Origin of the sequence: Dactylosporangium vinaceum (assembly GCF_019904175.1) — a bacterium.
GTDB lineage: Bacteria > Actinomycetota > Actinomycetes > Mycobacteriales > Micromonosporaceae > Dactylosporangium > Dactylosporangium vinaceum.
On record NZ_CP061913.1, the window covers coordinates 7693671 to 7809013 of the forward strand.

Consider the following 115343-nt stretch of genomic DNA (forward strand, 5'->3'; position numbering starts at 1 on the left):
CTCTGCCCAGGATGTCGAAACCGCCGCCCGTGCTTCGACGTACCGGCACACCGAGAGAGGAAAAACCATGGACGAGATCCGGGACGTCATCGAGCGCAAGGCCGCACTGCTGGAGCAGGGCGACGCCAAGGCCATCCTGGCGCACTACGCGCCCACGTTCGTCGAGTTCACCCTCGCCCCGCCGCTGCGCCAGCCCGGCGACGCCCGCGACCCGGGTCCGCTGGAGGCGTGGATCGCCACGTTCGAGGCCCCACCGCGCCGGACGGTCACCCACCTGGAGATCACCACTGACGGTGACGTGGCCTTCGCGACGAGCCTCGACTGCCTGAGCGCCGTGCCGCGCGGTGCGGCGGAGCGCTTCACCCTGTGGTACCGGGTGACGCTGGGACTGCGCCGCATCGACGGGCGGTGGCTGGTGACGCACGAGCACGAGTCGGTGCCGTTCGAGATGGACGGCTCGCTGCGGGCCTCGGTAGGACTGCTCCCGCCCGACTGACCGGCAAACCAGCGCCCCGCCCTGCCGCCGTGCCGTGCCGGATGGTGTGGCGTGGCGTCGGCGATGGGTGGGGCCGCGTGGAGTTCGGGTCAGTGCTCGTCCAGGTGAGCGAGGATGGCGGCTCGGGTTGGCCGGCGGTCGATCTCCATGAAGCGCTGGGGGGCGGCTACCGGTTCGAAGCCGCTGCGGCGGTACACCTCGTGGGCGTCGCGGGTGCCGAGGAGGAAGCGGTCGATGCCGGCGGCGGTCAGGTCGGCGACGATGGCGTCGACGAGGCGAACGCCGAGGCCGCGGCCGCGGTGGGGGCGGTCGACGTACACGTCGCAGATCCAGGCGAAGGTCGCGCCGTCGGTGACCGCGCGGGCGAAGGCGACCTGGCCCGTGGCGGACAGGATCGAGTACGGGCGCGAGCCGTCGATCGACCGGGAGACGTTGTCGAACGCGCGGCCCGCGGCCCAGTACGAGTCCTCGGACAGCCAGCGGTGCACGAGGACCCTGTCGACGTCGGCAGGGTCGGTGCTGAGGCGGTAGTCGGCGCCCAGGCGGTCGTCCGTGCCGGGGCCGGCGCCGGTGCTCGTGCGGTGGTCGGTGCGTTCGTTCACCACGCGACGGTACCGCCGGAGAAAATTGCGGGAAAAGGCCAAAGCGCGATCAGCGGACCGGGTCCCAGTTGTCGGGGCCGGACAGGTACGCGGCGATGGTGTGGGTGGCGGCCTGCTCGGGGGTGAGCTGGGGGCGGTCGGCGGTGACGAGTGCGCCGGGGCCGCGGTTGTGGAACTCGGCGTAGCGGGCGTCACGCCAGGGCCAGGTGCCGAAGTCGCTCCACGGGGCCGGGTTGATGTGCGCGCCGAGGACCGAGTCGCGGACGGTGACTTCGGCGACCGCGTTCGGGTCGTTGCTGGGGTGCCAGGGGCGGCCCAGATACACGGTGCCGGCGGGCGCGTCGCTTGTCAGCTTGCACTCGGTGAGCAGGAAGCCGTGCGGGTTGGACAGGTCCGTGCTGGCCGCTGTGACGTAGCCGTTGTTCGTGGTCGAGCCGCGGGTCAGGGAGTGGATGGCGCAGCGGTCGAGCACGGCGGTGGCCCGGCCGAAGATGAAGTCGACGTCGCCCTCGATGTAGCACTTGCGCAGGTACACCCGGCTGATCGTGGTCGCGGCCGGGCTGTTGAGGTACAGGGTGTCCTGGTTGGCCAGGAACCGGCAGTTGTCGAAGACGATGCGGTCGGCCCGGGTCAGCACCGCGACGGCCTGCCGGTTGGTGATCTCCGGGTGGGCGGCCTCGTCGAAGGTGTTGGCGAACGTCAGGTTGCGGGCGTAGAAGTCGCTGCCGGAGATCGTCACCGAGGCGCTGCCGGAGGTGCCCCAGGGCGTGCCGTCGGGCTTCAGGGTGCCGTTGGCCCGGTCGTCGCTGATCACCACCGCCGTCGGGTCCGGGCCCTGGCCGCGGAAGGTGATGAACGGCTTGTCGGCCGGGATGACGACCTGGCCCTTGTACTGCCCCGGCTGGATCTTGAGCGTGAACGGCCCGGTGTTCCCGGACGGCACCGCGTCGACGCCGGCCTGGATGGTGGTGACGTCGCCGCTGCCGTCGGCGGCGACGGTCAGGTACGGGCCGGGCCAGGCGGACGCCGGGCGGGCCGCCGCGGTGACGCCCGCGACGCCGGCCAGCGCGCCCGCGAGCAGGACGGATCTACGTCGCATGAACGAACCCTCCTCAGGAATGCGCTTTCCCGGGCACACCCTAGGCGCCGTCAGCGACCCCGGTCAATGAAAACCTTGTTGCAGCCAGTTGCAGGTCGTGGCCTGCACCGCGCGGCCGTCCACGTCGGCCGGTTTCCGGGCCGGGTGGTCACGCGCATAGTCGCTTGTCGCCATCCACAACGGCGGGTCGTCGACAGCCGGGACCGGCGACGGTGCCAGGTGCCGCTACCGGTTCACTGCGCGGCCGCTGTGGGCGCCAGCAGGGCCCGGATGTAGGCGCCGATCCGGGCCACCTGCTGCGGGGTCGGGTCGACGAACTGCACGCCGAGCTCGTCGTGGCCGTCGGCGTCGATGTGCCGCACGGCCCGGGCGGGCAGCCGCAGCTCCTCGCCGCCGAGGTGCAGCACCAGGTCGAGCTCGGCGGCCAGGGGTGGGCGCAGTCCGTCGCGGAAGCCGCAGCGCAGGCCGCTGACGGACAGGTCGAGCAGGTCACCCTCGATGTCGCGGCCGTTGTACCGCACTGTCACCTTGCCCTCGACCGCGGCCCGGCTGTGCTCGCGGCGTTCGAGCCGGTCGGTGACCTGGGCCAGGTTCTCGATCCGGGCGATGGCCGCGCGGACGCTGCCGACGAGCCGCTCCACTGACGCCCGCTGGCGCCCGGCGACGTCGGTGAGCTCGGCGGTGACGTCGCCGACGGCGTGGACGCCCTGGCTCATGTCGGTGATGACGCCGGACATCGCGCCGGTGTCGGCGCCGAGCGCGGCGACGGTCTCGGTGATCTCGGTCGTGGAGTCCTTGGTCCGCGACGCCAGGTTCTTGACCTCGCCGGCGACGACGCTGAAGCCGCGCCCGGCCGCACCGGCCCGGGCCGCCTCGATGGTGGCGTTGAGGGCGAGCAGGTTCGTCTGCCCGGCGACGCCGGCGATGAGGTTGGCGATGCCGCCGACCCGCCCGAGGCTGGCGGTGACGGCGTCGAGGACCCCGCCGGCGTCACCGGCCCGCTCGACGACGCCGCGGGTGACCCGGTCGGCCGCGGCCGCCTGCTGCTCGATCGCGTCGGCGGCGGCCATCACCTCGTCGGCCTGGGCCATGACGTTGCGCAGCTCGGTGAGCACGCCGGCGCTGGTGTCGTCGATGACCTCGCCGGCCCGCCGTCTGACGGTCTGCTCGGCCAGCTGCTGACGCACGTTGGTGGTCGTCAGCTGGGCCTCCTTCGCCGCCCGCTCCTGCTGCAGGTGGAGCTCCTGGCGGTACATCGCGTCGAGCATCTCGTCGATGGCCCGGCCGAGCTCGGCGATGTCGTCGGTGCCCTCGGGGCGCACCCGCAGGAGCCTGTCGCCGGAGTGGATGATCTCCTCGGTGGTGCGCCGCAGGGGCCCGACCCGGCGGCGCAGCGCGGCCCGGACCGACCACAGCATGACGGCGACGAGCACGACGGTGGCGGCGGCGACGAACCCGAACAGCTTCACGGCGGTGCTGCTGGCCGCGGCGTGGATGGGGCGGGCGGCGACGACCTCGAGGACGACCCGCCCGCCGTTGACGGTGGCGATGGTGGCGTCCATGGCGATGTGCCGGGCGCCGGTCACGGTGGTGGCGATGGCGACGGCGCCGAGCTGGCTCTGCCGGGGCGCCTGGGCCTGCGCACCGCCGCGGGGCTGCCCGGCCAGCGCGATCGGCAGGTTGACGGCCCGGGCGAGCCGGGCGACCCGGGCGGCGTCGAGCCGCTTGCACATGATCAGGCCGCCGGACGGGGTGCCCTCGCCGCTCGTCGGGTAGGTGGGCACGCCGCAGAACAGGTACGGCGCGTCGGCCGACACGATCCCGCAGATCGCCGCGCCGGCCTTCGCCGCCGGGTCGAACAGCGTGCGCAGCACGGCCGGGTCGCGCAGCTGGGCGGGCGGGGGCAGGAACGCGTCGCCGGAGCTGGTCATGCCGCCGACCCGCAGCGTGCCGTCGGCGCCGACGCCGAGGAGCACGTCGATGTCGTTGACGCCGAGCTGGGCGGCCGGCGGCAGGTCGGCGGTGAACGCGGCCGCGTCGGCGCCGGCGATGTCGTTGTACGAGTTGTCCCAGACGGCGTTCGTCGCACCGAACGCCGTGAGCAGCTGGGCCTGCGCGTCCAGCCCGATCCGGATGCGGTCCGCGTCCTGGGCGACCTGGCGGGCCTCGAGCTGCTCGAACGCGCTCGTGGTGATCATCTGCATGGTGAGGAACGCCGCGATCAGACCCGCGAGCGCACCGGCGAGCGGCATCAGGCGGCGGCGCCACCGTCGTCCGTCCAGCCTCACGCCCTGCTGTTCGGCACCGCGACGGCCGACCTGAGCGTCATTCGCCGGTGAGCACCGCGTTTGTCCAGCCGCCCTCGACGATGCCGTCCCCGTCGACCCAGACGCCCCAGTCGACGATCTCGGCCTCGCGGACCATCGTCGGGCGCCCGGTGCGCACGAGGGGGTCGATCTCGGCGTCGGACATGCTCACCCCGTGCAGCCGCCGCGGGTCGGGCCAGGTCGTCACCGTGGACCAGATGAGCTCGGTCGCCTCGCCCCGGGTCAGCCGGTGCTTGACGATCAGGTGCCGCTCGGGCCCGAACTCCCCGGCCAGGAAGCGGGTCCGGGCCTGAGGCAGGGCGTCCCGGGCGGTGGCGACGGCGGCCTGCATCCGCTCGTCGTCCGGCGCGTAGCGCACCGTCGTGGACTGCGTCCCGAACAGCTCGGCCACGACCCGGGCCAGGAACTCCCCGGCCGAGAACGCGAACCCGTCCGGCGGCACCACGGTCAGCAGTGCGTCCCACTCGGGGTCCTCGGCGTCCAGGCGCAGCTGCACGAGCGCGGCACGCTCCTGCGCCTCCGGGCCGGGGATGGCGCCGTAGGCGCGCACGGCGTCGGCCTCGGTCACGGTCAGGTCGTGCGGCATCCGCACGAACGCCGCGCCGGCGGCCCGCTCCACGGCCTGCGCCCAGCGCACGACGAGCGCCCGGGCCAGGCCGGTCAGGGCGCTCGTCCAGGCCCGGGCCAGGGCCGGCGGGACGTCGTGCACCTGCAGCTCGGGCAGGCCGAAGCGGCCCAGGCCCCGGGTCGTCATCCACAGGCCGCGGTCGCCGGGCGACTGCGGGACGGCCACCCAGGCGCTCAGCGCCGAGCGCCCGTCCGGGCCGGGCAGCGACGCCAGGGCGGCGGCCGGGTCGAGGACCTGCGGGGTGAACAGGTCGATCAGGGTCCCGCCGGTGTCGGCGGCGATCCCGGCGGCGACGGCGCGGGTGTGCCACTCGTGCGCGGGCGGCCAGCCGGGCCCGAACACGGCCTGGCAGACGACGACGTGCGAGGCACCGAGGATCGCCCGCAGCGCCTCGGGCGGGGCACCGAAGGCGCGCAGGTGCTCGATCGGCAGCGGCGGCGCCTCGGCGACCGGCACGGCACTCACCGACATCAGCGGCCCGTCAAGCATCGCCAGCACCGCCGCGCGCAGCGGCCCCTCGAGCCGCCCGGCGGCGGCGCGGGCGGCCGCGGCCGGATCGGCGGGCGGGCTCGACGTCGCCACGACATAGGTGGCCATCACGGTCTCGGGGACGCTGAGCACGATCTCCACCGCGCCATCCTCACGCATCGCGGACGTGGAGTCGACCCGCGGCGCTTTCGTGGCGGCGGCGTCCGGAGTCAGCCGCCGGACCCGAGCGCCGACGGCAGATACGACTCCAGCCAGACCTCCAGCACCAGCACCGCGATGAGCAGGTGCACGTCCCGGCCGCCCCCGGCCCCGTCCCGGTGCGCCGCCGCCAGCGCGCGCACGACCCCGGGATCGAGGAACTCCGCGAACCGCGGTGCCCCGGCGAACAGCAGCTCCCCCGCCCCGCCCCGCGCACCCAGCTCGCCGCGCAGCCACCCGCCGGACGCCGGCCGGAGAAACCCGACCTTGCGCCGGTGGATGATCCGCTCCGGCACCAGCCCGCGGAACAGGGCCGCGCGCAGCGGGTCGTCGAGGCGGCCGCTCATCGCGAGCAGCCGCTCGGCCGGCGTGAAAGCCGCCAGTGTCGCGGCCGCCCGGCGGGCCGGGCGCGGGCCGTGACGGGAGGTCAGGGCCGGCAGGACGCCGGCGGGCCCGGGGATGTGGCGCCACGCCGCGGCCAGGCGGGCGGCGCGGTGTTTCGTGTAGCCGCCCAGCAGTTCGTCGGCGCCCTGGCCGGACAGCGCCACCTTCACGGTACGGGCGGCCATTGCCGACAGCGACTGGAAACCCAGCGCCGAGAGGTCCGCCACCGGCTCGTCGGCACCGCCGATGGACTCCCTGAACCCCGCAAACCCCATGACGCCGGGTAATCGGAGCTCGTGGTGGTCGGCGCCCAGGTGGTGGGCGGCCCGGCGCGCGGCGGCCAGCTCGTTGGGGTGGCCCTCGAAGCCGACCGCGAACGTGTGGACGGGGCCGCTGGTGTGCTTCGCCATCAGCGCCGTGACGAGCGTCGAGTCCGGGCCGCCGCTGAGCATCGAGCCGAGCGGGACGTCGCTCATGAGGCGCATCCGGACCGCCTCGTCGAGGTGCTCCAGCAGACCCTCGGCGGCGTCGTCGATCGTGAGCGACGGGTCGGGGGCCGGGCGCGGGTACGACCAGTAGCGCTCCACCCGCACCCGGCCGTCGGCGACGACCAGGCTGCAGCCGGGCGGGAGCTTGCGGGCCGCGCGCAACGGTGTGGCCGGGGCGGGGAAGTAGCCGAGGGTGAGGTACACCGCGATCGCCTCGAAGTCGAGCGCCGCCGGGATCAGGCCGCTCGCCAGCAGCGCCCGCAGTTCGCTGGCGAACACGAGCACATCGCCGACGTGGGCGTAGTACAGGGGCTTGACGCCCAGGCGGTCGCGGGAGATCACGGCGCGGCGGCGCACGGCGTCCCAGACCGCGAGGCCCCACATGCCGCGCAGGCGGGCCGGGAAGCCGGGACCGTCGCGCTCGTACAGGTGCGGGAGGACCTCGGTGTCGCAGCGGCCGGTGAAGCGGTGGCCGGCCGCGCGCAGCTGCTCGCGCAGGGCGGCGTGGTTGTACAGCTCGCCGTTGTGGATCGCGGCGACCGCGCCGTCCTCACCGAAGCACGGCTGGTGGCCGCCCGCGATGTCGACGATGCTCAGCCGGCGCACGCCCAGGGCGATGCCGGGGGCGTGGTGGGTGCCGCGGTCGTCGGGGCCGCGGTGGGTCATCGCGTCGGTCATGCGATCGAGCCGGTCCGGGGCCACGACCTGGCCCGGCGCGCCGGTGACCTGAACCACCCCGCAGATCCCGCACATACCGCGGGACGCTACGCGCAGCCGATCCACAGCGGATCCACAGCGACCGATGCCGGACTCACGCCCTTCGAGCAGGTGAGGTGGCATCATCGACGCGCTCCTGTCCGCCGTGGCCGGGCATGCCCGCCGACCGGTACCATTGCCGGCGACGATCTTCACGGGTTTCGGGCGGGCGATGGTGTTCACGGTCAGCGGCGATGACGTTCCTCGTCAGTGACAACACATCCGGTGTGCACCCGGACATCCTCGCCGCCATCGTCCGCGCGAACGCCGGCCAGGCCCCCTCCTACGGCGACGACCCGCTGACGGCCCAGGCCGAGCAGCTGATCCGCGACCACTTCGGCCCCCAGGCCGAGGTGGCCTTCGCCGTCACCGGCACCGCCGCCAACGTGATCGCCCTGGCCACCCTCCTCCGCCCGTACGAGACCGTTCTCTGCGCCGAGACCGCCCACATCGCCACCGACGAGTGCGCCGCCCCCGAGCACTTCACCGGCGCCCGCCTCACCACCGTCCCCACCCGCGACGGCCGCCTGACCCCCGACCAGGTCGCCGCCTTCGCCCGAGCCGACGGCTCGCCCCACTCGCCCCGCCCGCGCGCCGTGTCCATCGCCCAGCCCACCGAGCTCGGCACCCTGTACTCCGTCGCCGACCTCCAGGCCCTGGCCGCCACCGCCCACGCGCACGGGCTCCGCCTCCACATCGACGGCGCCCGGCTGGCCAACGCCGCCGCCGCGCTCGGCACCGGCCTGGCCGAGGCCGCCACCGGAGCCGACATCGTATCTCTGGGCGGGACGAAGAACGGTGCGCTGGCCGCCGACGCCGTGATCTTCCTGGACCCGTCCCTCGCCGGGCCGCGGCGGCTGATCCAGAAGCAGGCCATGCAGCTGCTGTCGAAGGGGCGCTTCGTGGCCGCGCAGTTCGTGGCGCTGCTGGAGGGGGATCTGTGGCGTACCAACGCGACCCACGCCAACGCCATGGCCGCGCGGGTTGCCGAGGTCGTCTCCAGCGTGCCGGGTGCCGTGATCGCGTTTCCGGTGCAGACCAACGCCGTCTTTGCCACGCTGCCGGCGCTCGGCGGACCTTCGCGGACGGGAGCTGCGCTGGACGAGCACGCGGGCGCCGCGGTCGACCTTGCGCGGTACGGCGGCGGGGGTGCGGCAGGGCTGCCGCGGCGGTTCATGGCGGCGTTCGATACGACGGAAGCTGATGTCCAGGCGTTCGCCCGTGTGCTTCACGCAGCGTTCATCGGATGATCCGGGGAACGGCCCGAGCGGCCGATGTGCGCGGGCACCGATGTCCATAGATTGAGCGCGTGACCTCAGCGGGGCACCGGCTCGGGATCGATATCGGGGCGGCCACCACCGTCGCGGCGTTGGCTGGGCCGGACGGGGCTGTCCGGCCGCGGCGGTTCGACTCCGACCTGCCGGCGGGCGGGGCCGACGACCCCGAATCGCTCGCCGCGCTGCTGACGCGGGTCGTCTCCGCAATGGTGGCAAATCCGGAAATGCCGGTTCCGGCGCTGATCCTCACCCACCCCGCGGCCTGGCGGGCGGACCGGCGGCGGGTGCTCGCCGACGGGGCTCGGCTGGCCGGGCTCGGCGAGCCCGAGTTCGTGCCCGAGCCGATCGCGGCCGCTCGCTACTGCACGTCAGTCCTCGGCTACCGGATACCCGACGGTGCGTGCCTGGTCGTGTACGACCTCGGTGCGGCAAGCCTCGACGTCACAGTCGTGCGGCAGGCGGCCGACGGCCTCGCCATCGCGGCCGCCGGCGGGCTGCTCGACGCCGGCGGGCTCGACCTGGACGCCGGGATCATTCGGCTCGCGCGCGAACGGACCGGCGCCGGCCCGGGCTGGGATCGGCTCGACCGGCCGGGCGGGCCCGAGGAGGCGGCGGCGCGGTTGCGGCTCTGGCACGAGGCCCGCACGGCTCGTGAGGAGCTGTCGAGCAAGCCGTCCACCGAGTTGTACGTGCCGTTCGCGGGAGCGGTCACAGTGCACCGGGACGAGTTCGAGCAGATCGCCGTGCCGCTGTTCGAGAAGACCGTGCAGTGCACGGTCGGCGTGCTGCGGGAAGCGCTCGTGACCCCGGGCGAGGTCGCGGCGGTGTTCCTGGCCGGTGGGGTGAGCCGGACGCCGCTCGCGGTGGAGATGCTGCGGCGGGCGCTGCGGATCGAGCCGATCGGCGGTGACAACCCGGACCTCGCCGTCGCCTGCGGCAGCGTGCGGCCGGCCGTGCGGCCCGCGCCGATCGCGCCGCCGTCGGCGGCCCGGCCGCGGATCAAGCCGGCGCTGCTGCGCACGTTCTCGCCGGGCGGGATCGTGCGGCGGGCGCCGTCGGTGAACGCGATAGCGGTCAGCCCGGACGGGCGGCTGGTGGCGGCGGGCGGCGACGATCGCAAGGTCCGGATCTGGGACATCGACTCGGCGCTGGTCCGGCACACGCTTTCCGATCACGACGGGCCGGTGCGGGCGGTCGCGTTCAGCCCGGACGGCGCGCTCGTCGCGACGGCCGGTGGGCATCCGCGGCGCCCGGGCCGGGCCGTGAAGGTGTGGCACACCGACGAGGGCCGCCGCCGCAACGTGTACGACGCCGATCCCGGCGGGCCGGCCGCCCTCGCATTCCACCCGGGTGGGCGGCTCCTGGCGGCCGCCGGGCGCGACGGCGCGATCCGCATTTTCGATCTCATAGACGCCCGGGTGTACTCCGAGCACCCCGACGGAGGCGCCGGTCTGCACGCGCTCACGTACAGTCGCGACGGCTCGGTCCTGCTCACCGGCGACGACGGGGGCCGGGTCACGATGCACCCGGGCGATCCCGTGCTGCCCCAGGGCGGTTCGGTCCTGCCGGGTCACCGGGGGGCGGTGCTCGGCGTGGCGTTCGGCGTGCGGGCCGTGGCCAGTGCGGGCGCGGACGGCACGGTCCGGCTCTGGGACGACACGGGCCCCGGGCGCACACTGACCGGTCACATGGATCCGGTGACCGCCGTCGCGTTCGATCCGGCCGGGACGCTGCTGGCCAGCGCCGGGATCGACTCGACGATCAGGCTGTGGGACCCCACGTCGGGTGCCCATCTGCACACGCTCGACGGGCACGACGGCGCGGTCCACGCGCTGGCCTTCACGCCGGACGGGGCGATCCTGGCGTCGGCGGGGGCGGACGGCGCGGTCCGGCTGTGGAACGTCGCCGGCCGGCCCTGAGCGCGGCTTCGTACGGCCGTCGTTCAACGCTCGGCGCGCTTCGCCCGTATGTATCGACGGGAGCATAGCGGTGCGCCCCCGTTTGTTCACCGTCCGCACGCACATCGGACAGGATTAACTCATGATCTTGTATTCATCGATATACACGATGTGGCGTCGTCCTCGCCTACCAAGGAGGAACACGTACATGTCGATTCGCCGGGTGGTGCTCGCACTGGCGACCACCGCCCTCGTCGCCACCGGCCTGACCGCCGCGGCGCCGTTCGCCGAGGCCGCCACGAGCGTGCCGCGCTTCGATCACATCGTCCTGGTGATGTTCGAGAACCGGGCGTACTCCCAGATCAACGGCGTCAGCAGCGCCCCCTACCTCAACTCCCTGGCCACCCAGGGCGCGAAGTTCACCAAGTCGTACGCGATCACCCACCCGAGCCAGCCGAACTACATCGCGCTGTTCTCGGGCTCCACCCAGGGCGTGACAAGTGACGACTGCCCGAAGAACTTCACTGGCACCAACCTGCACTCGCAGCTCGCCGGGGCCGGCCTGACGTTCAAGGGCTACTCCGAGTCGATGCCCGCGAACGGGTACACCGGCTGCTCCAGCGGCACCTACCAGCGCAAGCACAACAGCTGGGTCGACTTCAGCAGCGTGCCCGCGGCGTCGAACCTGACGTACGCGAGCTTCCCGTCACCGGCGAACTACGCCTCGCTGCCGACAGTCGCGTTCGTCACGCCGAACATGTGCAGCGACATGCACGACTGCACGGTCGCCACCGGCGACACGTGGCTGCAGACCAACCTCGACGCCTACGCACAGTGGGCGAAGACGCACAACAGCCTGCTCATCGTCACGTTCGACGAGGACAACCGCCTCGCCCTCAACCAGATCTTCACCGTGTTCGTCGGCGCCCACGTCCAAGCCGGCTCCTACTCGGAGAAGATCAACCACTACACCGTCCTGCGCACCATCGAGGGCGCCTACGGCCTGGCCGGCATCAACGGCGCCGCCTCCCTGTCCCCCATCACGGACGTCTGGAACTGACCGACCCACCGCCGGGCGCCCTCGGCCACCCCGGGGCGCCCGTGCCTCCCCTGTTGCAAAGGCCGCCTCTTGTACCTCTCCACAGTGGACAAACCCGCGAGCCCGCCCGGCCCCGGCCGCCCCGGCACCCGCGTCGCCGCCACCGTCCTGGCGCTGGGCACGGTAAGCCTGATCACCGACGTCTCGGCGGAGATGGTCACCGCCGTCCTCCCCCTGTACCTCATGCTGGGCCTGCACCTGGGCCCGCTCGGCTACGGCGTGATCGACGGCCTGTACACGGGCGCGACCGCACTGCTGCGCCTGGTCGGCGGCTACGTGGCCGACCGCATCCAGCGCCGCAAGGCCGTCGCCGGCGTGGGCTACGCCGTCTCCGCCGCCGCGAAGCTGGGCCTCGTCGCCGCCGGCTCGTCGGTCCCCCTCCTGAGCGCCGTCATCGTCGCCGACCGGGCCGGCAAGGGCCTGCGCACGGCTCCCCGCGACGCCCTGATCACCCTGTCCACACCCCCGGACCGCCTGGGCCGCGCCTTCGGCGTGCACCGGTCGATGGACAGCATCGGCGCGTTCGCGGGCCCGCTTGTCGCGGTCGCGGTCCTGACCGCCTCCGCCGGCTCCTTCGACGCCGTCTTCGTGACCAGCTTCTGCATCGCCACCCTGGGCGTCTTCGTCCTGGCCACCTACGTCCCCGACCACCGCACCCCGTCCTGGCCGGCACCGGCCCCGACCGCGCAGGCCGCCACCCCCACACCGCACCCGCCCACCGCACCACCCCACTCGACCAGCGCAACACCGCACCCGACCACCCCGGCGCCGCCGCTCACCATCACCACTGCGTCAACGACCAGCACCGATAGCACCGACCGCCACCCCAGCGATGCCGAAGCCGACAGCGACGGACGGCAGCGCGGCGGGCCGGGCGAGCGGTCGGATGCGAGCGCCGGCGTGGGTTCGGGTGCGGGTGAGGGTGCGCGCCACGATGCGGGTAAGTCGGACGGGGTGTCGGTGCGGGCCGCGGTGGCGCTGCTCGGGCGGCGGGAGTTCCGGCTCGTCGTGGTGGCGGCCGTCGTCATGGGGCTGGCGACGGTCGGGGACGGGTTCGTGTACCTGGTGCTGCAGCGGCACAATGACCTGGCCGCCGGGTGGTTTCCGCTGCTCGCCGTCGGGACCAGCCTCGCGTACCTCCTCCTGGCCGGGCCGCTCGGGCACCTCGCCGACCGGGTCGGGCGGGCGCGGGTCTACCTGGGCGGGTTCGGGGCGCTCGCGGCCGTGTACGTCATCCTGGGCACCGGCGTCGGGGGGACGGGCGCGCTCGTGGTGGCGGTCGCGCTGTACGGGACGTTCTACGCGGCCACCGACGGGGTGCTGATGGCCCTGGCCGGGCCGCTGCTCCCCGCGGCGCTGCGGACCACCGGGATCGCGCTGGTGCAGAGCGGGCAGTCGCTGGCCTATCTGGTCTCCTCGGTCCTGTTCGGGCTGGCGTGGCAGTTGCGGGGCCCCGGGCCGGCCCTGTTCGGCGCCGCGGCCTTCGCCGTCCTCGCTCTCCTCCTCGTCGCCCCCGCGCTCCGGACAGGTACGACACACGATGCGTAAAATTCTGTCGACGTCGATTGTTGCGCTCGTGCTGGCCGCCGGGGCCGGCGTGTACATCCACGCGGCGGCGCACCGCAACGACGCCGGGGCGGCGGCCACCGCGGCCGTCGACATCGGGCCGGGGCACCACCGGATCCTGGTGCGCAGCACGGCCCCCGGGTCGATGGGGCACCTCGCGGTCGTGGCGGGAGCGGCGCGCACGACCTCGAGCGTCACGTGCAACCGGGTGTACGCCGCGGCCGGCACCGCGATCTGCCTTCGACCCGACGGACCCCTGGCGACCTACCAGATCGCGGTCCTCGACGAGCATCTCGCCGAGCGTGACACCTATCCGATGGTCGGCGTCCCGAACCGGGCCCGGGTGTCGGCCGACGGGCGGCTCGTCACCTGGACCGCGTTCGTGACCGGGGACTCGTACAACGGCGGGCAGTTCTCGACCCGGGTCGGCGTCCTCGACACCCGGACCGGGGACCTGGTCGCCGACACGCTGGAGTCGTACGCCCTCACCCGCGACGGGCACCCGTACCAGGCCGCGGACGTCAACTACTGGGGTGTCACCTTCGCCGCGGACGACACGACGTTCTACGCGACAATGGCGAGCGCCGGGCACCGGTACCTCGTCCGCGGCGACCTCACCGCCCGCACCGTGACGACCGTGGCCGAGCACGTCGAGTGCCCGTCGCTGTCGCCGGACGGGACCCGTATCGCGTTCAAGCAGGCGGTCGGCGGCGACCCGGTCAACGGCTGGCGCCCGGCCGTCATGGACCTCGCCACCGCGGCCGTCACCACGCTGCCGGAGACGCGATCCGTCGACGACCAGATCGCCTGGCTCGACGACCGGACCGTGCTCTACGCGATCCACCGCGACCAGGACCACGCCGACGTCTGGTCCGCCCCCGCCGACGGCACCGGCCCACCGGCCCTGCTCATCCCCGACGCCGAATCACCCGCCCCCATTCCGTGAGCCGGCACCGTGCCGTGCCGTGCCGTGAGCAATCGAGACCCTTGAGCGCCGATCTACCAGGTAGTAACTTGGCCGGATGCGAACACTGGCGCTGCTGATCGCGGCCGTGGGGATCCTGCTGGAGGGCCTCGTCATCGGGTTCACGCTGTTCGCGCTCGGCGGTGTCATCGACGCATACTCGATGTCGATGGCCGGCACGGACCCGTCCTTGGCCCAGGCCGCGCTCAAGGTCGGCGGGATCGTTCTCGCCGCGTTCCTGGTCGTCCTCGCCGCTGTTCTGGCCGCCGCGGCCGCCCGGGACCGGCACGCCCGCAAGGCGGCCTTCGCCGCGATGATCGTCCAGTGCGCCGTCGTCGTCATCGCCGGCCTCGCCCTGGGCTGGGCCGTGTTCGCCGGCACTCTCATCGTCCTCGGCACGCTCCTCTACGCCCTCCTGGACGACTCCCAGCAGCCCGCCACCCACTGACCACAGGCACGGCACCACCCGCCCCGCACCAGGCGCAGGCCACACTGCCGCGCGCCCCCGCGGACGGTAGCCAGAAACGCCGCACAACGGTCGCCGCTCATGAGCGGAAACGCAGCGAGATGCAGCGAGGCGGCCGCCGTGCACGAGTGCTGAGCGGACAGGTGGCATGCTTGCCCCGTGCGGATCACCACCCTGGGCGAGCTCGCCGTCGACGGCCGGCCGGTGCGCGGTGAGCGCCTCGCCGCCGTCGTGCGGGCCCTCGTCGACGCCCGGGGCCGGACCCTCACCCCGGCCGTCCTGGCCGAGGCCGTGTGGGGTGGGGCGCCGCCGGATGACGCGGCGGGAGCCGTCCACGCGCTCATCGCGCGGGCCCGCCGGCTCGGGCTGCCGATCGCCGCGGTGCCGGGCGGCTACCGGGTGTCCCCCGAGGATATCGAGCCGGATGTGGTACTCGTCCAAGCCCACGTCACCGCCGCCCGCCGGGCGCGGGACCCCGCCGAGGCGGCCGGGCACGCCGCGCAGGCCCGGTCCGGCTTCCCGGCCGTGCCCGAGCTGACCGACGGTACTGTCGCCGCATTGTTCGCCGACGTGGCCGCCGCTCAGGCGCACGCCGCCCTCGCCACCGGGCGGGTCGCGCCGGGGCTGGAGGCGGACCTCACGCTGCTGGCCACGCTTACCCCGCCGCACGAGCCGTCGGCGGCCCTGCTGATGCGGCTCCTGGCCGCGCAGAGCCGGCAGGCCGAGGCGCTCGCGGTGATGGAGCGCCTGCGCGAGACCCTGGCCGAGCGCTACGGCAGCGACCCGTCCCCGATCGTCGCCGAGGCCCACCTGGCGGTCCTGCGCGGTGAGGCGGCGAGCGGCCCGGGCGAGCAGCCCCGGGCGGCCGGGTCGGGGAAGCGGCTGCCGCCGTCGTGGCGGCGGGCGGCGACCGCGATGCTCGGCCGGGAACATGACGTCGACGCCGTGCGGGCCGCGCTGGGCCAGGGGCCGCTCGTGACGGTCGTGGCCGTCGGCGGCGCCGGGAAGACGCGGCTCGCGGCCGAGATCGCGCGCCGGACGGCGGCCGCGGGCGGGGCGGTGCACGTGGTCGAGCTGGCCGGGGTGCGGGCCGCGGACGCGGTGCTGCCGGCGATCGTCGCGGCGGCCGACCCGGCCCCGGCGGGCACCGAAAAGATCATGTCGGCCGGTGAGCGGCTCGCCGAGGTGGCCGGGCTGGTGGTGCTGGACAACTGCGAGCACCTGCTCGGCGGGGCCGCCGGCGCGGTCGCCGAGCTGCTCGACGCGTCACCTGACGTGGCCGTGCTCGCGACCAGCCGGGCGCCGCTGGGGCTACCCGGGGAGGTCGTGCACCGGCTGGCGACCCTCGACGACGACGCCGCCCTGGAGCTGCTGACCGCGCGGGCCCGGGCCGGGGGTGCGCGCATCGGCGGAGCGGATGCGCGCCAGACGCTGTGCCGGCGGCTCGACAACCTGCCGCTGGCCCTGGAGCTGGCCGCGGCGCGGCTGCGGCACATGCCGATCGAGGACGTCCTGGCCGGGCTCGACGACCGGTTCGGGCTGCTCGACGACGCGCTGCGGGGGCTGCCCGACCGGCACGCCGGGCTGTGGGCGATGGTCGACTGGAGCCGGGAGCTGCTCGGCCCGGAGGAGCGGGTGCTGCTGGAACGCCTCGCCGTCATCCCCGCGCCGTTCACGAAGGACGTCGCCGAGCACGTCGCCGGGCAGCACCGGGGCCTCGCGGTGCGGCTGGCGACACTGGTGGAGCAGTCGCTGCTGGTGCTCGAGGACGGGCACCGGTATCGGATGCTGGAGACGGTCCGCGAATACGGCGAGGCCCGGCTGGCCGCGGCCGGCGGGCGGGACGCGGCGATGGACGGGCTGGTGGACTGGGCCCGGGCCGAGGCGGTCCGGCTGCACGGCGAGTTCATCGGGCCGGGGCAGCTGGCCGCGTTCGCCCGGTGCGGCGCGGAGCAGGACAACCTCGTCGCCGCGCTGCGGTGGGCGTGCGGGCGCGACGACGCCGCCGCGGTCGACATCGCGGTGCCGCTGTTTCACCTGTGGACGGTGCGCGGCCTGCACGGCGAGGTGGCGCCGTGGGCGGCGGCGCTGCTGCGGGCCGGGGACCCGGTGGCCCGGCGGGAGTACCCGCTGGTGCGCACCGCCGACCCGGACCGGCTCACCTGGCTGTGCCTGCTCGCCGGGATCAACGCGTTCGCGGTCGACGCGCACCGGGTGTTCGCCCTGGCCGAGCGGGTGCTGCGGCGGCTGGGCCGGGACCGGCCCGGCGCGCGGGTCTCGCGGCGCGCGGCGGCGCTGGCGACGGTGGTGCCGGCCCTGGGTGAGCTGAACCTCGACAAGGGCCTCGCGGCGGCCGAGGCGCTCATCGCCCAGCCCGACCCGTACGCGCAGGGGTTCGGGCTGTTCCTGCGCGGGGTGATCCGGGAGAACCGGGGCGACGCCGTGCCGGTCGCCGAGCGCACCGCCGACGCCGAGCTGGCCTACCGGCGCTTCGAGGCGGCCGGCGACCACTGGGGCATGGCGATGGCGGCGCAGATGATCGGCTCGCAGGGCGGCCCGGACGGCGCCGACTGGCTGCGCCGCGGGGCCGGGCACATGGAGCTGCTCGGCGCGGCCGAGGACGCCGGCTCGATCCGGGTCATGCTCGACGCGCAGCTGGCCCAGCTCGGCGACGACGCGGCCGCGGAGCGGCTCGTCGAGGTCGCCAACGCCGGCCCGGTCGCGACGCCGGTCGGGTTTCAGATCATGGAGGGCGCCCAGGCCAACCTGGGACTGGCCCACTACGCGTGGCGGCAGGGCCGCACCGGCGACGCTGTCGCGCACGCCGAGCGGGCGGCCGAGATCGCCCGGGAGGGCGCGGCGCCGGTGCCGCAGGTCCGGGTCGTGTTCGGCACCGCCGCGGCCGTGTTCAACCTGCGGGCCGCCGGCGCGGCCGGGGGCGTGCGGGCCGCCGGCTTCCTGGAGGCCGTCCGCGCCGAGGCGCTCAACGGGCTCGACGTGCCCTCGCTTGGCGTGTGGGCGCTGGGCACCGCGGCCCTCGCCGCGCACCTGGGCGACGGCGAGGCGGCGCGGGAGCTGTGGACGCTCGGCATGCGGTGCTCGGCGAACCCGGCCCAGCTGTTCGAGCCGGGCACCGACCCGGTCCTCGACGCCGCTGTCGGCCGCAGCCATCGGGCGGCACAGGCCTCGCCGGGTGCGGCGGAGCCGGCCGGCGCCGACTTCGACGAGCCGTACGGCCCGGGGTTCGAGCACTGGCGGACGCGGCCGATGACCGAGGTCACCGGCCGCATCCGCGAGCTGGCCGAGGTACACCTTCAGACTTTGCGGCGGTAGGCCCGCAGGGCCAGGGGCATGAAGATCGCCACCAGGGCCGCCGACCAGCCCAGGGTCCACCACACGTGCACGCCGTAGCCGGGGGTGCCGAGGAACAGCCCGCGCATCGCCTCGACCAGGTGGCTCAGCGGGTTGTTGCGCACGAACCCCTGCATCCAGCCCGGGAGCGTCTTCGTGCCGACGAACACGTTCGAGGCGAACGTGAGCGGCAGGACGATCAGGAAGCAGATGCCCTGGACCGCCCCGGACGTGCGGGCGATCATGCCGATCAGGACCGGTGCCCAGGACAGCGAGAGGGCGAAGACGACGGCCAGGGCGCAGCCGGCGATCGCGTGGAGGGCGTCGGTGCCGACGCGGAAGCCCATGACGTAGGCGAACCCGAAGGTGGAGATGGTCACCAGGACGTACCTGACGATGTCGCCGAGCACCGCCCCGATCAGCGGGGCCGCCCGCGGGATCGGCAGGGACCGGAACCTGTCGAAGATGCCCTTCTCGATGTCGGTGTTGAGGTTCACGCCGATCGAGATGGCGCCCATGGCGATCGTCTGGGCCAGGATGCCCGGCATGACGAACTGCAGGTAGTCGTGGGTCGAGCCGGAGATCGCGCCGCCGAAGATGTACACAAAAATGATCATGAACAGGACGGGCTGGACGGTGACGTCGATGAGCTGCTCGGGCGTGCGCATCGTCTTGATGAGGCTGCGCTTGGTGAGCTCCAGGGAGTGCCGGATCAGCTTGAACGGCTTCGGGGCGGGGCGGTCGAGAACGATGGCGGTCATGCCGGCACCTCCACGGGGGCCTTTGCGGACGTCAAGGTGAAGAAGACCTCGTCGAGCGAGGGCAGGTGCAGGGAGAGCTCGGTGACCGCGATGCCCTCGGCGGTGAGCCGGGTCACCACGTCGGCCAGGGCGGCGTCGCCGTCGACCGGGACCGCGAGGACCCCGGCCCGGATCTGGTCGGCCGCCGGGCCCGAGGACACCTTCGTGAGGATCTCCGCGGCCCGGGGCAGGTCGGCCGGGTCGGCCGGGCGGACCTCGAGGGTCTGGCCGCCGACGATCCGCTTGAGCCGCTCCGGGGTGTCGTTGGCGATGACCCGGCCGTGGTCGATGACCGTGATCTCGTCGGCCAGGGCCTCGGCCTCCTCGAGGTACTGCGTCGTCAGCAGCACCGTCGAGCCGTCCCGCACCAGCTGGCGCACCACGTCCCACATGCCCTCGCGCTTGGCCGGGTCCAGGCCCGTCGTCGGCTCGTCCAGGAAGATCACGTCGGGCCGGCCGACCAGGCTCGCGGCCAGGTCGAGGCGGCGGCGCATGCCCCCCGAGTAGGTCTTGGCCGGCCGGTCGGCGGCGTCGGTGAGGTCGAACCATTCGAGCAGCTCGGCGGCCCGGGTCCGGGCACCCTGGCGGCCCAGGTCGAGCAGCCGGCCGAAGAGCACCAGGTTCTGCCGGCCGGTGAGGTCCTCGTCGACCGACGCGTACTGGCCGGTCAGCCCGATCGCCGAGCGGACCTTCTCGGCGTCGCGGACCACGTCGAACCCGCCGATGCGGGCCCGGCCGGCGTCCGGCTTGAGCAGCGTCGACAGGATGCGCACGGCGGTGGTCTTGCCGGCGCCGTTGGGGCCGAGCACACCGTGCACGGTCCCGCGCGGGATAGCCAGATCGACACCCTGGAGGGCCTTCGTCTGGCCGAAGTGCTTGACGAGGCCCGTCGCCTCGACCATCACATCGCTCGGATTCGTCATGGCACTCACCGTGCCGGGCCCGGCCGACACGGGTCCGACACGCGACCCGCATGGAACCGATATGCGAGGGAAACGGCCCGACGCAAGACCGACGAGCATTGCGACGGTACCGTGACGGCTCATGAACGACACCCAGGTCAGCGCCGGACGCCGGGTCGGGCGCCGGGTCGGGCGGCTGCTCGGCCGCGTGATCTCGGGCCTGCAGCCCGCCGAGCCGCTCCCGCAGCTGCTGCCCCGCCCGGAGGACGACGCGGCGATCATGGACTGCGCGCTGTACGTGCGCGGCAGCCGCGCGCCGGGCCGGCCCGGGTTCAGCGACGCCTACGCCACCGCGCGGCGGCGGCGCAACGGCTTCGTGTGGCTGGGGCTGTTCGAGCCGAGCTGGGCCCAGTTCACCGCGATCGCCCAGGAGGTCGGGGCCGACGACCCGACGGTCGACACCACCCTCGACCGGGAGCGGCGCCCCGCCATCGAGCGGCGCGGGGACGTGACGGTCCTCACGCTGCGCACGGCCCGGTACGTCGAGCACGGCGAGCTCACCGAGACGTCCGAGGTCGTCGACACCGGCGCCGTCACCCTGCTCATCGGCGCCCACTTCGTCGTGTCGGTCCGCCACGGCGGGGCCGGCGCCCTGGCCGACGTCCGCGAGGGCCTCCAGCAGCGGCCGAGCCTGCTCGCGCAGGGCCCGTGGTCGGTCGGCTACGCGGTCGTCGAGCGGATGGTCGAGGTCTACCACGACGTCGCGACCCGGGTCGAGCGCGACGTGGAGAAGCTCGAGGAGGTCGCGTTCCTGCGCCACGGCGGCTGCGACGTGCAGCAGATCTACCAGCTCAAACGGGAGCTCGTCGAGTTCAAGCGGGCGGTGCTGCCGCTGCAGGCGCCGCTGCGGCTGATGGCCGAGACGACCTCGACGCTGCCGCCGGGCCTGCGCCAGCACTTCACGGACGTCCTGGCCCGCCTCGGCCAGGTCGTCGAGCGGGTCGCGACGTACAACGAGCTGCTCGACTCGATCCTGCAGGCCCGGCTGGCGCAGGTCGGGCTCGACCAGAACAATGACATGCGCAAGATAGCCGCCTGGGCGGCGATGGCCGCGGTCCCGACGGCGATCGCCGGGGTGTACGGCATGAACTTCGACCACATGCCGGGCACCTCGTCGCCGTGGGGGTTCGCCGTGGCCGTGCTCGTCATGTGCGCCGGGATGCTCGTGCTGTACCGGCTGTTCCGTAAGTCCAAGTGGCTGTGAAGGATCGATGACCACCACTCCCGAATACGTGTTGCCGGCCCGGGTCGACAGCGCTCAGCGCGAGCAACGCCCCGGCGGGCCGGTCCGGCGATGGCTCCTGGAGCACCGCGTCGCCCCGGTCGGCCCGGAGAGCGACGAGAGCCACGCCAAGCCCCAGGCGTGGTGGAAGGTGATGACGCTCACCGGCGTCGACTACTTCTCCACGCTGTCCTACCTGCCGGCGATCGCCGCACTGGCCGCCGGCGCGCTGTCCCCGCTGGCCACCCTGCTGATCGTGGGCCTCACGCTGCTGGGGATGCTGCCGATGTACCGCCGCGTCGCCCGCGAGAGCCCGGACGGCCAGGGCTCCGTGGCGATGCTCGAGCATCTCCTGCCGTTCTGGCGGGGCAAGATCTTCGTCCTGGTGCTGCTGGGCTTCGTCGCCACCTCGTGGATCATCACCATCACCCTGTCGGCCGCCGACGCGTCGGTGCACATGGTCGAGAACCCGGTGTTCCCGAGCTTCATGCACGGCCACGAGGTGATCATCACCTGCGTCCTGCTGCTGATCCTCGGCTTCGTGTTCCTGCTCGGCTTCAGCGAGGCGGTCGCCGTCGCGATCCCGCTCGTCGCCGTGTTCCTGCTGCTCAACGCCACGATCGTGGTCGTCGGCCTGGTCGACGTGTTCGGCACCGCCGGGGCGTTCACGAACTGGACGCACGCGCTCACCCAGGAGCACGGCGGCGGGTTCGGGCTGCTCCTGCCGGCGCTCATCGCGTTCCCGTCGCTGGTCCTGGGCCTGTCCGGGTTCGAGACCGGGGTCAGCATGATGCCCCTCGTCGCCGCGGCCGGCACGACCGCCGAGGAGCGCCGGGCGTCGCGGCTGGCGAACACGAAGAAGCTGCTCACGGTGGCCGCCGGGATCATGTCGGTGTACCTGATCGCGACCAGCTTCATCACCACCGTGCTCATCCCGCACAAGGAGTTCGAGGAGGGCGGCGCCGCGTCCGGGCGGGCCCTGGCCTACCTCGCGCACGAGAAGCTCGGCGCGGCGTTCGGCACCGTCTACGACATCAGCAGCGTGCTCATCCTGTGGTTCGCGGGCGCGTCGGCGATGGCCGGACTGATCAACATCATCCCCCGCTACCTGCCCGGCTACGGCATGGCGCCGGAGTGGGGGCGGGCGGTGCGGCCGATCGTGCTCGTGTACACCGCGATCAGCATCGGCATCACGATCGCGTTCGGCGCCGACGTCAACGCGCAGGCCGGGGCCTACGCCACCGGCATCCTGGCGATGATGGTCTCCGGGGCCGTCGCGGTCACGATCTCGGCCTTCCGGGCGGGCCAGAAGGCGGCCGGTTCGGCGTTCACGGTCCTGACCCTGATCCTGCTGTACGCCCTGGGCGCGAACGTCGTCGAGAAGCCCGACGGCATCCTCATCTCGGCGATCTTCATCGGCGGGATCGTCCTCGTCTCGCTCGTCTCCCGCATCAGCCGCACCACGGAGCTGCGCACCGACGCGATCGAGTTCGACGACGAGGCCCGCCGGTTCGTCACCGAGTCGATCGCCTACGACGGCGAGCTCAACATCGTCGCCAACCGCCGCGAGGCCGGCGACCGGGCCGAGTACGAGGGCAAGGAGGCCGAGCAGCGCGGCCTCAACCCGGTGCCGGGCCGGGCCGACATCATCTTCCTGGAGGTCTCGGTCGTCGACCCGTCGCAGTTCTCCGGGACCCTGCGGGTCGACGGCGTCGACGTCGACGGCTACCGGGTGCTGCGCACCGAGAGCCCCGCGGCCCCGAACGCGATCGCGGCGATCCTGCTCGCCCTGCGCGACGCGACAGGGGTCCGCCCGCACGCCTACTTCGAATGGGCCGAGGGCAGCCCGCTCACGCACCTGTTCCGGTACCTCATCCTGGGCCGCGGCGACACCGCCCCCGTCGTCCGGGAGATCATCCGCTCGGCGGAGCCGGACCCGGCGAAGCGCCCGGGCATCCACGTCGGAGGCTGAGGCGATGCGCTGGCGCCTGGTGGACGCCGAGGAGGCCCTGGTCGCGGACTGCACGGCCGTCGACGGGCTGTTCACCGGGCCGGCGCCGGCACCGGCCGTGGAGCGCTACACCCTCCTGGGCGTGGTCCCGGCCGGCCCCCTCGTCGCGGCCGCACCCGGCACGTGGCTCGGCAACATGTACGTCGAGGACGCCACCGACAACCCGATGAGCGCCCCGCTGCTGGTCGACCTCACAGTCCTCGGGGTGCTGCCCTCCACGCTCGCCCCGGGGCTGCTCGACATCGACCTGGAGGGCCGGCTGCACCCGGCCGACCGGGCCATCGCCGAGCGCCGCCCCGGCCCCGGCGGGTTCCGGCTCACCGGCGTCCGCCCCGGCGAGGCCCGGCAGTCAGGCGACACAGGCCTCGTCGGCGCAGACGTGGTCGGCCTGCTGCGGCTCGGCCGCTGCATCGACGTCGGCGGCGTTTTCCGGGAGCGGCCCGCCCCACCGCCGGCCGACGTGGTCCTGCGCGGCTGCCGGCCCGGTCCGGTCCTGGCCGCGGCGGTCAGGGCCCAGGCCGAGGGCCGCTTCCGCGAAACCGCGATCATCGCCGAGCTGTACTCGTCCGGGCCCCGCGGCCTCGCACCCACCCGGGTCCAGCTCGACGGCCGGGTCGCCCGGGCCCGGCCGGCCGGCGGGGCCGCGTTCGACGTCACGCTTGTCGACGCCCTCGAGGAGCCGCTGCCGGCGGGCGCGGAGGCGATCTGGGCGCTGTGGCAGGACGGCGGGCCGCGGGCCGCGAACCTGTGGGCCGGCCACGGCCGGGACCTGCGCGACGCGTGGTGCGCGGCCGCGATGAGCCACCACCGCCACCGCGGGCCCGACCGCAGCGGCGGGGCGATCGAGCTCGACGGGCGGCACGTCACCGACGTGGAGGGCTTCTGCTGCGCGATCGGCGAGGCGGTCAACGGCCCCGGCGGCTACTTCGGCGCCGACCTCGACGGGCTGCGCGACTGCCTGGCCGGCGGGTTCGGGGCCCGGCCCCCGTTCCGGCTCGTCTGGCGCGACGCCGCGGTCGCCCGGGAGCGGCTCGCCGGCGGCTACGACAGGCGGCGCTGGGACGCGGGCGTCACCTTCGATACGCTCACAGCGCTGCTCGAGGAGCACGGGGTCATCCTGGAGCTACGCTGAGGAAGGTACGGGGACGTCCATGCCTGTCGACAAACAGGTCCGGCTGGTCCGCTTGACGGTCATCCTGGCCGCGGTCCTGCTCATGACCGCCGGTGCGCTCGCGTTCGGCGCGCTGGCCCATCTGGACTCGCTGCAGCTGAAGTGGGCATCGCCGAACCAGATCGAGCGGGTCCGCATCGACATGACCAACAGCGCCTGGACCGAGGCGGTGTCCGGCGCCGTCGTCGGCCTGATCGCCGTCCTGCTGTTCCGGCCCTCGGCGAAGGTGCGCACCGCCGTGTGGGTCGTCGCGCCGTTCGTCGCGCTCATGACGCTGTGCTTCCTGGTCGGCGGGCCGGAGTGGGCGGTCGCGCCCACCGGTGAGGAGCCGCCCGAGGTCCGGGCCGAGTACGAGCAGATCGTCCCCGCCTGGTACGCGTGGCCGCACGGCATCACCGCGCTGCTCGCCGCCGCCCTGCTGGTCTTCGCGGCGGCCTTCCTGGCCCGCTCCGACCTGCGGGAGTACTTCATGGACGCGGGCTACGACCCGAACCGGCCGTACACGTCGTGGGTCGACCGCACCGGCGGCGGTGGCGGTGCTTGACCCCGGGGCTACTGTGTCGGCGTGAGCGAGCAGCCGCCTGCATCGGGCCCCCGGCCTCCCGCTTGGAACCGCCCGCACCCACCCCCGAACGTCCCCATCTCGGGTGAGCTGCTGCCGCCACCCGGCGGCTACCGTGTGCCGCCACCGCCGCAGCATCCGGCGACACCCGTCACGTCACGCATTCCGGACAACCTGCCGTTCGTGGCCCGGCCCAGCGCGATCAAGCGGCTGATCGTCACGGTGCCGATCGCCGTCGTGGCGCTGCTGCTCGTCGGGTGCCCGCTCGGGCTCGTGCTCACCGAGGACGGGCCCAACCACACCAGCGGCGACATCGTCGCGCTCGTGGCCCTCCTCGGCTTCCTCGGTGCCGCTGTCGCCTTCGGGCTCGGGCTCGGCGTGTTCCTCGTCGCCTCGGGCGGGCCGGTCCTCGCGCTGGCCCCGACCGGCATGTGGATCAAGACTCGGCCGACCCGCGGCCAGGCGATCTGGCTGCCGTGGGAGGGCATCGCGGAGATCCGGCGGCGGCGCTGGGCCCTGGACAAGATGCTGGTGGTCAAGCCGCGGGACCCGCGGGTCGAGGGCAGCCTCGGCGCGTTCACCGCGATCGACTCGTCAGTGTTCAAGCTGTTCTACGGGTCCGGGTTCACCGCCACCCTGAACTTCGCCGACCGCTCCGAGGACGAGATCCTGGCCGCCGTCCGCCAGTTCAGCAACGGCCGCACCCAAATCAACATCTGACACTTTCGACGCGCGCGGCTGCCCTGGTCCGCTCCCCGGCCGCAGTATCATCCGAGGTCGCGGCCGGTTGACGGCCTGGCTGGAGCCGCCGCGTTTCGGTCGGCGCAGTTCCGGATAACCGGGGCGTCAGGGGCCACATGTCACCAGGGTGCCGAAAAAGTGTCAGACCCTAGGTCTACGCTCGCGGGCAGCACAGGGGACCAGGACCATTGGAGAGAGCCGAGTTGACCGCACAACCCGAGGCCTTGTACGGGGCAGACGACCTTACGCTCCTCGAAGGGCTCGACGCCGTCCGCAAGCGACCGGGCATGTACATCGGCTCGACCGACAGCCGCGGCGTCGCCCACCTGTTCAACGAGATCGTGGACAACTGCACCGACGAGGGCATCGCCGGCTACGCGACGCGCGTCGAGGTGACCCTCCACGCCGACGGCTCGGTGCAGGTCGACGACGACGGGCGCGGCATTCCCGTCGACGTCCACGCCAAGTCCGGGATGTCCGGCGTCGAGCTCGTCCTGACCCGCCTGCACGCCGGCGGGAAGTTCGGGGGGTCCGGCTACAAGACCTCCGGCGGCCTGCACGGCGTCGGCGCCTCGGCCGTCAATGCGCTGTCCACGCGCTACGACGTGACGGTGCGCCGCGACGGCAAGGTCCACCACATGTCGTTCCAGCACGGCGTGCCGGGCGAGTTCGACGGGCCCAACGCCAGCTCGAAGTTCCGCCGCGGCGGCGGGCTCGTCGTGCAGGGCCGGATGAAGCGCGGCTCCGCCACCGGCACCTCGACCCGCTACTGGCACGACGCCCGCTACTTCGAGTCCGGGGCGAAGCTCGACCCGGACGCCGTCCGGGCGAAGCTGCGCAACACGGCGTTCCTCGTGCCCGGGGTGACGTACGTCCTGCGCGACGCGACCCAGGGCTCGATCGAGACCGAGACGTTCCACTACCCCAACGGCCTGGCCGACATGGTGGAGTTCCTGGCGCCCAGCGGCGACAAGCCGGTCTGCGGCACGCTGCTGATCAACGGCGAGGGCACCTACAAGGAGAACGCCGCCGACGAGAACGGCGTGATGAAGGCCAACGTCGAGCGCCGGGCCGAGGTCGAGATCGCGCTGCGCTGGGGCACCGGCTACGAGCGGGTCGTCGAGTCGTTCACCAACACCATCCGCAACGTGCACGGCGGCACCCACCGGCGCGGCTTCGAGCGCGGCGCCGTGCGGGCCCTGACCGACGCCATCCGCAACACCCGCGGGCTGCTGCGGCCCAAGGAGGACCTGCCGACCCTCGACGACGTGCTCGAGGGCATGACGGCGGTCATCCACGTGCGCATCCCCGAGCCGCAGTTCACCTCCCAGACCAAGGACGAGCTGTCCACGGCCCCCGTCACCCGGGTCGTCCAGCAGGTCGTCGAGCAGCACCTCAAGGCGTGGATCGAGGCGCGCAAGACGAAGGTCGAGGCGCGCACCGTCCTGCAGAAGATCGTCGACGCGGCCCGGGTGCGGCTCACCCAGAAGCAGCAGAAGGACGCCGCCCGGCGCAAGACCGCCCTCGAAGGCGCGTCGATGCCGGCCAAGCTCGTCGACTGCCGCTCCACCGGGGTCCAGCGCAGCGAGCTGTTCATCGTCGAGGGCGACAGCGCCCTGGGCACCGCCCGGATGGCCCGCTCGTCGGAGTACCAGGCGCTGCTGCCGATCCGCGGCAAGATCCTCAACGTGCAGAAGGCCAACATCCAGCAGGTCCTGGACAACGCCGAGTGCTCGGCGATCGTCCAGGTGCTCGGGGCCGGGTCGGGGCGCACGTTCGCGCTCGACCAGATGCGCTACGGCCGAATCCTGATCATGGCCGACGCCGACGTCGACGGCTCACACATCCGCACGCTGCTCATCACGCTGTTCGCGAAGTACATGCGCCCGGCCATCGCCGACGGGCGGCTCTACGCGGCCGTCCCGCCGCTGCACAAGATCGTCACCAAGGGCCGCAACCCGGAGACGATCTACACGTACACGCAGCAGGAGATGACGAGTACCGTCGCCAAGCTCGAAAAGGGCGGCAAGCAGGTCGTGACGCCGATCCCCCGGTTCAAGGGCCTGGGTGAGATGGACGCCGACGAGCTGTGGGACACCACGATGAACCCCGCGACCCGGGCCGTGCGCCGCATCACCCTCGACGACGTGGACCGGGCCGAGGAGGTCCTCGAGCTGCTCATGGGTGAGCGGGTGGAGCCCCGCCGCAACTGGCTCATCGACTCCGCCGCGCGGGTCGACCAAGAGACGATCGACGCCTGAGACCGGAAGGCCGACAGTTCACGATGGCACCACGCAAGAGCAAGACTGCGGTCAAGGCCGACCTGTCCGCGTTCGACCAGGCCGGCGCGCGGGTGCTCAACAACCCGCTGACCACCGAGGTGGAGGACTCCTACCTGGAGTACGCCTACTCGGTCATCCACTCCCGGGCGCTGCCCGACGCGCGGGACGGGCTCAAGCCCGTGCACCGGCGGATTCTCTTCTCGATGAACGAGCAGGGGCACCGCCCCGACCGCGGGCACGTCAAGTCGTCCCGGGTCGTCGGTGACGTCATGGGCAAGTACCACCCCCACGGCGACAGCGCGATCTACGACGCCATGGTCCGCATGGCCCAGGACTTCTCGCTCAACGTCCCGCTGATCGACGGCCACGGCAACTTCGGCTCCCCGGACGACGGGCCGGCCGCCTCGCGGTACACCGAGGCCCGGATGTCGCGCGAGGCGATGCTGCTGGTCGGCGAGCTCGACGAGGGCACCGTCGACTTCCGGCCCAACTACGACGGCTCCCTCGAAGAGCCCGCCGTGCTGCCCGCCGCGTTCCCCAACCTGCTGGTCAACGGCTCGTCGGGGATCGCCGTCGGCATGGCCACCAACATGATCCCGCACAACCTCGGCGAGATCGTCGCCGCGACCCGCTGGCTGATCAACCACCCCGCCGCCACGCTCGACAAGCTCATGGAGTTCGTCCCCGGCCCCGACCTGCCCACCGGCGGGCTGCTGCTCGGCCTCGACGAGGTCCGCCGCGCCTACGAGACCGGCCGCGGCGTCGTGCGCATGCGCGGCCGGGTCGAGATCGGCCTGCTGGAGGGCAGCCGCGGCCGGCAGGCGATCACCGTCACCGAGCTGCCCTACGGCATCGGCGCCGAGAAGGTCATCGAGAAGATCACCGACGAGGTCAACAAGACCAAGCGCCTGCAGGGCATCGCCGACGTCAAGGACCTCACCGACCGGGAGAACGGCACCCGCCTGGTCATCGAGTGCAAGGTCGGCGTCAACCCGCAGGCCCTCCTGGCCGACCTCTACCGGCTCACGCCGCTGGAGCAGTCCTTCGGCGTCAACAACCTCGTCCTCGTCGACGGCCAGCCGCAGACGCTCGGCCTCAAGGCGCTCCTCGAGGTGTTCCTGGCCCACCGCTACGAGGTCGTGACCCGGCGCACCGAGTTCCGCCGCAAGAAGCGCCAGGACCGCCTGCACCTCGTCGACGGCCTGCTCATCGCCCTGCTCGACATCGACCGGGTCATCGCCCTCATCCGCGACAGCGACAACGCGGCCGCGGCCAAGGCCGGGCTGATGAGCGAGTTCGGCCTCACCGACATCCAGGCCACCTACATCCTCGACACGCCGCTGCGCCGCCTGACCCGCTACGACCGCATCGAGCTCGAGGCCGAGCAGCAGCGCCTCAACGAGGAGATCGCCGCGCTGAGCCTGATCCTCGACGACGAGAAGGTCCTCAAGAAGGTCGTCTCCGACGAGCTCGCCGCCGTCGTCAAGGAGCACGCCGCCCCGCGCCGCACCACGCTCATCGACGGCGACCTCAAGGAGGTCCTGGCCGCGTCCGTCCCGGCGGGCCCGCTCGAGGTCACCGACGACCCGTGCCAGGTGCTGCTGTCGGCCACCGGGCTCGTCGCCCGCACCGCCGCCGAGTCCGAGGAGGCCCCCGAGGCCAAGACCAAGGCCGGCCGCGACAAGCACGACGCCGTCCGCGCCGTCGTGCACACCACCGCCCGCGGCCAGATCCTGCTGGTCACCAGCCGCGGCCGCGCGTTCAAGGTCGACGTCCTGCCCCTGCCGACCCTCCCGGAACGCCCCGGCACCGTCTCCATCAGCGGCGGCATGTCCACCGCCGAGCTCGTCCCCCTGGAGAAGGGCGAGACGGTCGTCGGCCTGGCCCCCCTCGCCGACAAGGACTCCGGCTCGCCCGGCCTCGCCCTGGGCACCCGCAACGGCCAGGTCAAGATCTGCGCCCCGGAGTGGCCCGTGCGCTCCGACGAGTTCGAGGTCATCGGCCTGCGCGAGGGCGACGAGGTCATCGGCGCCACCTGGCTCGCCGACGGCTCGGAGACCCTCGCGTTCGTCAGCTCCGACTCGTCGCTGCTGCGCTTCCCGGCGACCCTGGTCCGCCCGCAGGGCCTGAAGGGCGGCGGCATGGCCGGCATCAGCCTCGCCGCCGACGCCCACGCACTGTTCTTCGGCGCCGTGGTCACCAAGGACGCCGAGCACGGCGAGCCGATGGTCGTCACCGCCACCATGGGCAACGCCAAGATGACCCCGTTGCGCCTCTACCCGGCCAAGGGCCGCGCCACCGGCGGGGTGCGCACCCAGCGCTTCCTCAAGGGCGAGACGCACCTCGTCCTGGCCTGGGTCGGGCCGCGCCCGGTCGCCTCCAACGCCAAGGGCGACCCGCGCGACCTCCCGTCCCCCGACAACCGCCGCGACGGCTCGGGCGCCCAGCTGCGCGCCCCCGAGCTCATCGGCCACCTGGTGGAGCGCGGCTGACCTCAGCGGCCTCCCGGCGGCGCGCTCCCACCACGGGGGCGCGCCGCCGACCACGCCCTTCCGGCACCGCCGCCGCCCGACGGCGCGAGTCGCCCCGAAGGGCGCTTCCGCGGGCACGCCGCTGACCACGCCCTTGGCGCCGCCGCCCGACGGTGGATCCGCCCCGGAGGGCGCTTCCGCGGGCGCGCCACCACCGCGTCATCTAGCCTGCCGGAATGCGGATGCTGCACCTCGGGCTGCGGGTCACCGACCTGGAGCGCTCGCTCGCCTTCTACACCGCCGTCGGCTACACCGCGATCGGCACCGTGCCGCAGACGCCGTTCGGGACCCTGACCATGCTGCAGCTGCCTGGTGACCCGTTCTGCAGCCTCGAGCTGGTCCACGACCCGGCCCGCCCCGTCACCGACACCACCGCCGTCAACCACCTCGTCATCCAGGTCGACGACCTGGCCGCCACCGTCGCGGCGCTGGCCGCGAACGCCGTCACCGCCGAGCCGCCCACCGACCACGGCGAGGGCATGCACACGACCTGGCTCACCGACCCCGACGGCTACCGCATCGAGCTCGTCCAGTGGCCACCCGGCCACCCGGCGGGCATGACCACCGCCGACTTCGCCTGACCTGCGCGGCCGCCGCCCTGCCGGCCACGGTCCCGCCGGCCGCAGCCCTGCCCCGCCATGGTCCCGCCGCCCGCAGCCCTGCCCCGCCATGGTCCCGCCGCCCGCAGCCCTGCCGGCCGCAGTCCGCCAGCCGCAGTGCCGCCAGCCGTATGTCCGCCGGCCGCACCCACGCGGGCCGGGGCATGGGCAACAGCCGGGCGGTCGGGCGGCTGGGCGGCTGGGCGGCTGGGCCCGGCGCGGTCCGGGTTGCGGGTCGCCGGCGAGCCCGTCGTCGGGTCCGGGGCGAGGTCAGCTCCCGGCGGTGAGCTCCCGCGGCGGGGCGGTGAAGTCGCGCTGTGGGAGCGGGGCCAGGCCGTCGTGCTCGGCCGCGGTGACCGCGGCGAGGGCGGTGCCGGGCGCACCGCCGTCGAGCGGGGCCGCGCTGTCGTCCGCGCCGGGCACGCTCGCCAGCAGGCCCGCGGTGACCAGCTGCGGTCCCCCGACGACGGCCGAGAAGGCGCGGCGGGTGGTCGTCAGGCCGGCCTGGCCGAAGACCGGGCGGCCGACGTCGGCGCGCACCGAGCGGGACAGGGGCGGGGCGGCACCGCAGCCGTCGCCCACGGCCGAGCGGTCCCCGACCGGGCAGCGACCGGCATCGACGGCGGCCCGGGCCACGTCCGCGGACAGGACCGACGCGCACGCCGGGCCGGCGTCGGGGACCGGCCGGCCGGCGCCGTCGACGAGCTGGGCGACAGGCAGCGGGGCGCAGTGGATGCCGTCGGCGGCCAGGGTGGCGTACGCGTTGGCCAGGTCCAGCGCCGATGTCGCCGACACGCCGAGCGTGAACGCGCCCCACATCGCCGGCTGCTGGCTCAGCGCCTGGTCGACCTGGCCGTGGAGCACGATCCCGAGCCGTTTCGCCATGGCGACCGCCTTGTCCACGCCGACCTGCTCCTCCAGCGGCACGAAGTAGGTGACGACCCCGTGGCCGAACGCGTCCCACATCGTGCGGCGCCCCGACAGGAAGGCGGTCTCACCGGTGTTGGCCGGGCACCAGAAGTGCTGGCCGCTGCAGGCCGCCGGGCTCTGCGGGTCGATGACGAACCTGGACTGGTACACCTTCTTCGTGTCGATCGCGTGATCGAGCCGCACACCGCTCTCGAGCGCCGCGGCCAGCGTGAACATCATGAACGCCGGCCCGGCGGCGTCGCCCGGCGCGTTCGCGTCGCCGGCCACGAGGGCGTCGACGGCGTCGGGGCCGGCAGCGGCCGGCAGCGGCCGGCCGGACCCGTCCGCGGCCTGGCTCGGCGACGCGGCGGCCGGGCGGCGGAAGTTCCGGTTCACCGCCATGGTCCGGATCAGCCCGGTCCCCGGCTCGACGGCGGCGAGCGTGAACACCTGCGGCGCACCGACCGGCCGGACCTGGTCGACGCGCTGCTTGGCGGCCGCCTGCTGCTGCACGTCGAGCGACCCGACGATGCGGTACCCGCCGTGGCGCAGCCGGTCGAGCCGCTCCCCCTCGTCGCCGCCGAACGCCGCCTGGGTCTTCCACCAGGAGACGACGTAGTCGCAGAAGAAGCCCCAGTCGTTGACGGCCGTGCGCAGGCAGCTCTCCCGCGGGTCGGCGTCGTCGAAGCGGGCGATGAGCGTCGTGCCGTCGGCCGCGTACAGCTGCGATGCCCGCGGCCCCGGGGCCGCCGCCGGCTTCGACGAGCCCGACCCCCGCACGCTCCAGGCGACAACCCCCGCGACCACCCCGAGCACGACCACGACCACCGCCGCGACGACCACCCGCCGCCGCCCGAACCTCGCCCGCGGCGCCGACTCGATGATCGTGACCCCGCCCGACCCGCTACCCGTCTCGCCCGCCATCGTCGCCCGCCGCCCCCGCCGTCTCGACCGTGAACCCCGAGGATATCGACGTCCACAACCGCCCGGCGCCGGCACCCTCCGCGAACCGCCGCCCGCCCGGTCCGCCGGCCGCCACGAGGCCGGCCGACCGGCGCCGATGCCGGCTCAGCCGGGCCGCTCCACGCCGGACGGCCGCAGCCGCATCACGCCGGACGAGGTGTTCGCCTACCGAGCCCGCGGCCTCGTCCGCTGACCGCCGGGCACTCGGTCGGCCGGAGCCCGGCCCGCCCGCATCCGTGACCGGACCGCGGCGCCGTCGCGGCCGTGCGGCAGGTCGGGGGCTTCGAGGGTGAAGCCGACGCGCTCCGGCAGCGGGCCGCGGTACGTGACGGTGAATGTCGCCTCGTCGGTGCCGCTGCGCGACGGCAGCGGCGAGCCGGGCAGCGGGCGCACGAGGAGGCGGTCGGCCACGCCGGTGGCGGGCAGGAACGTGTACGTCACGTCGAGCTCGCCGACCGAGCCGCGCCGGCGCAGAAAGAACACGTCGTCGCGGCCGCCGGCCAGCAGATGGCGGTAGCAGCCCGGCCAGAACCAGGTGAACACGATGCCGAGCGTTTCACCGGGCGGCACCGGGTCGGCGAAGCACAGGTACACCACCAGCGCATCCGCCTCGTCGAACCACACCCGGGTCAGATCGAACGACGGGCCGATGGTGCGCCCGCCGTCCGGGTCCGTGGTGAACGAGTTGGCCGTCACCGTGATGCCACGCTTCTGCGCCGCCGTCAGGTTGCCGTGCGGGGTCTGCTCGAACGCTGCCCACACGACCCGGACCGGATCGGTGACCGACCGCAGCGTCCGCCACTGCCGCAGCGTCATGTCGCCGCCACGGTCGACGGTCGCCTCCTCGATCCAGCGCTCCCAGGTGTACGCCGAGGGCGTCTGCTGATCGCGCAGGGTCTGCGTCAGCCGCCGGATCACCGAGTCGGACCCGCGGCCACGCCGGCGTTCCTGCCACAGCAGGCCCGTCAGCAGTGCCGCCGCGGCGAGCACGAAGACCAGAGCCACGGCCAGCCCGATCGTCGTGGCCAGCGGAGTCTGCCGGGTCGCGCCGAACAGCGTCGCCAGCAGCGACAGGCCGGCCAGCGGCGCGGCGACGAGCCGGACGACGCCCAGCTCGAGCAGCAGGGCTGTGAGCGGGTGCAGCACCCGGCGTCGCACAGCCGCACGCATTGTGACCTTCATGCATCAACGCTTCCACGGCCCGGGACGGCCCGACCGAAGGGTGAACGACGTTGCCGAATATTGACCCTTTTTGAATCCGCGTGGTCAACTGGGGTGGTGCCGCTCGACGTGCCGGACCGCAACGCCCTTCCGGATGGCCCGCAGCGCAACCTGGTCATCGAACTGCACCGCCTGTACCGCGACGCCGGCTATCCGGGGCTCAAGCGGCTCAGCGCCGAGATACGCGGCCGGGCCGACCTGCCGGATGTGGTGAGCCACGAGACGGTCAGCAACATGCTGCACGGGCAGGGACTGTCCCGCTGGATCAAACTCGAGTGCGTCGTGCGGGTCCTGGCCGGCTGGTCGGTGCACAGGCCGTCGGTGGACGATGAGGTCCGCCGCATCCAGAAGCTGTGGCACACCGCGGCCGACACCTCACCGATCGACGGGCACCCGGCCGCCCACGAGACGCCGGTCGGCCTGATCGTGGAGCACGAGATCGCCCGCGTGAGCTACGTCGGCCGCACGTACCACTGCACCATCCGGCGGCAGTTGTTCAACGGCCTGAACGAGCCCGTGACGCGGTTCCCGATCAGCATCCGGGTCGACCGATACCCGGACGACTCGGCCCGGTCGAACCGCCATCACGGCGAGCATCCGCTGAACTTCGACGACGTCGACCTCCACGCCTCCTGCGACGGCGAGCCGATGCGCTCCAAGATGTTCCTCGACACTCCTGTGCTGAAGGAGGTCTGGCTGCTCTTCGAGAACGCCGAGAACCGGTTTCCGCTGTACCCCAACCGGCGCGCCGAGATCTCGTACTCCTGGAACGTCTCCGACGAGCTGTGGGGCCACTGGTTCCAGCGCAGCATCCAGCTGCAGACCCGCCGGCTCACGCTGGAGGCGGAGTTCCCGACCGCCCTGCACCCCTCCGTCTGGGGCGTTCGCAGCTCGATGTGGCACGACGAGATCCCGCGCTCGCCGATCACGCAGCGGACGTCCGCCCCCGGCCGGGCCACGTTCACGTGGCAGACCGAGGAGCTCGGCCTGCGCGACCGGTACCGCCTGGAGTGGCGGTTCCGCAAGCAGCCCGGGTAGGCCGGCGCGGCCGTCACCAGGGCAGGTCGCCACCGTCGAGGGAGAGGTAGCGGGGTGAGGCCGGGTCCGGGCTGCGCAGGAGTCGGACGAGGCGGGTCGCCGCGTCGTGCGGGGAGGTGGTGGCGCCGGCGGCTCCCATGGCGGTGGTGAGGCTTCCCGGGTGTACCGCCCAGCAGCGCACGCGTCCCGAAAGCTCCTGGGCCAGGGCGATCGTAAGCATGTTCTGGGCCGCCTTGGCGATCCGGTACGCGTAGCTCGTGCCCCGCCCGGCGAACTCGCCCGCCGCCTGCGCCGACAGGGAGCCGAGCCGGGACGTGACGTTGACGATCAGCGGGGCGGGCGCGGCCAGCAGCCGGGGCAGCAGAGCCTGGGCCAGGCGCAGCGGCCCGGCCACGTTGACGTCCACCGCACCCAGGATCGTCTGCGGGTCGACGCCGGCCAGGGGACGGCCGGGCGCTCCGATGCCGGCGTTGTTGACCAGCACGTCCAGGGGGCGCTCGCCGACGGCGGCCAGCAGCTGCGCCCCGACCGGCTCCCGCACGTCCTGCACCACCGTCCGCACCCGATCGTGCGGCGGGGCGGCGGCGGGCTCCGTGCGCACGCAGGCCACGACGTCCCAGCCGCCCGCGGCCAGGCACTCGACGAGCGCCGCCCCGAACCCGCGCCCGGCCCCCGTCACCACCGCCAGCATGCGGACCAGGCTAGTGCGCACCGTGCCGCGCCGCGCGGCGGACCGGGCGGCGTCGCGGCCGGTGCCGGAGACGGACCGGCCCGGGCTCCACAGTGGAGTCCCGGGCCGGCTGTGCGGGCAGCGATCAGTCCACTTCGACCGCGGCCGCGGCGAACTGGGCCGAGTACAGGCGGGCGTAGGCGCCGTCGGCGGACAGGAGCGAGTCGTGGGTGCCCTGTTCGACGATGGTGCCGTGCTCCATGACCAGGATCAGGTCGGCGTCGCGGATGGTGGAGAGGCGGTGGGCGATGACGAAGCTCGTGCGGCCCGCGCGCAGCGTGGTCATCGCGCGCTGGATGAGGACCTCGGTGCGGGTGTCGACGGAGCTGGTGGCCTCGTCGAGGATGAGGATCGTCGGCTCGGCCAGGAACGCCCTCGCGATGGTGATGAGCTGCTTCTCCCCCGCCGAGACGCCGGCGCCCTCCTCGTCGATGACCGTCCCGTAGCCGTCGGGCAGGGTGCGCACGAACCGGTCGGCGTACGCGGCCTCCGCGGCGGCCGTGATGCTCTGCGGGGTCGGGTGGTCGGCGCCGTAGGCCAGGTTCTCCGCGATGGTGCCCTGGAACAGCCACGTGTCCTGCAGGACCATGCCGATCTGCTCGCGCAGCTCGTCGCGGGACATGGTGGCGATGTCCACGTCGTCAAGCAGGATCCGCCCGCCGGTGAGGTCGTAGAACCGCATGATCAGGTTGACAAGTGTGGTCTTGCCGGCGCCTGTCGGGCCGACGATGGCCACCGTCTGGCCCGGTTCGACCGTGAGCGAGAGGTCCTCGATCAGGGGCTCGTCGGGCTTGTACCGGAACGAGACGCGCTCGAACGTGACCTTGCCGCGGACCTGCTCGGGGCGGGCCGGCGCGGCCGGGTCGAGGCTCTGCTCGGGCGCGTCGAGCAGGGCGAAGACGCGTTCGGCCGAGGCGATCCCGGACTGGATCAGATTGGACATCGCGGCAACCTGCGTCAAAGGCTGTGAGAACTGGCGGCTGTACTGGATGAACGCCTGCACGTCGCCCAACGTCATCGTGCCCGAGGCGACCCGCAGGCCGCCGACGACCGCGACGAGCACATAGTTCACGTTGCCGATGAACATCATCGCCGGCTGGATCAGGCCGGAGATGAACTGGGCCCGGAACGCGGACGTGTAGAGGGCGTCGTTGTGCTCCGCGAACGTCGTCGCGGCCTCGTGCTGCCGGCCGAAGATCTTCACGACCGAGTGGCCGGTGAACATCTCCTCGATGTGGCCGTTGAGCCGGCCGGTGCTCGCCCACTGCTTCACGAACTCGGGCTGCGAGCGCTTGCCGATGCGCGCCGTGATGAACACCGACAGCGGGACCGTCACCAGGGCGATGACGGCGAGCAGCGGGGAGATCCAGAACATCATGCCGAGGACCGCGATGATCGTCAGCACGGACGTGAGCAGCATGCTCATCGACTGCTGCAGGGTCATCGCGATGTTGTCGGTGTCATTGGTGGCCCGGCTGAGGACCTCACCGCGGGGCTGCTGGTCGAAGTAGCTCAGCGGCAGCCGGGAGAGCTTGCGCTGCACCTGCTCGCGCAGCCGGTACACGGTGCGCTGGACGATGACGGTGGTGAGCCGGGCCTGCAGCAGGCCCAGGATCCAGGCGAACAGGTACACGACGGCGACGCCGAGCAGCACCTGCTGGAGCCGGTCGAAGTCGATGCCGCGGCCGGGGACGATGCTGCCCATGCCGGAGAGCAGGTCGGCGAAGCTGTCCTTGCCCTGGGCGCGCAGCTGCTCGATGGCCTGTTCCTTGGACACCCCGGGCGGGATGCGCTTGCTGATGATGCCCTCGAAGATGACGTCGGTGGCGTGGCCGAGCAGGCGCGGACCGAGCGTGGACAGCACGACGCTGGCCACGCCGAACACGAGCACCGCCACGACGATGAGCCGGTCGGGCGCGAGCATCTTGAGCAGGCGCTTCGCCGACCCCTTGAAGTCCTCGATCTTCGCGGGCGGCCCACCGGCGCCCATCATCATCCGGCCGGGCCCACCCATCGGCGGACCACCGGGACGGACACCACCCCCAGGACGACCCGGCGCGCTCATGCTGTCCCCCTAATCACCTGAAGCCGAAGTACCACGCAGCACGACCGCTTCCGCTTCGCTCCAGCGCTCATGCCGCCCTACCTTTCATAGCGAGCCCAGGTTTGATATTGATCTGGGTTGACGCGGGCGAGGCAGGTATGGCTTTCATGCTGGCTGCCGTCGATGGTTCAGGACGCATGGCCGCCTGCCTCGTCTGCTCTTGCTGACTGCTGATTGGGCTCTGCGATCCATCGCTGTGTAGGGCGTTGACGGCGGCAAGAGCGCGCGGTGACAGGCCATGGGAGAAGGGAGTCAGATGGCTGTCGCGGTCGGAGTCGATGTGGCCAAGGAACTGCACTGGGCCGCCATCGTGCACACCGAGACCGGGAAACTGCTGGCCAGCTGCAAGGTAGCCAACGAACCGGCGGCGATCCATGAGTTGATCGACCAGATCCACGCGGCCGAGGGCGATCACGGCCCGGCGACGGTCGCGATCGACGTACTCGGCGGGATCGCCGGGCTGTTGCAGGTCATGCTCAGCGACGCCGGCTTGGACCTGGTCCACGTATCCGGGCTGGCAGTCAACCGGGCCCGGCGGGCCACCCGCGGTGGCGAGCACAAGTCGGATCCGCGCGATGCCAAGGTGATCGCCGATCAGATCCGGCTGCGCCGCGAGGAACTGCGCCCGGTCACCACCGACACCGACGCCGATGCCGAACTGCGGCTGCTGGCCGGACGCCGCCGGGAGCTCGTGGTCGATCAGACCCGCCGCATCGCACGGCTGCGGGACCTGCTCGCCTCGATCCATCCCGGCCTCGAACGCGTGCTCGACCCGACCAACAAAGCCGATGCCGCACTGCTGGCCCGCTATGTCACCCCGGCCGAAATCCGCCGCGCCGGCCGCAACCGGATCATCACCTACCTGCGCACCACCGGCCGGCACAACACCGCCGTCATCACGGCCTTGGCCGACAAAGCCCTGACCGCCGCAACCGGGCAGCACCTCACGGTGCCCGGCGAGGCAGTCGCTGCCAACATCGTGCGTGACCTCGCCCGCGAGGTGCTCGCCGGCCGCGACAAACTCGCCGCGATCGACGCCCGGCTCGCCGAGGCGCTCACCCGCCACCCTGACGCGGCCCTCGTCCAGTCCCTGCCCGGGATGGGGGCCACCCTGACCGCCGAGTTCCTCGCCGTGGCAGGCGGCATCAGCCGATTCGCCAGCGGCAACCAGCTCGCCTCCGCAGCCGGACTCGCCCCCGTGCTGCAACAATCCGGCAAGATGCACTACCTGCGCCGCGCCAACGCCGGCGACAAAACCCTCAAACGCATCTTCTACCAATCGGCGTTCTGCGCCCTGCAACGAGACCCGGCCAGCCGCGCCTTCTACGACCGCAAACGAGCCGAAGGAAAGCGGCACCACCAAGCCCTCATCGCCCTGGCCCGCCGACGCATCAACGTCCTGCACGCCATCCTGCGCACCCGGCAGCCCTACCAAGCAAACTTTGCTCTCGCCTCTTGACTCAGACATTAGGCTGCGGCCTCCTGCTCCGTCAGCTGGGACAGGACGATCTCGCGGTAGGTCTCGTTGTCGGTCATCAGTTCCTCGTGGGTGCCGGTGCCCACGACGCGGCCCTCGTCGAGCACGACGATGCGGTCGGCGTCGCGGATGGTGCTGACCCGCTGGGCCACGATGACGACCGTCGCGTCGGCGATCTCGCGGCGCAGGGCCTCGCGCAGGGCGGCGTCGGTGGCGTAGTCCAGGGCGGAGAAGGAGTCGTCGAACAGGTACACCTCGGGCCGGGCGACGAGCGTCCGGGCGATCGCCAGCCGCTGCCGCTGCCCGCCGGAGACGTTCGTGCCGCCCTGCGCGATCGGCGCGCCGAGGGCCTCGGGCATGGCCCGGACGAAGTCGGCCGCCTGCGCCACCTCGAGGGCCTGCCACAGCTCGTCGTCGGTGGCGTCGGGCCGCCCGTAGCGCAGGTTGCTGGCGACGGTACCGGAGAAGAGGTAAGGCTTCTGGGGAACCATGCTGACCGTGCGGGCCAGCAGTGCCGGCTCGATGCGCCGGACGTCGACGCCGTCGACCAGGACGGTGCCGCCGGTCGCGTCGAAGAGCCGGGGCACCAGGTTGAGCAGTGTCGTCTTGCCCGCACCGGTGCTGCCGATGATCGCCGTGGTCTGGCCCGGGTGGGCGACGAGGTCGACGCCGGACAGGACCGCGGACTCGGCGCCCGGGTAGTGGAACGACACGCCGCGCAGCTCCAGCTCCCCGTGTTCGCCCAGGCTGGTGACCGGGTCGGCGGGGGCCTTGACGCTCGACTCGGCGCCCAGCACCTCCTGGATGCGCTCGGCGCAGACCTCGGCCCGCGGGATCATGACGAACATGAACGTCGCCATCATCACCGACATGAGGATCTGCATGAGGTAGCTGAGGAACGCGGTGAGCGCGCCGATCTCCATGCCGCCGGTGTCGATGCGCTTCGCGCCGAACCAGAGCACGAGGATGCTGGAGGCGTTGACGACGAGCATGACGGTCGGGAACATCAGCGACATCAGCCGGCCGACGGCGAGGGACACGTCGCGCAGCTCCCCGTTGGTCTTCTCGAACCGGACCCGCTCGTGCTCGTCGCGGACGAACGCGCGGATGACCCGGATGCCGGTGATCTGCTCGCGGATGACGCGGTTGACCAGGTCGATGCGGACCTGCATGAGCCGGAACAGGGGCCGCATGCGCACGACGATCAGCGAGATGATCCCGATCAGGACCGGCACGACGACGAGCAGCAGCCCGGACAGCGGCACGTCCTGGTTGAGGGCCAGGATGATGCCCCCGACGCACATGATCGGCGCCGAGACCATCAGCGTGAACGTCATCAGGACCAGCATCTGGACCTGCTGGATGTCGTTCGTGGTGCGGGTGATCAGGGACGGGGCGCCGAGCTCGCCGACCTCGCGGGCGGAGAGCTCCTGGACCTTCGCGAACAGCCCGGCCCGCACGTCACGGCCGAGCGCCATGGCGGTGCGGGCGCCGTAGAAGACCGCGGCGGCCGAGCAGACGATCTGCAGCAGGGAGACGGCCAGCATCCAGCCGCCGTACTCCACGATGTAGCCGGTGTCGCCGGTGACGACGCCGTTGTCGATGATGTCGGCGTTGAGGGTCGGCAGGTAGAGCGTGGCGAGCGTCTGCACCAGCTGCAGCAGCACCACCAGGGTGATCGGCCCGCGGTAGGGCCGAAGGTACGTTCGCAGCAGTCGGATCAGCATCGTCTCAGGCTTCTCCAGGGTCGGGTGGGGTCAGGAGGCCGTCGAGCAGGACGGCCACGATGTCGTCGGGTGTCAGGTCCTCGTCGGGCAGCATGCCCCGCGTCGAGATCCCGATCAGGGCGAACAGCAGTCCGGCGGCTGTTTCCGGGCTGCGTCGCAGCAGGTGCCGGTCGGGCTCGATCAGCCGCGCGACGGCGGCGGTGAGCTGCCGGCGGCCCTCCATGAGGGCGGCCATGGGCGACTCGTCGGGCGGAAACTGCATGGTGCGCACGAGCATCATCAGCGGGATCGAGGCCTCGATCCGCCGGATCATGATCGCGGCCGCGTCGCGCAGCCGCTGCCGCAGGTCCGCGGCGGGGTCGATGGCCGACAGGGCCAGCAGCATCGGCGCCGGGTCGAACGCGTGCCGCAGGGTCGCGGCGAGCAGCGACGCCTTGTCGGGGAAGACGCCGAAGATGGTGCCCTCGGCGACCCCGGCGGCCTCGGCGATCTGCCGGGTGGTGACTGTCGCGCCGTGGGTCATCAGCAGCGGCAGCGTGGCGGCGATGAGTGCCGCGCGCCGCTCGTCGGGGGCGAGCGCGGGCACCCGCCGCCGCCGGGTCTCAGCGTTCACGGGGCAACTGTAATGAGCGAGCACTCACTCGGACAACCGAATTTGACGATCGCGTGACGAAATACTCACAGCAACTCTGTTGCAACACCCTGTGATCGGGCCGCGCAACTGCGCCTGCACACGATGATCGGACTAGCGTCATTGAGAGGAACGGTGCGATGCGCGACGTCGACGAGGAAGCCCGGCTCTCGGCCCTGTACAGCTACGGCGTGCTCGACACGCCGCGCCCGAAGCCCCTGGACGAGCTCACGCAGCTCGGCTCGTCGGTCTTCGACACCACCATGTCGACAGTCACCCTCGTCGACCGGGAGCGGCAGTGGTTCGCCGGCCGGACCGGCCTCACGTCCGACGAGACCCCCCGGTCCATGTCGTTCTGCGCCGAGACGATCCCGACCCGCACGACGCTCGTCGTGTCCGACGCCCGGGCCGACGCGCACTTCCGCGACTACCCCAACGTCACCGGCGAGCCGCACATCCGCTTCTACGCCGGTGCGCCGCTGATCGACGACGACGGGTTCGTGCTCGGCACGTTCTGCGTCAAGGACGACCGCCCCGGCGATCTCGGCCCCCGCCAGCAGGAGGCCCTCGAAACCCTCGCCCGGCAGGCGGGCGGGCACCTGTCGCTCATGCGCAGCCGGCTCATGCTGGCCGAGCTCGGCGACGAGCTGGCCCGCGCGACCCAGCGGGAGGAGGACCTGGTCGCCACCATCTCGCACGAACTGCGCACACCCGTCACCGCCATTCAGGGCTACCTCGAGCTCCTGGCCGAGGACGAGGGCCTGGCCGGGTACGACCGCCTGGTCGAGCCCATCTACCGCAACGGCCAGCGCCTCGTGGGCATGGTCGACCACCTGCTCACCGGCACCCGCCCGGTCGACGCGCCGCTGCTGCTGCACCGCAGCCCGGCCGAGCTGCACCTGGTCCTCAACGCCGCGGTGCAGGCCAACGCCGCGCTGGCCGAGCCGCGCGGGGTCGAGGTCGCGGTGGAGCGCCCGACCGAGGCGTCGGTGGTCTCGGTCGACATCGCCCGGATCACCCAGGCCGTGCAGCAGCTGGTGCGCAACGCGATCCTGTTCACCCCGGCCGGCGGCAAGGTCACCCTGCGGGTCGTCTACGCCCCGGTCCCGGCGATCGAGGTCAGCGACACCGGCGTCGGCATCCCGGCCGACGAGCTGCCCTACGTCTTCCAGCGCTTCTTCCGCGGCCGCCACGCCCGCCGCCAGGCCGTCCCCGGCGTCGGCCTGGGCCTGCACATCGCCCAGGAGGCGGTCGCCGCCCACGGCGGGCGGATCACGCTGAGCTCGGCCGGCAACGGGACCACCGCGCGCCTGACCCTGCCGTAAGTTTCACGCGTCGTGCCTGCATTTCCATAGTTGTCACCGTCGATTGTTTGCCTTTCGGCGGTGACGCCGACCACACTGCGCCTACCTCGTGGGAGCCGAGCAACTCTGCCGCGCCCCGAACTCGAGGAGGTACCCCTTGGCAAGGATCGCCAGAGGCGCGCTGTGGCCCACCGTGGTCGCCGCCGCTTCACTCGTCGCGGCCGTCCTGGTCGCACCCGGCACCGCGCAGGCCCACGGCGTCGCGCTCGTCCCGGGCAGCCGCACCTATCTGTGTTACGTCGACAGCCTGCAGGCCAACGGCACGATCGCGCCGACGAACCCGGCGTGCGCCGACGCGGTGGCCCAGGGCGGCCAGCAGCCGCTCTACGACTGGTTCGGGGTCCTGCGCTCCGACGCGGGCGGGCGCACCACCGGCTACATCAACGACGGCGAGATCTGCGGCGCCGGCACCACGAAGTACGCCGCGTACAACGCCGCCCGCACCGACTGGCCCACGACCCACCTGACGTCGGGCGCGTCGATCCAGCTGCACTACAGCAACTGGGCCGCGCACCCCGGCACGTTCCGGCTCTACGTCACCAAGAACGGCTGGGACCCGACGAGCCCGCTGAAGTGGTCGGACCTCGAGTCGTTCGGGAGCGTCACCGACCCGCCGCAGTCCGGCGGGCCCGGCGGCCTGAACTACTACTACTGGAACCAGACGCTGCCCACCGGCAAGAGCGGGCGGCACATCCTGTACATCCAATGGGTCCGCTCGGACAGCCAGGAGAACTTCTTCAGCTGCTCCGACGTCGTCTTCGACGGCGGCAACGGCGAGGTGACAGGGGTCAAGGGCAACAACCCGAGCACCTCCCCGTCGGCCTCGCGCTCGGCCTCGGCGTCCGCCTCACCGTCGCGGTCCGCGTCCGCCTCGGCGTCGGCCTCGCGCTCGGTGTCCTCGTCGCCCTCCCGGTCGGCCTCGTCGTCGCCGAGCACCGGTGGCGGCGGCAGCGGGTGCTCCGCGACCTGGGCGCTGCAGCCGAGCAACTGGGCCGGGCACTTCCAGGTGAACGTCACGGTGAAGAACAACGGCACGGCCACCCTCAACGGCTGGACCGTCCGCTGGACGTACACCGGCGGGCAGGGCTTCGACGGCGCGCCCTGGAACGGCACGCTCACCGCGCAGCCACCGAATCCGGCGGTGACGAACGTCGACTGGAACAAGGTGCTCGGACCCAACGCCACGACGTCGTTCGGCTTCAACGCCACCGGGACCGCACCGGCCACCGCACCCACGCTGACCTGCACCAGCCCCTGATCATCCCCGTACGGCGGCGCCCGCACCCCGGGCGCCGCCCCGACATTTCGAGGTCCTCGTGACGCACTCGCCTTCCGGCGGCACCCGTGTCCGGCACGCCGCCGCCCCGCCGAACCTCGACCCGCCGCCGGAGGAGCCCCGCCGCAGCGGTACCGGTGGTCTCGCCCCGAAGTGGCGCTACGCCATCGGGTTCGTGGCCATCGTCGCCGTGATCGGGGCGATCGTGTTCGTCACGCAGCAGGGCGACCCTCCCCCGCCGCCGGCCGAGACCGTGCACAGCGTCGAGGGGGCGCTGGGCAACCGGCAGGCGGCGACGCTGGAGGTGCAGAGCGGGGCCGAGTCCGTGATCATCCACGCGGAGCCGCTCGACCAGCTGCTGTACCGGGCCTCGACGCTGCCCGGCAGCAAGGTCGCGCCGGTCGCCGGGGAGAACGGGGACACGGTGCAGCTGTCGCTGACCGGCACCGAGATCGCCGGGCAGGCGACGGTCCACGTGTATCTCAACGACAAGGTCAAGTGGACGCTCACGCTGGCCGGCGGCGGGCTGCGCCAGGTCGTCGACTTCGCCAACGGCCACCTCACCGGGATCGAGGTCAAGGCCGGCGTGCAGGAGCTCGACGTGACGGTCCCGAAGGCCGAGGGCACGATGAACATCCACGTCGGCGGGGTCGGGCGGCTCGCCGTGCACGCCCCCACCGGCATCCCGGCCCAGCTGACCCTGGCCGACAAGGGCACCGTCGGCGAGGTCCGCCTCGACGACAAGGTCACCAAGAACGTGTCCGGCCCCGCGGTGATGGCGACGGCCCCCGACTACGCGAGCGCCGCCGACCGCTACGCGCTGCAGGTCGACACGGCCGCGGCCGCGGTCTCGGTGGACCGCCGGCCGTAGCGGGCTACTGCACCGACTGCCGCCACAGTGCGGCGCCGGGCGACATCCGGCGCCGCACCAGGCGGTAGGAGACGAAGTGCAGCCACCCGGCCAGCGGCAGCTCGACGGCGAACGCGGTGGCCAGGCTGATCCACCGGTCGGGGCCGGACGCGGTCATGATGTCGAACCAGGCGTCACAGGACAGCAGCGTCCCGCTCACCAGCGCGGCGAGGACGACGATCTGCCGCCGCCGCAGCGCCGCCCAGGCCGTGACCGCGAGGGCGACCGCGAGGGCGGCGTCGAACCCGACCCAGGTCAGGTCCCAGTTCCCGGCGAGGTACTGCGGCGGCAGCCGGATCGCGAGCGCGATCATCCACGGGATCATCAGCACACTCGCCACACCGATCACGATGACGAACCGCCGCCGCGCCCGTTCGTTGCCCGGCCGGGTCCGCAGTGCCGCCAGCCGCCGGGCCAGCTCCTCGCGCTCCTGCGGGCTCATGGCCAGCAGCTGGGCGTCCTCGATCACCCCTCCGACGATACGTCGGCGCCCCGCGGTCAGCTCGGCAGTTGCGCCACGGTCGTGAACCCGCCCGCCGCGACCAGGACCCGGACCCGGCCCGCGGTCGTCGTGTAGTGCTCCAGCTCCTGCCCGGCCGGGTCGTTGACGCTCACGACCGCCGGAGCGGGGCCGGGCACGTCGACGTCGGCCGTCCGGGTGCTCGTGGCCAGGCTGCGCAGCAGCGTCAGGTGCCCGCCGCCGGGCCCGCTCAGGTCCAGGGTGTGCAGCTCGGCCCCGTCGGTGCGGGCGACGGGCCGGGCGATCCGGGCGACGGCGGCCACCTCGGGCTCGGCGTCGAGGGCGAGCATCGCCAGCAGGCCGTGGATCGTCGACTCGGCCCCGGCGTCGCGGTGCACGACCCCCCGCCCGCCCGGCCGGTCGATCCCGTCGCAGGTGACGCCGGTGTCCGGGTCGTACATCGGCGCCCCGGCCGGATTGTTGCCGAAGAACCACGACCCGGCGACCCCGGCCAGGGTCCGCAGCGCCGGGCGGCCGGTGGCCCGCGCGGTCGCCAGCAGCGACTCGACCCGCGAGTGCGCCCCGTAGGCGAGCTGCACCCCGTCGAGCGTCAGCGCGTCGCGGGCCCCGGGCAGCCCGGCCCGCAGGTTGTCCGGCCCGCCGCCGACCAGCAGATACGGCGTGAACGACGCCGCATCGGCGAGCGCCGCGTCCCGGGCGCCGAGGTCCCCGCACACCGCGTACACCTGGGCGAGCGCCCCCGGGGCCAGGCCGGCCCACCCGTGCCACTCGGTGCGCGACAGGCCCCACGGCAGCACCGCCCCGAACGGCCACGTCCACGGCGTCCCGGTGCGCATGGCGGCCACCCCCTCGGCGAGCTGCTCGAGCACCTTGCGCGCGTCGTCGTCGCCCGCGTTGCTGCGGGTGTACTCGCACAGCCCGAGCAGCGCCTCGCCGGTCAGATCGGCACCATCGGCGATGAGCCAGGCGGGCGTGGCCGTGTCGTCGACGGGCCGCCACTGCCCGTACCGCGCGAGCACCTGCCGCCGCACCGCCCCGAGGGCCAGGCCGAGCCGCCGGCGCAGGAACGCCGCGAACCCGTCGTCGTCGCCGCCGAACGCCGCGGCCCCTTCCCCGAGCGCCCAGATCGTCCGGGCGAGCCAGGCCGACTCCCCCGAGTCCGACGGGTCGGGGTCCTCCACGGGCAGCGCGCGCGGGTTGAGCCGGCCGTCGGGCTGCTGCCACAGCACCACGTTCCCGGACCGCGGATCGGTGTCGTCGGCGGGCACCGTCTGCAGGAAACACAGCCCGCGCAGCAGCTGCCGGGCCGCGTCCCGGCTGGTCGAGGCGCCCGTCGCGCGCCAGTGCCGGGTGTAGACCACCGCCGCCCGCGCGATGTCGTCGGCGTTGAACGCGCCCTGGCCGTATCCCCCGGCGGCGTTCGGCTCCCCGCCGCCCACGGCCCGGAAGCCGCCGCCGGCGTCCCGCTCGGCGTAGGTCCACACCACCTCGACGTGCGGCTCGTCGTCGAGCCGGTACGTGGTGTGCCCGGCGGTCACCGGCGGCACGATACGGACCCGCAGCGAGTCCAGGTGGGCAAGGTTCGTCAGCACGGCCGCCCACTACCCGACCGGTGATCACCAAACACCGCCGCCGGGTGACCTTCTCCGCTTTGTCGACCTAGTTAGTGGACAAAGTCGAGATTATCGGCAAGACTCCTGCGAATGGATCCGCTGCTGGCCTTCGCCGGGCTTGGGGTCGGTGTCATCGTCGGGTTGACCGGCATGGGGGGCGGGGCCCTCATGACGCCGATCCTCGTGCTGTTCTTCGGGGTGCCGCCGCTCGCCGCCGTGTCCAGTGACCTGGCCGCGTCGGCCGTCATGAAGCCGTTCGGCGGGTGGGTGCACGCCCGGCGCGGGTCCGTCAACTGGGGGCTGGTGCGGTGGCTGTGCCTCGGCAGCGTGCCCAGCGCGTTCCTCGGCGTGCTGCTCATGCGGGCCATCGGCGGCGGAGACGGTGTGCAGGACGTGGTGCGCATCGCGCTCGGGGTGGCGCTGCTCCTCGCCGTCGCCGGGCTGCTGATCAAGCACTACCGCCGGGACCGCAGCCGCGGCGACGGTACCGCGGCCGTCGTCGTCAGGCCCGTCCCGACGCTGCTGCTCGGGGCGGTCGGCGGGCTCGTCGTGGGCATGACGTCCGTCGGGTCCGGGTCGCTGATCATCGTGATCCTGCTCGCCCTCTACCCGGCCCTCGCCCCGCGCGACCTCGTCGGGACCGACCTGGTGCAGGCCATCCCGCTGGTGATCTCGGCCGCGCTCGGGCACGCGCTGTTCGGGGACCTGAAGCTCGACCTGGCCGCCGCCGTGCTCATCGGGTCGGTCCCCGGCGTCCTGATCGGGGCCCGGCTCTCCTCGCGGGCACCGGCCGGCGTGGTGCGGGCCGCCCTGGTGATCGTGCTCATCGCGAGCGCGCTGAAGCTCTTCGCGGTACCGACGAATCTTGTGCTGCTGATCGTCGCCCTTGCGACGGCGGCGGCCGTCGTGGCGGGGCTGCGCGGACGGCGAGATCGGGACACCGACGGCGAGACGGAATCGAAAGGGGCAGAATCAGCCAGTGGAGTGTCACCACGCTGACTCGCTAGGAGTTGTTTCCTGATGCCTCGGCTCAACCATCTGCCCGAGTGGGCCGCGCTGACCAAGCACCGCGCGGAGCTCGGAGAGGTTCACCTGCGCGACCTGTTCGCCGAAGACGACGAGCGGGGCACCCGGCTCACCGTGCAGGTCGGCGACCTCTACCTCGACTACAGCAAGCACCTCGTCACCGACGAGACGCTGCGGCTGCTGCAGGAGCTCGCGGCCGCGCGCGGGGTGTTCGAGCTGCGCGACGCGATGTTCCGCGGCGAAAAGATCAACTTCACGGAGCACCGGGCCGTCCTGCACACCGCGCTGCGGGCCCCCCGCGACGCGGAGATCATCGTCGACGGCGAGAACGTGGTGCCGAAGGTCCACGCGGTGCTCGACCGGATGTCGGCCTTCGCGGACCGGGTCCGCTCCGGGGACTGGAAGGGCTACACCGGCGAAACCATCAGCACCGTGATCAACATCGGCATCGGCGGCTCCGACCTGGGCCCGGCCATGGCCTACGAGGCGCTGCGGGCCTTCACCGACCGCTCGCTGACGTTCAAGTTCGTCTCCAACGTCGACGGCGCCGACCTGCACGAGGCCCTCCGCGACGCCGACCCGGCCAGGACGCTGTTCATCGTGTCGTCGAAGACGTTCACGACTATCGAGACGATCACCAACGCCACCGCGGCCCGCCGGTGGCTGCTCGACGCGCTCGGCGACGACGCGGCCGTGGCCAAGCACTTCGTGGCCGTGTCGACGAACGCCGCCGAGGTCGCCAAGTTCGGCATCGACACGACGAACATGTTCGAGTTCTGGGACTGGGTCGGCGGCCGGTACTCCTACGACTCCGCCATCGGCCTCTCCCTGATGATCGCGCTCGGCCCCGAGGGCTTCCGGGCCATGCTCGCGGGCTTCCACCAGATGGACGAGCACTTCCGCACCGCACCGCCGGAGTACAACGCGCCGCTGCTCCTGGGCCTGCTCGGCATCTGGTACCGCAACTTCCACGACGCGCAGACCCACGCCGTCCTGCCGTACAGCCACTACCTGTCGAAGTTCACGGCGTACCTGCAGCAGCTGGACATGGAGTCCAACGGCAAGTCCGTCGACCGCGAGGGCAACCCCGTGGAGTGGCAGACCGGCCCGGTCGTGTGGGGCACCCCCGGCACCAACGGCCAGCACGCCTACTACCAGCTCATCCACCAGGGGACCACGCTGATCCCGGCCGACCTCATCGGCTTCGCCCGGCCCGTCGCCGAGCTCGGCCCCCTCGGCGGCCAGCACGACCTGCTCATGGCCAACCTGTTCGCCCAGGGCCAGGCCCTCGCATTCGGCAAGCCGTCGGAGCAGGTGGCGGCCGAGGGCGTGGCCGAGGCCGAGGTGCCGCACCGCACGTTCCGCGGCGACCGCCCGACGACCACGATCCTGGCCAACGAGCTCACCCCGCACGTGCTCGGTCAGCTCATCGCGCTGTACGAGCACAAGGTCTTCGTCCAGGGCGCCGTCTGGGACATCGACTCGTTCGACCAGTGGGGCGTCGAGCTCGGCAAGGTCCTCGCCAAGCGGATCGAGCCGGCCCTGACCTCCGACAGCCCGGACCTGTCCGCGCTGGACTCCTCGACGGCGGGCCTCGTCGGCCGCTACCGGGCGCTGCGCGGGCGGTAACCCCACCGTGGTCGGGCCGGCGACTCGGTTGCCGGCCCGCCCACAGCTCCTCCGCGCGGCCCTGTCACCGGTTGGCCTGCAACAGCCGGTGCAGGCTCAGCCACTGCTCCGGCCAGACCAGCCCGACGGGTGTGCGGGGATCGAGCCGCAGCGCCCGGAACGCCGGGTCGAGCCGCCGGGCCGGATACCGGCGGGTCAGTGACGCATGCAGTGATCCCCCGGCGCCGCTGAAGCCCAGCCGCACGATGTCCTGGTACTGCCCGAGGCCCCGCGGATCCACGAGTGGCACGGCCCGCCGGACCAGGCGCAGCACTGCGCCGTCGACCCGCGGAACGGGCCGGAACGCCGTGCGGGCCACCCTCCCGGCGAGGTACCAGTCGAACACCGGCCACGTCGCCACCGTCAGCCGCGACCAGCGCCCGTAGTCCCCGGCCCGCTTCCGGGCGTACTCCAGCTGCGTCAGCAGCGTCGCCGACACCAGCCCGGGCGCGGCCAGACACCAGCCGACGACGGCCGACGTGAGCGCGTACGGGATGTTGCCCACGACCGCGAACGCCTCCCGCGGCGGATGCGCCCCGAGGAAGTCCTGCGGCCGGACGGTGAGGCGCCGATGCTCGGGCAGCGCCGCTGCCATGGCCGGATCGACCTCGTAGGCGATGACCCGCGCGCGGTGGCGCAGCAGCTCGGCGGTGAGCACACCACGGCCGGCTCCGACCTCCACGACGAGCGTGCCGGGTGCGATCCGGGCCGCGGCGACGACCTGGCGGACGGCCGCGGGGTCAGCCAGAAAGTTCTGCCCGAAGACCCGCCGGGCCCGCGGGTGGGCAGCACGAGAGTGGGACATTGTCGAGGTTCCCCTGGTTCGCAAGCACGGATGCGGACGCGAAAGGGCCCCGGAACTGCACTGGATTGGATGCGGCCGTGATGCCGACGAGCGTCAGGCGGCCGGGCAGACCAGGGCACGACGCCGGATGCGCAACCGCGAAGCCGGCGCGAAGGCCGCCCGGATCAGGGCATGCGTCGTGGTGGTCATGGGCCGCACGCTAACAGCCGCGCCTGCTGCCGGCACCCCATTTACGCGCCTGCTCCACCCGCCGGGGCAGCGCCGGTCGGGGCGGCGCCGGCGGCACCGCCGCCGCGCCTGGCGGACATCCCCAGGCGGCGTAGCGCGGCGTCGGCGCGGGCCGCGTAGTGTGCGGCGCCGGCCGCTGTCGCCACGGCGACGGCGTGCCGGTAGTGGTCGGCGGCCTCCGCGGGGCGAGCCAGCAGGAGCGCGGCATCGCCCAGGTAGTGCGCGACCGGGGCCAGCGTCATCGACCCCGACGCGGCGCCGCAGAGCTCGCCGGCCAGCGGCGTCAGGGCCCTGACGGCGCGGTCGGCGACCTCCGGGGCGTCGAGGGCCACCGCTGTCGTGATGCGCAGGGCGTGCCAGATCGGCGCCAGGAAGTCGTCGGGAAACTCCTGGTCCGGCTGCCAGACCGCCCGGGCCGCCGCCGTGCGGCCGGTGGCGGCCAGCAGGTGGGCGTGCGGCTCGCGGGTCATGGCGGGGATGGTGGAGTACAGCTGCGGCAGCTCCTCCAGGAGCGCGGGGCGGCCCCGGCCGGACGCCTCCGACAGGCAGAGCCGGCAGACGAACGACAGCGCGTCACCGTGGTGGGCGGCCGCGCGCTCCATCGCGGCGGCGAGCTCCAGGTAGGCCGCCTCGGCCTCGGTGAAGCGGCCGGCTATCGAGTGCTGCAGGCCGCGGCCGGCCAGGGCGGTGAGGCGGCCGGCGCCCAGCTGGTAGCGCTCGGCCAGGCTCTCGACGGTGGCGATCGCCGTGTCGAGGTCGGCGGATGCGCCGCGGGCGGCGGCCACCTGCACCATGGCCTGCCAGCCCACGAGGTCGTGGCCGGTGGCCAGCAGGCGGCCGGCCAGGCGGGCGCGCTCGGGGCGGGCATCGCCGTACGTCAGGCGCAGCCGCGCGGCCGCCGCCAGGCCGATGAGCGCCGGGTCCCCGGCCCGCTCGGCCAGGGTCTCGGCGGCCAGGCCCAGGTCGCGCCGGGCTCGATGCTCCCCCGGGCCGGCGTCCTCGGTCTCGCTGAGCAGCACGCACAGCAGCCGGCACCGCTCGTCGTCGCCGAGGCCGTCGCGGGCCAGCAGCGCCTCGATCTCGGCGACCAGGCCGGCGTCGCGGCGCAGGTACGCCCGGTGCATCCACAGCGCTGGCACCGCACCCTCGGTGATCGCGCGGGCCAGCAGCCGCTCACCGGCCGAGAGCGGCCCACCGGCCGGGCCGGGCCCGCCGGCCGGGAGGTGCCCGCCGGCGGCCGCGCGGGCCACCGCGATCGCCGCGGCGCGGACCCGCTCGGCCTCGGCGTTCGCGCCCTGCCGGAGCAGGGAGCCGCACCACGCCAGCAGCAGGGTGACCTGCTCCTCGGGCGGGCGGCCCGCCGTCGTGGCCGCGGTCGCCGCCTGCCGCCACAGCACCGCCGCGTCGGCGTGGGCGCCGCGGTGCTCGGCCAGGCGGGCCGCGGCCGCCGCGGCCGGCGCCGCCGCGGCCGCGAAGCCGTCGCCCGCGCTGCCGTAGTGGCGGGCCAGGGAGGCCGGTTCGGCGCCGCCGCGGCGCTCCAGCTCGGCGGCGATCAGCGCGTGCCAGCGGGCCCGGCGCACCGGGGACACCTGGGCGTAGAGCGCCTCCTGGGCCAGGGCGTGCGCGAAGCGCAGCGGGCCGTCGTCGGCGACGAGCAGGCCCGCCATGAGCCCGGCGTCGATCGCGTCGAGGACCGCGTCCTCGTCGGTGCCGGCCGTCGCCACGAGCAGCTCCACGTCGAGGTCGCGGCCGGCGACCGCGGCCACCTTGAGGACCGTCGGCGCGGAGCCGGGCAGCAGCGCCACCCGGTGCCGGACCACGTCGGAGACGCCGGCCGGAATCTCGTCGCCGGGCGCGCCGCCGCCGAGCAGCCGGGCCAGCTCGACGGCGTAGAACGGGTTGCCCTCGGCCCGGCGCACGACGGTGCCGACCGGCGCCCCGGGGGCCGTGTCGCGCACGATCGCGGCGACAGCGCCCGCGTCGAGGGGCGGCAGCCGCAGGTGCTCCGGGTGCAGCCGGGCCAGGCGGGCCAGGGCCGCGGTCAGCGGGGCCGGTGGCGACTCCGGCCGGTAGGCGGCGATGAGCGGGACGTCCCCGGCCGCGGCGACGTGCACCAGCAGGTCCAGGGTGGCCCGGTCGGCCCAGTGCAGGTCGTCGAAGACGAGCGGAGCCGGGTCCGGTACCGCCCGCAGGAACGACGCCACCGCCTGCCGGAGCCGGTGCGGCTCGATGTCGGCGGTGCCGGGCTCGTCGCGCAGCAGCGGCGCGAGCTCGGGCACGGCCTGCGCGCCCCGGATGCGCCGCAGCACCTCGGCCCAGGGCAGCAGCGGCGGCGCGCCGTCGGCCTCCGGGCAGCGGCCCCACACCGCGGCCGGCTCCAGCGCCTCGAGCAGCGCGGTCTTGCCGGCGCCGGCCGGGCCGGACAGCAGGACCAACCGCCGGTCCGCGACCGCCCGCCGCAGCCGGCCGAGCTCGTCGTCGCGGCCGTGCACCCGCCGCCGGGCCGGGGCGGGCGGGGCCACCGGCGCCAGGTTGTGCCGCAGGATGTCGGCCTCCAGCTTGCGCAGGGCCGGGCCCGGGTCCAGCCCGAACTCGTCGCGCAGCGTGTCGCGGGCCTGGCGCAGGGCCGCGAGCGCCTCCGCCTGGCGGTCCGCGCGGTAGAGGGCCAGCGCCAGCATCCGCCAGCGCCGCTCCCGCAGCGGCGCCTCCTCGGCGAGCTCGGCCAGCTCCGCTACCAGCCCGGCCGGCGGCTCCAGGCCCAGCCGCGCGGCCATCCGGGTCTCCCGGGCCACCCCGTGCAGCTCCAGCAGGCGCACCCGCTCGGCCTGGGCCCACGGCGCGTCCGGGTAGTCGGCGTAGGGCTCGCCGCCCCACCAGCCGAGGGCCTCCTCGGCGAGGGCCCGGGCCCGGCCCGCGTCGCCGCCGTCGAGCGCGGCCGCCGCGTCGGTGGCCGCCCGCTCGAACCGCCAGGCGTCGACCGCGTCCGGCGGCAGCTGCAGCGCGTACCCGGCCGGCCGGCTCACGATCAGCCCGGTGCGGGCCCGGGCCGGGAGGTCGGGCTGCAGGAGGCGGCGCAGGTGGGAGACGTACGCCTGGAGCACCGGCTGCGGCTTCGGCGGGGGCTCGTCGGGCCACAGCACACCGATCAGCCGGTCGGCCGACAGGACCGATCCGCGCCCCAGGACGAGCAGGGCGAGCACGGCCCGCTGCCGCCGGCCGCCGAGGTCGACGGGCGTGCCGTGCCGCTCGGCGCTCACCCCGCCGAGCACGCCGATGCGCAGCCCGTCGTTCACGATCATGCACATTAGCCTTCCGGTACCGCGGCCGTCGCCGTCGTGAATCGGACTGCACCGGCCCGGCACAACACCGGCTCAACAATTTCGCAAGTCCGCGGGCCGACGGTGCCCACCATGACCGATCGACCCGACATCTCCGCGTTCCTTTTGGCCCACGCCGGCTTCCGCACCGAGTTCGGGCGGCTCGCCGCCGTCCTGGCGGCCCCGCGCGACGCCGCCCATGCGGCCCTGATCGAGCGGCAGGTCGAGCTCGTCCTCGCCTGCCTGCACCACCACCACACCGACGAGGACACCACCCTGTGGCCGCGGCTGCGCGAGCGGTTCCCGCGGTCCGTCCCGCTGCTCGACGCGCTCGAGGAGCAGCACGAGGCGGTCGACGCCGACGTCGCCGTCCTCGCCGACCGGGCCCGGCCGGCGGCCGAGCGGGCCGGGGCCGCGGCCCGCCTGCACGCGGCCCTGGGCCGCCACCTCGACGACGAGGAGCGCGACGCGGTGCCGCTGCTGCTGCAGGCGTACACCGCGCGGGAGTGGACCGAGCACGGCCGGGAGGTCGTCGCCGGGTACGACAGGCGGCTGCTCCCGGCCCTCTTCGGCTGGCTCTGCTCGGCCGGCACCCCGCAGCTCGCCGCGGCCGCCCTGGCCGAGTTCCCGGTGCCGGTCCGGCTGCTCTTCCGGTTCTCGTGGTGGCCCGCCTACCGCCGGCGCCACCACGCGCTCTACGGCACCACGGTCCGGGCCCACGCCGGGCGGGCGTCGTGAAGGCCGCGCCGCTGGCCGTGCTGTGCGCCGCGCAGCTCATGGTGCTGCTCGACGGCACGATCGTGAACATCGCCCTGCCCGCCGTGGCCGGCGACCTCGGCCTGTCCCCCGGCGCCGCACAGTGGCCGGTGACGGGCTACTACCTGGCGTTCGGCGGGCTGCTGCTGCTCGGCGGGCGGGCCGGTGACCTGTTCGGCCGCCGCGCGGTCTTCCTGGCCGGCATCGCCGTGTTCACCGCGGCCTCGCTCGCCGGCGGGTTCGCCACGACGGCCGCCGCGCTCATCGCCGCCCGGGTCGTCCAGGGCCTGGGCGCCGCCGCGGCCGCACCGAGCATCCTGGCGCTCATCCACACCGCCTACACCGAGCCGGGCCCGCGGACCCGGGCGCTGGCCGTCTACGCGGCGATGTCCAGCGTGGGCGCGGCGACCGGCCTGATCGCCGGCGGCCTGCTCACCCAGTACCTCTCGTGGCGCTGGGTGTTCTTCGTCAACGTCCCGCTCGGCGCGGCGGTGCTGGCCCTCGGGGTCAGGCTGCTCCCGGCGCCACCCCGCCGCCGGACCCCGCTCGACCTGCCGGGCGCGGTCACCGTCACCACCGCCCTGACCCTGCTGGTGTACTCGCTGAGCCGGGCCGGGTCCGACCGCTGGACGAGCCCCGGGGTCCTGGCGCCGCTGGCCGCCGCGGCCGGGCTGCTGGCCGTCTTCGCGGTAATCGAGCGCCGCGCGGCCGCGCCGCTGCTACCGCTGTCACTGCTGCGCCCGGGTGCCCGCATGACCGGTCCGGAGCCTGCGGAGGAGCCGGTCATCAGGGGCCACAGCTCGACGGTCGGGCGCCCGCAGCGAAGCGGAGGGCGCATGACCGGTCCGGAGCCTGCGGAGGAGCCGGTCATCAGGGGCCACAGCTCGACGGTCGGGCGCCCGCAGCGAAGCGGAGGGCGCATGACCGGTCCGGAGCCTGCGGAGGAGCCGGTCATCAGGGGCCACAGCTCGACGGTCGGGCGCCCGCAGCGAAGCGGAGGGCGCCTGACCGGTCTCGCGGCCGCGGCGACGGTGGGTGCCACGTTCTTCGTGCTGTTCTACTTCGGCTCCCGATACCTGCAGCTCGTCCTGCACGCCGCCCCGGCCCGGGCGGGCCTGGAGTACCTCCCGTTCAGCGCGACGCTCCTGCTCACCGCCCAGCTGGTGGCCCGGGTCGTCGCCCGCGGGCGGGCCCGGCCGCACCGGCTGGTGCCCGCGGGCCTGGCGCTGGCCGCGGCGGCCATGGTGTGGCTGACCCGGCTGGCGCCCGGCGGGAGCTACGCCCGCGACGTGCTGCCGCCGCTGCTGGTGTGCGCGGTGGGCCTGGGCCTGGTCATCGTGCCGATGACGCTGCTGGTCATGCACGGCGTCCCGGCCGGCGACGCCGGTGTGGCCGCGGGCCTGCTCAACACCGCCCAGCAGATCGGCGGCGCGGTCGGCCTGGCCGCGGCGACCTCGATCGCCGGCCACGGCCTCGCGGCGCCGTTCTGGCTGGCGGCGGCGCTCCCGGCGGCGGTGGCGGTCCTGACGGCGGCCACGGCCGTGCGATCGGCGCCCCGCCCAGGCCCAGGACCGGTGCCGGAGTCGGTGCCGGGGTCCGGGTCGGGGTCGGTGCCGGGGTCCGGGTCGGTACCGGGGTCGGTGCCGGGGTCGGGGTCTGAGTCGGGGTCGGCACCTGTCCAGCCGTCTCCGGCCCGCTGACCGGAGCGGGAGCAAGCGGCCTCGGAATCCTCAGCCTGTGGCTCTGGCGTTTGTGGTTCGTCGTTGTGCTGTGCCGGTGAGGAGCAGGAACCCGAGCAGGCACAGCCCGGCGGCGCAGACGTAGGCGTAGCGGTAGCCGAGCTGGGCGGACAGGCCCAGCAGCGGGCCGGACAGGAGGGCGGCGACCGGGAAGGCGTTCGCGGCCAGGGTGGCGGCTCGGCCCGGCTCGCCCGGGAGGAGCTCCTGCACGTAGGAGATGCCCAGGCCGTGGACGGCCGCGATGAAGCTCGCGTTGAGCACCTGCAGCGCGGCGACCTGCCAGCTGTGTGTGGCCAGGCTGACCAGGGCGTAGTACGCGACGCCGAGGGCCGCGCCGACGACGATCAGGCGGTGCAGCGGGTAGCGGGCCGACAGCGCCCCGAAGCCGAGCATCAGCGGGATCTCCAGGGCGGCGCACAGGCCCAGGGTCAGGCCGGCGTCGCGCACCTCGGCGTGCAGGACGTGGCCGAGGTACAGCGACATCGCCTGCACGTTGAGCGTGCTCGCGGCCTGCATCACGGCGATCGCCGCGAGCGTGCACCACACCACGGGCCCGGCCCGGCGCGCCGGTGGTCGCTCGACGTGCGCCGGCGGCGAGACCTCCTCGAGGCGCAGGAGCACGACGGCGGCGGCGATCGCGTACATGGCGGCGGCGGTCAGGTAGAGCACCCGGAACCCGCCGGCCTGCAGCAGCAGCGCGGCGATGGGCGGCCCGGCCACCCAGGCGATCGAGAACATCATCCGCAGGGTGCTGGTGGCCATCGCCGCCCGGGTCGAGCCGCGCTGCGCCAGGACCTCGCGGGCGTAGGCGAAGGACTGCGGGAAGAGCGAACCGCTGAGCGCCGTGAGGGTCGTCGTCAGAACCAGGAGGATCCAGTACTCCCGGATGAACGCGGTAGCCGTCATGCCCGCGCATCCGGCGAGGGCGGCGGTGAGCAGCAGCCGGCGGCGCAGCGGGCGCCGGTCCGAGAGCCGGCCCAGGATCGACGAGGAGACCATCGAGGCCAGGGGCCCGGCGACCAGGAACGCGCCGACGAGGGCGGGGGCGGCGCGCACCTCGGTGCTCAGGAACAGTGCCAGGAACGGGCCGACGACGGCGACCGACAGGCCGACGAAGAGGAACATCACGCCGAGCGGTACGAGCGAGTGCCGGGCGGAGGTGCTGGCAGGTGCCTCGACGCTAATCCCCGAACTCACCTTCGCACCTTACCGAACGGCGCGGAGAGCGCTCTCCTCAGGACCCGTCCGCCTGCCGCTTGGCCCGGGCCCGGCGCTTGCCCTCGTGCATGGCCTGCACCCGCGGGACCGGGATGGTGTGGCCCTCGGCGATCAGGTCGGCCGGGACCTTCTGCGGCGCGGGCATGTGCCGGGCCCACGGGTCGGCGGTGCCGAGCAGGGCGGGCGCGGTGTGGATCGTGAAGTCGCGCGGGCTGACGTCGCCGAGGTCGGACCAGTCGAGCGGGTACGAGACGGGGCAGCCGGGCCGCAGCCGCGGGCTGTACGCGCACACGACAGTGGCCCCGCCGACCCGCGTCGGGTCCAGGAACACCTTGCCGTGCCGGTCGTCGCGGATGAACGCGGTGGTGGCCAGGTCGGGGTCGAGCCGCTCGGCCCGGGCGGCGATCGCGCGGGTGGCCGCGGCCACGTCCTCCATCGGGGCCGGCTCGATCGGCACGAAGATGTGGATACCCTTGGCGCCGCTGGTCTTGACCGCCCCGGCCAGGCCGGCGGTGTCGAGCGTCTCGCGGATCAGCCCGGCCGCCCGCACCACCAGGCCGAAGTCGTCGCCCTCGGGCGGGTCGAGGTCGAGCACCATGTGCGTGGTGTGCGCCAGGTCGTCGGCGCGCACCAGCGTGGGGTGGTACTCCACGGCCCGCTGGTTGGCGAACCACAGCAGCGTGCGGCGCGAGTCGCACAGGGCGTAGGTGACGTCCCGCTTGGAGGTCTCGGCCCACATGTCGACCGTGTTGACCCAGTCCGGCGTGTACTTGGGGACGTTCTTCTGCATGAACTTGTCCTGCCCGCGCATGATCCGCACGACGGACAGCGGCCGGTCGCGCAGGACCGGGATGATCCGGTCGCGCACGGCGTCGAGGTAGTCGACGAGGTCGCGCTTGGTCGCGCCGGCCCCCTCGAAGATGGGCTGGTCGAGGTTGGTCAGCGCGACCCCGTCACGTTCCTCGCCGGTGCTCACCGTCACACCGTAGCGCCCTACGGCTCCTGCAGCAGGTCCATGTTGAGCGCGGCGCCGGCCTTCATACCGCCCGCGGCCGAGGTGATGACCTGGCCCATGGGGTCGGCGATGTTGCCGGCGACCCACACGCCGGGCACGTCCGTCCGGCCGGTCGGGTCGGCCGCGATGTACTGCGCCACCGTCACGCCCTGCATCTCGAGGGGTGTGCGCTTGAGCCCGAGCTCGTCGAGGAAGTCCGCCGTCGCCGCGAGGGTCGTCTGCACGACGATCGCCTCCCGCGGGACGAACCGCTCGCCTTCGAGGTGGACGCCCCGCGCCTCCACCTTCGTCACGACGCCGTCGACAACCTTGACGTTCGCCGGTGCCGGCTCAATGTGCTGACCGTTCGTGAACAGGATCAGGTCGCCGGTCCACTGCGGCCACAGCGTCGCGGCGTGCACGGCCATGGGGCTGGTGGCGATGATGCCGATGGGGCGGTCCTGGACCTCCCAGCCGTGGCAGTACGGGCAGTGCAGCACCCAGTGGCCCCAGCCGTCCGCGAGGCCCGGGATGTCCGGCAGCTCGTCGACGACGCCGGTGGTGACGAGCAGCCGCCGGGCGGTGAACCCGCCGCCGCCGGCCGGCTCGACCCGCAGCCCGGCCCCGTCGCGGTAGGCCCGGACCACCGTGTCGTCGACGATCTCGACGCCGTAGCGGCGGACCTCCTCCCGCCCGATCCGCAGCAGCTCGCCGGGGGCGGTGTTCTCCCGGCCGAGGTAGTTGTGCACCCCCTCGGCGGGGGCGTTGCGGGGCCGCCCGCCGTCGATGACAAGCACCCGCCGGCGGGCCCGGCCCAGGGTCAATGCACCGCTCAGCCCGGCCGCGCCGCCGCCGATGACAATCACGTCGTATCGCTCGCTCATGGCCCCAACGCTCCACCGCCGCTGCGGTCCTGGCAAGCTTCTTTGCCGGAATGGCAAACTGGTGACATGGACTTCGGCCCCCGCCTGCGCCACCTGCGCGAACAGCGCGGCGTCACGCTCACCGCCCTGGCCGCCGACACCGGCATCTCCGTGAGCACCCTGTCCCGCCTCGAGTCCGGCGGCCGCCGCCCGACGCTGGAGCTGCTGCTGCCCCTGGCCCGCGCCCACGGCGTCACCCTTGACTACCTGGCCGGCGCCGAGCCCACAGCCGACCCGCGCGTGCACGCCAAACCGGTCGTGCGCCACGGCGTCACCCACATCCCGCTCACCCAGCGCCCGGGCGCGCCGATGGCGTTCAAGCTCATCTTCCCGCCCAACACCCCCGCCGACGACACGCCGACGCCGCAGACCCACGAGGGGTACGAGTGGCTGTACGTCCTCGCCGGCCGCCTCCGCTTCGTCCTCGGCGAGCACGACATGATGCTCCAGTCGGGCGAGGCCGTGGAGTTCGACACCCGGGTGCCGCACTGGTTCGGCAACCCGCACCCGTACGCCACGGAGGTCCTCAGCCTCTTCGGCCCCCAGGGCGAGCGCGTCCACGTGCGGGCGCGCTCCCGGAGCTGACCGGTTCACAGCCGGCGTACAGGTTGTTGCCACGATCGCGCCAGGCCCGTCCCGGAGAGTCCCCCCATGACCACGACGACGCTGCCCCGGCCCGCAGTCGCGCCGCCCCCGGCCCCGCCGGCGGCCCGCCCGGTGTGGCAACGCCCGGCCCTGGCCGCCCTGTTGCTGCTGACCGGCGTGCTGTACCTGTGGCGCCTGGGCGACTCCGGCTACGCGAACAGCTTCTACGCCGCCGCCGTCCAGGCCGGCACGCAGAGCTGGAAGGCGCTGCTGTTCGGCTCCCTCGACGCCGGCAACGTCATCACCGTCGACAAGCCGCCGGCCTCCCTGTGGATCATGGGACTGTCGGGCCGCGTCTTCGGCTTCAACAGCTGGAGCCTCCTGGTACCGCAGGCACTCGAAGGAGTCGCCGCGGTGGCCCTCCTGTACGCCACGGTGAAGCGCCACTTCGGCGCGGCCGCGGGGCTCCTCGCGGGCGCGGCGCTGGCCCTCACGCCGGTCGCGGTGCTGATGTTCCGCTTCGACAACCCGGATGCGCTGCTGACGCTGCTGCTGGTGGCGGGCGCGTACTGCACGACCCGGGCCGTGGAGCGGGCCGCGCCCGGCTGGCTGGCGCTGGCCGCGACCGCGCTGGGCTTCGCCTTCCTGACCAAGATGCTCCAGGGCCTGCTGGTCCTGCCCGGCTTCGCCCTGGCGTACCTGATCGCCGCCCCCACCACGCTCGGCCGCCGCCTCCTGCACCTGCTCAGCGCCGGCGCCGCGCTCGTCGTGTCGGCGGGCTGGTTCGTGGCGCTGGTGGCGCTGTGGCCGGCGTCGTCCCGCCCGTACATCGGCGGCTCGACCGACAACAGCCTCCTCGAGCTGGCCCTGGGCTACAACGGCCTGGGCCGCATCCTGGGCGGCGACGGCAACCGCGGAGGCGGTGGCGGGGGCGGTTTCCAGAACGTCGGCTTCGGCGGCGCCACCGGCATCACCCGCCTCTTCGGCGACAGCATGGGCACCGAGATCAGCTGGCTCCTCCCGGCCGCGCTCGTCGCCCTGATCGCCGGCCTGTGGTTCACCCGCCGCGCCCCCCGCACCGACACCGCCCGCGCCGCGCTGATCGTGTGGGGCGGCTGGCTGCTGGTCTCGGGCCTGGTCTTCAGCTACATGTCGGGCACCATCCACCCGTACTACACGGTCGCCCTGGCCCCGGCGATCGCCGCCCTGGTCGCGATCGCCGGCCGCGAGCTCTGGCGCGCCCGCGCCGCGCTCCCGGCCCGCCTGACCCTGGCCGCGCTGGTCTTCGTGACCGCGGCGTGGGACTTCACCCTGCTGTCCCGCGACGCCACCTGGACCCCGTGGCTGCGCTGGACAATCCTGGTGACGGGCGGCGCAGCGGCGGTGGCGCTCGCCTCACTCCCGCCGTCGCCGCGCTCCCCGCTGCCGTGGCGCAAGCGCGCGGGCGTGGCGGTCGCGCTGGCGGCGCTCCTGTCGGCCTTCGCGGGCACGACGGCGTGGGCCGTCTCCACCGCCGGCCAGCCGCACACCGGCTCGATCCCCACCTCGGGCCCGACGTCGTCGAGCATGGGCGGCGGCTTCGGCCTCCCCGGCGGCGGCCTCCCCGGCGGCGGCGCAGGCGCGGGCTCAGGCTTTGCGGGCGGCGGCAGTGCCGACACGGGCACTGGCAGCGGCACGGGCCCGGGCACTGCGGGCGGCGGCGCAGGCACGAGCACGGGCGACGGCGCGGGTACTGGCTCTGGCTTTGCTGGCGGCGGCGGGGGTCGGTCGGGCGCGGAGAGCGAGCTGATCGCGCTGCTGAAGTCGACCACGACGCAGTGGGCCGCGGCGACGACCGGTGACCAGACCGCCGCCGAGCTGGAACTGGCCACAGGCAAGTCGGTCATCGCGATCGGCGGCTGGGACGGCAGCGACCCCGCACCGACCCTGGCCCAGTTCAAGACGTGGGTGAGCGAGGGCAGGATCGCGTACTACGTCCCGGGCGGCCGCGGCGGCGGGGGCATAGGCGGCGGCAACAGCGACATCGCAAGCTGGGTGGCCGCCAACTACACCGCCACGGCAGCCGGCAACACCACCGTCTACAAGCTCACCTCCTGATCCTGCGTCCCAGCACAGTCCTTCCCGCCGCGACCCCTTGCAGCCCAATCCCTTCAGCGCAGTCCTTTTGACGCAACACTTTCCGCCTCACTCCGACGAGCGCCCGGCTCAGAACCGGGCGCTCGTCCACGTTCACGGCTCGCGTTGCCAGCGTTTGCGGACACGGCGGGTTGGTGGAGTGCTTCGGGTGCGGCGGGTTGGTCAGGGGCCTTCGGACGCGGCGAGCCGGTCGGCGTCGATCGGGAGCGGATAGCGGCGCGACCAGGCGACCGGATCGAAGGCCGGCTCCCGGCGGTATCGGTCAAGCATCAGCTTGCTCCGCAGCGCCGTCAGCTCCTCGAGCGGGAATCCGGGTGCCGCAATGGCCCGGCCGAGCACCGCCTCGGCGGCACCGGCCGGCGGCCCGTCCAGGTCACCGTCCGGGTCGTCGAGCGCGGCCCTGACAAGCGTGCGCAGCGTCTCCGGGTGGTCGTCCCCGAGCAGCCGCGCCTGGTCCGCCGCGATCCCCGCCATCAGCTCCGCGGCGAGCCCCGATCGACGAACCAGCCCACGTGCTCGGCGTGCTCGATCCGCGCGGCGACCGTATCGGGGTGCACCTCTCCCAGCCGCACACTGCGCTCCCGGGCGATCCGCTCGCAGGCCGCGACCGCCAGGTCCCGCTGGGCCCGGGCCTCGTCGCCCTGCCCCGCCTCCTCATACAGCCGGCCCAGCAGCCGCCGGGCCTCCGCATGGTCAGGATCGCGGGCGGCGACCTCGAGCCAACCGTCGCGGACCTGGCCGAGCAGCTGCGACCGTCGCGGCTCACCGACCTGCCCCGCAAGCTGCCACAGCAGCTCGAGCGTCTCCTCGTGCGCCGGCCCGTGCACCCGCTGCGACGCGGCCGCGAGGTGCTCCACCGCCTCGGCGTACTCCGCGTCACCCGACCTGTCGAGCGGCCGCCGCCAGCGAGCCAGCAGGTACCGCGCGGCGAGCGTGTCCGGATGCTCGGCCCCCAGCGTCCGGACCCGCCCGGCGGTCACCGCGGCGAGTTCGTCGCTCGCCAGCCGGTCCCAGTCGGCCCAGTGCGCGTCCTCGGCGTCGCACACCGAACGGCAGGCCCACGCCAGCTCCAGCCGCGCCGCCAAGGTCCGCGGATCGTCAGGCCCGTACGCCCGTGCCCGTTCACCGACAGCCCCCTGCCACACCCGCACCCGGCCGAGCTCGCTGCGACGCATCGGCCCACCGTACCGGCGACGACCGCCGGCGACCGTCCCCGGCCAGTCCTGCACCCCGGCACGCCGATCCCACCCACGGGGGCAGGCACTCCCTGCGGGGCGGACGCTCGCCATGGAGTTGAGCGCTCGCCGCGGAGACAATCAACCGCCGCCCCGGAGCCAGGCGTTCACCGCGAAGGGCGGGCGTTCGCTGCGAAGGTGAGGACGCGCCGCGAGGTGAGCGCTGGGGTTACATGACGGACTCCAGGTCGGCCAGGAGCTCCGAGGCCGAGGCGGCGTCAAGGGTTGCGAGCGGCACCGTACGGTCGCTGGTCCACGGGTTGGTCCCGGCCGGGCAGATCCAGATGTCGGCCAGGTGCTGGTCCGGGTGTTCGTTGGGCAGGCCCAGCATGATGCCGGGGTCGAGGTTCACGACGAGCAGGCGGCCGCCGGGCAGGTCGCGCTCCATCTGGGCCTGGTGGGCGCCCTCGATCCCGGAGCGCCGCCAGCCGCGCCGCTCCAGGCCCAGCAGCTTCACGGTCATGGCTCGGCGGCCGTCGAAGCGGGCCAGGCGGACGGCGGCGGACTCGTCGGGGGTCAGGGAGTACACCTTCCGGCGCAGCTGTGGGAACGGTTGCAGGATGTCGTAGTCGGCCAGCACCTGCGCCCACGCCGCCACGTCCAGGTCGACCGGGTGGGCCACGCCGACGACGGCGTCGCCGGGCAGGGTGTACGGGTCGTCGGCCACGTCGGCCAGGGTGCGGTCCTCGGCGATGCGCAGGGCCGTGCCGGGGGCGCCGGGCTCGCCGGTGATCCAGATCAGGCGGCGGGCCAGGCGCCACAGGAGCGGGTGGTCGAGCAGGACGGTGCGGAACTCGGGTGCGCTCCAGCGGCGGCCGCCGGCGAGGGCCGACTCGAGGCGGCGGACCTGTTCGGTGACGACCTTGCGGACGCCCTTCCTGGCCGCGGCGAACCGTTGCTGGGCGGCGGCCGCGAGCTCGGCGTCGTCGCGGGCGGCGGGGGCCGGGAGGTCCTTGCGGCGGGTGCCGTCCGCGTCGGCAACCCACGGCTTGAGCTGATCGTCGAAGCCGGCCACGAACGTTCGCGGACCGTAGTCGAGGACCATTGTCGCGTCGGGGGCGAGGTCGAAGTGCGGGACGAGCCGGTCGGCGAGGGCCTCGGCGGTGAGGCCTATCGCCTCGGCGACCGCGGCGAGGTTGGCCTCGGCCCGGGCCCGGACGGCCTTCGCCTTGAACTTAGTGGCGATCTCGTGGAGCTGGCGCAGGGCGGCCTCGGTGCCGAGGTGCATGAGGGTGTCGAGGCCGGCGGCGGCGCGCTTGTGGGCGCCCTCGTAGGGCCAGCGCCGCACCGCGGCGGCCAGCGCGGCGGCGGTCTCGTCGTCGCCGAGGAACGCCTGGGCGTCGAGGGTCCAGCCGCCCGCGGGCGGGGCGTCGGCCTGCTCCCACCGGCACAGCAGCTCCCAGCCGAACCGGGCCAGGTCGTGCGGCTCGCACGCCTCGCGCACGAGCGCGACCCCGGCGTAGGGCTCGCCCGCCTTCGACAGCATCAGCATCGTCAGCAATGCCCGGACCGAGTCGGCCGGGAGGGTCCCGGCCGAGTCGCCGCCCGCGGGTCGCCGGAGCCGGACCGCGGGCAGCACAATGGGGTCGGCCCACTCCGGCGGCTGCGGGATCCGGGTGGGCAGCTGCTGCAGGAGCGGGTCGGCGTCGAGCAGGTCGACGACGCCCGCTTCGGCCTTCGCCCCGTAGCCCTTCGCGGCGATCAGGACCGTCTCGCGATGCCCGGCCGCGGCGAGGGCGACGAGGGCCAGCCCGGCCTGCCGCCGCTGGACGCCGGGCTTGCCGAGCGCGGCCGGGACCAGTGCCCGGGCCGCCTCGGCCGGGTGGGCCTTCAGCCAGGCGAGGGCGTCGCGGCGCACCGACTTGAGCCGGGTCAGCCAGTCGGCGACGAGCAGCGCGATCTCGGGGCTGGTGAACGGCAGCAGCGCGGGGCAGTTGGCCGGATTGGCCCGCACGGTGTTGAGCAGCAGCGGATAGGCGGCCAGGCCGAACCGCGCCGTGATGCGGTCGAGCCACCACTCGCCGAACCGCGGCCCCTTCGGCCGGTACACGTCCATCACCGACAGCGCCAGCTCCGGCGGCCCCTCGGTGAACACCCGGCTGGCGTGCCACTCCCAGGTGCGCCCGGCCCGGATCTCCTCGGCGTAGGCGGCGTAGTCGATGTGGCGGCTGGGCTGCGGCAGCGTGGCCAGGAGCCGTTCGCGCTCGCCGGGCGGCCACGCGACGGCCGGCTCATCGGTGCAGCGCAGGTCGAGCACGAGCGGCTTGGGTGCCCTGGGGCGCCCGACCCACGGCGGCTTCGCGAGCACCGCGGGCAGGGCCTCGGCCGGTGCCTCGCCGGGCCGCGGGCCGCTCGCCGGGTGCAGGTGGGCCGGCGCGAGCTCGGGGTGCTTGGCCACGTGCCGGCGCAGGAGTTCGGCGACCCGGGGCCGGCCGGCCGACGCCTCGAGGATCCGCATGGCCCGGGCCGGGTACCGGTCGGCGGCGTCCGCGACGACGGCCTGGACGCCGCGCTGGGCCGCCTGGTCGACGAGCGCCTGGAACGCCCGGTCGGTCGGCACGTGCGCCAGCGCGCCCATGACGAAGTGCAGGAAGTCGGGCACCTGCAGGCTGTAGGCGACCGAGCGCCCGGTCCAGGCGTGCGCCCACACGTCGAGGATGCCGTCGCCGATGACCTCGGTGAGCGTGTGGAGCATGTGCGCGTCGGCCACGTGCCAGGGGTCCACCTCACCGGACCTGTCGAACACGGCGATCGCCTCGTCCACTGTGGACACCGAGGCCAGCAGCAGGCGGCCGAACGCACAGCCGTTCGGCAGCTCGGCCAGATCCTGCCGGGCCCAGTCCGGCTCGGCCGGGGCCAGGAACGAGGCGGCGATGCGCTGGTGCATCGAGCCGCCCTCGCGGACCGCGCGCAGCGCCGCGACGGCCTCGGCGTGCTGCTCGCCGGGCGCGGCCGCCATGGCGATGCGCAGGCGGGCGAGGATCCACTCGCCGTAGTGCTCCGCCCATCGCCGACCACCGAGCAGCGCCTCGAGACCGACGAACTCGGCGGCGGCGCGGACGGCGAAGACCAGGCCGTGCCGGGTGACCCAGTGGTCGGCGACGGCGCTGACCCGGCCCTGCTCGCGGCGATCCTGCTCGTTGCGGATGACGACCGCCCACACCGCCGCGACGCCGAGGGGGGTGGCGTCCGGCCCGCCGCGCAGCGCGTGCAGGCCCGCGGCGCCGGCTTCCGCGGGCGTGTCGGGCAGCGCGAGGATCGCGGCCGTGCGCGCCGGGATGTCCGGCGGCGCGGCGCTCGGTTCGTACGGCACCGGCGCGCCGCCGCGGCGTGGATGGATGCTGCGCTGCCACGACGCCGGGAGTACGAACTCGTCTTCGGTCACGGCGCTCAGACTAGTGAGCGGGTACGACACTTTTCCGCGGAACGCTACGGGAGCTGCTCGATCTTCCGCGGAATCAGCAGGATCGCGGCGATGCCGGCGACCCCGACGATCGCCAGGCCGACGAACACGTTGTGGGTGGCCGAATACAGGCTCGCCCGGACGTAGTCGGCCACGATCGCCGGCACGTCGCCGGGCTTGAGCACGATGCCGGTGGCGTCGGCGCCGGAGCTCACGGCGGGCTTCACGTCCGGCGGCGCGGCGGCGAAGCGGCGGTCCAGCGTGGTGTTCGCGATCGCGCCGAACACGGCCGCGCCGACCGCGCTGCCGACGGAGCGGAAGAACATGTTGGTGCCGGTGACCACGCCCCGGCGGTCCCACCCGACGACTGACTGCACGGCGATGAGCGTGGGTGCCGCCACGAGGCCGAGGCCGGCGCCGATGACGAAGCAGGCGATGCCCATCGCCGCGATCGTGGTGTCCTCGGTCAGCAGGGCGCACATGACGGTACCGGCGATGATGACGACGCCACCGATGAGCGCGGTGTTGCGAAAGCCGATGCGCAGGTAGATGCGGCCCGAGAACGTCGCCGAGATCGGCCAGCCCAGCGTCATCGCCGCGACCACGAACCCGGCGACCAGGGCGCTCGTTCCCAGTACCCCCTGCGAGAAGTTGGGCACGTAGGAACTGAGGCCGATGACAAGCGCGCCGACCGCCAGCGAGACGAGGCTGCCGCCGACGAGCGTGCGGTGGCGGAACACCCAGAGGGGCAGCACGGGCTCGGCGGCGCGCCGCTCGACGAACACGAACGCGGTCACCATGACGGCGCCCGCGGCGAAGATGGCGATGCTGGGGACGCTGCCCCACGCCCACATGATGCCGCCCTCGAGCGTGCCGAGGATGAGCAGGGTGCAGCCGCCGATGAGCAGCGCCGCACCGAGGTAGTCGATGCGGTGGGCCCGCCGCTCGACGTGCTCCTTGAGGTGCCGGGCGAACATCCACAGCGCCCACAGGCCCAGCGGCAGGTTGACGAAGAAGATCCACCGCCAGGACAGGTAGTCGGCGAAGACGCCGCCGAGGGTCGGGCCGACGACCGACGACACGCCCCACACGCCTGCCACATAGCCCTGCACGCGCGCGCGTTCCTCGACTGAGTACAGGTCGCCGATGATCGTCATGCTGATGGGCTGGATGGCGCCGGCGCCGATGCCCTGCACGGCCCGGAAGACGATGAGCGTCAGCATGCTCCACGCGGCGCCGCACAGCACCGACCCGAGCAGGAACACGGCGATGCCGAAGAACATGACGGGCTTGCGGCCCAGCACGTCGGCGAGCTTGCCGTAGAGCGGGGTGGTGACGGCCGCGGTCAGCAGATAGATCGAGAACAGCCACGGAAAGTGCGCGAAGCCACCGAGGTCGCGCACCACCGACGGTACCGCTGTCGCGATGATCGTGCTGTCCAGCGCGACCAGGCCGGTGGTCAGCATGACCGAGCCCAGCACCGGTCCGCGCGCCGAGCGCAGCCCGACAGCGGACCGCTTGGTGAAAGTGGCCTCTTGCATTGTCACACCTTACGCCCGGCGGCTCGCCACGGCTGGGTACGCCGGTCCGTCGCCCGTGGTAGGCGGCGCCGCCGCGCTCAGGAGCAGACGTCCACGCTGAAGTCGGCGTGCCCCCGGCCGGTGTGGCACTTGAGCGTCCGCACGCCCGAGGTGAACCGGAACCGTCCGTCGCCGCCACGGGTCAGCACGACCCGGTACCGCTCGGCCTCCACCGAGTCGTCGCCGAGGTGGGTGAGGGTCGCGGTGACGACTGTCCTGTCCCCGTCCGGCTCCTGGAGCAGGTAGATCTCGGGGCGGCCGTCGAACGGGCCGTTGAGGCCGAGCAGTTCGGCCGCGGCCGTGTCCGCCGCACCCGCCCACTGCGGGGCGGCCCGGTCGACCAGGTCGTTGAAGCCGGGCGCGGCGATCGTCCCGGCCGTGCGCTCGACGGTGATCCGGCCCGTCCAGCGTTCGCCCGCGGCGGGGGTCGCCGGGACCTTCCACGCGATGGCGCCGGACTGCTGCACCGGGTCGCTGCAGCCGGCGACGAGAACCAGCAGGAGGATGACGATCGATGCCCGGGGCCAGCGCACGGCCGGAGCCTACCCGCGGCCCGGCGGCGCCGCTGCCCGGCGGTGCGCTCAGGCGCGGCGGCGCTGCTTCTTGGCCCGGTTGCCGCAGCTGTCCATGGAGCACCAGCGGCGGCGGCCGGGGCGGGAGAGGTCGAGGAACAGGGCGTTGCAGGACGGGTCGGCGCAGGCGCGGATCCGGGTGACCGCCGGGGAGGTGACAAGCTCCAGGGCGTCCCGCGCGACCAGGGCGAGGGTGCCGGTGACGGGGTCGTTGGCGTACCAGCGCAGCTCACCGCCGTCGCCCAGGGCCGGCACGGGGACGGTTCGCGTGGCGGCCTGGTTGACCCGTTCACGCGGGGCCTCGCCCGCGGCCTCGGGACCCCCGGCGCTGCGGGCGGCCTCCACCAGGGCGTACACGGCCTCGCGCAGCTGCTGGGCGTCGCGGACGATCGGCTCGGGCACGACGCTGCCGGGGACCGGGGCCACCGGGCCGCACTGGCCCACCCAGGCGGACAGCGCCGGCCCGTCCGTCAGCTCCTCGACGGCGTGGTCGGTGCCGCGGGCGCGCAGCGTGCGGGTGAAGTCGAGGCAGAGCCGCCCGGCACCCTGGCGGAAGGTATCGGCCATCGGCACAGCCTAGACCCTACACCGGTTTAACCGGTACAGCCGCCGGCGACGCCCGCCCGGGTCAGCGGCCGCCGCGATCCCGGACCCGGTCCAGCAGGTCGCGCAGGGCGGCCAGGACGGGGGCGGGCTGCTGCACGTGGAGGTACTGGTGCGACGCCCCCGCGATCAGCCGCTGCTCGCCGCGCGGGACCGAGGCCGCGATCGCCGCGTGCAGTGCGTGGATGCCCGCGTGCGCCGGCTCCAGGAGATCCGCGGGCATGTGCTGCACCCAGAACGGGTTCTTGTCGGCGGCGGTGAGGACGATCAGCGGGACGTCCGGGAGGGGGCCGGCCGCGGACAGCTCCGCATACACCTCGTCCTCCAGGTTGCGGCCCTCCGCGATGCCGGTGCGCCAGTGCTCCAGGCGGTGCTCCACGAGGGGCGAGCGGATGTCGTCGGGCCACTGGGAGTACAGCTGCGAAAGGGCTTGCCGCGAAGCGTCGAGCTGCTCGAGGGTCAGGTCGGGCAGCGCGTCCCACGTGGGTTTGAGCTGCTCGTTGAGCGCCACGACCGCCGGCGGGAGGAAGCGCAGGATGTCCTCGTGGCCGGGGTCGATGAAGAGCAGCCCGGCGACGTCCGCCGGGTGCAGCTGCGCGAAGCGGCGGGCGTAGACGGCGCCCAGCGAGTGGCCGGCCAGGACGTACGGGCCCGGGATCCCCGCGGCGGCAAGCGCGCAGCGCAGTTCCTCGGCGACGGCGGCGGCGGAGCGCGGCAGGGCGACGGGGTCGCTCCAGCCCGTGCCGGCCCGGTCGTACGTGACGGCGGTGGTCAGCTCGGCCGCGCCCTGCAGCAGGTTGTCGTACTCCAGGCCGATCAGGCCCGCGCCGGGCAGCAGGACGAGCGGCGGGCCGCCGGCGCCGGCCCGGTACAGCGCGATCCGCCGGCCGCCCACCTCGACGAGCTCACCCCGTGGCAATGTTCTCATGAATGCGAACATTATCAGGTGTGCGACTATTAGCCAATGGACCCGGTCGAGCTCCTGCTGCACCCGGTGCGGCTGCGGATCGTGCACGCGCTGTCGGGCGGGCGGACGCTTACCACGCAGCAGCTGTGCGAGCGCATCGCCGACGCGTCGAAGGCCACGGTGTACCGCCACGTCGCCGTCCTCGCCGAGGCCGGCATCCTGGAGACGACGCAGGAGCAGCAGGTGCGCGGGTTCGTCGAGCGGCACTACCGCCTCCAGCCGGCCCGGGCCGCGGTCAGCGCCGAGCGGGCGGCCGCGGCGACCGTCGACGATCACCGGCGGGCCTTCGCGGCGTCGATGGCGGCGCTGCTCGCGGAGTATCAGGCGTACCTCGACGACCCGGGGGCCGACCCGGCGCGGGATCAGGTCGGCTACCGCCAGCACGCCGTCTGGCTCACCCAGCACGAGCGCGAGCAGCTCATCGCGGGCATGCGGGCCGCAATCGTGCCGCACCTCGCCAACGAGCCGGCCGAGGGCCGTTCGCAGCACCTCCTGAGCCCGATCCTCTTTCCGCTGCGCGACTGACCCGATCCGCGCGGCGAGGTCCGGCCACGCGGAGCACCGGCCGGCTCGGACCGGGCCCGCCCCGGCAGCGGTCGGGCGGCGCCGCGCGGCAGGCATAGAGTGCGGTGGTGACGCAGACTCTCCGGCTCACCGGTTACGCGCACGGCGGCGGCTGTGCCTGCAAGATTCCGCCCGGCGAGCTGGAGGCGGTGGTGGCCGGGCTGACCGGCGGCAGCGCGCCGGACGGGCCGGGAGAGCTCCTGGTCGGGCTCGACGACGGCGACGACGCGGCGGTCGTGTCGATCGCGAACGGCATGGCCGTCGTGGCGACCGCCGACTTCTTCACGCCGGTGGTCGACGACGCGTACGACTGGGGCCGGATCGCCGCGGCCAACGCGCTCTCCGACGTCTATGCGATGGGCGGCCGGCCGGTGGTGGCCGTGAACCTGCTCGCCTGGCCGCGCGAGGTGCTGCCGATGGAGCTGGCGGCGGAGGTACTGCGCGGCGGCCTCGACATCGCCCGCGAGGCGCGCTGTCACGTGGCCGGCGGGCACTCCGTCGACGACCCCGAGCCGAAGTACGGCATGGCCGTCACGGGCCTGGCCGACCCCGATCGCCTGCTGCGCAACGACCGCGGCCGGCCGGGCGTGCCGCTCACGCTCACCAAGCCGCTCGGCATCGGCGTGCTCAACAGCCGGCACAAGGCGACAGGCGAGCCGTTCCCGCACGCGGTGGCCGCGATGACGACGCTCAACCGCGACGCGTCCGAGGCGGCGCTCGCGGCCGGGGCCGTGTGCGCGACCGACGTGACGGGCTTCGGGCTGCTGGGCCACCTGCACAAGCTGGCCCGGGCCAGCGGCGTCACGGCCGTGGTGTCGGCCGCGGCCGTACCGTATCTGGACGGTGCCCGGGCGGCGCTGGCCGACGGGTTCGTCAGCGGCGGCACCCGGCGCAACCTCGACTGGGTCCGGCCGCACCTGGACAGCGGCTCGGTCGGCGAGGACGAGCTGCTGCTGCTCGCCGACGCGCAGACCTCCGGCGGGCTACTGGTGGCCGGCGAGGTGCCCGGATATCCGGTGATCGGCGAGCTCGTCGCGGCCGCGGGCCCGACACTGCGCGTGATTTGACCGGAACATCCATGCTTACGTCGTTTGACATCGGACGATCAGCCGACAGCCAGTGACGGCGATCACGACCTAAGATCACCCTTCGTTACTGCGAGGACGGGGTCGCGGGTTGAGCAGGCAGTACTCGGTTCCGGAGCGTCTCGGCGCGTTCGGGCTGACGGTCGCGGCCGCGGCCGCGGTCTGGCCGGCGGTCACCGCCGGGAGCGGTGTCGGTCTGCCGTGCCCGCTGCGCTGGGCGACCGGCGTGCCCTGTCCGGCCTGCGGGCTGACCACCGCGTCCGTGGATCTCGTGCACGGTCACGTGCTCGCGGCGCTGGGCGCCAACCCGGCCGTGTTCGGGCTGGCGCTGCTCACGGCGGTTGCGGTACCACTGCTGGCGTTACGGCACCTCGGTGTCGTGCGCCCTCCGGAGCCGTGGTCACCGCAAGCCCGGCGCCGGGTCGCAGTGACGATGCTCGCCGCCGCAACGGCGAGCTGGCTGTTCCAGCTCCACCGTGCAGACCTTTTCTGATAGTTGGTAGGAGAGAGAACCCCCATGAACTATGCAACGTGGCCCATCCGCGTCGGCGCGTACATCGTCGACGTGCTGCCGGCGCTGGTGCTGAGCGGCATCGGCTACGCGGTCGCCGGGCCGTCGTCCGACGACCCGAGCGTCGGCCCGCTGTACTACGTGTTCGCGCTGCTGTCGCTGGCGTACACGATCTACAACCGCTGGTACCTCGGCGGCCAGGGCCAGAGCCTGGGCAAGAAGGCCCTCGGCATCCGCCTGGTGAAGGAGCAGACCGGCCAGCCCCTCGGCTTCGGCGGCGCGTTCGTGCGTGACCTCGCCCACATCGTCGACGCCATCATCTGCTACATCGGCTTCCTGTTCCCGCTGTGGGACGCGAAGCGCCAGACCCTCGCCGACAAGATCACCGGCAGCCTGGTCGTCAAGTAAGTCGCTGTTTGCGGCGCCGGGGCTTCCAGCCCCGGCGCCGTTTTTGTGCCGCTGATCCGGTGATCGATGCACCGGCATCGGCTCGGCACCGTGGAGGAGGCGGCGAACTAGCCCTGCTGCTGCTTCTGCGGCTGCACGACGTACTTCGGGTCCCGGGTGGACTCCATGCCGGCCTCGAAGATGCCGAACCGGGTGGCCAGGGAGCCGGCCAGCAGCGCCGCACCCGACAGCGCGGACAGCAGGCGGCTGCGCCGGCCGAGCAGGGCGCCCGCCGCGCCGGCCAGGTTCAGCTGCCGCGCCGCGCGCAGGAGGCGGCCGGCCCGGCCCGTGCGGTACGGCTCGCTGAGCAGGCCCAGACCGTGCTCGATGCGGTGGGTCGCGGCCAGCTCCAGGGCGACGCCGGCGACGGCGAGGCCGCGGGCCGGGCCGCCCTCGGCGAGCGGGGCGGCGATCAGGCCGACGGCGGCCCCACTGGCCAGGGCACTGCCGGCGAACGCGAACGGCAGGTCGGCGCGGGCCGCGTGCCAGGACGGGGCGGCGGTGTCGGCGATGAGCACGGCCGTGTACGTGGCCAGGGCCGGGGCGAGCGCGGCGGCCCCGATCCCGGCGGCCCTTCCGGCTCCGCCGACGAGGCCGCGCGGGCGGGCCTCGGTGGTCGCGGCCAGGCCCGCGGCGCCGCCGAACGCGCTGAGGATCCAGGTGCCCACCGACATCGGCGAGGTCGGCTTGGCCACCCGCAGCATGTGGTGGAAACGCTCGGGGCGGCCGAGGTCGTTGATGAGGAAGTAGGTGCTGGCCCCCAGCGCGCCGAGCGCGGCCAGGCGGGCGGCCCGGCGCGTCCGGTGCCGGCCGGTCAGATCGGCCCCGGCGGCGAGCAGGGCACTGCCGGCCGCGAGCCCGCCGGTGAACAGGTACGCGGGCACGTCGTGGCGCCACACCGGCGTCTTGACGATCGGCCGGCCGTAGTACGACCGGAAGTCGGCCTTGGGGACCTGGACGTCCTCGCCGCCGTGCTCGCGCTTCCCCGGCCTGGTCATGGGCGGCGGCCCAGGAAGGCGACGGCGGCCGCGGCGGCCATCGTCAACGCGGCGAAGCCGGCGCGCTTCCACATGTCCGGCAGGTTACGCGTCGTCGCGACCGGCGCGGGCGGCAGGCCGTACACCTCCGGCTCGTCGAGGAGCAGGAAGAACGCGCCCTGCCCGCCGACGCCGTCGTCCGGGTCGTGGCCGTAGAGCCGGGCCTCGGGAAGGTCGAGCTGCTCCAGGCGGGCCTGGGCGCGCTCGCGGAGCTCGTCGAGCGGCCCGTACTGGATCGACTCCGTCGGGCAGGCGGTCGCGCACGCCGGCTGCAGCCCGTCGCCGATGCGGTCGTAGCACAGCGTGCACTTCCAGGCCCGGCCGTCATCCTCGCGGCGGTCGATGACGCCGTAGGGGCAGGCGGTGACGCAGTAGCCGCAGCCGTTGCAGATGTCGGCCTGGACGATGACGGTGTCGAACTCCGTGCGCATCAGCGAACCGGTCGGGCACACGTCGAGGCAGGCCGCGTGCGTGCAGTGCTTGCACACGTCGGACATCATCAGCCAGCGCATGTCGCCGCTGTCGTCCGGCGCCGGCTGCTCGATGAACGCCACGTGCCGCCACGAGTTGGCGTCGAGCTGCCCCGTGTTGTCGAAGGACTGGCCGAGCAGGTCCAGGCCGTCGGCCGGGACCGCGTTCCACTCCTTGCAGGCCACCTCACACGCCTTGCAGCCGATGCAGACGCTCGTGTCAGTGAAGAAGCCCATGCGCTCGACTGTCACAGCCCCGCCCTCCGGTTGTAGTCCTCGACCAGGGCGCGCAGGGCCGGGCCGCGCGGGCGGCGGCCGGGGCGCACGTCGCAGGTGCCCACCTTGCTCTCCTGGATGAGCACGTTGGGGTCGAGCACGATGCCGAGCAGGTCGTTCGCGGAGTCGCCGGTCGTCAGACCCGAGCCGCCCCAGTGGTACGGCAGCCACAGCTGGTGCACCGGCCGCCCGTCGATGCGCAGCGGCCGCATGCGGGCCGTCACCATGACCCGGGCCTCGATCGCCGACCGGCTGGTGATGACGTGCGCCCAGCCCAGGTGCTCGAGGCCCCGCTCGGCGGCCAGCGCCGGGGACACCTCGACGAACATCGCCGGCTGCAGCTCGGAGAGGTAGTCCAGGGTGCGGCTCATCCCGCCCGCGGTGTGGTGCTCGGTGAGGCGGCTGGTGGTGAAGACGTACGGGAACACGGTGCTGCGCGCCGGGTTCATCGGGTTCTCGGAGCGCTGGTACCGCTTGCGGGTCGGATTGGCCTGCTGCTTGTACAGCGGGTTCTCCACCGGGGACTCGGCCGGCTCGTAGTGCGTGGGCATCGGCCCGTCGACGAGGCCGCTGGGCACGAACAGCCAGCCCTTCCCGTCGGCCTGCATGATGAACGGGTCGTCTCCGGCGATGCCGGCCGGGCCCGCGGCGCCCGGCTCGGGGCGGTACGACGGCGGCTTGGTCTTCTCGAAGTCGGGCACGTCCGGCCCGGTCCACTCGCCCTTGGCCGCGTCCCAGTACACATAGGACTTCCGCGCGCTCCACGGGTTGCCCTGCGGGTCGGCGGACGCGCGGTTGTAGAGCATGCGGCGGTTCATCGGCCAGGCCCAGCCCCATTCGAGGCCGATCGGGTCGTCAGGCGATGCGGGCGTGCGGCGGGCGGCCTGGTTGACGTCGTCGGCGTACACCCCCGAGTAGATCCAGCAGCCACACGCCGTCGAGCCGTCGGCCTTGAGCGCCGTGAACCCGGGCACCGCGGCGCCGCTGGCCACGTCGTAGCCGTTGATCTCGCGCAGCACGGCCTCCGCGGACGGCTCGTCGTGCACCCCGTGGGTGGGGTAGTCCCACGCCAGGTCGCGCACGGCCCGGTCGCGCTCCAGTGTGGACTGTGCGAGGCGCTGCTTGACGAGGCGGCCGAGGTGGTAGAAGAACCAGAGCTCGGAGCGGCAGTCGCCCGGCGGGTCGACGGCCTTCTGCCGCCACTGCAGCAGCCGCTGGGTCTGGGTGAACGTGCCCTCCTTCTCCACGTGGGAGGCGGCGGGCAGCAGGAACACCTCGGTCTTGCACTCCTCGGTGACGATCTCGCCGGTCTCGACCTCGGGCGCGTCCCGCCAGAACGTCGCGCTCTCGATCTCGTACAGGTCGCGCACGACGAGCCAGTCGAGCTGGGCCATGCCGAGGCGCTGGGCCCGCCCGTGCGCGGAGCCGACGGCCGGGTTCTGCCCGAGCAGGAAGTAGCCTTTGACCTTGCCGTCGAGCATCGACAGCACCTGCTGGTAGGTGCCGTGGTCGCCGGTCATCCGGGGCAGGTAGCCGTAGCCGTAGTCGTTCGCGGCCGTGGCGGCGTCGCCGAAGTAGGCCTTCAGCAGGCTCACCGCGAAGGCCTCGGCGTTGCCCCAGAAGCCCTTCTGGCCCGGGTGGCGGATCGAGTCGATCCACTCGCCGAACGTGTCGTGCTTGCCCGCCGTCGGCATGGGCAGGTAGCCCGGCAGCAGGTTGAACAGCGTCGGGATGTCGGTCGAGCCCTGGATGCTGGCGTGCCCGCGCAGGGCCATGATGCCGCCGCCGGGCCGGCCCATGTTGCCCAGCAGGAGCTGGATGATGGCGCCGGTCCGGATGTACTGGACCCCGACCGAGTGCTGCGTCCAGCCCACGGAGTACACCAGCGCGGTCGTGCGCTCGCGGCCCGAGTTGGCGGTCCACGCCGCGCAGACGGCCGCGAAGTCCTCGGGCTCGATCCCGCAGACCTGCTGCACGACCTCCGGGGTGTACCGCGAGAAGTGCCGCTTGAGGATCTGGTACACGCAGCGCGGGTGCTGCAGCGTCTCGTCGCGCTCGGTCTGCGACGGCACCGGCGGCCCGTGCGACTCGTGCTGCAGCCCGCCCGCGGTCTCCCGGGTGTCCTGCCCGTGCTCGGGGTCGTGGTGCTGGGCGCCCTCTCCCTCGCCGTGGCCCTCGTACTGCCAGGACTGCGGGTCGTAGGCCTGCTTGTCCTGATCGAAGCCGGAGAACAGCCCCTCGAGGTCCTCGGTGTCGCGGAACTCCGGACCGATGATCGTGGCCGCGTTCGTGTACGCGACGACGTACTCCCGGAAGTCCAGCTCGTTGCTCAGGATGTAGTTGACGACACCACCGAGCAACGCGATGTCCGACCCGGCCCGGATCGGCACGAACATGTCGGCGACGGCGCTGGTGCGCGTGAACCGCGGATCGATGTGGATGACCTTGGCCCCGCGGGCCTTGGCCTCCATGACCCATTGGAAGCCCACCGGGTGGGCCTCGGCCATGTTCGATCCCTGGATCACGATGCAGTCAGCGTTGGCCAGGTCCTGCTGGAATCCCGTGGCGCCGCCGCGACCGAAGCTGGTCCCCAGACCGGGGACGGTGGCGGAGTGTCAAATGCGGGCCTGGTTCTCGATCTGCAGCGCCCCCATGGCGGTGAACAGCTTCTTGATCAGGTAGTTCTCTTCGTTGTCGAGCGTCGCCCCGCCGAGGCTGGCGATTCCCAGCGTCCGGTTGAGCGGCCGGCCCTCCTCGTCGCTGTCCTGCCAGGTCTCGGCCCGCGCGGCGACGACCCGGTCGGCGATCATCTCCAGCGCCGTGTCGAGGTCGAGCTCCTCCCACGCGGTGCCGTAGGGCCGGCGGTACTTCACCTTCGTCGCCCGCAGCGGGCTGGTGACCAGGCTCTTGCTGGCCGAGCCCTTGGGGCACAGGCGCCCGCGTGAGATCGGGCTGTCGGGGTCGCCCTCGATCTGGGTGACTTTGCCGTCCTTGACGAAGACCCGCTGCCCGCAGCCGACGGCGCAGTAGGGGCACACGGACTTGGCGACGGAGTCGGCCTGGGTGGTCCGCGCAGTGATGGCCTCGGTGCGGGCCGAGCGGACCGCCTCGCCCCGGCCGGTCGGGTCGGGCCCGGTCAGCTGCCGGTACACCGGCCACTTCCGAAGCCATTCCATGCATCGGACTCTACGCCCCCTCGACTCGCACCGCCCACCGATGCACGGTTTGTGTACGAGGTATGTTTACAACGTAAGGAAACTGCCCCGAGCCTCCTGCCGACCACGGTCCGCGCGACGGTCGCCTAAGGTTCCTGTGGTGGACACCGCCCGTCGGCCCGGCCGGCCGCCGACCATCCACCGCGCCGACGTCCTGGCGGCCGCGGTGGCCGTCATCGACACCGAGGGCCTGGAGGCGCTGACCATGCGCCGCCTCGGCTCGGCACTGGGTGTGACGGCGATGTCGCTGTACCGGCACTTCGACAGCCGCGACGCCGTGCTCACCGCCGTGGTCGACGCGCTCGCCCGCACCGTCGACTACGTGCCCCACCGCACCTGGCCGGAGACGCTGCGCAGCTTCGCCGAGGGGTACCGGGCGATGCTCCTGCGCCACCCGCGGGCCGTCGCCCTCCTGGCCACCCACCCGGTCGACGAGCGCCGCGGCCGCGAGCTCGTCGCGCCCCTGCTGACCGCGTTCGCCGAGGCCGGCGTCGGTGACGAGCGGGCCGTGACGATCGTGCAGTCGGTGGCGGTGTTCACGCTCGGCCACGCCCTGGCCCAGGCCGGCGGCGCGCCCCCGGCCCAGCAGACCGGCCCGTACTACGATGCCTGGTTCGCTGCTGGTCTCACCGCGCTGCTGAAGGGGTTCGCGTAGCCGTGCACGTGCTCCTGCTCGCCGACACCCACGTCCCGAAGCGGGCCCGTGACCTGCCCGCACCCGTCTGGGCCGCCGTCGACGCGGCCGACGTGGTCATCCACGCCGGCGACTGGGTCGACGTCGCTCTCCTCGACGCGCTGCAAGCACGAGCCGCAAGCCTTCTCGGTGTGTACGGCAACAACGACGGACCGGCACTGCGGGCCCGCCTCCCCGAGGTGGCGCAGGCCGAGCTGGGCGGTGTCCGGGTGTCAGTCGTGCACGAGACCGGTCCGGCGGCGGGCCGCGAGCAGCGGTGCGCCGCGCAGCACCCGGGCCGCGACCTGCTCGTGTTCGGCCACTCCCACATCCCGTGGGACACCGTCGCCCCCGGCGGCCTGCGGCTGCTCAACCCCGGCTCCCCGACCGACAGGCGCCGCCAGCCGTACTGCACCTACATGACCGCCACCCTGGCTGCCGGCGCGATCACCGCCGTCGAGCTGCACCGGATACCGCGACAGTGACCGCCGCCAGGGCCGCCAGCCCGGCCGCCGCCAGCGTCTGCACCCGGTAGTCGGCGAGGGCCACCGCGAACCCGCCCAGGATCAGCGCCGGGCCGGCGGGCACGAAGATCACCGAGTTCGCCGTCGCGGCGGCCCGGCCCAGCCGCTGCGGTGGGATCACCCGCTGCACGGCGGTCACGGCGGCGATCAGCGGCGCCGGCAGCCCAAGACCCATCAGCACGCACCCGACGATCACCGTCGTGGTCCACGGCGTCGCCCGCAGTGCCGCGCCCGCCGCGACAAGCGCCAGGCCCGCCGCCGAGTAGCCGCGCTCACCCAGGCGTCGCATGAGCGCGCCGGCGAGCAGGCCGCCGGCCACCGATCCGAGGCCCTGCGCCGGGGTGAGGACCCCGGCGAACGCGGGCGGGCGGTGCAGGGCGTCGAGCAGGGCGTAGGTGGCGCTGCTGGACAGGCTCGCCACGACCATCGTGGCCGCCCCGGCCAGGATCAGCACCCGCAGCTCGCGGTCGCGCAGCACCGGCGTGGTCGCCGCCCCCTCCGGCGCGGCGGGCCGGCCGGGAGCCGGGCGCAGCCGCGCGAAGGCCACCGCCGCGACCGCGAGCGTGGCCGCGTTGAGCAGCGCGACCGACGGGCCGCCGAGCAGGGTGAACAGCGCGGCTCCGGCGGCCGGGGCGAAGAGCTTCATGCCCTCCGTCACCGTGCGGGTCAGGCCGTTGAAGTCACCGCGCAGCTCCGGCCCGACGACCGACGGCAGCAGCGCGGCCTCCGCCGCCTCGAGGAGCACGGCACCCACCCCGACCAGGCTCAGGGCGCCGAACAGCAGCCAGACCGGCCCGGCCGCGACGGCCACCATCACCGCGGCCAGCACCAGGTTGACCGCGACCAGGAGCCGGCGGCGGTCGACCCGGTCCGCGACGCCACCCAGGAGCGGACCGAGCAGCAGGGCGAACCACATCCCGGCCGCGACCACGCCGGCCAGCGCGTCCGAGCCGGTGCGCGTCTTCACCCATACGCCCGCGGCCAGCGACATCGCCGAGTCGCCGAACCCGGACACGAACACGCCGCCCAGGTACAGCCGGGCGTTGCGGTCCCCCAGCACCCGGGCCACCGGCCACCCCATACCCCCAAGCATACAATTGGGGGTATGGCTGACGATGTTCTGCGGGCCCTCGCCCACCCCCTGCGGCTGCGCATGCTCAACCTGATGTGGCCGGGCCCGCTCTCGGCGGCCGAGCTGTCCCGGGAGCTGGGCATTTCGCACGCCCTGGCCAGCCAGCACCTGCGCCGGCTGGCCGGGGCCGGGCTGGTCGAGCTGGCCGAGGAGCGCACGCGGCGGGGTGGGCACGAGCGGCGCTACCGCACGGTGCCGGGTTCGCCGCTGTCCGACGTGCGCGAGGGGACGGCGCTGCTGGCCGAGACGCTCGCGCACGGCCTGCGGGACCGGGCCGCCCGGCGCGACCCGGCCCAGCCCGGCGTGACGACTGACGGCGAGCTGTGGGTGGCGCCGGAGGTGTGGGAGGAGTACCGCCGGGGCCTGCAGGCGCTCGGCGACGCGCTGCACGCGGCGGCCCGGCCGGTGCACAGCCCCGGGACCGTTCCCGTGGCCGTGACCGTGCACGCGTTCCGGCTGGCGCCTTAGTCACACGGCAGGCGGCGGTACCGCTGGATCGACACGACCGCGAGCCAGGCGAAGATCACCAGGACGCCGGCGACGAACCCGAGCACGACGAGCGGGCTCGAGGCGCCCGAGGCGATGCCGATGAACGCGAGCAGGAACAGCGTGCCGGACACCCGCGAGTAGGGCTTCAGGACCGGCGACAGCCAGGCCGCGACCGCGACGCACAGGAAGCCGACCGCCCCGGCCACCAGGTGCCCGACGCCGTGCCAGGTGACCACGCCGGCACCGTCCGGGGTGCCTGCGGGAAAGCCCTGGGCCGGGTCGGCCCGCAGCAACCCGGCCGCGACCATGCTGAGCCCGAACACGGCGACGAGACGCCCGGTCCAGCGGGCCCCGGCCCGGGTGAGACCCACACCGGCGGTCACGACCATCAGGCCGGTCAGGATGAAGTTGGTGATCTGCAGCCAGCCCAGCGAGCCGTTGCTCAGCAGGCTCCAGGCGTGCCGGGTGACGTCGAAGCCGTCGCGGGTCAGGGCCTGGGCGAGGCTCACCCCGGCGTACAGCGGCCCGGCGAGCACGCCGTAGCCGAGCATCGAGCGGGTGATGCGGTTGGCGCGGATCTCGGGGGTCACGGCCTCGGTGGTCGTCATGGCGGTCCTTCCTCGACGGGTGCCTTCACCCATCCCTCGAACGGGACCGCCGGGATCCGACACGGTCGCCGGACTTTTCTCCCGGGCGTCGCTACCAGGCGTCGCCGATCCGGAAGTCGCAGGCCAGCACGCTGCTGTCGGAGGCACCGGCGAGCGGGCCGCCCGCGCCCGGCAGCACGTAGGTGTTGCGGTCGTCGCCGGGCGTCGCGGTCAGGCCCCGGGGCGTGAGCACGGCGGTCGTCCCGGGCCACCGGGTCCAGCCGCGCCGGGTGTACAGCCCGGCGCCGGCCGGCCCGGCCGAGAGCGCTCCCAGGTCGTAGCCGGCCCGGATGATGCGCTCGGCCTCGTCGAGCAGGGCGGCGGCGTAGCCGAGACGCTGATGGTCCGGGTGCACGGCCACGGCCTCGAGGTAGCCGCCGCGGTGCGGTACCCCGTCGATGAGCAGCGACCGCTGCACGACGGCGGCGTGCCCGACGATCCGCCCACCGGCCTCGGCCAGGACGTGCAGCCCGCCGAGCGCGTGCGACCAGTCGGCGTCGGTGAAGCCCGGCCGGTAGGCGGTGTCGATGAGGATGCGGACCTCGGCCCGCTCAGCCGCGGTGAGGTCGGCGGTGTGCACGGTCCTCATCGCATCCGGGCCTTGCCGAGGCTGTCGCGCACGATCCAGGCGACGTCCGGGTCCGTGGACGCGGCCACCCGGTCGAACACCGGGCGGCCGTGCATCGGCTCGGCGGGCGGGAGCGTTCCCAGCCTCGCCGTGTACTCCGCCCGCCGGCCCATGCACCGACCTTAGTAGGCCGGCGGGGCGAACGGCTGCACGATCACCAGCCAGTTGCCGCTGTTGTCGCGGAGCACGGCCTCGACGCCGTACGGGCGGTCCTCCGGCTCCTGCACGAACTCGACGCCCTTGGCGGCCAGCTCGGCGTGGGTCTTGCGGCAGTCGTCGACCCGCAGGCCGAGCCCGCCCAGGCCGCCCTTGCCGAGCTGGCGGCGGATGAACCCGGCGGCCTCGTCGTCGAGCGGCGGGCCGGGCTTCATGAGGACGACGTCGAGCTCCGGCTGGTTCGGGTGCCTGACCGTGACCCAGCGGAACTCACCCATCGTGACGTCCTGGCCCGGCTCGAAGCCGAGCCTGTCGACGTAGAAGTCGCGGGCCTCGTCCTGGTTGAGACAGTACACCGTGACAAGTGAAATGTTCGTGACCATGTCCGGGACGCTACCGGGCGTGACCGGTGCCGCCTTCTCGGAAATTGCGGACCACGCCGGCCATGAACAGCCAGCACCCCGGGATGTGCCCGGCGCCCGCCCCGGCCCAGCGGTTGCGGTACGCCACCGGGCTCTCCCCCACGATCCGCGTGAACTTCGCCGAGAACGATCCCAGGCTCGTGAAGCCGACCGCCATACAGATCTCGGTGACCGTCAGGTTCGCGCTGCGCAGCAGGTCCTGGGCCCGTTCGATGCGCCGCCGGGTGAGGTAGCGCATCGGCGTCTCGCCGTAGCTGTCCTCGAACGACCTGATGAAGTGGTACTTCGACACGCCCGCCACCGCCGCGACGCCATCGAGCGCGAGCGGCTCCCGATAGTGCCTGTCGATGTGATCGCGGGCACGGCGCAGGTGGGGCAGCAGGTCGACCGGCACGGACACCCGATCACCGTAGCCGCCGCACCCGGCCGGGCGATATCGGTCACGCGGCTTTGGGGGGTGCGCGCAGCGGTGCTCGCCGGGTAGCGTGGCCGGGTGCTCGGCAACCAGAGGTCTCGATACGTCGCCGTGGCCGCAGGCACTGCGGTGCTGCTCGGAGTGCTCCTCGGCGCGACCGCATGCAGTACGCACAAGCAGGCCGCGAACGGCGCGCAGCCGGCGTATCCGGTCGGCACCCAGCTCAGCGACGGCCCCACGCAGTCGCCGGAGCCGCCGGTCGTGCCCACGTCGGCCGCGCCGCCGTCACCGTCGGCGACGAAGACCAGCGCGAAGCCGGCCACGAGCAGGACCCCGGCGAAGACCGAGGGCGGGTTCGCCGTCCGGCCGCCCGGCAACGGTCACGGCCCGGCCTCGTCGCTGTCGCGCACCGGCAACACGAACGTGGCGCTGACCTTCGACGACGGCCCCGACCCGACGAACACGCCGGCGATCCTGCAGGTCCTGCGCGAGAACGGCGTCAAGGCCACGTTCTGCCTGGTCGGCTTCCGGGTCCGCGACCATCCCGAGCTGGTCCGCCAGATCTACGCCGACGGGCACACGCTGTGCAACCACTCCTGGCAGCACCTGACCGACCTGGCCAAGCGCGACCCGTCGTACATCGACTGGGACCTGCAGCACACGAACGACGCGATCCACGCGGCGGTCGGCGCGGACGCCCCGATCAAGTACTTCCGGGCACCCGGCGGCAACTTCTCGGCCGACCTGGTCGCGAAGGCCAGGGCGATGGGGATGGCCTCGATCTACTGGGACGTCGACCCGCAGGACTGGAACCACAAGCCCGACAAGAACGACCAGTCGCACATCGACCGGGTCATCGCCGAGATCAAGGGCCACGTCCGGCAGGGCTCGATCATCCTGTCCCACGACAACGCGCAGCCGGACACGATCGTGGCGTATCGGCAGCTGATTCCGTGGATGAAGCAGTACTTCACCCTGGAGTCCCTGCCGCTCTGACCGCGGCCGGCACGTGCCGGCCGGTCAGCTCGCCGCGGCGCGCAGCAGGAAGCCGCCACCGTCGCGGCGGCCGATGGTCAGGGCGTAGCCGGCCGCGTCGAGGCGTTCGCGGAGGCCGTCGAGGCCGTGGCCGGCGCTCTTCTCGGCGGGCTGGGCGTCGAGGCCGGCCGGGCCGCGGCCGTCGTCGCTGATCTCGACGGCCGCGCGGTCGAGGCGGACCCAGCAGTGCTTGGCCTCGCTGTGCCGCACGACGTTCGTGACGCCCTCGCGGACCACCCAGGCGAACAGCTCCCGGCGGTCCGGGTCGACGGCCTCGCCGGTGACCGGCACGTCGGCCTCGATGCCGGCCGCGTCCAGGGCGCTGCGGGCCGAGGCCAGCTCGGTGGCCAGGGACATCTCGCGGTAGCCGGCGACGGCCGCCCGCACGTCGGTCAGGGCCTCGCGGACCAGCCGCTGGATGTCGGCGAGCTCCGCCTCGGCGCGCTCGGGGGCGAGCTGGACCAGCCGGGCGGCCAGCTCGCTCTTCACGGACACGACTGTCAGCGAGTGGCCGAGCAGATCGTGCATGTCACGGCCGAAGCGGTTGCGCTCGGCCGCGATGGCCAGCCGGGTGATCTCCTCGCGGGCCTCGGCCAGCTGGGCGTTGCGCTGCACGACCCGGGTCACGCCCCACACGGCCAGGGCCGCGACCATGACCGCGAAGAGCAGGTCGATAGTGCCGTCCCAGCCCGGCACGACCCGCGGGAGGATGCCGGCGGTGAGGGCCGAGGCGAACACGACGCTCCAGCCGGCCCGCGGCGGGTAGGTGAACACGGCCATGACGGCGATGTACACCAGCGTGGTGAGCCCGGACTCGCCGACGATCAGGGTCAGGGCCGCGGCGCAGCCGACCATGGCGCCGACCCGCAGGCCGGACGCCGTCGCCGACGGTGGCCGGCCCTCGGACCGGAAGTGCCGGCGGGTGGCCATGAAGCCGGTGAGGTACACCCCGCAGAAGGCAACGGCGGCGACGAGGCCGACGATGCGCTCCCAGGCCTCGGGGCGGTGCCACGCGTCGAGGATCGGGCCGGCCATGTAGAACAGCCAGACCGCGGCCCAGAGCCAGAAGAACCTTCCGGCCCCGAGCACGCGGGCGGGCTGAGCGCTGGACATGCCGAACACGGTATCCGCTCCTACGCGCGGGCGGTGTCCACGCGGAACCGGCGCAGGGCGATGACACCCAGCACGACGGTCCAGCCGAGCAGCACCACGATGGCCTGGGTGTCGATGTGCCCGCCGTCCAGCGGGCTGCGGGCGACCTGGCCGGTCCAGTACGACGGCGTGAACTTGGCGATGACCTGCATGGTGTGCGGCATCAGGTCGACCGGCACCCACAGGCCGCCGAATGCGGCGAGGGTCAGGTTGAGCAGCGCCGAGACCTGCTGGACGCTGTCGGGCTTCGCGAGGTAGCCGACCACGACGCCGAGGGCGGCGAACGGCAGCGACGAGAGCCAGGCGCCCACGAAGCACAGCACCCACTCGGCCGCGGTGAGGCGCACGTGCAGGCCGAGCGCGCCGATCGCGAACGTCACGACGACCGGCGGGATGCCCATGACCAGCGACAGCAGGACCTTGTTCAGCACGTAGGCGGCGGGCGACAGCGGGGTGAGCCGCAGCGTGCGGTTCCAGCCCAGGCCGCGCTCGATGGCGATCGTGCCGCCGGCGAACATCGCGGCCGTCATGGCGCCGAACAGGGCCATGCTGACCATGACGTACTTCTTCGCGTCGGGGTCGTTGCCGACCGAGACCCCGCCGATGATGACGACCAGCAGGGCCGGCATCAGCGTGGAGAAGATCACGGCGCGCTTGTTGCGGATCAGGCGGACCGCTTCGAGGCGGAGGTAGGTGAGGTTCACGCGTGGCTCCCGGCGACGGTCAGGGCGATGAAGGCGTCCTCGAGGTTGCGGCTGGTGACCTCGATGTCGTGCGCGGCGGTGGCGTTGAGCAGGGCGCGCAGTGCGGCGTCGGAGTCGTCGCAGTGCAGCAGCACCGAGTCGCCGCGCGTCTCGACCCGCTCCACACCGGGCAGCCCGGCGAGTCCGGCGAGGTCGGCGCCGGGGATCGTGGCCCGGATCGTGCGCCCGGAGACGGCCGCCTTGATCTGCGCGGAGGTACCGTCGGCGATGACCCGCCCCGAGCGCAGCAGCACGATGCGGTCGGCGTAGTCGTCGGCCTCTTCGAGGTAGTGCGTGGCGAAGAGCACCGTGCGCCCCTGCGCGGTCTCCTCGCGCATCGAGGCCCAGAAGGCGCGGCGCGTCTCGACGTCCATGCCGGTCGTGGGCTCGTCGAGCACCAGCAGCTCGGGGTTGCTGACGAGGGCCATCGCGAAGCGGATCCGCTGCTGCTGGCCGCCGGAGAGCCCGCCGACGCGCTGCTTGGCGAACTCGGCGACCCCGGCCCGCTCGACGACCTCGGCCACCGGCCGCGGGTCGCGCTGCAGGCCGGCGGCGAGGCGCACGGTCTCCTCGGCGGTCAGGTCGGGCAGCAGTCCGCCGGACTGCATGAGCGCGCCGACGGCACCGCGGGCGATCGCCTTGGCCGGGGCCTCGCCGTAGAGGCGGACGTCCCCGGTGTCCGGCCGCGCCAGCCCGAGCAGCATGTCGATGGTGGTGGACTTGCCCGCCCCGTTCGGCCCGAGCAGCGCGACGACCTCGCCCCGCCGGATCGTCAGATCCAGGCCGTCGACGGCGGTGACCGGCCCGAACCGCTTGGTCAGGCCGGTCAGCTGGACTGCTTCGTTCGTCATGCCCTCAGCATGGCCGCGGATCGATCCGGGTGCGGCTGCATCGCGTCACCCGCACCACCATGACATCTGTCATGAGGTCCCGGAGTTGCGCCGCCGATACCGGAAGAACAGCACGGCGGCGAGCGCGACCACGACGACGACGGCGAGGGCGACCCACGGGGCGGAGGAACTGTCGCCCTCGTCGTTCACCGCGTCGGCCGGCTCGGTGATCGCGGTGGTGGCCGCGGCCTCGGTGGTCGGGCCGGCGGCGGCCGAGGTCGCGGGGGCCGACGGGGCGGTAGTGGTCGCCGCGGGCGCGGCGGCGGCCAGCTTGAGCACGGGCGCCGGGTTGTCGGTCCCGGGCGCGTCGATCCACCTGTCGACCTTGCCGTCGGTGTAGTTCACGAGCGTCTTGAACGTGAGCTCCTTGGCGTCGGCCGGAAGCTTCGCGACCTTCACCACGTAGTCGGCGTTCTTCTTGGCGGCCAGGGCCGGCCCGCTGACGGTGTATCCGTCCGCGTCGGCGGCGAGCGTCCAGCCGGTCGGCCCGGAGACGTACGACACGTCGGCCGGTGCGATCCCGGCCGGGAGCGCGACCTTCACCGAGGCGATGCCGGCCTTGGAGCTTTCCCCCTCGGCGCTGAAGGAGACAGTCACGTCGGATGCGCCCGCCTGCGCCTTGTCGGCCTTGACCTCGACGTGGGCGGCGGCGGGCAGGGCGGTGAGCAGAAGTCCGGCCACGGTGGCGGCGAGCACGACCGGCGCGGTTCTCAGAGCACGGCGAATGAGCACGGGACCGATCCTCCACAGACGGCAATGATTGCGGTAGTCGCCGCGCGGAGCGAAAAAGTTCCCGTCGTCATGCGGGCGTGAGGAAGTGGCCGTCGGCGCGGACGAGTTCGCCCGTCACGTTGCCGTTCGCCGACGAGCACAGGAAGACCACGACGCGGGCGATCTCGTCGGCCGTGCTGACCCGGCCGGTGGCGGCGGCGCTCGCGGCGGCGCGGAGCGCCTCGTCCGGGAACTGCCGCTCCCCCGGGACGAACCCGGCCATGACGACGTTGGTGAGCACACCGTCCGCGGCCAGTTCCCGGGACATGGTGCGGGCCAGACCGTGCAGCCCGGACTTCGGCGTCGTGTACGGCGCGCTGCCCGGGCGGCCGTCGACGACGAGCCCGGTGGACACGTGCACGATCCGGCCCCAGCCGCGGGCCCGCATGCCGCCGGCGACGGACTGGGACAACAGATAGGGGCCGAGCAGGTTGGCCGTGAGCGAGTCGCGCATCCGCTGCGCGGGAGCCGTCTCGAAGCGCTCGCCCGGGGCCGGGAACGGCGGCCAGGCCACGGCGTTGTTCACGAGCACGTCGACGCCCCCGAACGCGTCATGCGCCGCGGTCACCGCGGCGGTGACGGAGGACTCGTCGGCCAGGTCGACCCGGACCGCGACGGCGTCGCCGCCGGCCCGCTCGGCGTCGGCCGCCACGGCCTTCGCGCCGGCCTCGTCGCGGTGGTAGCCGACGGCGACCCGGGCCCCCTCGGCCGCGAACGCGATGGCGACTTCCCGGCCGATGTGGCCCGATGCGCCGGTGACGAGCACCCGGCGGCCCTGCAGTCCCAGATCCATGAAAGCCTCCCCGTTCGGAATACTTAGCCGGCTAGATAATTACTTAGCCGGCTAAGTGAAGTCAAGTGGTCTATCGTTCCGGCATGGCACGGGCGGTCGACCGGGAGTACTCGGTGGCGCTGCAGCGGGCGGCCCGGGGTGCGAAGACGGCCTCCGCGGACGCGTTGCGCGCACTGGGGGTGCACATCGGCCAGAACTTCCTGCTCGACCAGTTGTGGCAGCAGGACGCGCTCAGCACCGGCGAGCTGGCCCGGCGCCTCGAGGTCGAGGTGCCGACGATCACCCGGATGACGCAGCGGATGGAGGCGGCCGGCCTGGTCACGCGCGTGCGCGACGAGACCGACAGGCGCGTGGTGCGCATCGAGCTCACGGACCTGGGGCGGTCGCTGCGGACCCGGGTGCCGGAGGCGCTCGACGCCGTCTCGGCGCGGGCGCTGGAGGGCCTGAGCGACGAGGAGTGCCGGCAGCTGATCCGCCTGCTGGAGCACGTGGCCGGGAACCTCCGTGCCTGACGTCCCCGAGGTCGTGCGCCGCAAGGCCGTCGCCGCCGGCGCGCAGGACTGGCTCGACCGGCTGCCCGGGCTCATCGCCTCGCTGGAGCGCGACTGGGAGCTGCGGCTCGGCGCGGTGTATCAGGGGGGCACGGAGGCCCTGGTCCTGGCGGCCGACCTGAGCGACGGCACGCCGGCCGTGCTCAAGCTGCTGATCCCGCGCCCCGGCGACCACGCCCGGCACGAGGCGACGGTGCTGCGGCTGGCCGGCGGCTCCGGCTGCGCCCGGCTGCTGCGGGCCGACCTGGGCCGCTCGGCGCTGCTCCTGGAGCGCCTCGGGCCGGCGTTGTCGGATCTGGCGGTACCCCTGCCGCAGCGTCTGGCGGTGCTCACGGATCTCGCCGCCCAGGTGTGGCGGCCGGCTCCGGACGCGGGCCTGCCGACCGGGCGGCGCAAGGCACGGTGGCTGGCCGAGTTCATCGCGGCCACCTGGGAACGCACGGGCCGGCCGTGCCCGGAGCGCACGGTGGCCCACGCCCTGGACTGCTGTGCCCGCCGGGCCGCCGCCCACGACGACGAACGGGCCGTGCTCGTGCACGGCGACGTACACCAGTGGAACGCCCTGCGCGCGCCCGACGGCACGTTCCGCCTGGTCGACCCGGACGGCCTGCTCGCCGAGGCCGAGTACGACCTCGGCGTCCTCATGCGCGAGGACCCCGAGGACCTGCTGAGCGCCGCCGATCCCCGCGAGCGCTCCCGGTGGCTGGCCCGGCGCACCGGCCGCGACGAGCGGGCCATCTGGGAGTGGGGCAACGCCGAGCGCGTCTCCACCGGCCTCCTGCTCACCGAGATCGGCCTCGAGCCCGTGGCCGGCGACATGCTCGCCGCCGCCACCCGGATCGCCGCCGACGCAAGCGCTTGATGCCACGAACGGGCGACCCCCGTTCGATGGACCGGGCACCCGATACGGCTACGGGCGGTGATCGGCGACCGCACGATTGAGGGGACATTGTCCCGTCCCCCACCGTTTCGGAGCCTCGACGCCGATGCCCTCGAACCGGATGCAGCGGCACGCGGCGCACCGGGCGCTGCGCCGGCGCGCTGATCACCACCTGGATGCCGGCCCCGGCGACCGCGCCGAGGCGCCCGGCCTGCTGGGCCCCGGCGGCGAGCGCGTCGACCCGGCCGCCCTGCTCGACCGCCGTGGCGAGCGGCTCTGGCTGCTCACCGCACCCGGGCTCACCGGGCCCCGACCGCTGCCGTGGCTGCTGCGCGCGGCCTGGCGGCGGGCGGCGGCGGACCCGGCGGCGGCCCAGCGGCCGGTCTACGTCGACCTGGCCCGGCTCGCCGCGGAGGGGCCGGTCACGGCCGACATGGTGCTGCGCGCAATCACGGCCGAGGAGTCGACCGAGCACGGATACCTGGTGCTGCTCGACGGCCTGGACGACGCGGGCGGCGCGGTCCGGGCGGCGGTCGCCGGGCTGCCCGGGCCCCTCGCGCACGCGGCACCGGCCTCGACTGTCGTCACGCTCTCCCACGCCGAGCCTGTCCCCGGTTTCCACATTCCGGCGGTGGTACTGCCGGTCGCCCCCGAAGAGCCGACGAGCGGCACCGGCACCTGGGACACCCTCGGCGACCGCCTGAAGACGCAGCGGCCCTGGCCCGCCCGGCTGCTCACCCAGGCCGTCGACGCCTGCCGGTCGGCCCCGGAGGAGCTGCGCTGGCAGATCATCGACGACCTGGCCGCGCTCCCGGACCGCCGCCTGCTGTTCCAGGCCGCCGTGGCCGCGGGGGCGTGCGACGACGACGGCGTGCGCCGGGCCGCCCGCACCGAGATCGAGTCCCTGGCCGGCACCGCACCGGCCGCCCGCGACCCGCGCTGGCTGTCGCGCCTGCTGACGCTCGTGCCCATGCTCGACGCGGGCGGCCACAGCGACGAGCCCAGCCCCGAGGTCCCGTCCGCCGGTGACGTGCTGCGGCGCATGGCGGCCACCGGCGGCCCGGGCGCGGCCGCGCTGACCCTCCTGGCCCGCCGGGCCCCCGAGACGGCCGTGCTGCTGGCCGAGGCGTCGGGCGACCCACTCGACTACGCGGCCGTGGCCCGGGCCGCCGACGAGCCGCCGGTCCTGCGCACGATCCTGGAGCGCGGCCGCGACCGGCCGGGCTGGCCCACCGCCCTGATCCACCGGGCCCAGCTGGACCGCGGGGTGGCCACGGCGCTGCTGGCCGGCCGCGACCACGACCAGCCGCCGCTGGCCGCCGGGCGGTGGCAGGCGTTGCGGATGACCCGCGGCACCGCCTACGGCCGGCTGCTCGACGACGTCCTGACCCGCCCCTGGACCTGGCCGCCGTACGCCGCCCCGCTCCTGGCGAGCCTGGCCCAGATCCACCCGCCGGCGACCCCGGCCCCGATCGTCCTGGCCGCACTGCCGGGCGCGGCCGCCGGCGCGACCCTCGCCGCGCTGCTGGCCCTGAGCATCGGCCACCTGGCCGCCGGGCACGTCACCCCACCGGCGGCGACGGCCGCGATCGTGGCCGGCCTGGCCGTGGCCGGCGCCGGGCTGACCCGCCGCCTGCGCCAGTGGCACGCCACCCTGCCCGGCGCGGGCGAGACCCCGGCCCCGGTCCGCCGCGAGCACGTCCTGGCCGGCGTGCTGAACCTCGCCGGTCGCCGCCTGACCCCGATCCAGCCGGGCCGCTCGACCGACAACCGCCTGCGCCGCGCCTGCCTGCGCGCCGGGGTCCCCGAGGCCGAGATCACCCACCTGCTGCGCGCCCTGGCCGCCCGCCACGCCCTGCTGGCCGACACGTCGGCGCCCGCCGTCCCGGAGCAGGCCCAGCACACCCACGACGAGCGCGAGCGCCAGCCCTGACCGGCGCCGCGCCCCGGCGCTCCCGTCACCCCGCCCGCGACCCCGCCTTCGCCCCGCGAGTGCGCGCCCGGGCCGTCACAGCGGGAGGGCGGCGAGGTCGGTGCGGGCCGTGACGCCCAGCTTCGGGTATGCCTTGTACAGGTGGTAGGCGACGGTCTTCGGGCTCAGGAACAGCTGGGCGGCGATGTCCTTGTTGGACAGTCCCTGCGCGGCCAGGCGGGCGATCTGCAGCTCCTGCGGCGTCAGCCGGGCCGGGGCCGGCTCCGGGCGGCCGGGGGCCGACGGCAGGCCCGTCGCCTCCAGCTCGGTGCGGGCCCGGGCCGACCACGGGCGGGCCGCGAGCCGGTCGAACGTCTCCAGGGCCGGCTGCAGCAGCGTGCGGGCGTCGGTTCTGCGGCGGGCCCGGCGCAGCCACTCGCCGTACAGCAGCTCGGTCCGGGCCCGTTCGAACGGGCGCGCCGGGAGCTTCAGCGCGAGCCGGAACTCCTGCTCGTCCCCCGACAGCAGCGCGCGGCAGCGGTGGAGCAGGGACTGGGCCCAGGGGCGGCCCGTGCGCTCGGCGAACGCGGCCAGGCGGGCCACGGCCGGGGCGGCCAGCGGGTCCTGGCCGGCGCGCACGGCCGCCTCGACGAGGTCGGGGATGCTGCGGTAGGCGACCACCTGGTGGCCGTACCGCTGCGACTGCAACGGCAGCAGGCGCGGCACGGCGGCCTCGGGGCGGCCGCGGCCCAGGTCGAGCAGGCCGAGCGCCCACTGCGTCCAGGGGTGGCCGGCCGGCTCGGCGCCGGGAGCGGCCGCGGCCAGGGCGTCGGCGGCCGCGGCCCGGCACGCGTCGTCGTCGCCGGCCAGGGCGTGCAGCACGGCCGCGACCGCGGACAGCTGCCCGACCCACAGCGCCTGCCCGGTGTCGCGGGCCAGCTCCAGGCCCTCGTGCACGCTCACGGCCGCGTCACGGTGCCGCCCCGCGAACAGCTCGGCCTCGGCCAGGTAGAACAGCAGCGTCGGCAGCAGCCCGGCGAGCCCGTCGGCCCGGCTGCGGGTCACCAGCGCGGCGGTCAGCTCGTGCGTCTCGGTGTCCTGGCCGGCGACGAAGCCGAACCCGCACAGCTCGACCAGGTCCCGCGGGGCCACGGCGGGGTCGTGGGCGGTGCGCCGGTCGGCGACCGGTGGGAGGGGGCGGTCCCGGGCGGCGGCGACGATGTAGCGGGCGACCGGGTCGTCGTCGGACGCCGCGAGCCGGTCGAGGCACTCGCCGATGGTGGGCTCGCCCAGGTACCAGGCCGGGTGCAGCGCGGCCCGGTGGTTGCCGCCGTAGGCCATGAGGTCGTACGCGGCCCGGAAGTTGCCCTGCCAGAACCAGGCCACGCCCTCCACCAGGCCGACCCGGCCCAGGAACGCCGGGTCCGGGTCCAGCCCGCCGGCCCGCTCGGCGAGGCGCACGGCGGCGCTGTGCGCGCCCGCGTGCAGCCCGTTCTCGGCGGCCAGCAGGAGCCGCCGGGCCTGGGCCCGCGCGTCAGTGCTGAGCTCGGCCGCCCGCTCGTACGCGGCCGCCGCCGCGCCGTAGCCGCCGCGCGCCCGGGCCGCGCCGGCCGACGCTTCGAGCAGCGCCGCGACCTCGTCGTCGGGCCCGGTCGCGGCCGCGGCCCGGTGCCAGGCGTGCCGGTCGGCCGACCGGGGCCCGCTCAGCGCATCGGCGAGCGCGCGGTGGGCGGCCACCCGCTCGGCGAGGGACGCCCCGTTGTACACGGCGGCCCGCACGAGTGGGTGCCGGAACCGGATGCGCCCGTCGCCGGCCTCGATCAGCCGCGCCTCCTCGGCCGGCCGCAGGTCCTCGGCGGAGGCCAGCCGCAGCACGGGCCCGAGCTCGCCGGAGTCGTCGGCGGCCGCCAGCAATAGGGCCGCCCGCGTCGGCGGCGGGAGGGCGGCGACCTGGGCCCGGAACGCTTCGGGCGGCGCCCCACCGGTCAGCAGTGCGAGCGGGTTTCCCCTGGCCAGCGCCGTCTGCTGGGCCTGGACCGCCGGTGGCGTGCCGGCACCGAGGAGCCGCACGGCGTCGGCGTCGGCCAGCCCTTCGAGCTCGAGTGACGGCACCCCGGGCGCGGGGAACGAGCCGTCCCGGGCGGCGAACACGATAGCGATGCACTCGGCCCCGAGCCGCCGGGCCGCGAACAGCAGCGCGTCGGCGGACACGGAGTCCAGCCACTGCGCGTCGTCGACGAGGCACACGACGGGCTCGCCGTCCGCGAGCAGCGACAGCACCGCCAGCCCGACGAGCAGCCGGTCACCCTGCTGCGGCGGGCCGAGGCCGAAGGCGCCGGCCAGGGCGGCCCGCTGCGGGGCCGGGAGGGCGTCCAGGCGGTGCAGGACCGGGCGCAGCAGCTGGCTCAGGGCCGCGAACGGCAGGTCGGCCTCGAACTCGGCGCCGGCCGCCCGCAGTACCGTCGCCCCCGCAGCGGGCACGGTCGCCACCCAGTCCAGCAGGGCCGTCTTGCCGATGCCCGGGTCACCGCGCAGGACGAGGGCGCCACCCGTGCCGTCCCGGGCCGCCTCGACGAGGGCGGCCAGGCGCGCCTGCTCCTGGGACCGGCCGACCAACACGGGACCGACCCTACCGCCGGGCCCGATTACCTAAGCGTTGCGGATTCGGACCGGGTGTGCCAATCCCTAGCGTCGGCGCCATGACGAGTACCGCGATCTCCGCCCCGCCGGCCGCGAGCCCGGCCGTGCCCCGGGGCGTGCTGCCCGCACTGCTCACCGTGACGTTCCTGACCGCGCTCGACTTCTTCATCGTCAACGTGGCGCTGCCGTCGATCCAGCTCGACCTGGGTGCGGGCCCGGCCGCGCTGCAGTGGGTGGTGGCCGGGTTCGGCCTGGCGCTGGCGGCCGGCCTGATCATCGGCGGGCGCCTGGGCGACCTGTACGGCCGGCGCCGGGTGCTGGCCGCCGGGCTGGGAACGTTCACAGTCGCGTCGGCGCTGTGCGGCCTCGCCCCGGGCGCCGGCCCACTCATCGCCGGCCGGGTGCTGCAGGGCGTCGGCGCGGCGCTGATCATGCCGCAGACCCTGGCCATCCTGCGCACAGCCGTGCCGGCCGCCGCCCAGCCGCGGGCCTTCGCCCGCTATGCGCTCACCCTCGGCCTCGGCGCGGTCTTCGGCCAGGTGGTCGGCGGTGTGCTGATCCGCGCGGACGTGCTCGGCCTGGACTGGCGGGCCTGCTTCCTGATCAACCTCCCGGTCGGCGCGGCGGCCCTGGTGATGCTGCGGGCCGTCCCCGAGTCGCGGGGCGGCGGGACCCGGCTCGACCTGGCCGGGGCCGGGCTGGTGACGGCGGCGCTCGTCGCGCTCGTGCTGCCGCTGATCCAGGGGCGCGAGCAGGGCTGGCCGGTGTGGACGTGGGTGAGCCTGGCGCTGGCGGCCGGGCTGCTCGCGGCGTTCGCCGCCCTGCAGCGGGCCCGGACCGAGCCGCTCATCCACCCCGGGCTGTTCAAGGGCCGGGCGTTCGCCGCGGGCCTGGTCGCGGTGCAGGCGTTCTGGATGGGGCAGGCGTCGTTCTTCCTGGTCCTGGCGCTGTACCTGCAGTCCGGGCGCGGGCTGTCGGCCCTGGAGTCGGGCGCGGTGTTCATGGCCGTCGGCGCCGGGTATCTGCTGACGTCGCTGCACGCGCACCGGGTCGCGGCCCGGCTGGGGCGGGCGACTGTGGCGGTGGGCGCCCTGGTCATGGCGGCCGGGCTCGGCGCGATGGCGCTCGCGGCCGGCAGCGCGCTGGGCTGGCTGCTGCCCGGGCTGGCCCTGGAGGGGCTGGGCATGGGGCTGGCCCTCGCACCGCTGACGACGCTTGCCCTGTCGACCGTGCCGGCACAGCACACGGGGTCGGCCTCGGGTGTGCTGGCGACCGTGAACCAGACGGGCAACGCGCTCGGGGTGGCGCTCATCGGGATCGTGTTCTATCCGGCCGCCACGATCGCTGGCGGCTTCCGGGCGAGTCTCGTGGCGCTCGTGGTGCTGGAGGTGGCGCTCGCGCTGCTGACCCGGCTGCTGCCGCGCCGTTGAACGCGGCGGGCCTCCGCGGGTACACCTGCGGAGGCCCTTGGCATCGGCAGTGTCAGGCCGGCCGGGTGGTGTCACCCTCGCCCGTGCGCTCCTGGGCGAAGTCGACGCCCTTGTCGATGTGCTCGCTGTACTTGTTGCCGGTCTTGTCGTCGGCGAAGTCACCGATCTTGTCCAGCGCCTGGTCGACCTTCTCGTCGTGCTGGTCGGCCAGGTCCTTGACCTTGTCGAAGAAGCTGCTCATCGCCCCACCGTACCCAACTGCTCGGCCGCGGCACCGAAGAAGTCACCGCCCTTGCGGTGGACGTCGTCGGTGCCCCACGCCCGGTCCTCGGCGGTGACCTTGCGCAGCCGCGGGACGTGCTTGGCGCAGTGGATGTACGCCTCCTCGACGAACACGTTCACCCAGCGCTCGGCCCGCCGGCCCGGCACCTGGTCGGCCGGCAGCTGCGGGTAGTCGCGGCGCATCTGCGGGTCGGAGGCGACGGTGGCGTGGCCGTTCACGTGCAGGCCGATCACGTCCCGGCAGAAGTCCATGAACAGCAGCCCCACGTTCGGGTTCTCCACCAGGTTGCCGACGCTGGCCATGACGCCGTTGCCGCGGTACTCCGGCCACGCCAGCCGCCCCGGCGCGAGCACCGTCACGAAGCCGGGCGGCCCGGCCCGGAACGTGCAGTCGCAGTGCCCGAGCGCGTCGGCGGTGGACACGAACATCATCTCCTGCCGCCCGACGAACTCGGCCATCTGCTCGTTGAGGGCCGGCAGCACCTGTTGCCGGTAGAAGCGCTCGGCCCGCTCCACCGTGCCCGCTCGTTCCTGCATCAGCCGTTCGCCGGCCGATCCCGTCACCAGTCCGTGATCGCCTCCCATTTGACGAGGATCACACGTTGGGGTCTCCGATTTGTCGCACATCGTGTGCGATCCATGGACGCAGCGCGACTGATGTGGCGTGCTCAACGGCCTTCTGCACGACCGCCGGGTCGTGGTTGGTGCCGTCCGGCCCGTCGTCGCCCAGCAGTGCGTGCAGTGCGCCGGTGACCGCGCCGACGAATGCGCCGACGAGCGCGCCGGCCAGGACCGGGTCGAGCTCGTCGGGGTACGCGGCGGCCAGGTGCCGGGCGAGCTCCTGCTGCATGTCCATCTGGGTCTGCAGGCCCTTCCCGCGCACGGACGGGATCTCGGCGATGAACCGCAGCCGCAGGGCGGCCAGCCGCCCCGACAGGTCGTCGCTGTCCTCGCCGACGATCGTGAGGGCCCGCAGCAGCACCTCGGCCGGCCGGTCGCCCGGTGCCCGCTGCGCGATCGCCCGGATCGCCGCCTCCAGCCGCCGGTCGGTCTCGGGGAAGAGCACGTCCTCCTTGCTGGCGAAGTAGCCGAAGAAGGTCCGGGTGCCGATCTCCGCCGCGGCCGCGATGTCGGCGATCGTCGTCTGCTCGTAGCCGTGGCGCTCGAACAGCTCGGTGGCCGCGGCCACGATGGCCTGCCGGGTCCGGGCCCGCTTGACATCCCGCAGCGACATGCCGCCGAGCATATCGCACCGAGTGTTGACTTGCACTCATTGCAAACTTGCACTGAGTGCGAGTAACGTCGCCGCCATGAAGCCTTCAGTGCTCATCTCCGGCGCCGGCGTGGCCGGCTCCACCGCCGCCTACTGGCTCGCCCGGCACCGCTACCGGGTCACGGTCGTCGAGCGCTCGGCCGCGCAGCGCTCCAGCGGCAACCCGGTCGACGTGCGCGGACCGGCCATCCCGGTCGCCCGGGACATGGGCGTCGGCGCGGCGCTGCGGGCGCGGGCCACGCACGCCGACGGCATGCGCGTGCTGGACCGGGCCGGGCGCACGGTCGCCACGCTGCCCATGCAGACCGAGGAGGGCGCGCTGGAGATCCCGCGGGCCGACCTCGCCGCAGTGCTCTACGACGCGGCCCGCGACGGCGCCGACTTCCGCTTCGACGACCAGGTCACTGCGCTGTCGTCCGGCCCGGGCGGCGTCGACGTCACGTTCGAGCGGGCCGCCCCGGAGCACTTCGACCTGGTCATCGGGGCCGACGGCGTGCACTCGGCCGTGCGCCGGCTCGCCTTCGGCCCGGAGAGCGACCTCGTGCACCACCTCGGCGTGTGGGTGGCGACACTGCCGCTCGGCGAGCCGGCCGACGACCCGCGCCACGCCCTGCTGTACAACGAGCCCGGCCGCCTGACCTCGATCCACCCGGCCCGGGGCGACGCCCTCGTCGCGTTCATCTTCCGCGGCCCGGCCCGCCCCGGCCTGGACCACCGCGATACGGAGGCCCACCGCCGGATCATCGCCGCGGCCTACGCGGGCGCCGGCTGGCGGGTGCCGGCACTGCTGGCCAAACTGCCCGGCGCCGATGTGTACTTCGATGCCGTGAGCCGCGTCCAGCTGCCCGTCTGGACCAGGGACCGGATCACCCTCGCCGGCGACGCCGCGTCGTGCGTCTCGCTGTTCGGCGACGGCTCCAGCCTGGCGATGGCCGGCGCGCACACCCTGGCCACCGCCCTGGCCGCCGCGGGCTCCGACGTGGCCGCGGGGCTGCGGCGATACGAGGCCGAGCACCGGGTCCGCACGGACGCGAAGGTCCGCCGGGCCGGGCGCGCGGCCGCCCTGGTGGTCCCGAAGAGCCGCCTGGGTCTGGCCGTGCGCAACGCCGGCGCCCGCCTCATGGGCCGGGCCGAGGCCCGGTCCTGATCAGCGCCCGCCGCGCCGGGAGCTCGGCCGGGCCCGTGCCGAGAAGGCCGCCGCACCGGTGCGCGGCGAGGCCGCCGCGGCCGGGCTGGCGGTCGCGGTGGCGCCGGCGGTGCGGCCGGTGCCGGTCCGGGTGGTGGCGGTCCGGGCGGTGGTCTTGGAGCTGTGGCGCCGTCCCCGGCGGCCGGCGCCGGCCGGCTTGTCGCCCCGGCCCTCGGCCGGCTGCGGCGCGGCGGAGAGCACCGGCGGGGTGAGCGTCCGCTCACCGGGCGCGAGGGTCTGCAGGAGCGCGTCGCCCGGGCGCAGGCGGGTGGTGGTCGCCGAGATCCCGGCCTTGCGGGTCAGTTCCCGCACGTCGGTGGCCTGACCGTCGGTCATGAGCGTGACGACCGTGCCGGACGCGCCGGCCCGGGCGGTGCGCCCGGAGCGGTGCAGGTAGGCCTTGTGCTCGGCCGGCGGGTCGGCGTGCACGACGAGGGCCACCTCCTCCACGTCGATGCCGCGGGCGGCGATGTCGGTGGCGACGAGGGTGCGCACCTGCCCCTCCGAGAACGCCCGCAGGTTGCGGTTGCGGGCGACCTGGGCGAGGTTGCCGTGCAGCTCCACGGCCGACACGCCGGCCTCGACCAGCCGCCGGGTGAGCAGCTTCGCGCCCCGCTTGGTGCGGGTGAACACGACCGTGCGGCCCGGCGCCGCGGTGAGCTCGACGAGCACCGGGAAGCGGTCGTCGGCGCGCACGTGCAGCACGTGGTGCGTCATCGCCGCGACCGGCGAGCGGTCCGAGTCGACGCTGTGCACGACCGGGCTGGACAGGAACTGCCGGACCAGCACGTCGACGCCGGCGTCCAGCGTGGCCGAGAACAGCAGCCGCTGCCCCCCGCGCGGGGTCTTCTCCAGCAGCCGCCGCACGACCGGCAGGAAGCCGAGGTCGGCCATGTGGTCGGCCTCGTCGAGCACGGTGATCTCGACCGCGTCCAGGCGGGCGTGGCCGGCCTCGACGTGGTCGGCCAGCCGGCCCGGGCAGGCCACGAGGACGTCGACGCCGGCGCGCAGGGCGGCGATCTGGGGGCGGGCGGCGACGCCGCCGAAGACGGTGGCGGTCCGCAGCGACAGCGCCTCGGCCAGCGGGGCCATCACGGCCTCGATCTGGGTGGCGAGCTCGCGGGTGGGTGCCAGGATCAGCGCCCGGGGCCGGCCGGCGCGCCGGGGCGCGGCACTGGCGGCCAGGCGGGTGAGGACGGCCAGGGCGAAGGCGTAGGTCTTGCCCGAGCCGGTGCGGCCGCGGCCGAGGACGTCGCGGCCGGCGATGGCGTCGGGCAGGGTCGCGGCCTGGATCGGGAAGGGCCGCTCGACGCCGGCCGCGGCCAGCACCCGCACGAGCGGGTCGGGCACGCCGAGGCCGCCGAAGGTGTCGGTGTCGATCGAGGTGGGTCGAGCAGGGCGGCGTACCGCCATGTTGGGGGCTCCGAACGTCGAAGGGGATGCCCCGGCCCGGCGCTGACCCGGCGGGTCGCGGCGCGTGGCGCAAAGACATCGAAACCGGCTGCCGTGCAGGCTGCCGCTTCCCCAGTATAGCCTATTGATCAGCGGCGGTCCTCGGCCGTCAGGGTGAAGGAGAACGTCGCACCGCGGCCGGGCTCGCTCGTGGCCCACACCCGGCCGCCGTGCCGGTCGATGATGCGCTGCACGGTGGTCAGGCCGATGCCCGTGCCCGGGAACTCGGCGGCGTCGTGCAGGCGGCCGAACGGCCGGAACAGCTCCTCGGCCCGGTCGGCCGGGAAGCCGGCGCCGTTGTCGCGCACGAAGTACGCACCGCCGTCGAAGCCGATGTCGATCGCCGGGTCCGAGGCGCGGGCGGTGAACTTCCAGGCGTTGCCGACCAGGTTCGTGTAGACGGCCCGGACCAGCTCGCCGTCGCATGCGGCGGTCATCGCGGGCGCGATCGTGACCTGCACCGTGCGCTGCGGGTCGCGCTGACGCAGCTCCTCGACGACGTCCTCGGCCAGGGCCGACAGGTCCACGGGACGCCTGGAGATCTGGCCGCGGTTGGCCTGGGCCAGCTGGAGCAGCGACCCGATGAGCGCGTTCATCCGCACGGCGGCGCCGTGGATGCGCCTGAGGTGCCCGGCCGCCTCCTCCGTCGCGTCCTCGGCCAGCAGCTCGCTGTAGGACAGGATCGTCTGCAGCGGTGAGCGCAGGTCGTGCGAGACCGAGCCGCTGAACGCCTCCAGCTCGCGGTTGCGCCACTCCAGCTCCTCGACCAGCTGGGCTCGGGTCTCGGCGAAGCGGCGGGCGGCCCGCTCCTCGGCCGCCTCCAGCTCCCGGCGGACCAGCTCGTCGCGGATGCGGCGGTTCTGCTCGTGCAGGTGCTGGCGGCGCAGGTGGGCCCGGATGTGGGCGCGCAGCCCGCCCGTGCCGTCGCCGCGGCGCACGTAGTCGTCGGCCCCCGCGGCCAGGCACTCCAGGAGCACGTCGTCGTGGCCGACGATGATGACCGGCATGTCGGCCAGGCCGGGGACGGCCCGGATCCGGTCACACAGTGCGAGCCCGTCGATCTCCGGCAGGTGCAGGTCGATCACCGTGCAGTCGGCGGGCTGCACGGCCAGCATCGCCAGGGCGTCGTCGGCGCAGCCGGCCAGCACGGCCTCGTAGCCGTCCTCGTGCATCAGGCCTGTCATCGACTCCAGGTAGCGGCTGTCGGAGTCGACGAGCAGGACCCGGGCCGGGCGGGTGCTGCCGGCGTCGGGAGGCGGCAGGGGCAGCGCGCCCGCGCTCTTGCGCAGGATCGCGGCCAGCTTGGCCAGCACGACGGCCAGGTCGTCCTGTTTGCGCACGAATGCGTCGGCCCCGGCCTCCAGGATCTGCAGCTCGGTCAGGTAGTCGTCGGAGGCGGTCAGCAGCAGGCTGGGGACGTTGCGCAGCGTCGCGTCCAGGCGCAGCCGGCGGATGACGGTGGCGCCGTCGATGCCGGGCAGGACGCCGTCGACGATGATGGCGTCCGGCGGGCGTACCCCGGCCACCCGCAGCCCCTCCTCGCCGCTGCCCGCGGTCGCCACCTCGTAGCCCGCCTCGGCCAGGCGCTGGCGGAGGATCTCCCGGAACGTGCGGCTGTCGTCGATGACGAGCACCAGGCGCCGGCTCTGCGCCGCCGGGGTGTGGCGCAGCAGGTCGCGGGCGCGGGCGACGACCACCGGGGCGTCGTAGGGCTTGCCGACGTAGTCGTCGGCGCCGGTGCGCAGGCCGCGCAGCCGCTCGTGGACCTCGGCCTCGGTGGACAGCAGCAGCACGACCGCGTCGGCGTGGCGGGGGTGGGCGCGCAGCCGGCGCAGCAGGTCGACGCCGTCACCGTCGGGGAGGCGCACGTCGAGCACGGCCACGTCGAACTGCTCGGCCTCGACCGCTTCGAGGGCCTCGCCGACGCCCGCGCACAGGACCGTGCGGAAGCCGTCGTCCTCGAACGCCTCGTGCAGGTCCATCCGGACGGTGAGGCTGTCGTCGACGATCAGGACGGTGTTCGCCACGCCATCCTCCCTTCCCCGGCCAATGCCCCCAGCCGGGCGCCGATCTGCTCCGGCGGCAGGGTCTCCGCCGCGGCCCCGAGCGCGGCGGCCTCCTTCGGCATCCCGTACACCACGCAGCTGCCCGCATCCTGCGCGAACGTCGGCGCCCCGGCCCGGCGCAGCGCCAGCAGGCCGCCGGCGCCGTCACGGCCCATCCCGGTGAGCAGGCACCCGGCCGCGGCCCGGCCGAGGTCCGCGGCGGCGGACTCGAAGAGCATGTCCACCGATGGGCGGCACGAGTGGCGGGGCGGGGCCGCGCTGAGGTGCAGATGGCCGTCGCGCACGAGCAGGTGCAGGTTCGGCGGGGCCATCGTGACCCGCCCGGCGAGGGCGCTTATCGCCTCGCCGCCGCGCGCGTAGGCGACGACGAGGCCGACCTGCTGGGCCAGCCAGTCGGTGAACGCCTGCGCGAACGACTCGTTGGCCGAGAGGTGCTGGACATACAGCACGGGCAGCGCGAACCCGGCCGGCAGCGCCCGCAGCAGCCGCACGATGGCGCCGGGTCCGCCGGTCGAGGCGCCGATGAGCACCGCGCGCGGCGCCGCGGCGGCGGGCGGCGCCACGGTGGCCGGAAGGGCGGCGGGCGGGCCGGCCAGGCGCTTGGTGACGACCCGGATGCGCGAGACGACCCGGACCGCGGTGCGCAGCCGCTGACCCCAGGTGTCGTCGCCGGCGTCGCCGCGCGGCTTCTCGAGCACGTCCACGGCGCCCGCGGCGAGCGCGTCGTAGGTGGTGAACATCTCACGCCGGTCGGCCGAGCAGACCACGAGGATGGGCGTGGGGGCGATCGCCATGATCTGCTCGGTGGCGGCGAGGCCGGTCATGACCGGCAGCATCACGTCCATGGTGATGACGTCCGGCCGCAGCCGCCGGCACAGCTCGACGGCCTGGGCGCCGTCGGTCGCCTCGCCCACGACCTCGAAGCCGTCGCACTGTCGCAGGGCGTCGCGCAGACACTGCCGTACCGTCGCCGAATCCTCCACGATGAGCACTCTGATCATGCCGGCGCTCCCACAAGCGCGCGGATGTGCCCGAGGAGCTCCTCCTGGTCGAACTCGCTCTTGACCATGTACGCCGCGGCGCCGGCGGCGAGCCCGCGCCGCCTGTCCTCGGCCGAGGCCCGGGAGCTGACCAGGATGGCCGGGACGTCGCGCTGGCCGGGGTCGGCCCGGGTCAGCTCGACGAAGGTGAAGCCGTCGAGGCCGGGCATGTCGATGTCGACCAGGAACAGCGCGTAGCGGCGCCGGGCGGCCCGCTCCAGGGCCTCCTCCGCGGACGCGGCGAGCTCGACGCGGTAGCCGGCCGACTCCAGGATGCTGCGCTCCAGCATGCGCGTGGTGAGCGAGTCGTCGACGACCAGGATCGGGGCCGGCCCGGCCGCCGTGTCCCGGCCGCCACCATCCTGGCCGCCACCATCCGGTCGGCCACCGTCCGGTCGATCACCGTCCGGGGACCGGCGTGGCGGCGCGACGCTGCCCGCGGCTCCGGCCGACGCGGCGAGGCCGGCCGGGTCGAGCACGATTCGCGGGTTGCCCTCGGCGTCGATGGACACGCCGCCGATCACGGGTGCGGCCGGGGCCAGCTCCGGCAGTGGCCGCACGACGAGTGTCGAGGTGCCCAGCAGCCGGTCGGCGCCGACGGCGAACACGTCGTCGCCGGCCGCGAGCACGATCGCGACCGCGCGCCCGTCGCCCGGCCCGGCCTCGGGCGCCAGGACCCGGGCGAGGGACAGGAACGGCAGCACCCGGCCGTCGTGGGCCAGTGCCCCGGCGGCGGACGCGGCGGACGACTCGACCGCGGGCAGCAGCACGCACGTGCGCACGGCGTCGAGGGGCAGCGCGGCGAGCACCCCGCCGGCCAGCACGACAAGCCCGGACAGCGACACCAGCGCCAGCGGGACGACGAGCTCGACGGTGGTGCCGCGGCCCGGCTCGGTGCTCACCGACACGTCCCCGCCGAGCCGCTCGGCGACGTCGCGCACGGCGTCCAGGCCGATGCCCCGGCCCGACACCCCGGTGACCCGCTCGGACGTGGAGATCCCGCCCTGCATGAGCAGCCGCATCAGCTCGCGGACGTCGGCCTCGGCCCCGGGCGCCACCAGGCCCCGCCGCTCGGCCTGCCGGCGCACCGCGTCGAGGTCGAAGCCGCGGCCGTCGTCGCGGCAGCGGAACGCCGCGAACCGGCCCCGGCGCCGCACGTCGACGCTGACCCGGGCCAGCGGCGGCTTGCCGGCCGCGATCCGCTCGTCCTGCGGCTCCACGCCGTGGCTTACCGCGTTGCGGACCACGTGCAGCAGCGCGTTGCCGGCCTGGGCGAGCACGTGCGGGTCGAGGCGCAGGTCGCCGCCGGCGCTGTCGAACCGCACGGCCTTGCCCTCGGTGCCGGCCGCGTCGTACACGGCCCGGTGCAGCGTGCTCAGCACGGTCGCCGCCGGGACCAGCCGCAGCCGCTCGGCCCGGCCGCGGATGTCGTCGAGCTCGCGGGCGACCTGCTCGACGGTCTCGGTGAGGCGGCGCCCGAGGGTCGTCAGCTCGGCCACGAGCGCACCGGCCCGGACCGCGGCCTTGTCGTCGCGCAGCTGCTCGGCCAGGGCCTCGGCGGCCCGCCGGGCCCGCTCCAGCCCGGCGGTGTGGTTGCGCAGCGGCGCGAACCGGGCGTGCGCCTCGTCGACCGCTTCGAGCAGCTCGTCGACGTCAGCGGTGGCCTCGCGCTCCGGCTCCGGCCGCTGCGGCACCTCCGCGGTTTCGGATGCCGCGGCGACGTCGGCCGGGGCCGGTTGGACCGCTTGGACCGGGTGCTCGATCGCCGCGACGAGGCTCGACATCTCGTCGGTCAGCCGTAGCAGGTCGCCGACGACCGGCGCGGCCGGGCCGCCGTCCCGGTACGGCACCAGCAGCTCCTCCAGCGCGTGGGCCAGGTCGGCCAGGGCCGTCTGGCGCACCACCCGCGCCGCGCCCTTGAGCGTGTGCGCGTGGCGCAGCAGCGCCGCGACGGAGCCGGGGTCGTCGTCCTGCAGGGACAGCACGCCCTGGGCGAGCTGGTCGACCAGCTCGCGGGCCTCGATGCGGAAGTACCGCAGGGGATCCCGGTCGGTGATCATGTCCCGCTGTCCGCCGAGACGAGGCGCAGCAACGTGGTGGACAGGCCGGTCAGGTGCTCGGCGGTCTGGCGGGTCTGGGTCGCGGTGGACTCGGTCTCCCGGGTCACCCGGGCGGTGTCGGAGACGGCCACGTTCACCTGCTCGACCGCTGTCGTCTGCTGCTTCGTCGACAGCTCGATCTCGCGGGCCGACTCGGTGGTCATCGCGACCAGGTCGGCGATCTGCTGGAACGACGTGGTGACGGCGTTGAACTGCCGGGTGCCGGCGTCGACCGCCTTGGCCCCGGTCTCGGTGGCCATGACCGTGGTGTTGACCGCACCCCGCACGTCGTCGATGAGCGCGCGGATCTCCTTCGCGCTGCCCGCGGTACGGTCGGCCAGTTTGCGGATCTCGTCGGCCACGACGGCGAAGCGCCGGCCCCACTCCCCGGCCCCGGACGCCTCGATCGTCGCGTTGATGGCCAGGATGTTCGTCTGCTCGGCCAGCTCCGAGACCAGGTCAACGACCCCGCCGATCTGCTGCGAGCGCTGCCCGAGCTCCAGCATGTGCTGCACGATCAGGTCGACCTGCCGGCGGATCGCGGCGATCGACGCGCGGGCCTCCTCGATCGTGGAGTCGCCGGAGCCGGCCGCCGTCGCGGTCTCGTCGGCGATCTTCGCGACCCGCTGGGCGCCGTCGGCGATCTGCCGGGAGGTGATGAGCAGCTCCTCGATCGTCGTGGTGATCTCGCTCATCGCGGTCGCCTGCTCGCGGGCGCCGGTGGCCTGTTGGGCGGCCGCCGCCTCCAGCTGCGAGGAGGAGCTGCGGATGTGCCCGGCGGTCCCGGCCACCTGCCGCCGCAGCGCACGGGCCAGCAGCAGCCCGCTGACGACGCCGAGGCCGACGGACAGCGCGGCCAGGGCGATCACGACGCCGATGGAGACCGAGGCCCGGGCCGACGCGGCGTCCCGGCTGGCGCGCAGATCCTGGTCGAGCAGGGTCAGCAGGGCGGTGATCTCCCGGTCGACGGCGTCGCGCTGCGGCACCACGTTCGTCTCGAACGCCGCACTGATTTCGTCGAGCTTCGAGCCCGGCTGGTCACGGCGGACCATGACGTTCTGCAGCACGTCCTGGTGGCGCTGCTCACCGGCGACGGACTGGTCGAGCAGGTCGCGCTCCTCGGGCGTGGTCAGCACGTCGCGGACCCGCGTGGCGGCCGCGGCGAACTGCGCGCGGGCGGCGGTGATCTGCTGGCTGTAGCGCTGGTCGCCGGTCAGCAGGTACGCCCGCCCGGCGCTGCTCTTGGCCTCGACCGCGGTGCGCAGCTCCTGGGCCGCGGCCAAGCCCTTCACGCCGACTTCGATGACCTTGTCCTTGCCGGCGACGACCGTGGTCAGCGCCCAGATCGTCACCACCCCGGTCGCCAGGGTGAGGATCGCGGTCACCGCGAAGCCCAGGCCGAGCCGCTGTCCGAACGTCCACTGTCGCGCCATGCCGCTGCCTATCGATCCTCGCCGAACCGGGTCACTGACTCGACCGACGCCCGCACGGCCGCCCGCACGGCCGGGACGTCGACGATGGGCCGCGCGCCGCCGGGCAGCGGCACGATCCCGCGCAGGCAGCCGTGCGGCCCGTGCCCGGCGACCTCCTCGATCAGCCCGTCGCTGGGAATGCGCAGGTGGCCGTCGAGCTCGGCGAAGGCCAGCGCGACGGGCGGGGCGCCGGCGGCCAGGACGAGCCAGCGCGGCTCGCGGTCCACGGGTGGGCCGCCCGGGCCGAGCACGGCCGCGAGGTCGTAGACGGGCACGATCGCGCCGCGGAAACCGGCCACGCCCAGCAGCGCGCTCAGCGGCCCGGGCAGCCGGGTCACGGGCCGGTCCGGGAAGAGCCCGGCGGCCTGGGTGAGCCGCAGCGCGTACCGCACCCCACCGGCCCGGATCGCGAGGAGATCGTCGTGCCCGGCGACCGCGCTGCGGGGCGGGTCGGCGAACGACCTGTCGAACTCGTCGCGCAGCTCGGCCAGCCGCCGCTCCAGCCCGGCCGGCTCCTGCACCGGCGCCGCGACGGTCACGACACGGCCGCCAGCTCGGCCCGGCACAGCGCGATCAGGGCACTGCGCCCGAACCCGCCGCCGAAGAGCGCGATGCGCTCGTCGGTCTCCGCGCGCAGCAGGTGCACCGCACTGTCGAGCTCCCGCTCCGCCTCCTTGCGATCGCCCGTGCGCCGGGCGAGCAGCCCGAGGCGCAGCCGCGGCATCGCGAAGCCGGGGTCGAGCTGGGCGGCGACGCGATGGTGGCGCTGGGCGGCGTCGGGCCGCTCGTCGCCCTCGTGGCAGTCGGCCAGGAGCTGGTGGGCGTCGGCGTAGAGCGCGTCGCGCTCCAGCAGCCGCCGGCACAGCTCCGCGGCCCGCCCGGTGTCACCGAGCCCGGCGAGCAGGCAGCCGCGCACGAGCCACGTCTCGGGCCGATCGGCCTCGGCGCCGGTGATGGCGTCGAGCACCCGCAGCCCCTCGCCGAAGCGCTCCTGCTGCAGCAGGGTCAGGGCCAGGGCCCGCTCCCGGGGCTGCGGGCGCACGGCCGGAGCCGGGTCCGCGGGGCGCTGCGGCTGCGCCACCCGCTCGTAGTAGAAGGTGCCGTGGGAGTGCTGCACGGCCAGGCCCGGCGGCCGGGCGCCGAGCGTGTCGGTGTGCCCGAGGAACAGGTACCCGCCGGGCGCCAGGCTCCGGGTGATGCGCTCGACGACCGTGCGGGCCGTGTCGGGCGTGAGGTACATGAGCAGGTTGCGGCAGAACACGACGTCGTAGAGGCCGGGCGCGAACAGGACCGGGTCGTCGCGGGCCACGTTGTGCTCGACGAACCGCACGCGCTTGCGCAGGCGGTCGTCGATCTCCACGCCGTCGCCGGCCGGGCGGAACCACTTGTGCCGGGCGGGCTGCGGCGTCTCCCGCAGGGACCACTCGGAGTATCGGCCGGCCATCGCCTTGCGCAGTGCGCCCCGATCGACGTCGAGGCCGACGATCGACGCCTCCCAGGACTCGGGGACGCGGCCGGCGACGACCATCGCGAGACTGTACGCCTCCTCACCCGTCGAGCACCCGACGGAGAGCAGGTCGAGCCGGCGCCGGTCGGCGCCCGCCCGCATCCGCGCGGGCAGGACGACCTCGGCCAGGGCCCGGAACTGCTCGACGTTGCGGAAGAAGTACGTCTCGTTGACCGTCAGCGCCTCGGCCAGCGCGGCCAGCTCGGCGCTCCACGCGGTGGTGAGCCGGTCCAGGTAGCCGCGCTCGGTCAGCCCGTGCTGCGTCGCCCGCTGCTGGAGGATCTCGCCGAGCAGCGCGTCCTTCTTGTCGTCGAACGCCATCCCGAGCCGCTCGCCGAGCAGCGTGCGCAGCCGCTCGACCGGCCGGTCGCCGTCACGCCGCGGCACGGTGCCCACCCGCGGCCGGGTTGAGGAACAGCAGCGGGCGCCCGTCCAGGACCCCGACCGCGTCGACGAGCGCCGAGCCGTCCGGCGGGGCCTGGGCCGTGGAGCGCGCCACCGTGCGCACACCGAGCACCGGCCCGGTGGCGAAGGCGACGGTGCCACCGGGGGCCTCGACCGTCACGAACCGGCTGGGAACGGTCCCGGGATCGCCGAGCAGCCCGGCCGTGTCGACGACCGGCACGGCCTCCCCGCGGATCACGGCGACGCCGAGCAGCCCGCCGCCGTCCGCGAACGGCTGCACGGGAAGCGGGCGCACGGTCTCGACGACGTCGGCAAGTGGCAGCGCACACAGCAGCCGCCCCACCCCGAAGATGAGCTGGTCCTGCATCGCCGTCACCGCCCTTGATCACCCGCGCTGGGCACAGAATATGCTGGCAAACACGACAAATGCTCGTTTTGCGGTAATCGCTGCGCCGGATAGGCTCACGCTTCGTGACCGCAGAAGACCAGCCCACGCACCGCCCCGCCGCGCGCATCGTGTGCCTGGATGCCGCCGAGCGGGTACTGCTGCTGCACTGGAAGGACCCGGGCGACGACTCGTGGCTGTGGGAGCCGCCCGGCGGTGGGATCGACCCCGGCGAGACCCCGTTCGACACGGCCCGCCGCGAGCTGGCCGAGGAGACCGGCCTGGACCCGGCGGCCGTGCTCGACCGCCACGTCGACGTGGAACGGGACATGTACTGGGAGAACCGGCACAAGGTCGGCCCGGAGCAGTTCTTCCTGGCCCGCTTCGCCGCCGACCGGCCGCCGCTGGGTCAGACCGCGCTGCTGCCCGATGAGGTGGACAATCTGCACGGCCACGCGTGGGTGGACGCCGCCGGCCTCGACGCCCTCGAGGGCCGCCTGGAGCCGCCGCAGCTGCGGGCCGTGATCGCGGCGCTGACCGCGCCGGACGGCCCGGGTCCGTGGTCGCGGTTCAGCGCGGAGATCTGATCAGCAGGTTGGCGACGACCTCCTCCGGTCCGGCGGCCGCATAGATGTGCGGCTCGTCGGCCCGGAACGACACGTGCTCCCCCGGGGCCGCCTCGATGGGAGCGTGCACGGGCCCCGTGCGCAGCACACCGCTGTACACGGTGATGTGCTCGGTCACCCCGGCCGCGTGCGCGGGCGAGTGCTGGGCGACCCCGGGCCGGACGCGCATCCAGAACAGCTCGAACGTCAGGCCCGCCTCGTCGAAGACCTCGAGCAGCGTGGCGGTCACGGCGGCCCCGCGGACGTCCACCGCGGCGGCGGGCGGATCCCCGGGCTTCAGTACGAGAGCCGTCAGGGGTACCCCCAGCGCCCCGGCGACCGCGTAGAGCGTCTCCAGGGTCGGGTTGCGCGTCCCGCGCTCCAGCCCCGACAGGGTCGCCTTGCCGATGCCGGCCGACCGGGCGAGCGCGGACAGCGAGAGCCCTCGCGCCTCGCGCATCCGCCGCAGCCGCTCCCCCACGCTTGTCCCGCCCGGCTCCATGTGGTTATTGTGGCGTTCCGTTTACGGAACGGTCGACCGAGAGGCTCCGGAACCATGCGCCGCGATCTCCTCCCGACAGCGCTCGCGGGCCTGGTGAGCGCGCTGGTGGGCTATGCGAGCTCGTTCACGGTCGTCCTTGCCGGCCTGCGGGCCGTCGGCGCCACCCCGGCCCAGGCCGCCTCGGGTCTGCTGGCGGTGTGCCTGGCGATCGGCGCGACGGCCGTGTGGCTGAGCGTGCGGTACCGCATGCCGATCGCCATCGCCTGGTCCACGCCGGGCGCGGCCCTGCTCGTGGCGACCGGCCCGGTCCCGGGCGGCTTCCCGGCCGCCGTGGGCGCCTTCCTGGTCAGCGCCGCCCTCATGGTGCTGGCCGGCCTCCTGCCGTGGCTGACCCGGCTGATCGCCGCCATCCCCCGCCCCATCGCCGGCGCCATGCTGGCCGGCGTGATCCTGAGCCTGTGCACTGCCCCGGTGCGCGCAATGGTGGACCTGCCGCTGCTGGCCACCCCGGTCGTCGTGGCGTGGGCCGTGCTGTTCCGCTTCGCCCGGCAGTGGGCGGTGCCGGGTGCCCTGGTGGCCGCGGTGGCCGCCATCGCCGTGCACGGCCCGGGCGGCACGCTGTCCGGCGCCGCACTGCGCCCGTCGCCGGTGCTCATGGCCCCGACCCTCAACCTGTCGGTCGTGGTCAGCCTGGCGATCCCGCTGTTCCTGGTCACGATGGCCGCGCAGAACGTCCCCGGCATGGCCGTCATGGCGACGTACGGGTACACCCCGCCGCTGCGACCCATCCTCATCGCCACCGGCCTGACCTCCGCCGCGGCCGCCCCGTTCGGCGGCCACGCGGTCAACCTGGCCGCCATCACCGCCGCCCTGACCGCGGGCCCCGACACCCACCCCGACCCGCGCCGCCGCTGGGTGGCCACGGTGGCCCTGGGCGCCGGCCAGCTCACCCTGGGCCTTGGCGCCTCCCTGGCGATGGCCCTGGTCCTGCTCTCCCCGCCGATCCTGGTGGTGGCCGTGGCCGGCCTGGCCCTGCTGCCCGCGCTCGGCTCGTCCCTGGCGTCGGCCGTGACCGAGCCGCAGGGCCGCGAGGCCGCCGTCGTCACGTTCGTGGTGACCGCCTCCGGCACGACGATCCTGGGCGTGGGCTCCGCCTTCTGGGGCCTGCTGGCCGGCATCCTGACCGCCCTGCTCCTGCACCGCCGCCCCGGGCCCGGCACCGACCCGGGCTCCGCCCCGGCCGAAGCGCCACCGGCCCTGGCCGAAGCACCGCCGGCCCCGGCCGAGGCCACCGCCGAGGCCCCCGCGCCACGCTGAGCCCACCGTGGCCGGCCCGACCTGACGGCCACCCGAGTGGCCGCCCGCGGTCGTGCGAATCAGCGGCCGGTGGTGCCGTCGATGAGCTCGCGCAGGATGTCGGCGTGCCCGGCGTGGCGGACGGTCTCGCTCGTCATGTGGGCCACCACCCAGCGCAGCGTCGCGGGCTCCCCGCGCACCGGCCGCGCCGTCGACGCGTCCATCCCGCCCGCCGCACGCACGTGCCCGTCGCTCTCGGCGATCGCGGCCCGGTACGCCGCCACGACCGCGCCGGCCTCGAGGTCCGGCGCCACCACCATGTCGAAGGACACGTCCGCCCACCGCTCGTCACCGCCGACGGTGTAGCCGAACCAGAAGCGCTCCGCGTCCGTCAGGTGCTGCACCAGCCCCAGCAGCGTCGTGTCCGACACGACGAGCCGCCGCCGCAGCTGCGCCGCGTCGAGGCCGTCGACCTTCTTCAGCACGCAGCCCCGCGCGAAGGTCAGGAACGCCAGCGCGGTGTCCACCTCGCCGCCGTCGTTGCGCGGCACCGGTTCCCGCTGTGACTCCAGCACGGCGATCAGGCCAGCGCGTTCGCGGCCAGCCGGCCCTCGCGCATCGCCTGGGCGTCGGCCAGCGGGTCGGCCGACCTCGACCAGCGGCGCCACCACTCGTCGTCCGGCAGCTCGCCCGAGGCGTGCACGAACGCCGACAGCAGGGCCAGGTCGCGGGGCGAGGCGGTCAGCCCGGCCGCGCGCACGATGGCGTCCAGCTCCGCACGGCGGGCCCGCATCACGACGCCGACCAGGTCGCGGCCCGGCGGGGTGAGGCCCAGCCAGATCGAGCGGCGGTCGTTGTTGCGGTGGAACCGGTGGATCAGCGACTTGCGGACCAGCCGGTCGCACATGCGGGTCAGCGTCGAGGGGGCCACGCCGAGCTCGCGGGCCAGCACGGCGCTGCGCTGGGGGCCGTGCCCGGCCAGTGCGACGAGCGCCCGGTACTGCGGCAGCGTCACGTCCGCCCCCTGCATCGCCAGGTTGCGGGCGGCGATCGCGACCATGCTGCGGCTCACCGCCAGTAACGTCTCGACTAGCGGATCGGTCGTTGTCACGGGCGCCATCGTTGCACGGGCCGCCCCGGCGTGCGGGCCCTTGGGTCGGACGCGCCGGTGAAACCCGGACATATCGGCGATGTGAGGGAAGACAAACGGGCGACCCGCGTCGTAAAGTGTGGCGGGCTTTCTTGCACCGGTGCAACCAAGAGGGGCGGCAGTGGAGCTCGCGCGCATTCTGCTCGTCGAGGACGATCCCGGCGACGTGGCGTACACGCTCGACGAGTTCCGCGAGCACCGGCTGCGCAATCCGGTCACGGTGCTTGGCAACGGGCTGCACGCCGTCGACTACCTCGAGCGCCGTGGCCCGCACGCCGACGCGCCGGTGCCCGACATCCTGCTGCTCGACCTCAACCTGCCCGGCGTCGACGGCCGGGTCGTGCTCGACCGGGTGCTCGGCAACCCGCGGCTGGCCGACCTGACAGTCGTCGTGCTCACCGGATCGCCGACCGAGGAGCAGCTGCTGCGCGACTTCGGCGTCCCGGCCGAGTTCTACTTCCGCAAACCTGTCGACTTCGCCCAGCTGGCCGCCCTGATCCGGGGCGTCGACCAGTTCAGCATCGTGGTCGACCGGACTACTGCGCGATGAGGCTCGCGTAGTCCGCCGCGGTGAGCAGCTCGCTGGTGAGCGCCCCGTCCCCGCGTGGCACCTCCATCGTGCGGCCGGCCTGCGCGAACTGCACGCCCACGATGTCGGCCCGGGCGGCCAGCGTGCACACGATCTGCCCGTACGCGAGCGTCTCGTCGTTGCGGATCGGGTTGTCGACGGCGAGCCCGACGATCGCCGTGCCGCTGTGCAGCTGCACGCCGGTGATGTAGGACGTGCCGGCCAGCGCGCTGTCGAGGCCGGACCCGCGCTCCTGGGCGGTCGGCCCGGTGACGAGGTCTTCCAGGACCCGCTGCGCCGACGGTACCGCCGACACCCGCCGATCCACCGCGACGAGCTGGTTGTCGCGGACCATGAACAGGCGCTCCGTGACCGCTCCCGGTGACGCGGGCGCCATCGGCCCCTCGTACGAGCCGATCGTCACGGACGGCTCGATCGGCCGCGGGTCCCGGTCGGTGGGCACCCCGCACCCGTGCAGCGCGAGGACCGCGACCGGCATCAACCACCAAGAACGGGATCTCACAGTACCCCCGGCAGCTCGATCCGGAACCGCGCGCCGCCCCCGGGCCGGTCCAGGACGAGGACCCGGCCACCGTGCGCGGCGACGTGCTGGGCCACGAGCGACAGTCCCAGGCCCGTCCCGGAGTCGTTGCCGCGGGCCCCGGACGAGCGCCCCCGCACGAACCGGTCGAAGATGACCTCCCGGTCGGCCGGGCTGACCCCGGGCCCGTCGTCGTCGACCTCGAGCACACCGACCGGGCCGCCGGCCGTGCGCTCGACCGTGACGTGCACGGCGACCGGGCCGCCGCCGTGCGTCACGGCGTTGTCGAGCAGGTTGACGAGCACCTGCTCGATGCGGCGGCGGTCGACCGTCCACTGCAGCCGGTCGGTGCCCAGCTCGACGATCGCCGGGTCGTGGCGGCGCCGCTGCACGGCCCGCCGGGCCAGCTCGCCGACGTCGACGGGCTCCAGCTGCGCCGGCAGGTCGCCGCGGGCCAGCTCGAGCAGGTCGTCGACGAGCGACTGGAACCGGGCCAGCTCGTCGACGACCAGCCCGGCCGCGACGGCCGTGCGCTCGTCGAGGCGGTCCCGGCGGCGGTCCAGCACGCTCGCCGAGGCGGCCAGGGTCTGCAGCGGCGAGCGCAGCTCGTGGCTGACGTCGGCGGCGAAGCGGCGGTCCTTCTCGATGCGCCGCGAGAGCTGGTCGACCATCTCGTTGAACGAGGTCGACAGGCGGGCCAGGTCGGGGTCGCGGGACTCGTCGAGGCGGGCGCTGAGGTCCCCGGCGGTGATGCCCTGGGCCGCGTCGGCGACCGAGCGCAGCGGGCGCAGGACGTGCCGGGTGGCGTACCGGCCCAGGCCCGCCCCGGCCGCGGCGACGGCCGACGCGACGAGCACG

100 protein-coding genes and 1 pseudogene (1 of these 101 only partly in view) are annotated in these 115343 nt (G+C 74.0%); 43 read left to right on the top strand and 58 right to left on the bottom strand.

Translation table 11 applies throughout. The features are described from left to right. Positions 1-67: 67 nt before the first annotated feature. A complete protein-coding gene (locus Dvina_RS34495; RefSeq protein WP_223093458.1) occupies positions 68-496 on the top strand; it encodes a YybH family protein in 429 nt (142 codons plus the stop codon). Positions 497-585: 89 nt separating this feature from the next. On the opposite strand, the gene Dvina_RS34500 is transcribed toward Dvina_RS34495, so the two are convergent. From Dvina_RS34500 to asnB, 5 genes are all read right to left on the bottom strand, one after another. After that, the gene (locus Dvina_RS34500) at positions 586-1038 is read right to left on the bottom strand and encodes a GNAT family N-acetyltransferase (RefSeq protein WP_223105873.1); all 453 of its coding nucleotides are present in this window, start codon (positions 1036-1038) and stop codon (positions 586-588) included. Between the two features lie 109 nt (positions 1039-1147). Beyond that, the gene (locus tag Dvina_RS34505; protein ID WP_223093459.1) at positions 1148-2197 is read right to left on the bottom strand and encodes a pectinesterase family protein; all 1050 of its coding nucleotides are present in this window, start codon (positions 2195-2197) and stop codon (positions 1148-1150) included. A 233-nt stretch (positions 2198-2430) separates the two neighbouring features. Beyond that, complete coding sequence (locus Dvina_RS34510) at positions 2431-4485, bottom strand: methyl-accepting chemotaxis protein (protein ID WP_223093460.1); 2055 nt, start codon at positions 4483-4485, stop codon at positions 2431-2433. Positions 4486-4522: 37 nt separating this feature from the next. After that, the gene (locus Dvina_RS34515) at positions 4523-5782 is read right to left on the bottom strand and encodes a DUF2314 domain-containing protein (RefSeq protein WP_223093461.1); all 1260 of its coding nucleotides are present in this window, start codon (positions 5780-5782) and stop codon (positions 4523-4525) included. Positions 5783-5850: 68 nt separating this feature from the next. Further along, positions 5851-7464 carry an asparagine synthase (glutamine-hydrolyzing) gene (asnB, locus tag Dvina_RS34520; protein WP_223093462.1) on the bottom strand — a complete coding sequence of 538 codons (1614 nt, stop codon included), beginning with the start codon at positions 7462-7464 and terminating at the stop codon, positions 5851-5853. Positions 7465-7661: 197 nt separating this feature from the next. On the opposite strand from asnB, the gene Dvina_RS34525 reads away from it, so the two are divergent. From Dvina_RS34525 to Dvina_RS34560, 7 genes are all read left to right on the top strand, one after another. Then, entirely contained in the window at positions 7662-8717 is a 1056-nt protein-coding gene (locus Dvina_RS34525; RefSeq protein ID WP_223093463.1) for a threonine aldolase family protein, read from the top strand. A 59-nt stretch (positions 8718-8776) separates the two neighbouring features. Then, a complete protein-coding gene (locus Dvina_RS34530; RefSeq protein ID WP_223093464.1) occupies positions 8777-10663 on the top strand; it encodes an Hsp70 family protein in 1887 nt (628 codons plus the stop codon). A gap of 187 nt (positions 10664-10850) precedes the next feature. Then, a complete protein-coding gene (locus Dvina_RS34535; protein ID WP_223093465.1) occupies positions 10851-11702 on the top strand; it encodes an alkaline phosphatase family protein in 852 nt (283 codons plus the stop codon). Between the two features lie 84 nt (positions 11703-11786). Beyond that, positions 11787-13289 carry an MFS transporter gene (locus Dvina_RS54710; protein WP_246655514.1) on the top strand — a complete coding sequence of 501 codons (1503 nt, stop codon included), beginning with the start codon at positions 11787-11789 and terminating at the stop codon, positions 13287-13289. Then, the gene (locus Dvina_RS34550; RefSeq protein ID WP_223093466.1) at positions 13282-14253 is read left to right on the top strand and encodes a TolB-like translocation protein; all 972 of its coding nucleotides are present in this window, start codon (positions 13282-13284) and stop codon (positions 14251-14253) included. The genes Dvina_RS54710 and Dvina_RS34550 overlap by 8 nt, the downstream gene beginning before the upstream one ends. 76 nt (positions 14254-14329) lie before the next feature. Further along, a complete protein-coding gene (locus Dvina_RS34555) occupies positions 14330-14719 on the top strand; it encodes a hypothetical protein (RefSeq protein ID WP_223093467.1) in 390 nt (129 codons plus the stop codon). Between the two features lie 177 nt (positions 14720-14896). Further along, on the top strand, positions 14897-18070 hold the full coding sequence (locus tag Dvina_RS34560) for an ATP-binding protein (protein WP_223093468.1): 3174 nt from the start codon (positions 14897-14899) through the stop codon (positions 18068-18070). Here the strand turns inward: Dvina_RS34560 and Dvina_RS34565 are convergent. Together Dvina_RS34565 and Dvina_RS34570 are read right to left on the bottom strand one after the other, a co-directional pair. After that, entirely contained in the window at positions 18052-18849 is a 798-nt protein-coding gene (locus Dvina_RS34565) for an ABC transporter permease (protein ID WP_223093469.1), read from the bottom strand. The genes Dvina_RS34560 and Dvina_RS34565 overlap by 19 nt on opposite strands. Then, positions 18846-19811, bottom strand: a complete 966-nt coding sequence (locus Dvina_RS34570) for an ATP-binding cassette domain-containing protein (protein ID WP_223093470.1) — start codon at positions 19809-19811, stop codon at positions 18846-18848. Before Dvina_RS34570 ends, Dvina_RS34565 begins: the two co-directional genes overlap by 4 nt. Positions 19812-19932: 121 nt before the next feature. On the opposite strand from Dvina_RS34570, the gene Dvina_RS34575 reads away from it, so the two are divergent. The 8 genes from Dvina_RS34575 to Dvina_RS34610 all read left to right on the top strand — a co-directional run bounded on the left by Dvina_RS34575 (position 19933) and on the right by Dvina_RS34610 (position 30951). Further along, positions 19933-21054: a magnesium and cobalt transport protein CorA gene (locus Dvina_RS34575; protein WP_223093471.1), complete on the top strand. Its 1122-nt coding sequence runs from the start codon at positions 19933-19935 to the stop codon at positions 21052-21054. Positions 21055-21061: 7 nt separating this feature from the next. After that, positions 21062-23044, top strand: a complete 1983-nt coding sequence (locus tag Dvina_RS34580; RefSeq protein WP_223093472.1) for an APC family permease — start codon at positions 21062-21064, stop codon at positions 23042-23044. Positions 23045-23048: 4 nt separating this feature from the next. Next, positions 23049-24215, top strand: a complete 1167-nt coding sequence (locus Dvina_RS34585) for a barstar family protein (RefSeq protein ID WP_223093473.1) — start codon at positions 23049-23051, stop codon at positions 24213-24215. 19 nt (positions 24216-24234) lie between these two features. Beyond that, positions 24235-24798, top strand: coding sequence for a hypothetical protein (locus tag Dvina_RS34590; protein ID WP_223093474.1), 564 nt, complete (start codon positions 24235-24237; stop codon positions 24796-24798). 21 nt (positions 24799-24819) lie between these two features. After that, positions 24820-25536 (top strand): hypothetical protein, encoded by a 717-nt coding sequence (locus Dvina_RS34595; RefSeq protein ID WP_223093475.1) that lies wholly within the window; start codon positions 24820-24822, stop codon positions 25534-25536. 224 nt (positions 25537-25760) lie between these two features. Further along, complete coding sequence (locus tag Dvina_RS34600) at positions 25761-27818, top strand: DNA gyrase/topoisomerase IV subunit B (RefSeq protein ID WP_223093476.1); 2058 nt, start codon at positions 25761-25763, stop codon at positions 27816-27818. 23 nt (positions 27819-27841) lie between these two features. After that, positions 27842-30331 (top strand): DNA gyrase/topoisomerase IV subunit A, encoded by a 2490-nt coding sequence (locus tag Dvina_RS34605; RefSeq protein ID WP_223093477.1) that lies wholly within the window; start codon positions 27842-27844, stop codon positions 30329-30331. A gap of 215 nt (positions 30332-30546) precedes the next feature. Then, positions 30547-30951 carry a VOC family protein gene (locus Dvina_RS34610; RefSeq protein ID WP_223093478.1) on the top strand — a complete coding sequence of 135 codons (405 nt, stop codon included), beginning with the start codon at positions 30547-30549 and terminating at the stop codon, positions 30949-30951. Between the two features lie 288 nt (positions 30952-31239). On the opposite strand, the gene Dvina_RS34615 is transcribed toward Dvina_RS34610, so the two are convergent. Both Dvina_RS34615 and Dvina_RS34620 read right to left on the bottom strand, forming a co-directional pair. Continuing rightward, the gene (locus tag Dvina_RS34615) at positions 31240-32802 is read right to left on the bottom strand and encodes a serine hydrolase family protein (protein WP_223093479.1); all 1563 of its coding nucleotides are present in this window, start codon (positions 32800-32802) and stop codon (positions 31240-31242) included. A 204-nt stretch (positions 32803-33006) separates the two neighbouring features. After that, complete coding sequence (locus tag Dvina_RS34620) at positions 33007-34011, bottom strand: hypothetical protein (RefSeq protein WP_223093480.1); 1005 nt, start codon at positions 34009-34011, stop codon at positions 33007-33009. A gap of 108 nt (positions 34012-34119) precedes the next feature. Here Dvina_RS34620 and Dvina_RS34625 point away from each other — a divergent pair, with 108 nt between their 5' ends. Continuing rightward, complete coding sequence (locus tag Dvina_RS34625) at positions 34120-35100, top strand: hypothetical protein (RefSeq protein ID WP_223093481.1); 981 nt, start codon at positions 34120-34122, stop codon at positions 35098-35100. A gap of 13 nt (positions 35101-35113) precedes the next feature. Here the strand turns inward: Dvina_RS34625 and Dvina_RS34630 are convergent, their stop codons facing one another. Then, positions 35114-35791 (bottom strand): SDR family NAD(P)-dependent oxidoreductase, encoded by a 678-nt coding sequence (locus tag Dvina_RS34630; protein WP_223093482.1) that lies wholly within the window; start codon positions 35789-35791, stop codon positions 35114-35116. Positions 35792-35915: 124 nt separating this feature from the next. Next, a complete protein-coding gene (locus tag Dvina_RS34635) occupies positions 35916-37895 on the bottom strand; it encodes an ABC transporter ATP-binding protein (protein ID WP_223093483.1) in 1980 nt (659 codons plus the stop codon). Between the two features lie 295 nt (positions 37896-38190). On the opposite strand from Dvina_RS34635, the gene Dvina_RS34640 reads away from it, so the two are divergent. Continuing rightward, positions 38191-39393, top strand: coding sequence for an IS110 family RNA-guided transposase (locus tag Dvina_RS34640; protein WP_223093484.1), 1203 nt, complete (start codon positions 38191-38193; stop codon positions 39391-39393). An 8-nt stretch (positions 39394-39401) separates the two neighbouring features. On the opposite strand, the gene Dvina_RS34645 is transcribed toward Dvina_RS34640, so the two are convergent. Both Dvina_RS34645 and Dvina_RS34650 read right to left on the bottom strand, forming a co-directional pair. Then, positions 39402-41138: an ABC transporter ATP-binding protein gene (locus Dvina_RS34645; RefSeq protein ID WP_223093485.1), complete on the bottom strand. Its 1737-nt coding sequence runs from the start codon at positions 41136-41138 to the stop codon at positions 39402-39404. Positions 41139-41142: 4 nt separating this feature from the next. Further along, positions 41143-41751, bottom strand: a complete 609-nt coding sequence (locus Dvina_RS34650; protein ID WP_223093486.1) for a TetR/AcrR family transcriptional regulator — start codon at positions 41749-41751, stop codon at positions 41143-41145. Between the two features lie 158 nt (positions 41752-41909). Here Dvina_RS34650 and Dvina_RS34655 point away from each other — a divergent pair, with 158 nt between their 5' ends. From Dvina_RS34655 to Dvina_RS34665, 3 genes are all read left to right on the top strand, one after another. Then, positions 41910-43094, top strand: a complete 1185-nt coding sequence (locus tag Dvina_RS34655; protein ID WP_223093487.1) for a GAF domain-containing sensor histidine kinase — start codon at positions 41910-41912, stop codon at positions 43092-43094. Positions 43095-43230: 136 nt separating this feature from the next. Next, the gene (locus tag Dvina_RS34660; protein ID WP_246655515.1) at positions 43231-44391 is read left to right on the top strand and encodes a lytic polysaccharide monooxygenase; all 1161 of its coding nucleotides are present in this window, start codon (positions 43231-43233) and stop codon (positions 44389-44391) included. 58 nt (positions 44392-44449) lie between these two features. Continuing rightward, on the top strand, positions 44450-45280 hold the full coding sequence (locus tag Dvina_RS34665) for a hypothetical protein (protein ID WP_223093488.1): 831 nt from the start codon (positions 44450-44452) through the stop codon (positions 45278-45280). A gap of 4 nt (positions 45281-45284) precedes the next feature. Here the strand turns inward: Dvina_RS34665 and Dvina_RS34670 are convergent, their stop codons facing one another. Further along, the gene (locus Dvina_RS34670; protein WP_223093489.1) at positions 45285-45788 is read right to left on the bottom strand and encodes a hypothetical protein; all 504 of its coding nucleotides are present in this window, start codon (positions 45786-45788) and stop codon (positions 45285-45287) included. A gap of 29 nt (positions 45789-45817) precedes the next feature. Further along, positions 45818-47392: a hypothetical protein gene (locus Dvina_RS34675; RefSeq protein ID WP_223093490.1), complete on the bottom strand. Its 1575-nt coding sequence runs from the start codon at positions 47390-47392 to the stop codon at positions 45818-45820. A 111-nt stretch (positions 47393-47503) separates the two neighbouring features. Between Dvina_RS34675 and Dvina_RS34680 the strand changes: the two genes are divergently transcribed. Then, positions 47504-48412 (top strand): sulfite exporter TauE/SafE family protein, encoded by a 909-nt coding sequence (locus Dvina_RS34680; protein WP_223093491.1) that lies wholly within the window; start codon positions 47504-47506, stop codon positions 48410-48412. 21 nt (positions 48413-48433) lie between these two features. Further along, the gene (gene pgi / locus Dvina_RS34685) at positions 48434-50068 is read left to right on the top strand and encodes a glucose-6-phosphate isomerase (RefSeq protein ID WP_223093492.1); all 1635 of its coding nucleotides are present in this window, start codon (positions 48434-48436) and stop codon (positions 50066-50068) included. A gap of 64 nt (positions 50069-50132) precedes the next feature. Here pgi and erm read toward each other — a convergent pair whose 3' ends face one another. After that, positions 50133-50912, bottom strand: coding sequence for an ErmE/ErmH/ErmO/ErmR family 23S rRNA (adenine(2058)-N(6))-methyltransferase (erm, locus tag Dvina_RS34690; RefSeq protein WP_223093493.1), 780 nt, complete (start codon positions 50910-50912; stop codon positions 50133-50135). 230 nt (positions 50913-51142) lie between these two features. Then, positions 51143-54439 (bottom strand): ATP-binding protein, encoded by a 3297-nt coding sequence (locus Dvina_RS34695; protein ID WP_223093494.1) that lies wholly within the window; start codon positions 54437-54439, stop codon positions 51143-51145. Positions 54440-54550: 111 nt separating this feature from the next. Here Dvina_RS34695 and Dvina_RS34700 point away from each other — a divergent pair, with 111 nt between their 5' ends. Further along, the gene (locus Dvina_RS34700; protein WP_223093495.1) at positions 54551-55195 is read left to right on the top strand and encodes a hemerythrin domain-containing protein; all 645 of its coding nucleotides are present in this window, start codon (positions 54551-54553) and stop codon (positions 55193-55195) included. Next, positions 55192-56913, top strand: coding sequence for an MFS transporter (locus Dvina_RS34705; RefSeq protein WP_223093496.1), 1722 nt, complete (start codon positions 55192-55194; stop codon positions 56911-56913). The genes Dvina_RS34700 and Dvina_RS34705 overlap by 4 nt, the downstream gene beginning before the upstream one ends. A 30-nt stretch (positions 56914-56943) precedes the next feature. Here the strand turns inward: Dvina_RS34705 and Dvina_RS34710 are convergent, their stop codons facing one another. From Dvina_RS34710 to Dvina_RS34720, 3 genes are read right to left on the bottom strand one after another with little or no spacing between them, the layout of a single operon-like run. Further along, positions 56944-58149, bottom strand: coding sequence for an MFS transporter (locus Dvina_RS34710; protein ID WP_246655516.1), 1206 nt, complete (start codon positions 58147-58149; stop codon positions 56944-56946). Between the two features lie 37 nt (positions 58150-58186). Continuing rightward, positions 58187-59146 carry a DNA polymerase domain-containing protein gene (locus Dvina_RS34715; RefSeq protein ID WP_223093497.1) on the bottom strand — a complete coding sequence of 320 codons (960 nt, stop codon included), beginning with the start codon at positions 59144-59146 and terminating at the stop codon, positions 58187-58189. Positions 59147-59163: 17 nt separating this feature from the next. After that, on the bottom strand, positions 59164-60048 hold the full coding sequence (locus Dvina_RS34720) for an NAD(P)/FAD-dependent oxidoreductase (RefSeq protein ID WP_223093498.1): 885 nt from the start codon (positions 60046-60048) through the stop codon (positions 59164-59166). Positions 60049-60114: 66 nt separating this feature from the next. Here Dvina_RS34720 and Dvina_RS34725 point away from each other — a divergent pair, with 66 nt between their 5' ends. Both Dvina_RS34725 and Dvina_RS34730 read left to right on the top strand, forming a co-directional pair. After that, entirely contained in the window at positions 60115-60672 is a 558-nt protein-coding gene (locus tag Dvina_RS34725) for a helix-turn-helix domain-containing protein (RefSeq protein WP_223093499.1), read from the top strand. Positions 60673-60738: 66 nt separating this feature from the next. Beyond that, positions 60739-62769, top strand: a complete 2031-nt coding sequence (locus Dvina_RS34730) for a glycosyltransferase family 39 protein (RefSeq protein ID WP_223093500.1) — start codon at positions 60739-60741, stop codon at positions 62767-62769. A 201-nt stretch (positions 62770-62970) separates the two neighbouring features. Here the strand turns inward: Dvina_RS34730 and Dvina_RS34735 are convergent, their stop codons facing one another. The 7 genes from Dvina_RS34735 to Dvina_RS34765 form a co-directional block, all read right to left on the bottom strand. Beyond that, positions 62971-63282, bottom strand: coding sequence for a hypothetical protein (locus Dvina_RS34735; protein WP_223093501.1), 312 nt, complete (start codon positions 63280-63282; stop codon positions 62971-62973). Next, positions 63282-63983 carry a hypothetical protein gene (locus Dvina_RS34740; RefSeq protein ID WP_223093502.1) on the bottom strand — a complete coding sequence of 234 codons (702 nt, stop codon included), beginning with the start codon at positions 63981-63983 and terminating at the stop codon, positions 63282-63284. Before Dvina_RS34740 ends, Dvina_RS34735 begins: the two co-directional genes overlap by 1 nt. 229 nt (positions 63984-64212) lie before the next feature. Then, positions 64213-67428: a DUF4132 domain-containing protein gene (locus Dvina_RS34745; protein ID WP_223093503.1), complete on the bottom strand. Its 3216-nt coding sequence runs from the start codon at positions 67426-67428 to the stop codon at positions 64213-64215. A gap of 44 nt (positions 67429-67472) precedes the next feature. After that, positions 67473-68987, bottom strand: coding sequence for an MDR family MFS transporter (locus Dvina_RS34750; RefSeq protein ID WP_223093504.1), 1515 nt, complete (start codon positions 68985-68987; stop codon positions 67473-67475). Positions 68988-69064: 77 nt separating this feature from the next. After that, complete coding sequence (locus Dvina_RS34755) at positions 69065-69559, bottom strand: hypothetical protein (RefSeq protein ID WP_223093505.1); 495 nt, start codon at positions 69557-69559, stop codon at positions 69065-69067. Positions 69560-69607: 48 nt separating this feature from the next. Further along, positions 69608-70165 carry a CGNR zinc finger domain-containing protein gene (locus tag Dvina_RS34760; RefSeq protein ID WP_223093506.1) on the bottom strand — a complete coding sequence of 186 codons (558 nt, stop codon included), beginning with the start codon at positions 70163-70165 and terminating at the stop codon, positions 69608-69610. A 61-nt stretch (positions 70166-70226) separates the two neighbouring features. Continuing rightward, positions 70227-71129, bottom strand: coding sequence for an alpha/beta fold hydrolase (locus tag Dvina_RS34765; protein ID WP_223093507.1), 903 nt, complete (start codon positions 71127-71129; stop codon positions 70227-70229). A 36-nt stretch (positions 71130-71165) separates the two neighbouring features. On the opposite strand from Dvina_RS34765, the gene Dvina_RS34770 reads away from it, so the two are divergent. From Dvina_RS34770 to Dvina_RS34785, 4 genes are all read left to right on the top strand, one after another. Continuing rightward, complete coding sequence (locus Dvina_RS34770; protein ID WP_223093508.1) at positions 71166-71693, top strand: helix-turn-helix domain-containing protein; 528 nt, start codon at positions 71166-71168, stop codon at positions 71691-71693. A gap of 107 nt (positions 71694-71800) precedes the next feature. Next, positions 71801-72799, top strand: coding sequence for a selenide, water dikinase SelD (gene selD / locus Dvina_RS34775; RefSeq protein WP_223093509.1), 999 nt, complete (start codon positions 71801-71803; stop codon positions 72797-72799). A gap of 109 nt (positions 72800-72908) precedes the next feature. Then, the gene (locus Dvina_RS34780; protein ID WP_223093510.1) at positions 72909-73310 is read left to right on the top strand and encodes a DUF2752 domain-containing protein; all 402 of its coding nucleotides are present in this window, start codon (positions 72909-72911) and stop codon (positions 73308-73310) included. 24 nt (positions 73311-73334) lie between these two features. Next, positions 73335-73736: an RDD family protein gene (locus tag Dvina_RS34785; protein ID WP_223093511.1), complete on the top strand. Its 402-nt coding sequence runs from the start codon at positions 73335-73337 to the stop codon at positions 73734-73736. 107 nt (positions 73737-73843) lie between these two features. Here Dvina_RS34785 and nrfD read toward each other — a convergent pair whose 3' ends face one another. The 3 genes and pseudogenes from nrfD to fdh form a co-directional block, all read right to left on the bottom strand. Beyond that, positions 73844-74773 (bottom strand): NrfD/PsrC family molybdoenzyme membrane anchor subunit, encoded by a 930-nt coding sequence (gene nrfD, locus Dvina_RS34790; protein WP_223093512.1) that lies wholly within the window; start codon positions 74771-74773, stop codon positions 73844-73846. Further along, positions 74770-75534, bottom strand: a complete 765-nt coding sequence (locus tag Dvina_RS34795; protein WP_425516474.1) for a 4Fe-4S dicluster domain-containing protein — start codon at positions 75532-75534, stop codon at positions 74770-74772. The genes nrfD and Dvina_RS34795 overlap by 4 nt, the downstream gene beginning before the upstream one ends. Then, a pseudogene (fdh, locus tag Dvina_RS34800) lies at positions 75534-78734 on the bottom strand (formate dehydrogenase); the annotation flags it as partial. The gene Dvina_RS34795 and the pseudogene fdh, both read right to left, overlap by 1 nt. 139 nt (positions 78735-78873) lie before the next feature. Between fdh and Dvina_RS34805 the strand changes: the two are divergent. Together Dvina_RS34805 and Dvina_RS34810 are read left to right on the top strand one after the other, a co-directional pair. Then, positions 78874-79428, top strand: a complete 555-nt coding sequence (locus Dvina_RS34805; protein WP_223093515.1) for a TetR family transcriptional regulator — start codon at positions 78874-78876, stop codon at positions 79426-79428. A gap of 2 nt (positions 79429-79430) precedes the next feature. Beyond that, a complete protein-coding gene (locus Dvina_RS34810; protein WP_223093516.1) occupies positions 79431-79931 on the top strand; it encodes a metallophosphoesterase family protein in 501 nt (166 codons plus the stop codon). Here Dvina_RS34810 and Dvina_RS34815 read toward each other — a convergent pair. After that, positions 79894-81051, bottom strand: coding sequence for an MFS transporter (locus tag Dvina_RS34815; protein WP_223093517.1), 1158 nt, complete (start codon positions 81049-81051; stop codon positions 79894-79896). The two genes, Dvina_RS34810 and Dvina_RS34815, sit on opposite strands and share 38 nt — an antisense overlap. A gap of 24 nt (positions 81052-81075) precedes the next feature. On the opposite strand from Dvina_RS34815, the gene Dvina_RS34820 reads away from it, so the two are divergent. Next, on the top strand, positions 81076-81570 hold the full coding sequence (locus tag Dvina_RS34820; RefSeq protein ID WP_223093518.1) for an ArsR/SmtB family transcription factor: 495 nt from the start codon (positions 81076-81078) through the stop codon (positions 81568-81570). On the opposite strand, the gene Dvina_RS34825 is transcribed toward Dvina_RS34820, so the two are convergent. From Dvina_RS34825 to Dvina_RS34845, 5 genes are all read right to left on the bottom strand, one after another. Then, entirely contained in the window at positions 81567-82199 is a 633-nt protein-coding gene (locus Dvina_RS34825) for a DUF998 domain-containing protein (RefSeq protein ID WP_223093519.1), read from the bottom strand. The two genes, Dvina_RS34820 and Dvina_RS34825, sit on opposite strands and share 4 nt — an antisense overlap. Before the next feature lie 91 nt (positions 82200-82290). Beyond that, positions 82291-82827: a GNAT family N-acetyltransferase gene (locus Dvina_RS34830; protein ID WP_223093520.1), complete on the bottom strand. Its 537-nt coding sequence runs from the start codon at positions 82825-82827 to the stop codon at positions 82291-82293. Beyond that, on the bottom strand, positions 82824-82979 hold the full coding sequence (locus Dvina_RS34835) for a hypothetical protein (RefSeq protein ID WP_223093521.1): 156 nt from the start codon (positions 82977-82979) through the stop codon (positions 82824-82826). Before Dvina_RS34835 ends, Dvina_RS34830 begins: the two co-directional genes overlap by 4 nt. Positions 82980-82988: 9 nt before the next feature. After that, positions 82989-83405: a VOC family protein gene (locus tag Dvina_RS34840; RefSeq protein WP_223093522.1), complete on the bottom strand. Its 417-nt coding sequence runs from the start codon at positions 83403-83405 to the stop codon at positions 82989-82991. Positions 83406-83415: 10 nt separating this feature from the next. After that, positions 83416-83844: a helix-turn-helix domain-containing protein gene (locus tag Dvina_RS34845; RefSeq protein ID WP_246655517.1), complete on the bottom strand. Its 429-nt coding sequence runs from the start codon at positions 83842-83844 to the stop codon at positions 83416-83418. Between the two features lie 93 nt (positions 83845-83937). Here Dvina_RS34845 and Dvina_RS34850 point away from each other — a divergent pair, with 93 nt between their 5' ends. Further along, positions 83938-84855 (top strand): polysaccharide deacetylase family protein, encoded by a 918-nt coding sequence (locus Dvina_RS34850; RefSeq protein WP_246655518.1) that lies wholly within the window; start codon positions 83938-83940, stop codon positions 84853-84855. 24 nt (positions 84856-84879) lie between these two features. Here the strand turns inward: Dvina_RS34850 and Dvina_RS34855 are convergent, their stop codons facing one another. The 5 genes from Dvina_RS34855 to Dvina_RS34875 all read right to left on the bottom strand — a co-directional run bounded on the left by Dvina_RS34855 (position 84880) and on the right by Dvina_RS34875 (position 89243). Next, complete coding sequence (locus Dvina_RS34855; RefSeq protein WP_223093523.1) at positions 84880-86007, bottom strand: sensor histidine kinase; 1128 nt, start codon at positions 86005-86007, stop codon at positions 84880-84882. A gap of 20 nt (positions 86008-86027) precedes the next feature. Then, positions 86028-86750 carry an ABC transporter permease gene (locus tag Dvina_RS34860; protein ID WP_223093524.1) on the bottom strand — a complete coding sequence of 241 codons (723 nt, stop codon included), beginning with the start codon at positions 86748-86750 and terminating at the stop codon, positions 86028-86030. After that, positions 86747-87640, bottom strand: coding sequence for an ABC transporter ATP-binding protein (locus tag Dvina_RS34865; RefSeq protein WP_223093525.1), 894 nt, complete (start codon positions 87638-87640; stop codon positions 86747-86749). The genes Dvina_RS34860 and Dvina_RS34865 overlap by 4 nt, the downstream gene beginning before the upstream one ends. 69 nt (positions 87641-87709) lie before the next feature. Then, the gene (locus Dvina_RS34870; protein ID WP_223093526.1) at positions 87710-88411 is read right to left on the bottom strand and encodes a DUF1775 domain-containing protein; all 702 of its coding nucleotides are present in this window, start codon (positions 88409-88411) and stop codon (positions 87710-87712) included. 67 nt (positions 88412-88478) lie between these two features. Then, complete coding sequence (locus tag Dvina_RS34875; RefSeq protein ID WP_223093527.1) at positions 88479-89243, bottom strand: SDR family NAD(P)-dependent oxidoreductase; 765 nt, start codon at positions 89241-89243, stop codon at positions 88479-88481. A gap of 83 nt (positions 89244-89326) precedes the next feature. Here Dvina_RS34875 and Dvina_RS34880 point away from each other — a divergent pair, with 83 nt between their 5' ends. From Dvina_RS34880 to Dvina_RS34890, 3 genes are all read left to right on the top strand, one after another. Continuing rightward, entirely contained in the window at positions 89327-89755 is a 429-nt protein-coding gene (locus Dvina_RS34880) for a MarR family winged helix-turn-helix transcriptional regulator (RefSeq protein ID WP_223093528.1), read from the top strand. Beyond that, positions 89748-90656 carry an aminoglycoside phosphotransferase family protein gene (locus Dvina_RS34885; protein ID WP_246655519.1) on the top strand — a complete coding sequence of 303 codons (909 nt, stop codon included), beginning with the start codon at positions 89748-89750 and terminating at the stop codon, positions 90654-90656. Before Dvina_RS34880 ends, Dvina_RS34885 begins: the two co-directional genes overlap by 8 nt. Positions 90657-90780: 124 nt before the next feature. Beyond that, on the top strand, positions 90781-92607 hold the full coding sequence (locus tag Dvina_RS34890) for a hypothetical protein (RefSeq protein WP_223093529.1): 1827 nt from the start codon (positions 90781-90783) through the stop codon (positions 92605-92607). 75 nt (positions 92608-92682) lie between these two features. On the opposite strand, the gene Dvina_RS34895 is transcribed toward Dvina_RS34890, so the two are convergent. Then, positions 92683-95205: a helix-turn-helix transcriptional regulator gene (locus tag Dvina_RS34895; RefSeq protein WP_223093530.1), complete on the bottom strand. Its 2523-nt coding sequence runs from the start codon at positions 95203-95205 to the stop codon at positions 92683-92685. Between the two features lie 80 nt (positions 95206-95285). Here Dvina_RS34895 and Dvina_RS34900 point away from each other — a divergent pair, with 80 nt between their 5' ends. Next, on the top strand, positions 95286-96656 hold the full coding sequence (locus tag Dvina_RS34900; RefSeq protein WP_223093531.1) for an MFS transporter: 1371 nt from the start codon (positions 95286-95288) through the stop codon (positions 96654-96656). Positions 96657-96708: 52 nt separating this feature from the next. On the opposite strand, the gene Dvina_RS34905 is transcribed toward Dvina_RS34900, so the two are convergent. The 3 genes from Dvina_RS34905 to Dvina_RS34915 are packed head-to-tail and all read right to left on the bottom strand — an operon-like array spanning position 96709 to position 98172. Continuing rightward, positions 96709-96897 carry an antitoxin gene (locus Dvina_RS34905; protein ID WP_223093532.1) on the bottom strand — a complete coding sequence of 63 codons (189 nt, stop codon included), beginning with the start codon at positions 96895-96897 and terminating at the stop codon, positions 96709-96711. Then, positions 96894-97475 carry a pyridoxamine 5'-phosphate oxidase family protein gene (locus Dvina_RS34910; protein ID WP_246655520.1) on the bottom strand — a complete coding sequence of 194 codons (582 nt, stop codon included), beginning with the start codon at positions 97473-97475 and terminating at the stop codon, positions 96894-96896. The genes Dvina_RS34905 and Dvina_RS34910 overlap by 4 nt, the downstream gene beginning before the upstream one ends. Positions 97476-97533: 58 nt before the next feature. Further along, positions 97534-98172: a TetR/AcrR family transcriptional regulator gene (locus Dvina_RS34915; RefSeq protein ID WP_246655521.1), complete on the bottom strand. Its 639-nt coding sequence runs from the start codon at positions 98170-98172 to the stop codon at positions 97534-97536. A gap of 76 nt (positions 98173-98248) precedes the next feature. Here Dvina_RS34915 and Dvina_RS34920 point away from each other — a divergent pair, with 76 nt between their 5' ends. Beyond that, positions 98249-99358, top strand: a complete 1110-nt coding sequence (locus Dvina_RS34920) for an FAD-dependent oxidoreductase (RefSeq protein WP_223093535.1) — start codon at positions 98249-98251, stop codon at positions 99356-99358. On the opposite strand, the gene Dvina_RS34925 is transcribed toward Dvina_RS34920, so the two are convergent. From Dvina_RS34925 to Dvina_RS34960, 8 genes are all read right to left on the bottom strand, one after another. Continuing rightward, positions 99359-100810: a DEAD/DEAH box helicase gene (locus tag Dvina_RS34925; RefSeq protein WP_223093536.1), complete on the bottom strand. Its 1452-nt coding sequence runs from the start codon at positions 100808-100810 to the stop codon at positions 99359-99361. Positions 100811-100938: 128 nt separating this feature from the next. After that, on the bottom strand, positions 100939-102876 hold the full coding sequence (locus tag Dvina_RS34930; protein WP_223093537.1) for a response regulator: 1938 nt from the start codon (positions 102874-102876) through the stop codon (positions 100939-100941). After that, entirely contained in the window at positions 102858-103916 is a 1059-nt protein-coding gene (cheB, locus tag Dvina_RS34935; RefSeq protein ID WP_223093538.1) for a chemotaxis-specific protein-glutamate methyltransferase CheB, read from the bottom strand. Before cheB ends, Dvina_RS34930 begins: the two co-directional genes overlap by 19 nt. After that, positions 103913-106015: a hybrid sensor histidine kinase/response regulator gene (locus Dvina_RS34940; protein ID WP_223093539.1), complete on the bottom strand. Its 2103-nt coding sequence runs from the start codon at positions 106013-106015 to the stop codon at positions 103913-103915. Before Dvina_RS34940 ends, cheB begins: the two co-directional genes overlap by 4 nt. After that, positions 106012-107487: a HAMP domain-containing methyl-accepting chemotaxis protein gene (locus tag Dvina_RS34945; protein ID WP_223093540.1), complete on the bottom strand. Its 1476-nt coding sequence runs from the start codon at positions 107485-107487 to the stop codon at positions 106012-106014. Before Dvina_RS34945 ends, Dvina_RS34940 begins: the two co-directional genes overlap by 4 nt. An 8-nt stretch (positions 107488-107495) precedes the next feature. After that, the gene (locus tag Dvina_RS34950) at positions 107496-108065 is read right to left on the bottom strand and encodes a chemotaxis protein CheW (protein WP_246655522.1); all 570 of its coding nucleotides are present in this window, start codon (positions 108063-108065) and stop codon (positions 107496-107498) included. Beyond that, on the bottom strand, positions 108062-109420 hold the full coding sequence (locus tag Dvina_RS34955; RefSeq protein WP_246655523.1) for a CheR family methyltransferase: 1359 nt from the start codon (positions 109418-109420) through the stop codon (positions 108062-108064). Before Dvina_RS34955 ends, Dvina_RS34950 begins: the two co-directional genes overlap by 4 nt. After that, entirely contained in the window at positions 109407-109805 is a 399-nt protein-coding gene (locus tag Dvina_RS34960; protein ID WP_223093541.1) for a chemotaxis protein CheW, read from the bottom strand. Before Dvina_RS34960 ends, Dvina_RS34955 begins: the two co-directional genes overlap by 14 nt. 104 nt (positions 109806-109909) lie before the next feature. Here Dvina_RS34960 and Dvina_RS34965 point away from each other — a divergent pair, with 104 nt between their 5' ends. After that, complete coding sequence (locus tag Dvina_RS34965) at positions 109910-110410, top strand: NUDIX domain-containing protein (RefSeq protein ID WP_246655524.1); 501 nt, start codon at positions 109910-109912, stop codon at positions 110408-110410. Here the strand turns inward: Dvina_RS34965 and Dvina_RS34970 are convergent. After that, positions 110394-110930 (bottom strand): helix-turn-helix domain-containing protein, encoded by a 537-nt coding sequence (locus tag Dvina_RS34970; protein ID WP_223093542.1) that lies wholly within the window; start codon positions 110928-110930, stop codon positions 110394-110396. The genes Dvina_RS34965 and Dvina_RS34970 overlap by 17 nt on opposite strands. A 54-nt stretch (positions 110931-110984) precedes the next feature. Here Dvina_RS34970 and Dvina_RS34975 point away from each other — a divergent pair, with 54 nt between their 5' ends. Further along, the gene (locus Dvina_RS34975) at positions 110985-112247 is read left to right on the top strand and encodes a benzoate/H(+) symporter BenE family transporter (RefSeq protein WP_223093543.1); all 1263 of its coding nucleotides are present in this window, start codon (positions 110985-110987) and stop codon (positions 112245-112247) included. A gap of 59 nt (positions 112248-112306) precedes the next feature. On the opposite strand, the gene Dvina_RS34980 is transcribed toward Dvina_RS34975, so the two are convergent. Both Dvina_RS34980 and Dvina_RS34985 read right to left on the bottom strand, forming a co-directional pair. Continuing rightward, on the bottom strand, positions 112307-112801 hold the full coding sequence (locus Dvina_RS34980; RefSeq protein WP_223093544.1) for a DinB family protein: 495 nt from the start codon (positions 112799-112801) through the stop codon (positions 112307-112309). 5 nt (positions 112802-112806) lie between these two features. Beyond that, positions 112807-113298 carry a MarR family transcriptional regulator gene (locus tag Dvina_RS34985; protein ID WP_246655525.1) on the bottom strand — a complete coding sequence of 164 codons (492 nt, stop codon included), beginning with the start codon at positions 113296-113298 and terminating at the stop codon, positions 112807-112809. A 199-nt stretch (positions 113299-113497) separates the two neighbouring features. Between Dvina_RS34985 and Dvina_RS34990 the strand changes: the two genes are divergently transcribed. Then, a complete protein-coding gene (locus Dvina_RS34990) occupies positions 113498-113926 on the top strand; it encodes a response regulator (protein ID WP_223093546.1) in 429 nt (142 codons plus the stop codon). On the opposite strand, the gene Dvina_RS34995 is transcribed toward Dvina_RS34990, so the two are convergent. Together Dvina_RS34995 and Dvina_RS35000 are read right to left on the bottom strand one after the other, a co-directional pair. Continuing rightward, positions 113913-114443 (bottom strand): GerMN domain-containing protein, encoded by a 531-nt coding sequence (locus Dvina_RS34995; protein ID WP_223093547.1) that lies wholly within the window; start codon positions 114441-114443, stop codon positions 113913-113915. The genes Dvina_RS34990 and Dvina_RS34995 overlap by 14 nt on opposite strands. Positions 114444-114463: 20 nt before the next feature. Continuing rightward, a protein-coding gene (locus Dvina_RS35000) for a HAMP domain-containing sensor histidine kinase (RefSeq protein WP_223093548.1) crosses the window boundary here: on the bottom strand, positions 114464-115343 show its 3' portion. Its footprint extends 488 nt past the window's final position; only the last 880 of its 1368 coding nucleotides appear in the window; its start codon lies off the right edge, out of view; it ends in the stop codon at positions 114464-114466.

Coding starts and splice junctions, on each gene's coding strand:
- Dvina_RS34575 (WP_223093471.1), top strand. CDS start 19,933: ATGAACGACACCCAGGTCAGCGCCGGACGCCGGGTCGGGCGCCGGGTC.
- Dvina_RS34620 (WP_223093480.1), bottom strand. CDS start 34,011: ATGCGTGCGGCTGTGCGACGCCGGGTGCTGCACCCGCTCACAGCCCTG.
- Dvina_RS34725 (WP_223093499.1), top strand. CDS start 60,115: ATGGACTTCGGCCCCCGCCTGCGCCACCTGCGCGAACAGCGCGGCGTC.
- Dvina_RS34970 (WP_223093542.1), bottom strand. CDS start 110,930: ATGGAGCCGGGCGGGACAAGCGTGGGGGAGCGGCTGCGGCGGATGCGC.
- Dvina_RS34555 (WP_223093467.1), top strand. CDS start 14,330: ATGCGAACACTGGCGCTGCTGATCGCGGCCGTGGGGATCCTGCTGGAG.
- Dvina_RS34700 (WP_223093495.1), top strand. CDS start 54,551: ATGACCGATCGACCCGACATCTCCGCGTTCCTTTTGGCCCACGCCGGC.
- Dvina_RS34770 (WP_223093508.1), top strand. CDS start 71,166: ATGGACCCGGTCGAGCTCCTGCTGCACCCGGTGCGGCTGCGGATCGTG.
- Dvina_RS34735 (WP_223093501.1), bottom strand. CDS start 63,282: ATGGCGGGGATCGCGGCGGACCAGGCGCGGCTGCTCGGGGACGACCAC.
- Dvina_RS34920 (WP_223093535.1), top strand. CDS start 98,249: ATGAAGCCTTCAGTGCTCATCTCCGGCGCCGGCGTGGCCGGCTCCACC.
- Dvina_RS34875 (WP_223093527.1), bottom strand. CDS start 89,243: ATGGATCTGGGACTGCAGGGCCGCCGGGTGCTCGTCACCGGCGCATCG.
- Dvina_RS34925 (WP_223093536.1), bottom strand. CDS start 100,810: ATGGCGGTACGCCGCCCTGCTCGACCCACCTCGATCGACACCGACACC.
- pgi (WP_223093492.1), top strand. CDS start 48,434: ATGCCTCGGCTCAACCATCTGCCCGAGTGGGCCGCGCTGACCAAGCAC.
- Dvina_RS34550 (WP_223093466.1), top strand. CDS start 13,282: ATGCGTAAAATTCTGTCGACGTCGATTGTTGCGCTCGTGCTGGCCGCC.
- Dvina_RS34495 (WP_223093458.1), top strand. CDS start 68: ATGGACGAGATCCGGGACGTCATCGAGCGCAAGGCCGCACTGCTGGAG.
- Dvina_RS34750 (WP_223093504.1), bottom strand. CDS start 68,987: ATGCAAGAGGCCACTTTCACCAAGCGGTCCGCTGTCGGGCTGCGCTCG.
- Dvina_RS34900 (WP_223093531.1), top strand. CDS start 95,286: ATGACGAGTACCGCGATCTCCGCCCCGCCGGCCGCGAGCCCGGCCGTG.
- Dvina_RS34975 (WP_223093543.1), top strand. CDS start 110,985: ATGCGCCGCGATCTCCTCCCGACAGCGCTCGCGGGCCTGGTGAGCGCG.
- Dvina_RS34565 (WP_223093469.1), bottom strand. CDS start 18,849: ATGACCGCCATCGTTCTCGACCGCCCCGCCCCGAAGCCGTTCAAGCTG.
- Dvina_RS34760 (WP_223093506.1), bottom strand. CDS start 70,165: ATGGCCGATACCTTCCGCCAGGGTGCCGGGCGGCTCTGCCTCGACTTC.
- Dvina_RS34630 (WP_223093482.1), bottom strand. CDS start 35,791: ATGCTGGCGGTGGTGACGGGGGCCGGGCGCGGGTTCGGGGCGGCGCTC.
- Dvina_RS34940 (WP_223093539.1), bottom strand. CDS start 106,015: ATGATCACCGACCGGGATCCCCTGCGGTACTTCCGCATCGAGGCCCGC.
- asnB (WP_223093462.1), bottom strand. CDS start 7,464: ATGTGCGGGATCTGCGGGGTGGTTCAGGTCACCGGCGCGCCGGGCCAG.
- Dvina_RS34605 (WP_223093477.1), top strand. CDS start 27,842: ATGGCACCACGCAAGAGCAAGACTGCGGTCAAGGCCGACCTGTCCGCG.
- Dvina_RS34880 (WP_223093528.1), top strand. CDS start 89,327: ATGGCACGGGCGGTCGACCGGGAGTACTCGGTGGCGCTGCAGCGGGCG.
- Dvina_RS34785 (WP_223093511.1), top strand. CDS start 73,335: ATGAACTATGCAACGTGGCCCATCCGCGTCGGCGCGTACATCGTCGAC.
- Dvina_RS34825 (WP_223093519.1), bottom strand. CDS start 82,199: ATGACGACCACCGAGGCCGTGACCCCCGAGATCCGCGCCAACCGCATC.
- Dvina_RS34910 (WP_246655520.1), bottom strand. CDS start 97,475: ATGCAGGAACGAGCGGGCACGGTGGAGCGGGCCGAGCGCTTCTACCGG.
- Dvina_RS34905 (WP_223093532.1), bottom strand. CDS start 96,897: ATGAGCAGCTTCTTCGACAAGGTCAAGGACCTGGCCGACCAGCACGAC.
- Dvina_RS34525 (WP_223093463.1), top strand. CDS start 7,662: ATGACGTTCCTCGTCAGTGACAACACATCCGGTGTGCACCCGGACATC.
- Dvina_RS34960 (WP_223093541.1), bottom strand. CDS start 109,805: ATGCAGGACCAGCTCATCTTCGGGGTGGGGCGGCTGCTGTGTGCGCTG.
- Dvina_RS34865 (WP_223093525.1), bottom strand. CDS start 87,640: ATGACGAACGAAGCAGTCCAGCTGACCGGCCTGACCAAGCGGTTCGGG.
- cheB (WP_223093538.1), bottom strand. CDS start 103,916: ATGATCAGAGTGCTCATCGTGGAGGATTCGGCGACGGTACGGCAGTGT.
- Dvina_RS34580 (WP_223093472.1), top strand. CDS start 21,062: ATGACCACCACTCCCGAATACGTGTTGCCGGCCCGGGTCGACAGCGCT.
- Dvina_RS34855 (WP_223093523.1), bottom strand. CDS start 86,007: ATGTCCAGCGCTCAGCCCGCCCGCGTGCTCGGGGCCGGAAGGTTCTTC.
- Dvina_RS34505 (WP_223093459.1), bottom strand. CDS start 2,197: ATGCGACGTAGATCCGTCCTGCTCGCGGGCGCGCTGGCCGGCGTCGCG.
- Dvina_RS34890 (WP_223093529.1), top strand. CDS start 90,781: ATGCCCTCGAACCGGATGCAGCGGCACGCGGCGCACCGGGCGCTGCGC.
- Dvina_RS34720 (WP_223093498.1), bottom strand. CDS start 60,048: ATGAGCGAGCGATACGACGTGATTGTCATCGGCGGCGGCGCGGCCGGG.
- Dvina_RS34610 (WP_223093478.1), top strand. CDS start 30,547: ATGCGGATGCTGCACCTCGGGCTGCGGGTCACCGACCTGGAGCGCTCG.
- Dvina_RS34765 (WP_223093507.1), bottom strand. CDS start 71,129: ATGAGAACATTGCCACGGGGTGAGCTCGTCGAGGTGGGCGGCCGGCGG.
- erm (WP_223093493.1), bottom strand. CDS start 50,912: ATGTCCCACTCTCGTGCTGCCCACCCGCGGGCCCGGCGGGTCTTCGGG.
- Dvina_RS34585 (WP_223093473.1), top strand. CDS start 23,049: ATGCGCTGGCGCCTGGTGGACGCCGAGGAGGCCCTGGTCGCGGACTGC.
- Dvina_RS34645 (WP_223093485.1), bottom strand. CDS start 41,138: ATGCTGATCCGACTGCTGCGAACGTACCTTCGGCCCTACCGCGGGCCG.
- Dvina_RS34820 (WP_223093518.1), top strand. CDS start 81,076: ATGGCTGACGATGTTCTGCGGGCCCTCGCCCACCCCCTGCGGCTGCGC.
- Dvina_RS34535 (WP_223093465.1), top strand. CDS start 10,851: ATGTCGATTCGCCGGGTGGTGCTCGCACTGGCGACCACCGCCCTCGTC.
- Dvina_RS34570 (WP_223093470.1), bottom strand. CDS start 19,811: ATGACGAATCCGAGCGATGTGATGGTCGAGGCGACGGGCCTCGTCAAG.
- nrfD (WP_223093512.1), bottom strand. CDS start 74,773: ATGACCAGGCCGGGGAAGCGCGAGCACGGCGGCGAGGACGTCCAGGTC.
- Dvina_RS34730 (WP_223093500.1), top strand. CDS start 60,739: ATGACCACGACGACGCTGCCCCGGCCCGCAGTCGCGCCGCCCCCGGCC.
- Dvina_RS34830 (WP_223093520.1), bottom strand. CDS start 82,827: ATGAGGACCGTGCACACCGCCGACCTCACCGCGGCTGAGCGGGCCGAG.
- Dvina_RS34840 (WP_223093522.1), bottom strand. CDS start 83,405: ATGGTCACGAACATTTCACTTGTCACGGTGTACTGTCTCAACCAGGAC.
- Dvina_RS34615 (WP_223093479.1), bottom strand. CDS start 32,802: ATGGCGGGCGAGACGGGTAGCGGGTCGGGCGGGGTCACGATCATCGAG.
- Dvina_RS34945 (WP_223093540.1), bottom strand. CDS start 107,487: ATGGCGCGACAGTGGACGTTCGGACAGCGGCTCGGCCTGGGCTTCGCG.
- Dvina_RS34995 (WP_223093547.1), bottom strand. CDS start 114,443: ATGCCGGTCGCGGTCCTCGCGCTGCACGGGTGCGGGGTGCCCACCGAC.
- Dvina_RS34590 (WP_223093474.1), top strand. CDS start 24,235: ATGCCTGTCGACAAACAGGTCCGGCTGGTCCGCTTGACGGTCATCCTG.
- Dvina_RS34640 (WP_223093484.1), top strand. CDS start 38,191: ATGGCTGTCGCGGTCGGAGTCGATGTGGCCAAGGAACTGCACTGGGCC.
- Dvina_RS34635 (WP_223093483.1), bottom strand. CDS start 37,895: ATGAGCGCGCCGGGTCGTCCTGGGGGTGGTGTCCGTCCCGGTGGTCCG.
- Dvina_RS34915 (WP_246655521.1), bottom strand. CDS start 98,172: ATGTCGCTGCGGGATGTCAAGCGGGCCCGGACCCGGCAGGCCATCGTG.
- Dvina_RS34740 (WP_223093502.1), bottom strand. CDS start 63,983: ATGCGTCGCAGCGAGCTCGGCCGGGTGCGGGTGTGGCAGGGGGCTGTC.
- Dvina_RS34695 (WP_223093494.1), bottom strand. CDS start 54,439: ATGATCGTGAACGACGGGCTGCGCATCGGCGTGCTCGGCGGGGTGAGC.
- Dvina_RS34815 (WP_223093517.1), bottom strand. CDS start 81,051: ATGGGGTGGCCGGTGGCCCGGGTGCTGGGGGACCGCAACGCCCGGCTG.
- Dvina_RS34655 (WP_223093487.1), top strand. CDS start 41,910: ATGCGCGACGTCGACGAGGAAGCCCGGCTCTCGGCCCTGTACAGCTAC.
- Dvina_RS34835 (WP_223093521.1), bottom strand. CDS start 82,979: ATGGGCCGGCGGGCGGAGTACACGGCGAGGCTGGGAACGCTCCCGCCC.
- Dvina_RS34680 (WP_223093491.1), top strand. CDS start 47,504: ATGGATCCGCTGCTGGCCTTCGCCGGGCTTGGGGTCGGTGTCATCGTC.